Source organism: Foetidibacter luteolus (genome assembly GCF_009650435.1).
In the GTDB taxonomy this organism is placed as follows: Bacteria; Bacteroidota; Bacteroidia; order Chitinophagales; family Chitinophagaceae; genus Foetidibacter; species Foetidibacter luteolus.
Window position 1 is genome coordinate 57,672 of sequence record NZ_VVIP01000008.1, and the last position, 115,343, is coordinate 173,014.

The window sequence follows — 115,343 nt, forward strand, 5'->3', positions numbered from 1 at the left end:
TTCCCGTTCCGGAATAATATGTAAGATAGTGCTGTACAAAGCGCCACTGTAATTTTCGTACAGAAAACTGAAAGCGCTCCAATCACGGGCTTTTAACAGCGCCGGTAATTCAGCTTCCGTATAGGTGGTGGCGATTTCCAAAAAGTTGGCAGTTTAAACGAAAATAGCGAAAAAATGAAACCATAAGTTAGGCAGAATCATTTATCATTGCATTTACAGTTAACCGGCCAATACAGGTTTCAAAATTGTTTTGACATTGGTTTGTGGCGCTGGTAGCTGACAGTAATAATTTATGTTCATCAAAAAAACTATGGTATGACAATTGAAACCTTTAAAACATTGAGCCATGAAAAAAAGCTGATTGAGATTAAGTACAACGGCAATTTGCTGGGTTCTTACGAGCGGCCCAGCGAGCAGGGCGGCACCAAAGTACCCGGCGATATTTTTGAGCTCTACGAATTTTGGGTGTACCTGAGCGATGATGAGCAAACCGTAATCCCATCCCGCAGAAACCCACTGGACAAAGGAGAGCAATAAACGATAGCCGGGAGCATATCCCGGCATTTTTTTATAGGGAGTTGGCGTCTTTTCTTGTTAGCCTTGCCAGGTACTGGCCGTTTTCGTCTTCTCTTATTATCCTGCAGTTCCAGCCATGCTGCCGCGCAATTTGTTTAAGCGTTTGCCTGTCAACATACAGCCATTTAAACCAGCCGCTTTTTTGCTTTTTATATTCGTAACGGTAATCAATTTCTCCATAGTAATTGTTGGGTACAGCGTTCTTCTTGTCGTAGATATAAGCTACATCCGAAGAATCAAACAGCAGCCTGCCGCCGGGTTGCAGCATAGTAGCAGCATGTTGCAGAAACTGGTGCAAACCGCTTAATGTCTGCACCAAACCAATGCCATTCATCAGCAGCAGCAATGTATCAAAGCGTTTTCCTTTGCAGGCAAAAAAATCACGTTGGATAATTTTTTTAACTCCTCTTTGCTTCATTACCGCAACGGCGCCGGGTGATATTTCCAGGGCAGTAACATCCAGGCCTTTCCTTTGCAGTAACAAAGTATGGGTACCTGCTCCAGCTCCAACATCAATCACTGTGCCGCGGCATTGCCTCAACGCGGTTAGCTCAATATCATTCATATCAGCCTCTGTTCTAAAATAGGCGCCCAGGGGCATTTCTTCCTTTGGGCCGTAACGGTTGTGTATCCACAATTTGCCAGGGCGTTTTTGCTGGTAGTAATCGTACAGGGCAGTACCAAAAATGTCTGTCATCAGGGCAATGTACGATGTTTGGGTAATGTTTGATGTACGATGTAGGATGTACGATGTGTTTGTTCACGATTCAGGGGTTAGTCCTCACCATCCTTACGATGCGCCGAGGGATTGCAGGTAGGCTAAAGTTTCCCTGGCGTCATCGCCGCCTTTGGCGGCATGATGGAGCAACTGCAACCCGTGCGGCCCCCGCGAAGTTTTTAGCTGGGGATAGGCGGTCAGCAGGGCTTTTACAACTTCAAGTTGCCCAAGCATAGCGGCGCAGAATATGTTCATGCGGGCACCCTGTTGCAGCAGGTAGTTGGCGCAATCTCTGCTGCCTATGTGGCCGGCGCCTTCTATGGCGGTTTCAAAATCGCCGCCGCCCCAGTCCCAGCAGGCGTTTAGCAAGCCGGGTTCTTTGTCAAGCATTTGCTTAACTTTTTCAAGGTTGCCGTGTCCGGCAATCACAAATTCTTTTACAAGTTCCGGTGGCAGGGCAGGTGGTTTTTGCTGTGCGGATTGTGCAAAGGCCGCAGGTTGTGCTGTAACCATAACGCCGCTGCCAAATGCAAACAGGCGTATAAATTTTTTGCGTGTAAGAATAGACATACGGAAAGCTTTATGCTTTGAAGTTAACTTAAGTTACAGGCATTACGGTTACCGCTTGTATAAACTTAGCAGGCAGGTGTAGGTAATGTAAAAAAAGCCGCCTGTGGGGCGGCCTTTTCAATAAAGGGTTGCTATGCTTATTTTTTTACAGGTATATGGAATTTAGAAACCCATGAAGGGTCTATGGTTGCAGGGTTGTTAACATCAGCGCCGGGGTGTGCTTCCATGTCAACCATTAACAGGTAAATATTGTTAGGGTCGTTGGCCAAAGTTGTTTTTTCCCAGAGGTAAGTGCAGGAATGCTGGCCCTTTAATTCACTCTCGTTAATGGGCCTTGTAGTGGTACGCCCGTTCTTGATAATGCGGTAAGTGCCTTTCTCCGCACGGGTAATAAAAATGTTTTGGTTCCGGGCATCTTTGGTAAACTCAACGCTGCCTTCACAGTGCGTCCAGGTTTCGGTATCTGTGCCGTAGCTGTTGGCCTGCACATACAACATAAATTCGTAGCGGTTGCCGGGTTTGAATTTAAACTTAACAATCATGCCGCCGCCACTTTTATAAGTATTGTAATAAGCGCCGGGAGTGGTGTTTACATAGCCCACGGTTGACAGGGTGGTGATAGACCAGTAAGTAGAGTCGTCTGTAAGCACTGCTTCAGGAACGGTATTGGTTGCTGTATTTTTCACAGCAACAGGTTGTTTGGCAAAGCTGCCGGTTGCAACAAATAAGGCAACAGCCACAAGGATCTTTTTCATATTAAAGGTTTAGTAGGGCAAAGTTGGGTTGGGTGTAGTTGCTTGCAAAGCTGTGGAGGAATGAGTTGCTGTGCAGGCCGTATGAATTGAAGCAGGGTAATTGATGTATTGGAGAATGAATGGCACTACTATGTTAATACCCGCTTAAATGCCGCCCAATGATAAGAACGACGAACGGATTGCGACGCAACAGGCGATGCCACAGAGCTATGTTGCTGGTATTTAAAAAATACAAGGGCTGCCAACCCTTACCTATTAGGTTGACAGCCCTCGCACAAACGCCTGGCTATTTTATTTGGCTGGCGTAATTACAATGTTGCGGTATTCAATGGGGCCATGGTCGCCCTGTATTTGCAGGGGGCCGGGCTCGCCTTCGTTACTGTCTAAGGCGCCGCCGGTTACGCCGGGAATTTCCTGGTTGCAGATAATGGTTTTGCCATTAGCCACCACGGTTACCACCCTGCCCACCAGGGTGATGTCGTAAGACTGCCATTCGCCGGGGTCTTTAGCCACCATTTCCAGCGGGGCAATAAAGCCATAAATGCCGCCGAGGTACCCGCTTAGCGGTTCCATGCCTTTGCTATCCATAACCTGCACTTCGTAGCGGCCGCGCAGGTACACGCCGCTGTTGCTTTCTTTTGGGTAGCGGAATTCTATGTGAAGTTTAAAATCGTTGTATTTGTTGTCAGTAACCAGGTTAGCGCCTGATTTGGGGCTGCGCAAAACACCATTTTCCACTATCCACTGGTTTTCGCCAAGCGCATGCCAGCCAGTTAAGTCTTTGCCATTAAAAATGCTTACCGGATCTCCCCAAACAGGTTCAGCCGTACGGCGCAATGCCGGGGCACGTACACCCGTAAAACTATGTGTTTTGCCGGCGGGAGTGATAATGGTACCGGTTAGTTTATCGTTGGCAAGAGCTGCCTGGAATTGCATATCGTTGCTCTCCTGCTCCCACTGCGGGGGAATGGCGAAGCTTACCTTGTTGTCAGTGAAATTTACCTTAGAAATGGGCCTTGCACTACCGCCTGTGCCCACAAACTGCCCCACGAGTGTGCGTATGCCGGAATGCCTTACTTCAAGCCAGGAGGGGAAAGGCTTGCCGTTTATATCAACAGTTAAATCCCACCGGCCTTCTATAGCAGCGGGGCCAGCATCGTGCTGCGCCAAAGACATGCTTACTGAAACACAGGCAACAATGGCAGGCATAAAAAAGCGTTGCAAAACACGCTTGTAACGTAATACGGTTTTTTTCATATAAAGTGTTTTGTGCTGTCGTTAAGTTTCAATATTACAGATAAATATTAAATGTAGCCGCATACGCAGGTAACTTGTGTAACGATATTAAAAGCATGTGCAGTGTCTTTATTCCTTAATGGTGAGCAGCAAAAAGCTGTCTTCCAGCGCCCTTATGAAGTATTTTCCATCCCTATGGGTAATAATCAGTTGGCCGCTGGTAGCTTCCCTTTCTTCCCCATCGCTGGTGAATACAATTTTACCTTCCAGCACCTGTATGGTGCTTATACCGCCGCGGTTATAATCATCTATAACAGCGCCGGCGTGCATGCCGGATAATACGATGGTAATGCCGCTTGTTTTAAAAACGGTAATGGCGTTCCTGTCGCTTTTTTGCCAGGCATCTTCCTGCTTTATGGTGTTAATGTAGTTGTCAATATCGGCCAGCATATTGGTGGCATCAATTGGCCTGCTGCCGGCGGGCCTGTTTTGCGTGGCGTGGTTTGATTTGAGTGTCATACAGGTATTGCTTGTGGTGTTACAATAATGCTTCCAATGCCAAATCAATAAGCATGCCATGCCAACCCGCGGTTAATGAGATGGTTCAACCAGGTCCCAAAGGTTGCCATAGAGGTCCTGGAAAACCGCCACAGTGCCATAAGCCTCAACAGAAGGCCCACGAACAATGGTAATGTTGTGATACAGCAGGTTTTGGTAATCCCGCTGAAAATCATCTGTATGCAGGAACAGGAATACCCTTCCGCCGGTCTGGTTACCTATACGGCTTTCCTGCTGTGGAGAAGCGGCTTTGGCAAGCAGCAGCATGCAGCCGTCCGGGCCGGGTGGCGCAACCAGCACCCATCTTTTGGTATCGCTTAAAATACTGTCTTCCACCAGCCTGAAGCCAAGTTTTACTGTATAAAAATTTATCGCCTCATCGTAATCCCTTACAACAATGGCTATATGCGCAAGTTTTTGTTTCATGGCGTGAATATGCGTTTTTTACGGCAACATGTAATCAATTTGCCCGGCACGTTTTTATCAGTAGTTTTATCCTTCATCCTGTTATTATGCGCAAACTCATTCTTCCCGTTATTACTTTGCTGTTATTAATGTTGCAGCCCGCTGTTGCAAAGTGTCAAAACACCACCATTATCCTGCTGCGCCATGCGGAAAAAGATACGGCCGCAACCGACCCCACGCTTTCCGCCGCAGGTTTTGCAAGGGCAAACAAATTGCAAAGCGCACTGGCTGCATATAAACCCGATATGTTTTACTCCACCAATTACCGGCGCACCAGGCAAACCATTACGCCCTGGGCGGCCGCCACCGGTAAAGAGATAATGCCCTACGATCCTGATGCGCTTACCGCTTTTGCCGAAAGCCTTAAAAAAATTAAGGGTAAAACCATTGTTGTGGCCGGCCACAGCAATACCACGCCACAACTTGCCAATAAATTACTTGGCAACGATAAATACCAAACACTTGATGATGCGGTTTATAACCAAATCTGGATTATTAAACTGCAGGAGGGAAAAGCTGCGGATGAAGTAATAACCTATTAAGGCTTGCTGATGCCGCATTGCCCGGCGAATATTTTGGGGCTTTCAGCAGGAAGGCATTGCTCAACTCCAGTCCCGGCTTTTCACTGCAACTCCGCCACAAGACCAGACGCACAGCACCTTCAGCGGGGTTTTCGTTTCAATCCGGCAGCCATTGGGCGACAGAATTACTATGAGGCTTTGATTATGGAGTAGGCTTAGTGCTTGTGTAAACTGATTGATTTTAATAGCTGCAAACCGAAAAACGAAGGAGCGCCGGCATTGCCGGCGCTCCTTCGTTACAAACATATTCGCTGCAGAAAACTAATCCTTGGCAAACTTGATGATAAAGGTTTCATCATTACTGATGGCCCTGATAACATACATGCCTTTGGCCAGTCCTGCCACATTCAATGGTTTCATATTCTGCCCGGCTTGTGCGCTAAGGGTGGCTTTTTTAACCAGCGTACCCCTGCTGTCGTACACCAGCAATTCCACATTTTCATTTTTGCGGGTAATGTACTTAAGGTTTAATACAGATTTTGCTGGATTGGGGAACAGGGCAAGCAACCTGCTGGCATCAAAATCAAGCGTGGCAATATTGCTGAGGCTGAACACGCCATCCTTATCTACCTGTTTTAACCTGTAATAGTTAACGCCTGGCAACGGGTTGTTATCTGTAAAGTTGTAGTTGCGCTTTACTGTGGAATTACCTGCCGCGTCCACTTTGCCGATAGCTGTGTAATTGTTGCCATCCGCTGAGCGCTGCACTTCAAAATAGCTGCTGTTTTGTTCTGTAACAGTACCCCATTTCAGCAAAGATGCCTTGCCGGATTTTTCGGCTGTAAGCGGCAGCATTTGTACAGGCAATGTACCGGTAACGGTAACCTCTACAAAGTTCTTGCTCAGGTTGCCGCAACGGGTGCCTGGTTTATTCAACAGGTCGTTGTACAGTGTGCTGAACTGGCCGCCTACATAGCCGTTAAGCGTAGCGTTGGTAATTGTGCTGGCGTAAGATAAACCGTACACCAGGTAGGTGCCCGGCGTATAAGTGGTGGCATTGCTTAAATCCGCATCTGCAACAATGCCCTTAATAACGCCGGTTGTTTTGTTGTAGATAACATACCTGTAGTTAAATCCTGCGCCGGGGTTAGGCAGGCCGTTGAATAGGCTGCCTGCCGAAGCGGCGGTTATGCCTATCTGGTAATTAAATGGCCTTGCCGGTTGTTCGGAGCTGAAGCTTCCTACTGCTAGTACGTATTTCGTTTTGGGATTGAGTGTTTGTTCGATAAAATTAGAAATGTAAATTCTGTTGCTATCAAAATTATATTCAGCATTTGAGGCAATAAAATTTTGGCAAGGGTTATTGATATCAAAAGTGTCTGCATACAAATTGAAAACTGCAGCCCATATTGCATCATCTGGCTGAACAAGTTGGTAAACTCCCATTGTATCAACATAAAAATTATGAGTATCATGGTAAAAAGCATTACCAAAGAACTCGCAACCACCTTCGCTGCTGGCTACCTGCAGGTAAGTAACAGGGTCAGAAGCTGTTACAGAACCTGATGGTGTAAAGATGCTGCCATACACAGGGCTAAGCGCCAGGTTGAGGGCCGGGCTGCCTGCATCTGCGGAAACGCTTGTGGCGGGCGTAATAAATGCGCCTTCGGATGCGCAGGCTGACTCAATCGTAATCGCTCCGCTGTTAAGGTTAAAGAAGATATTGTTGCGTGCCTTTACCATTATCCTTCCATTATATGTAGGTATATTAGGAATGGTAATGGACTGTGTTCCGTCGTTGGGTGTGTTGGAAAGTAACGTATAAGGAAAAGTAAGCCCGCCATCAATGGAAAATAGTATATCCACCGCGGAGCAGTTTACCGGCGCCGCATTGGTATTGGCAACATTCCAGTTAATAGTGGCAGTGTTGGTTTCATTCGCCGTCCACGTTGTGGCTGCGGACTGGGAAGTGACCCTGAAGGGCCCATTGCCGGTTAAGGTTACTGCTACATCTTCTTCGCCGGTACAGCCGCCTACAGAGGCGATATCCCTGGCCGTAAGCCTGAAATGCAACGTGCGGGCAACAGTTGGCAGTACTTCGAAATCGGGTGAATTACCTGCTGCTATATCCGCCATTGAAGGAAACACCCTTGTTGGACTGCCTGATGGAAAATATGACCTGAAGTTGGGTCCGTTGGTACTGGTAGCCTGCGGCGGAAGGCTGGTTGCTGCTGATGCCGGGTCTAACTGTTCCCAGGTGTAATACAGTTGATCGCCATCAGCATCCGTGCCTGTGCCGGTAAGCATAAAGGGGGTACCATTTGGTATGGTATAAGTGGCGGCAGGAACAGTTATAACAGGCGCCTCATTGGATGTGACAATACCCGTTGCACAGGTGCCACCTGTTGTAAGATAGTTTTTTATCTGCGCCAGGTTACCGCTGTGAAAATAATCATCGCTGTAAAACTGGTAGTAGTTATTTACATCATCATCCTGGCAGCTTCCCGCATAGGCCATGATGGTAGAGCCCCCCCCCGGCTCCCATGATGTGGATACGTTTGCGTTGCCGTTACAGCTACCATTATTGGCTGCAAAACTATGGGTGGCACTGAATTGGTGGCCAATTTCGTGTGCTACCGTACTTACAAATATGGGGCCTGATGGGCCGTCATCAAAAATGGAGTCAACCAATCCCGCTGCGGCACCACCCTTGTAATCGGCATTGCAGGCAGAAGGCCGGTAAGCAAGGCCGCCATTCCAGCCATTACTGAATACCATGCCCAGGTTAAAGCCGTTTATACCTAAGGCATTAATAAGGGTTTCATGATTTGCATCCAGTATTGCTGCAGAAGGAAAATTGGAAGTAGGGTAGGGGTCAGTTGCTGCATTGGTAAACGTAAAATTATTCCTGGTTATAAGGGTAAATCTTATGGCTACTTCCCTTTCATATATTGCTTCAACACTATTGATGGTTTCGGTTATGCTGGTTATTGCAGCAGCCTGGCCGCCCGCCCAGTCGGTAAATTCTCCCGTAGCGGCAATTGCTATCCTGTAGGTGCGCCTCAGGCAGTCACCTGCCTGTTCTTTGTTGCCACGTAACACATCCGGAATTTCCACATCGGCATCATTAACACCACAACTTACCTTGCCCCTTGTTTTAAGCTCTTTGGTATAGTAGGACATATGAAGCCCCCCGCCATTTTTGCTGAAAGGGTATACATTAAATGTTCCTTTATCAGAAAAGATCATGGCACTTACACCATGCGGGCTAAACGTAGCCCTTCCCCTCATAGCACCGGTAACGGCATCATGCAGTATGTAGGTTCTTATTTCCGGGTGCTGGCGCTGCATTTCATCATCCAGCAGTTGAGATTCGGCAATTTTAAAAGACTGGTTGTTACCTTCCGGCGCCGGCAGCTCTATCAACGTTTTTGAAGAAGCCAGCCTGCTGCTTAGGTTTTCTTTTGGTATAGTTCGCTGTAAACTGCTAAGCCCGGATGTATTGAGTTGTACCACCCTGTAGTGGGCGGGCATTGTTTTTCCTTTTTGCGTTATTAATGATTTTGCTGCCGCAGTTTCAGATGCATCTGTCCATAATTTTTGGGAATAAGACACAGAATAGATACTCACAAAAGCAAGCAGAACAAGGGTTCGTAAAAATGGTTTCATGGAAGTGTTGTTTTATCGTTAGTTGAGATTGCTATAGAAAATTAACACTTTTTTGAGATTGTTGAAAGTAAAATATAGCGCAAATAAAAGCATCACCTGGCAGGGCAAGTTTTCTGCAAAGTTGTCCCGGCAACCTGTTTGCAAATGAAACAACAGGCGTCACCAACGGGTGAGGGATTGAAGCGGTTACCCCGCTGAGGCCTTCGCAACCCGGCCTTGTGGCGGAGTAATAGCGGAAAGCCCGACCCGAGGTACGAGGGACACCCCCAAACAAATGTTAGATGTTAGGTGTGGGATGTATGATGTGTGTGTCTTGAGTCTTGTCCTGAAATGGCTTCCCTTACATTTCTTAAGACAAACAGCAGCTTTAACAACTATTTGATAACATCTGCACCGCATGGTACGTTTGGGGGAGTAACATTATAAATTAATTGCATCATGAAGAACATACTGGTAACCGTTATTTGCTGTGGGTCTTTTCTTGCAGCCGCTGCTCAAACCTCTTACGACCGTGCATTGGGTCTAAAATTTCCGGGCGGTTTTTCTGTTTCGTACAAACAATTTCTTACTGAAACCAATAATGTAGAAGTGCTGGGCACATTCAAGGGCGGTGGCTTTCGCCTTACGGGGTTATACGAATTTAATTTTTATACGCTGGATGTGGAAGGCCTCTCCTGGTTTGTAGGCCCCGGCGCCCACATTGGCTTTGGAAAAGAAGACCAGCTTTCTGCTGAAAACAAAACCACCACTAAGAACACAGCGGATTTGGGCATTGATGGTATTATAGGGCTTGATTACAAATTTCGTGACCTGCCACTTAACGTTAGCCTGGATTGGCAACCCTCTATTGTTATAGCAGGTAACACTAATTTTTCCGGCGCTTATGGCGGCCTGGGTATAAGGTACACTTTTTAGAAACCTTTGTAGCTAAAATATGACACCGGAAAAATGAGCGGTGAAGACAAATTATTCTTTCTTTGTGCCATTGTGCATTTTTGCCATGCATTTGAAACTGGCATGATTTTATGAATTTTCAAACCAAACTTTAGATTTATGAAAAAAACGCTCCTCGTTGCCCTTTTAACATTCGGTCTTTATGCCGTATCCCACGCACAAAATATGAGTAGCAGCTACACCACTGCAATTGGCGCCAAAGGTTATTTTGGCGATGGATCAATAGGTGGCCTTAACGTAAAGCATTTCCTGGAAGGCAATACCGCCCTTGAAGGCTCCCTGCTTTTTAAAAGTAAAACATTTATAGCCGAAGGCCTTTATGAGTGGCACGGCAACATTACCGGAGCACAGGGTTTAAAATGGTATGTAGGCCCCGGCGCCCAATTAGGCAGTTTGTATGAAGAATTTTACCTGGCTTTAAAAGGTACCGTTGGGCTTGACTATAAATTCAGCGGCGCCCCCATTACTATAGCATTTGATGTAAACCCCACTTTTTCCTTAACACCTGGTACAGATTTCAGCTTCTTTGCCGGTGTGGGCTTTAGGTTTGCATTGTAATTTTAGTGTAGAGAAACCCAAATATAAAAGCCGGTTGTCGTAAGAGAACCGGCTTTATTTTTTACAACTATTCAAACCTATGAAAGCTTAAACAGGCTATCTACAAATTCGTGTTTATCAAATATCAGCAGGTCATCAATCTTTTCTCCCACGCCTATATACTTTACGGGAATTTTTTGCTGATTGGCAATGGCCAGCACCACTCCACCCTTGGCGGTACCATCCAGCTTGGTAATGGCCAACGCGGTTACATCGGTAGCGGCGGTAAACTGTTTGGCCTGTTCCAAAGCATTTTGTCCTGTAGAACCATCCAGCACCAGCAAAACCTCGTGCGGGGCATCGGGTATTACTTTTTGCACCACCCTTCTTATTTTACTTAGCTCATCCATCAGGTGTATTTTATTGTGCAGGCGGCCGGCGGTATCAATAATCAGCACATCGGCACCCTTAGCCAGGGCACTTTGTACAGAATCAAACGCAACAGAGGCTGGGTCGCTGCCCATGGATTGTTTTACGATAGGCACGCCCACACGCTCACTCCAAATGGTTAGCTGGTCAACCGCAGCGGCCCTGAAGGTATCCGCTGCGCCCAGGATTACAGATTTGCCGGTTTTCTTAAAATTATGCGCCAGTTTGCCGATGGTTGTTGTTTTACCAACACCGTTTACGCCAACCACCATTATCACGTAAGGTTTTTTTCCGGGCGGTATGCCGAAATCCCGGTAACTCTGTTCGGCGGCATCCACCATCATGTCTTCCATTTCTTCCTGCAGCAGCTTATTCAGCTCGCCGGTACCTACATACTTATCACGGGCTACTCTTTTCTGTATACGCTCAATAACTGCAAGCGTTGTATCTATACCAACATCCGCAGTCACCAATGCCTCTTCCAGGTTGTCCAGCACCTCATCGTCAACACTGCTTTTACCTGCAATGGCTTTGGTTATTTTAGAAAGAAAACCTTCTTTCGTTTTCTGCAAACCCTGGTCTAAACTTTCTTTTTCTTTTTTGCCGAACAGTTTTCCAAAAAAACTCATGAAAGATAAAATTTGCCGCCCCGGTTTATTCTTAAGGAATAGCTACACTTACGGAGCCTTGTTGATGTATTTGATTCAGATGAAGTGCTTGCAACGCAACTGGTGCTCAACCGGAGTTACCGCCGCTCGTATTAAAAATACTTCACCACGCCGGATGAAAATACAAAAAGCTTCCGGTTATAAACAGGAAGCTTTTATAATAACATTTATCAGCCAAAATTATTTAGCTAAAAAATCCTTCACCTTGTCTTTGTGGATGATGCCTTCTTTAAAAGTATAGGCGCCTGTTTTGGGGCTGCGTACAGCCTTAATTACTTTAGTCCAGTTCTTCGCGTCTGCAGAAGCCTTCAGGTCTTTTACTTTAGCGTTTTTTGAAGCTGCTTTTGCCATGATTATTTAATTTCTTTATGAACAGTTACTTTTTTCAGAATAGGGTTATACTTTTTTAACTCCAGGCGTTCGGGAGTATTCTTTTTGTTCTTAACGGTAATATAACGGCTTGTACCCGGTTGACCACTTGTTTTGTGCTCGGTACATTCCAATATTACCTGAACCCTGTTACCTTTCTTTGCCATTGTATAAGCAATTTAAACTTTGTAATTGTTAGATTTTAGCACCTTTTGCTCTCATTTCCTTAATTACCGGAGCCAGGCCATTCTTATTGATAGTCCTGATTGCTTCGGTAGAAACTTTTAAGGTTACCCAGCGGTCTTCTTCTGCAAAGAAGAAACGTTTGGTTTGTAAGTTGGGTAAAAAACGGCGCTTGGTTTTAATGTTTGAGTGAGAAACACTATTACCCGTGATGGGTTTTTTACCAGTAACCTGACATACTCTAGCCATGACAGTAATTTTTTCGGACGGCAAAGGTAGGCATCTGCAATGAAATTCAAGCAGAAATGTTGATTTTTTTGAGAATTTGTTGCAAACATGTGGAAAACCATGTTTTGCCGGTTTTTGAATAATAACAGGGCGCCTGCTAAAGCACCGGGCTTTCCGCTCATACTCCGGCACAAAGGCCCCGCACTAAGCCTTCACCGGGGTAACCGCTTCAATCCCTGGCGCGGGCATCTGTTGGCGTATGAGCCCCGGTTTTATAAACCAGCACCTTATTACAGGGTCAGAACAGATTTTAACGGACCGCTATAACATACCATAGCATGTACCAAATGCTCTTTACCCTGCTGCGCCGGGCATTACAGTTTTTCCCACCAATCCGATATATAATCAGCCACCGCTTCCCAGCCCGGCTCTCCGCAGATGAAATGGCTTTTGCCTTCAAATATTTTTACCTCTACCCGGCTATCAGCGTCTTTATACCTGCCTGCTATGGTTTTCGTAAGGCTGGTGGGAAATATATGGTCGCTGCCGCCGCCAATAAACAAAAGCGGTGCATGGGGTTTCTTAAAGTCTATATTGGAAAACGAATTCAATACCAACTCCCTGCTTACCTTATAACTTTCGGGCACGGCGAATTTTTCGAATGCTTTTTCCTTTTCCGCGTCGGGCAGGGTATTGAAAAAGGCATAATCATACCATTTACGGCTGCCCATAAAATATTTAGAACCAGAGAAAAAACCGAAAGCCGGTATTACTGTTTTAAGTGTTTGAAATGGCGGAAAAACATTCTTTGGGGGCGCTCCATCTATACTTACACCGGCGGCGGCTTTTCCCATTTCCACCAGTTTCATGGTAGCCATGCCAGCCATGGAGTGACCTATTACCAGGGGTTTTTCAGGCAGACTGTCTATTAAAGCGGCAATATTGTTCACTACATCAATAAAGCCTGTTTTAACAAGGTCTGGATGAACGTTGGCCCGTAATGCCGCAGGATTGCCTTCGTGCCCAGGGTTAGCCGGGGTATGAACGATGTATCCTTTTTGTTCATAATGCTGTTTCCAGTTAGACCAGCTAAGGTTGTTTACAAAATTGCCATGAATAAGCACGATGTTTTTTGACTTCGCCATAGGTGTTTATAGTTTTAAGGTGAATGACAGTTTTGGTTTGCAGGCGGGTTTGTCGCACTAAACATTCATGGCTATACGCATTGGGGGCCGTGCACAACTGAAGCTAATTTATTATTTAATGTTGATGTTTAAAATTATTTCATTGTGTATGTAATGGGCTTTTGAATAAACATTACTGCCGGTACATACCATGCCGCTACAATGCTTCAAAGGATAGCCCTGTGTGCTGTTGCGGTGAATAATTTTTTGAGCGCCAGCCCCGCTGGTTTACCGTTCTGCCGCCGATGTCGGCAGAACGGTAAACTATATTGCGGGAAAAGCTGCATAGCGAATCCAACCGTACAAGTGAGTGACACAACGAAAGCCTGGCCAGGATTACCGTCGCCGGTGCCCAAAAGAAATTTTGTTTTATTTTTTAGCTGCCCGCTTTTTGGCGGCAGCTTTTTTGGGCGCTGCTGCGGCAGGGGCAGCGGTGGTTTTTTTAGCCGACATATTCTCCAGTGCTTTGCGTACTTCTTCAATGTATATGCCCAGGCGTTCGCTGGTAATTACATCGTCTGGCTGGGCAGTTTTACGCCGTTTGCTGCCTGCTTCCCCGGCGGCCGGCGCAGTTGATAAAGCATCTGCCAAAAACTGCAACTGCTCAAGTTCTGCCAGCTTTTTACCGGGCGAGCCTGCCCGTTTCCATATCTTCATAAAATCGGCGCCAACCTGGTTCCAGGCAGCGGCATTTTTGGCCTCTTTGCGGTTTAACAACAGCAGCGTAAGCTTAATGTTGGCGGCAGCCACCATATCCCAATATTCATCAGGTGTGTCGTCAAGGTCAGACTGTTTCTTTTCCAGCTTCGCCTTCATAGCTTCGGCTTGTTTAAATGTGTCAGCATCCAGCGTGTCTTTTAGCTCCTTGCCGGCACGCCAGGCAATAATGCTCAATAACTCCAGCCAGTTGGTTGCGGTATAGACTATGTTGCTATTGTTTTTAACCTTGTTGGCTTCATTATAAGCATTGGCGGCAAGCTGGTAAGCGGCATCTTTTTCGGCATCGTTTACCGTTAACATGGCTTTGCGTTTATAGGCGCTGCCCAACAGGCTGTAGCGCTCCGCTGTAGCGCCGGAGTTTATCAGCAAATCAAGGTGTGCTATCACCGCATCTATCTTGCGGTAGTATTGTTTGTCTTTACCGCCGCTTTTCAAAAAGTCCTGCACATATTTCTTAGCCCTTACATTGCAGTATTTCTCCATGCTAAGGAAGGAGAAATTGGCTTTCTCCATGTTCAGCAGCGCTTCAAATTTGGCAATAGCTTGGTCGTACATGGCCAGTTCGGTATAAATAAGTGCCTCTTTTTCGGTAATGCCGGCATCCCGCACCTGGGCTTTGTCAACCGCGGCGGCTATTTCCTTTAGCTTTTCCAGGTTTTGCTGGGCAGAGTCGCCCATTTCCAGCTCGTTTTGCAGGTTAAACAGGTCGCACTCTGCCTCCCGTGCAATTACATAACTGGTGGTGCCGCCTTTTTTGTCAGGGGAGCGCAGGTTAAGCTTATAAAAGGGGTCACCGTAGCATTGGTAAGCGCCCCATGTATTGGTGGCGGGGTAGGTATCATACACAGCCTTACGGGCGGCATGCACCGCATCGCCAAAGTTGTAACCGCCCAGCATGTGCTTATAAAAAACTTCGGTAAACAGCAGCGCTGCCGTATCGTTTACAGCCCAGCCTGCGGCTATAACGGCCTTGACGCCATTGTCAATTAACTGGGTGCCTATATTGGCAGCCAGTTTGTAACGCCGGCTGTACAGGTCTTCTGCCGCACCACTTGTTTTGCCCAGGAAACAGCAGTTGACAAAAACCAGTTCCGGCACAGCGCTCATCTGGATGATTTCCCTTGTGGTAAGGTAAACGCCTTTGCCTATCAGCATGCCTGATTGTTCGGGATTTTCAGCATCAAACACGCCATGCCCCGCCAGGTGTATCACTTTGTAATCTTCCTGGAACAGGGCTTTGATAATTTCCGCAGGCGACCCTTTGGGTACATGCGTTACCGCGAAAGCATTTTGTTGCAGTGCTTCCTGCGCTATGCGGCCTTCTTCCAGCGCACCGGGCAATGGTGGGGCAAAGCCTTTTAAATCGGGCTCGCTAATTACCAGCGCGGTTGATTTTGCCACGGCGTTTATCTTAAGCCTGAAATCTTTGGTGGCCAGTTGCCGTATCATGCCGGCATTAATGCAGAGCGGTTTGGCATTGCTGCTGCTGTCCTGCAACAACTCCCACGGGTAGCTGGCGGTATCTTTATCCAGTATCCAGTTAATGTTGCATTGTTTCTTTAGTTCTTCTTTAAAATCATTGGGTATAATAAGTTCAAAAATGGTTTTCGCCAAACCGGGCGACCAATTATCCTGCGTGGATATTTCATCCACCAGCTCCTCCATAATACCACGGCTGCTGTATAAATCCCGCACCTCTTCCCTGGCACCGCCGGTGGAAGAGCTAAACAGCAGGTGTTTTACAGGTGCATCCGGCTTTTCATTCTGCTTAAACAGGCGGGATACGGTAATGCGGTTCCACCATTCTTCGCTGTCTTCCCGTGGCATGCGTTTTACAGAGCCCAGCACCGTGGTAATTGTTTTCTTGCCCAATGCAATATTCAGTGTGCGGCTGTTGTCTGCAGCTATCCTGCTTAGTGAGTAGAAGCAGTTTAATGCCCTGTCTTCCAGCTTCTCAATAAACTCAATTTCTTCGGCAATAATGCCGTTATCGCCATACACCTGTTTTATTTTCTCGTTGGCATTCTGCACGCCTTCAACAACCGCCCTTATAGAGTTTTCTACCGAAAGGCCGCCATAACCACAACCAATGATGAGCGATGATATACCCGCCGTTTTTGCGGTGCCTGCTGCTTTTTTAACAGCCGAAGGATTGTTTAAATGAAGCAGGTAACTGGCTACACCTTGCTCTACTGTTAAGGACAGTTGGTAAGCCGTTAATTTGCCCGGTTTACCCAGGCCGGTAATAATGGCGCCTTTTAATGTATCGTTGGATGAAAACAGCACTTCGCTGGTGCCTATTTTGCCTGGGTACAACCCCAGCCTGTGCCGCTTTTTAAGAATGCCATCCAGGTAGCAGTCTATGGCATTTTCCGCAAACAAAATTCCGTCGTCTTCAAAATGGCCGGCCAGTACAGGGTATTCGGAATACTTTAAATCTCCATTGGTAACTTTTACCTTAATGGGCACTTCGCTGGCTTTTGAAATTACAGGGCCGCCCATCAGGCCGAGCAGGGTATTTTCAAGGCCTTCCGCTGATAGGTCAAAGTCATATTCTTCTGAAGTTCTGAACACTTTCTCTTCGCCGCGTATAACGGGCCTTCTTTTGCTTAGCAGGCTGGTGCTGCCGCTTTCAAGTATTTCTGCGATGCCTTTAAACAGGGACGGCTCGTTGGCCAATGCGCCGTGGGTAACCTGCGCATAGTACACGGTATCCGCGGCTATCATGGCCTTGGGTATACCGCTTTCCCAGGTAACGCTCTGGTCGCCCTCGGCTGTACTTAAAAAAACCAGTTCCTTGCCGTTGGTATCTTCTTCAACCATACAACCCATAGGGGTTGATTTATCTTTACCGGCTATGTACACGGCATTTTTATAGTACTCGTCTTTTACTTCTTTTGCCTTTTCCCGCTGCTGCCTGAATGGTTCCAGCGTATTCTTATCCGGTACGGGCCAGCCGGAGTCGCCAAACGCGGTACGCATTTGCTTCCAGGTGTCTTCGTTACCCATGTCGCCGCTGGCGCCAACTTCAAAAGGCAGCAGGCTTAGCAGGCCCTGCATTTTAGAGAACATTTGCAGCAGGTCGTACTTACTGTGCTTGATGTCCAGCATGCTTAGCTTCTTAATAATAGGATCTTTGCCAAACAGCACATACGGAATCCTGAAAGAGCCGCCAAGCGGAGAACCCAGGAAAACCAGGCGGAAACCTGCAGAGTTATTCAGCTTTTGCCAGGTCTCACTGTGGTTAACCATAAAGTCACGCACCAGCACGCCACCCATTGAGTGCCCTATTACTTTAATAGGTTGGTTAAACTCCATCAATTCCCTAACCTGTGCATCAAATGCTTTAGCGCTTTCTGAAAGTGGTATTCGCCAGTCGAACGGAAAAGTGACTACGTCGTAACTCTGGGAAAGAAAATCCTTCAGCTTTTTATACGAAGTTTTTATCAACGAACTGGCGGAGTAGGCATCCGTATCCTTCAGGTCCATTAAATGGCCACCTATAAATTTCAGGTAGTTTATCCAAACAAGGTCTCCTTTGGGGCCAATGTTAGAGCCCATAATTCCCGGTAGCAATATGGCAATGGGCCTGTTGCCGGTAACAGTATCACCAAACAGCTCTCCACCTTCCAGCAGGGCACGTTGGGCCTGGGTTACCGCAGGTTGTACAAATGTGGTAAAGCCGGGTATGTCTTGCCCGGGTACGCCTTTTAAAGCCTGCAATATGGCCTGTGATGTTTTGTCGTTGATGAAATAGTGAAAGTGGTCCACATTACCCGCGTCGTCAAAAAAGTACTGCACTTTTTCTGTTCTCCTGGTGCCCAGGTACATGGAGCTGCTGTTGACAATAAGGTCGTTTTGTTCTAAAAAGAAAAGCTTGGAGGCTATAATGCGGATGGCCTTAAGGTTAAAGCCGATACTGCAGTTGCCCGCCACAATAGCCAATGGCCGGTCTATTGTGGCCGTGGTTGAAGGATTGTTAAGCACCTTGATAAAAGGCGATTCCGGGTTCATGGCTTCCAGGCCGGGCAATACGCTTACATCATCCTTGGTATCAATAACCGCGGCCACCAGGTTCTTTAGGGCGCTGTAAGCTGGTCCGGCAGCAGCGCCAATAAACACCTGGCCAATATTGGCGATAATGTTAAAAAAAACATCCATGCGTTTGCTGGCCAGTACAGTGCCGGCGGCCGGGCAGGCAACTCTTATAAACCTTTCAACAAATATGTTTTTTGACTTGTATGTTTCCTGCAGCTCTTTTATGTTGGCAATATCTTTATCCCGGTTGCTTTTGTCGTTTTTGCCCTTGCCCTCCCCGCCATCCTTTATTTTTTCCAGGTAGTCTATCTCCTCTTTTGTAAATCCTGTTTCTCCCTGGCTTTTGCTGGCAAAGCGGGAAAGAATATCTCCCAGCAGGCCGCCACGGCTATGGCTGATGATGTGCAGCGTTATATTGCCCGGCAACAGGGCGGCCAGTTCAGCAATATTATCCAGCGGGCTTTGCGTAAGGCTGCGGTGCTGAAAAGCCAGTATATTGCCGCCATAAGTTTGGGTTATATGTGCCCAAAGTGCAGACCCCTTCATGCCGCCGAAAGAACCGTCTGTTGATGAAGCCGTGCCATGAAGAAAAAGCAGGCAGGGCCTGGTGGTATCAGGGGTAATGTAATTTTGCAGTTCAAAATTTTCATCCAGCCGGTACAACCCTACGCGGTTGTTAAGTTTACTTTCTTCAAATTTCTCAGCGGCTTTTTTTACGGCTATGGTTACCGCTTTTTTGGTAAAGATGTTAATGATTTTTACCGCCACATCACTTACAATACCCCGCTCTGTTTCGGCAGGGTTACGCAGCACCAACGGAATTTCAAAAGAGCCATCCAGGGAGCGGCTGGGCCCTGCCGCCTCAGGAAAAAGTTCGGTAATTGACTGGTTGCTGCAAAGCCAGGTGGTATTGTCTTCAAAAACAAACTCCGCTATTTTGTCATCAGGTAAGTCCACGGGGTGGTTTTCAGCCAGCGCCCTTGTGGCGCCGGCAACCAGGTAAGACGAATCAAGTTGCAGCAAGTCGTCATCGCTTCCGGTGGCTGTTAGCTGTTTCTGCCCCCTGATGGTTAGTTTAGTTACTTTCATGATGGCTGGTTGATGTGTTTAGTGACTTTGTAGACTTATAATAAAGCCGCATGTGTTTCAGGCTGACTAATATACTCTTACAAAATTTCTTTTGCAATAGCCAGCAGTTGTTTTTGGCTTATTTGTTTTAAAAAAGCTAACTGCAACCCCACTTAATTTGCAGGTATGGATATTTTGGGGCTTTCGGCTTTTGATTCATTATCAGGGCTGTGGTTCCGGCTGTCCGTTGCAACTCCGCCCCAAAGGCCGACACACAGAGCCTTCAGCGGGGTTTCCACTACCATCCGGCAGCCATTCAACTGTTGATTCCAGGCACGGCTACATCCCACTTTATACCCGGCACACCTTCTTTTCTAATTGATTTTCAAATAATTATCTATCTGCAAAAAATAATTCAATTTTTCTTTTTCATGGTCAAACCGCATCCATTGGTTTTTCGTATGTACTACAACAATGGAAAATCGTAATAGATTTTCCGGGATTAATTCAGCAATTTCTTAAGATAGTTTAATAGCGGGGGTTTTTTCCAGATGGACAAAGAGGCTGTTATTCAACAGCCTCTTATTTTTGCGCTACACAAAAAACTCCCAGTTTGAAAAAAGCCGTTCATTTTCTTCCACCTTTTCTCTGGTTCGCAATGATCTTTATACTGTTAACGGTTCCAGGTTCCAGCCTGCCGGAGGATGATATTTTTGGCAAAATTTACTTTGACAAATGGGTACATACCGGTCTTTTCGCCATGCAGCTACACCTCTTGTACGTACCGTTGAAAAAAATGTACCCTCCGCAGTCGCCTATTTTTTTCAAAGTTGCTTTGTATGTATTCTTATACGGCATTGCGATGGAGTTTGTGCAGAAATACCTGGTAATTAACCGGTCATTTGATGTGGGGGATATAATTGTCGATGGGCTGGGTGCCTTTATCGGGTATTACATTTTTACCCGCTGGCGCAAGCGGCACATGAAAGTTATCTAAAAAAGTAAGCCCCTGTGGAAACAGGGGCCGCAACCAAAACTAACTGCTTATGAGAAAATTGACTACTTGCTTATTTATTAATCTATAATTTATTTTACAAACCGGGTGCCAAAAACTTGTCCTTCTAAGTTAAGAAAAATTTAAACCATTCTACACAATTTCTAAAGAACTTTTTATTTGCTTGGTTTGAGATACAAAATTGGACCAAAAGGTTAATAATGAAATGTTAAGTGTGCCTCGTATGTGTTAAGTTTTCTTGAATAGTTAAAAGAAATCGTTTTAGCAAAGGCTTTTGGGTTAGGGTGCCATAATAATCCGGAAGCCTTTTTTATTTTTTACAGCTTCCTGTTCCACAATTTTTTTCCAGGTTTATAAATTATACAGGTAGGCCAGTGTGATGGTTGGGGCCCCTGTGGAATTTTCTCCGTTGCTTTTATCCTTTTGTATGGAAGTTATTCCAATGTTAGCCCCACCTGTTACCCTTAGGCTGCCTTTTGGAAGTTTGTAAGCCATCCCAAGCCCAAATTGAACACCCGTATTAACACGGTTCAGTTCATCTTTTATGTCCACCGTCATATCCAGGTTTACAGGTGCAGGGGTAAGCGGCTGCGTGTGGGCCTCATCCAGGTAAATGATACTGCTGCCCTTGCTGATGGTTTTGGCGTTAAGCAAATAACCTATGTATGGACCGGCATTGGCAAACAATTGCCATTTATCATCCAGGTTAAAATGAATAGCTGCCAGAATGGGCAGCTCAATATAATTAAGAATGGCTTCAGCGTCAATATTTGCATACAGGTAATCCGGCACAGGTACACCGGGCGGTATAGGATAAGGAATAGTGGCAGTGGCAATGGTTTGTTTTCCTTTTTTCTTACCACCCTGGGAGGAATAGTTAAGCTCCGTTTGCAGGGAAAACCTGTTGGATAAATGGAAAACAGCAACCACACCGGCATAAGGCCCCAGCCTTGAAGACCAATTGTTGGCAATAGGATTGGTTAAGCTTGATTTTCCTTTAAGATTAGGAAGGCAGATACCGGCTTTTATGCCCAGGGAAGTTTGAGCAAAACCGCTGCTGTAAAGCAGCAAGGCTGCTATTAATGCGGAAAGTGATTTCATGCGGCAAGATTTGGATGCTGAATATAGCCAAAGATTTTATACCGCAATCAGAATAAAACCGAAATCAACAGACTGGTAACCGGCAACTGTCTTTCGGGTGAGGGATTGCAGCGGCTACCCCGGTGAAGCCACGGCAGCAGGGCCTTGTGCCGGAGTAATAGCGGAAAGCCCGGCCCGAGGTACGAGGGACACCCCCTAAAAATCTTACTACTTACACTAACGGCTGCTTAACTTGCGGGATATGAAAATACAGGATGCCATACAATTGCTGGAGCAGTGGGCGCCGCCTGCTTACCAGGAAAATTATGATAACGCCGGCCTGCTTACCGGTAATGCCGCCTGGGATTGTACGGGCATCATTTGCTGCCTTGACGCAACCGCCGATGTAGTTAATGAAGCCGTACAAAAAAAATGCAATTTGGTGGTGGCGCATCACCCCATCATTTTTGGCGGGCTTAAAAAAATTACCGGGCGCAACTATGTAGAGCAAACTGTTATTGCCGCTATTAAAAACGATATTGCCATTTATGCCATACACACCAACCTGGATAACGTAATGGCCGGGGTAAACAACCGCATTGCAGAAAAACTTGGCTTAGTTAATTGCAGGATATTGGCGCCTAAAACCGGCCAGTTAATGAAGCTGTACACTTTTGTACCGGTGGAGCATGCGGAAAATGTGCGGTCTGCCGTTTTTAAGGCCGGGGCCGGTTATATTGGCAATTACAGCGAATGCAGTTTTAATATGGAGGGGGCAGGGACCTTTAAAGCGGGAGAGGGCGCAAACCCTTTTGTGGGCCCACACAATATACGGCATGAGGAAAAGGAAATAAAGATTGAAACTGTTTTTCCTGCCTACCTGCAAAAAGCGGTGGTGGCAGCGCTGATACAATCTCACCCCTATGAAGAAGTGGCATACGACATTGTGGCTCTCCAAAACGAATTTGCACAGGTTGGCAGTGGTCTTACCGGTGAACTGGCTGTGCCGGTACCGGAGGAACAGTTTTTGAAGGACATAAAACAAGCTTTTGGCCTGCAAATGCTAAGGCACACAAAATTAATGGGCCGCCCCGTAAGCAAAGTAGCGATTTGTGGCGGGGCCGGAAGCTTTTTAACAGGCAGGGCAATAAACGCCGGCGCCGATATGTATATAACTTCCGATATAAAATACCATGAGTTTTTTGATGCAGATAGCCGGTTGGTATTAGCCGATATTGGCCACTGGGAAAGTGAACAGTTTACCATTGACCTTCTTTTTGATATTTTGCAGTCCAAATTCCCTACCTTTGCCGTCCTTAAAACCGGGGTCAGGACGAACCCGGTCTATTATTTTTAAGGCGTACAATTGAAAACGGCTTAGTGAAAGATGGTCTAAGGTATTGAAAATGAGCCATTGCCATGTGTAACTACAAATAATAAACTACAAACTATAAACTGAAATATGGCCGCAGTTAAAGACTATTCAGTAGAAGAAAAACTTTCCGCCCTGGTTAGGTTACAAAAAATTGACAGCAAACTAGATGAAATACAGGTGCTGAAAGGCGAACTTCCTATGGAAGTTAGTGACCTGGAAGATGAAATTCAGGGCTTAACCAACCGTAAAAACCGCATTGAAGAAGAAATCAATGGCATCAGCGACTTTATTGAGCAAAAAAAAGAAGCAATTAAAGAAGCAGACGCGCTGGTAAAAAAATACGAGAAACAAAGCCAGAACGTTAAGAACAGCCGTGAGTTTGAAGCCATCAATAAAGAAATTGAGATGCAGCAACTGGAAGGCAAACTGGCGGAGAAACACATTCGTGATGCCAATGAAGAATTGGCAGAAAAAGCCAAGGTTCTCGAACAGGCTAAAAAACAGATTGCCAGCAAAGAAGGTGTATTAAACCACAAGAAAGGCGAACTGGAAAAAATTATAGCCGATACAGAGAAAGAAGAAACATATTTTAACAAGCAGATTGAAGAAGCCCGTAAAGCTACAGACGAGCGTTTGTTGTTTTCTTACGACCGCATCCGCAAAAGCTACCGTAACGGCCTGGCCGTAGTGCCTGTAGTAAGAGACGCCTGCGGTGGTTGCTTTAATTCTATACCCCCGCAAAAACAAAGCGAAATTCGCCAGCGCAAGAAAGTAATGGTGTGTGAAAACTGTGGACGCATACTGGTGGATGATGAACTGAACAATGCTACAGAAATAAAATAAGCCTGGTTGGCCGGCATAAAATCTAAACGAAAAGGGCGCTGTAACACGGGCCCTTTTTCTATTTTTGAAAGTAATGACGCATTCTATTACTATTAAGCGAGTGGAAATGGGTAAGTGGCAAGCGGAAAAGGTGGCTAAATCAACTCCCGGTTTTCTTTACCGGTTATTATTTTTTTTCACCTTAACCCTGTTTAGTATTGTACCCGCACTGGCCGAAAACGTTTTTGATTTCAATGCCACCTGCCAGCAGGCCTACCGGGAAATTACCAACCTGCGCCTGGATAATGGCCAGCAACTGGTAAACCAGGCCCGGGCACAAAACCCCAATAACCTGATACCCGACATTCTGGATGGCTACATTGACTTTTTTGTACTGTTCTTTAATGAAGACCCGGCCGAATACAAAATAAGAAAACCCAAATATGAAACCCGGTTAGACCGCATTGATGACGGCTCCAAAAATTCGCCTTTTTTCCGGTTTGGCAAATCGGTACTGTACCTGCAACGTGCCGCTGTAGAAATAAAGTTCGGCCAGCGCTGGGCCGCCGGTTGGGACTTTCGCCGGGCCTTTTTACTTATTAAGGAAAACCGGAAAAAGTATCCTGATTTTATTTTAAACGATTTTATTTACGGCTCCCTGCAGGTAGGCGTGGGCACCATTCCCAACGGTTATAAATGGCTGGCCAGTTTGTTTGGCATGAAGGGCTCCATTAAACAGGGCAAGCAGGTTATCAATAATTTCCTGGCCAGTAATGATGCCTGGGCAAAGCTTATGTTTAATGAAGCCAGTTTTTATTATTGCTACATCACCAATTACATTCTTAACAAGCCGGAAGATGCTTTTGCCTACATTAAGGAAAAAAAGCTGGATGTAGTAAATAACCACCTGTTTACTTTCATGGCTGCCAACCTGGCCATTAATAACAAACAAACGGAGTACGCTAAAAATGTTATCCTTAACCGCAATAAATCACCGGAATATCTTAAAACTTGGGTATGGGATATGGAGATGGGGTTTGCCCTCATCAACCACCTGGATACACACGAAGCCATTCCCTACCTGCAGAATTATGTAAGCCATTTTAAAGGCAATTTTTATGTGAAAGATGTTTACCAAAAGTTAAGCTGGTGTTACTACCTGCAGGGCAATATGACTGCCGCGGAAAATACCCGCAAGCAATTACTGGTACGTGGCAATACAGATACGGATGCTGATAAAAAATCGCAGAAAGACGCCAAAAGCGGCGCCTGGCCCAATGTAACGCTACTGAAAGCGAGGCTACTGAACGATGGCGGGTACCATAAAGAGGCGCTGGCTATTCTTTACGGGAAAGGCATTAACGATTTTGACAGCGAAGCCGATAAGCTGGAGTTTTCGTACCGTGCGGCCCGTATCTATGATGACCTGGAATATGATGACAAGGCAATTAGTATGTACCAGTTGGCCATGCGCCTTGGCAAAAACCGCACTGAATATTTTGCCGCCCGTGCCGCCCTTCAGATAGGCTTTATTTACGAACGCCAGGGCAAAAAAGATATGGCCATCAGTTATTACCAGCAATGCCTTGATATGGATGACCACGACTACAAAGACTCCCTTGACCAAAAGGCCAAAGCAGGTATACAGCGCTGCAAAGGAGAGTAACTTGCTAAGTGCGAAAGTGGTAAATGGCGAGTGGGTGCAGGCTTGCGTGCAACAAAATACATCCACAGGCATACATCCCACATACTGATTACCTGTCTTTCCCTGCTTTCTGCATCGGGTTAAAGCCTTCTGACTTACCCCTTATACCCTGTTTTGTTTTGTAGAGATAAAACTTGCTTGGCGCTTCTACTTTTGGCCAGCTATTGTTGGTTTCGTCTATATCCGCGGTTTCCTTGTATGGGTCAAGCTTAATGGCCGTAACTTCTTTATTTTTCATGAACACCTTGGTAAATTTATTCTCGTCTTTACGCCATATCTGTGCGGAAATGCGGTCTATTTCCTTGGTGCCATCGGCAAATGTCCATTCCAATATTACCGGCATTACCAGGCCGCCCTTATTACTAAGGCGTAACTGGTAAAAGTATTTACCCGCCCATTTTTGTTTGGTAGCATCATCAATACTTTCTGTTACGGGCGCCGGTTTTTTGTACGTAACGTTAGAATCGTATGGCTCCAGCCCACGATCGTAGCGCCAGTAGAAATCTCTTAAGGTGGTATCCACATCCGTAAGGAACTTAATGCTTTTGTCTTCCCGGTTTCTTATTTTGGAAATGTCTTCAAAGGCGTTTACCGCCGGCGCATCTATTTTTTTGGTTTCTTCTTTGGCTGATGAAGGCTTACCTTCTGTGGAGGCATCCAGCTTAAGTGCATTAACACTATCCAGCGAGATATCGCAGGGGTCTATGCTGTAAAACCAGCCTCTCCAGAACCAATCCAGGTCTTCGCCGCTGGCGTCTTCCATCGTTCTGAACAAGTCTGCCGGTGTAGGATGTTTAAAAGCCCAGCGCTGCGCATAGGTTTTATAAGCAAAGTCAAACAGTTCCCGGCCTATGATGGTTTCACGCAAAATATTAAGGCCGGTGGCAGGTTTTGCATACGCGTTGGGACCAAACTGAATAATGTTTTCGCTGTTGGTCATAATGGGTTCCAACTGGTCTTTGGGCAGCTTCATATAATCTACAATCGCCCAGGCCGGCCCACGTTTGCTGGGAAATTTGTTATCGAACAGTTCTTCACTCAAATATTGTGTAAAAGTGTTCAAACCCTCGTCCATCCAGCTCCACTGGCGCTCATCGCTGTTTACAATCATAGGGAAGAAGTTATGCCCAACCTCATGAATGATAACCCCCAGCATGCCGTTTTTGGTTGACTCTGAGTAAGTGCCGTCATCATCCGTACGGCCATAATTAAAGCATATCATGGGGTATTCCATACCATTCATGGCTTCCACACTTTGCGCTACGGGATAAGGGTAGGGAATGGTAAAATGGGAGTAAGATTTAATGGTATGCGCTACTGCCTTGGTAGAATATTTACGGTACAGGTTGTAAGCCTCTTTTCCATAAAAGCTCATGCACATTATCTTTTTACCTTCCACGTAAGCGGGCAATGCATCCCAAACAAATTTGCGGGAAGATGTCCAGGCAAAGTCCCGCACCATGTCCGCCTTGTATATCCATGTTTTTTTAGCGGTGCTTTTTTGTTGTTCAGCTTTCTTTGCTTCATCCAGCGTCACGATTTCCAATGGTTCTTTGGCTGTTTGCGCCTGCTGCCAGCGGGCATACCCGGCAGGGCTTAATACCTGCTGGTAGTTCTGGCATTCGCCGGTTGAGCCTACTACGTGGTCTGCCGGAACGGTTATTTCCACTTTATAGTTGCCAAAGGTTAAAGCGAATTCGCCGCGGCCGGTAAACTGGTGATGCTGCCAACCCTGAAAATCGCTGTAAACGCACAGGCGTGGGTACCATTGCGCCATGGTGAAAAGGTAATTGTCTTCGGTGGCAAAATATTCGTAGCCGCCACGGCCGCCCTGGAACATGCGGTCTGTTATTTTATAGGTCCAGTTTATGTTGAGGATGAACTGCTGGCCGGGTTTAAGCGGTGTGGGCAGGTCAACACGCATCATGGTTTTGTTGATGGTGTATTTAAGCGGGTTGCCGGTGGCGTCTGTAAGCTTGCTGATTTTATCGCCAAAGCCATTGTCTTTACCTGGGTCGTTATAATCCAGTTTCTCCAGTGTTTTAATATCCACATTATCCCCAAGTTTGTCGCCTTCCACATAACCGGAGTTGTTAACGGAGCTGTGCTCGTTTTCGTCTAACTGCAGCCACAGGTAAGTTAATACGTCTGGCGAATTGTTGTAGTAGGTAATGGTTTCGCTGCCGGTAAGCTTAAGTAACTTTTCATCAAGTTCGCACTTAATGTTGTAATCGGCACGCTGCTGCCAGTATTTAGGGCCTGGCGCCCCACTTGCCGTGCGGTACTCGTTGGGTGTTGGCAGAATAGTGCCCAGTTGCTCAAACTTATTACCGTGGTTGGAGCCCGGATTGTTTTGGATGTTCTGTGCGCCGGCACAAAAAAACATCATCATTGCGCCTGTTAATAAGTGCAGTTTTCTCGTCATTATTTTCTTTGTTTAACGGGGACCTTTCAATAGCCATCTGAAGGGCGAGAACAGCAATAACTACGCTTACAAACAAAATGTAATACTTACGGTTTATGCTGAAAAGGTGCACGAAAATAAAAGAAATGAATAAAATAACCAGCACAATTAACAACTGCCCTGCTTCCAGCCCCAGGTTAAAAGCCAGCAACTGCAGCCAAATGCTTTGGTCTTTACCTAACATACTCTTTAAAAGGGTACTGAAGCCCATGCCATGTATAAACCCAAAGAACAGCGCATAGAAATAAATGGCCGGAAACTTTCTGCGAAAACTAAAGTCGTTCACAAAAAAGTTGCTTACCGCGGTAACAATAATGGTAACGGGTATCAGGAACTCCGTCCACCGGCTGGGCAGGCTGAAAATTTCCAGTGTACTTAGTGCAAGCGTTACGGAATGCCCGATGGTAAAAGCAGTAACCAGCACCAGTATTTTACGCCAGTCCTTATACGTGTAGCGCAGGCAAAGCACCGCCACAAAGAGAATATGGTCTATCCCGTTAAGGTCTGTAATATGTTCTATACCCGTGGGAAAGAAAATCCAAAAATCATTCATCCCGTAATTTTTTTGGGGCCCGGCTGCAGAACAGGCATGAGGCTTCCGTTGCGTCGCACTCTTGTACGCTTTGTTCGCTATTCAGCAGGCATTGGCGGCAAATGTAGCTGCGTGTGGGGAGATGGGCAAAAGAGGGATGCAACCATTTAAGTTCTCATTTGAAGTTAGATGGAGTAATATTTTTCTACCTGTGAGACCAAACTTCCAGTACCTCATTATCAGAGAGTTGATTTGTCGCCGCAGTGCGGCGACAATTGCCGAAGAAGCATACACTTCATAAAACTGTACCATTCTGTATAATCCTGCACGGTTAAAGCCTTTCAGTTCAGGATGTTTTTTGAATGGATACGACCGGAGGACGAACAACAGTTGCTGCGTAAAGCGTTAGTGTACAAGTGTGCGACGCAAGGGACGCCCAATAGTACTATCCACTGCCGGGCCCATAAAAAATCGCACTAAAATTGCGGAGCAATTTTGCCACCCCTTGTTTGTTAATTTTAAAACCCGCCTGTAAAAAACTGCCAATTAAACCTGATTTTTGCAGCCACTAATAGCAGCGATGGCAAACATTTTCTTTCAATGTCTGATGATGGCGTTTGGTGCGATGCACCCGTTTTATGTTTCGATGACGGATATTAACCACAATGCGAAAGATCAATCGCTGGAAATTAGCGTACGTATTTTTACCGACGATTTTGAAACTACCCTGCACAATAATTACAAAGAAAAAATTAACCTTACCAATCCCGCTAACCATGCGGAAATGAACCGCGTGGTGAATGATTACATTGTTAAACACCTGCAACTACAAGCAAATGGTAAAACCGTAGCGCTTTCTTTTGTAGGTTTTGAGCAACAAAGCGAAAGCACCTGGACGTATTTTGAAGTGAAGGGCCTTACTACCTTGAAAAATGTTACAATAACCAACTCGCTGCTGCATGATTACCGCAAGGAGCAAATAAACATGATACACGTAAAGGCCCGCGGTAAGGAGCAAAGCACCAAACTGGATTACCCCGAAACACAGGCCAGCTTTACCTTTTGAGTAACAGATCCAACGCGGTTTACGCAACGGCGGGAGAAAGATTTGGCTGCCCATTATATTTTGCCAACCTTTACACCACGTTTCTAATTTAAAGGGCACTACAGCAGTTTACATTACTTCAACAGATAACAGGCAAAACAGTCCTGCCTTTTTAAATTCCTTTTCTTTCGGCATCATAACAAAATAAGTATGCACATTTATTCCAGGTACGCCTGGCAATCAATGTTTCACTTATCCATAAATAAAAAACAGAGCCATGCATATTTTCGTTTCCAATTTAAGTTTTATGACAACCGATGAGGAATTGAACGGATTGTTTGCCGTTTACGGTACAGTTAACTCAGCCCAGGTGATATTGAACAAGGTAACAAAACGATCCCGCGGTTTTGGATATATAGAAATGCCTGATGATAAGGAAGCAAACCGGGCACTTTCATCGTTGAATAATAAAAAAATCAGCGGCCGGGCCCTGTTTGTGGTAGCGGCAGCTAAGCCATACGATCCCTCACCTATGGAAAGGGAATAACATAATTTAATAACCATAATTCCGTTTGTTAACCTGTACCCCGCCTGCCTGACAGGTAATCCGCACTGTATGCTGAACATACAGTGCGGATATTTTTGTTTTACTCTACATTTATCCACTTACCGTTGGTGCCGCCGCTGATGGTATGGTCGTACATGGCTTCGCAATAAACGCCTGGCCAGTAATACTTGCCGGGGTAGGCCGCATTTAGCTGTACATAATAGGTAAGCGTTTCGCCCTGCTTGATATCGAAATAATGGTACACCCTGTCGTCGCGTATATCCATATACTCACTTGGCGATGACTGAAAAGTACCCTCACTGTTGTACAGGCGTGTATTTAGTATCTCCCATCCGCCCGGGAATATTTGTGAAAGCGCCATTTCGTTATACATACCTCTAAAACCCGGGTTACGTACAGTAATTTTTGCTACAAAGTCAGTACCCTGCTTTAACTGTACCGGGTTAACGGCATTGCCATTCATGTCAATATAACTGGCATTAACCACCAATACCTGGGGGTTGTTGCTAACCGTAATGCTGTCGCCCGTAAAAGGCTTACCCTGGTTAATAATCCGCACATATAATACATTGCCCCCCTTATTGGTTAATTGCACGCTGGCTTTATTGCCCTGCCATTTGATATTGGTTTGAGATACCACACTATTACTGTTGACATTGGCAGACTGCCCGCCGGCGTTTACAGCAGCCACAATTTTCCTGTTATCCTTATTGTTGCCGCTGAATTTGGCAATAGCTATTAAAGCGTAGGCTGTTGTTTGCGTGCTGTACCAATCTTCTTTTGCCAGTTGCATGGCAACATTTTTCACCAACACCTCAGCTTCCGCCTTTCTTTTCATAATGGTGAGCGTTTCCAGCACCATTGCCTGGTCGCGTAAATCGCTACCGAAAGTTACACCAGGAAATGGCCGCACCGGGAACGAAGTTGGCAAACCGCTAATAAGCTTTAATGCTACCTGCGACTGCCCCATTAAATGGTACGCTGCAGCCAGCCGCCATTTGGCTTCGGGGGTAATGAACTTAAATTCTTTCAGCCTGTTCATGGCACCCAGTTCCGGCGCTTTCGCCAGCGCCAGCAGGTACAACCGGTAAGCTTGTGATAAATCTGTGCCATACCATGGCGCCGAAGTAACATTCCATGCAAGCGCCTGGTTACGCTGGTACTGCTTCCACAACTGCATCATAGATGCAGGAACGTTGTAGCCGGCAGCAGAAGCCTCCATCAAAAAATGGCCGGCGTAGTTACTGCCCCATTCATCGCTGCCGCCATAACCCGGCCAGTAACTAAAGCCGCCATCACTCTGCTGAAAATTCAACAGCTTTTGAATGCCGGCACGCACGTTACGGTCAACCATAGCTTTGTTGTAATCATCAAGATCCATCAACTGGTTTAGCACCAGTTGCGGGAACACAGCGGATGTAGTTTGCTCAATACAGCCATGGGGATAACTGATAAGATAGCTTAAGCGTTTTTCCAGGTTTATGGCAGGTATACTGGATACTTCCAGCACTGCTTTGGCAGAACCGGCATCGCCAACCATGGCTACACTGCTGCTCCATGACTGGCCAGGTTGCAAGGTTGTTTCTGTAACCTGGGTTATTACCGGGTTGGGGTTGCGCACATCAATTTCTGTTGCATACACAGCTTTTGATTTGCCGCTGGTGGCAACCACCTGTATGCTGCCAATACCTGTTGCCGCTTTAACTTTTGCACCCAGGTAAATGGTCTGCTCCCCTGTTTGCGTAAACTGCACATTGGAAGCTGTACCTGCTGTGGTTTCAATAAGGTTGTTACCCTGCAAGCTTACCGTTACGTTTTTTATATTATTCTCCGTAGCAAATATGGTTACCGGTATTTTTAGTTCTTCACCCGGGCCAAGCACCCTCGGCAATGTGGCAAGCATCATCAACGGCTTTTTAACTTTTACTGCTTTTTCCGCCATGCCGTAAGCATTGTTGCCAGCCGCAATTACCATGGCCCTTACGCTACCCATATAAGAGGGCAAGGTAAAACTGTGCGTTTTGCTGCCACCGCCTGTTTTAAAGGGCCCCATAAACTGCACCACCGGCTTAAACCGGTTGGCCCTTCTTGTTTTGGATGCCAGTTCTGCTTCGGCATCGCCGCCAATGGTAAGAATCCGCTCCAGTTCGCTGCCCCATGCGCCGATTACTTCATCATAAATATCCCAGCTTTTAACGCCAAGCGCTTCTTTGGCATAAAAAGCGTCATGCGGATTGGGTGTTTTAAACGGGGTTAAATCCAGCAGGCCTTCATCCACTATGGCCACCACATAGGTCATGGATTTTCCCGATGCTTCAGATACGGTAATGCTGCTTTTTTCCTCAGGCCTTATTACATCAGCCATCTTTATTACCGGTTTCAGTAGGGTATTCTTATCTTCTACCAGTATGGGTATTACGCCATACATGCGTATGGGCAAATCGTTAAGGGTTTGGGCATGGGGTTGTATCAGGCTCACATTCACATAAATGTTGGGGCTCATTTCTTTCTCTGTTTTAAAAGAGAATTTTGTTTGCCCCTGCTCTGTTGGCACCCAGTAAGTTTTTAACACCTTACTGCCCGTTTCAATGCTTATCAGCGCCCTGCCGCCCTTGCTGCCGGGTATGGTAAGCTTTACTTCATCACCTACGTTGTATTTGTCTTTGTCTGCAGTAAAAGAAAGCATGGCAACGGCGCTGCGGTCGTTATCTTCTCCGCTCCTGCTGCGCCAGCTATCGTCATCCGCAAAGAAAGTTTTACCGGTTACATGGCCGCTGCGGCTATCGCGGATGAGAATAAGATAGCGGCCCCAGTTATCGTCGTCAATATGTACGTTATAGTTGCCGCGTCCATTGCTAAGGCTAACGGTTTCCTTCCGCAGCAATTTATTATACTCGTTTTGTGTAAAGTTGCTTAAATCATCCCCGCTGTTATCCCACCACCATCGCCACTGTATTTTATACATTTCCACTTCTACATTGCTGGTACCACTAAGCGGCTCTCCATCTGTATTTACATCGGCAATATCAAATTTGTGTGTTTTGCCTGTAGCCAGGTATCCCCAGGTACGGTCACCTTCCGGGACCCGTACGCCAACATAAGAACTATATGGATTAAAGGGCATACTGATGTTATCAATGCTGAAGTTGCCGCCAGGCTCAAATACTTTTACTACCATATTGGCCAGCAACTGGCCAGGCGCAGCTTCGCTGATGGTAAAAGACGGGTTTACCAACGCCGTTCCTTCCGCATTTAAAGTGCCATCAAATATTGTCTTGGATTGCGCGGAAAAAGAGCTGGTTGGGTTATCAAACACATAATCTTTAAACTTAGAGAAACTGGTTGTTTTTTTATACAACTGCGCATCTACCCGGGCTTTAAGGTTTTGGGCCGTTGCGCCGAACAGCCATTTGGCGGTAAGCGTACCATTTGCATCAGCATCTTTGCCCAACGCCTGCAGGTTGCCAAAATCCAGGTTAATCTTCAACCGGTTAGGCATAACAGTTTCTATCTTCAGCTTTTTCTCAAAACTGTTGCCGCCCAGTTTTATTTTGCAGGTCCAGTTACCTGTTGGCGCTTCAGGGTCTGTAACCGTTTTAAAAATATTGAAGCCATCGTCAGCATTGGTCTGCACAATACGTTTGTACAACTGGCCACGGGGAGAAACAAGTTCCATTTCAATCGGGTGGTCTTTCGGCAGCTTTTTATCCTTGTCTTCAATAATGCAGCTTAAATAAAGGCTATCGCCGGGCCTCCAAACGCCACGCTCTCCAAATATGAACCCTTTGATGCCATTTTTTACTTCTGCGCCATCTATATCAAAACGGCTTAGTGCCAGCGAGCTTCCATCGTCAAGTTTAAGATAGCCTCTTTCGCTGCCACGTTTGGCCACCAGCAGGTAAGGCTTGCGCTTTACATCGACCAGTGCTATGCCATCAGAGCCACTGGATGCTTTGCCAATAACCTGGCGCTGGTAATCCAGCACTTCCAGTTGCACGTCGCCAAGAGGCTCTGTGTTAATAATGTTACTAACTGCTACCAGCAGGCTGCCATTTCCACGTTTCGCGGTCAGGCCAATATTGCTGGCCAGTATATTGCGATACGCAAAACGCTCTTTGTTATAATAAGCCCGGCTGCAGGGGTTATCCCGCTGGCTCCAGTTGTAGCCATAGGGGTACCAGCTATCGTAGTTGTTCCAAAAAGCCTCATCTTCATCTAACTCATTCCTGTCACTGTAATCATAATCGTTATAGTAATCCTCATCCCCGTCGTCTCCTGATTTTTTTACCTCCGTACAGGTGTATAAGGAATACTCGGGTTTAAAGCCGATGAACACCCGGTAAATAGCGCCGGGTTCGGTACGTATGTACTTGTCAAGATCCAGCGAAAATCGGTTTTTCTTATGCAGGTTAAGGCTCTTGTCATTATCCAGTCTAATGGAGGCCTTTACCAGCGGTTTGGCTACACGCCGCAGTTCCTGGCCGCCATTCAGGTCATTGGTTTGCAAAAACTGCGCAACATTCTCTTCATAAATTTTTACAATGGAAACATCCACGGCGTTAAGGTTTACCGATTCAAACGGCAACACCAGCCTGCCACCGCTGTTGGGGAGTATTTCGCCCCGGCCATGTATTTTTACAGAGGGCAGCCTGTTTTCAAAATACACATTGGAAGTAAACGCTTTGGCCAGTTTATCGCCCCACATGTTCTCAATACCTTCATGCACATTCAGGCTGTACGCACCATCAAGCCTGTCTGAAGTGTACACTTTTACTTCGCTGCCCATAATGGCATAGCTAACGCTTTCCTGGTTGCTTATACTAATGAGCCCTTCCAGCGCCTGCCCTACAGTAAGCGGGTCGCTAAATTGTACCAACGCATATTGTTCCTGGTCTTGCACCGCCCTTACGCCCAGCACTGTAAAATCCCCAATGGCCGGCACCGGAATATCTTTTTTACCGGAAATATCAACACCCAGCGCTTCGCCATTCCACGCCAGGAGTATATTTCCGGCGCTGTTAACCCGCTTAATACTGTTGATGATAAAATCATGCGTACGGCTGGTTTCATTGTGCTGCCAGGTAATCTTTAAATTACTGTTATTCAAAGTTGCGTTAAGCAACTTTTCTACTTTGGCAGATTCTTCCACGTCTGCCGTAACCAGTTGTCCGCTTAGGCTCATGTCTTCTTTGCCGTTGCCCCGTAACCCAAACTCGGTTACCTGGAAGGATGGCTTAACTACCTGCACATTAAACTTAAAATTCTTAAACCTATCCGGTACATTTAAAACCCTGCCCAGCCTGAAATCCACTTCATACATGGCATCGGGTTGCAGGTCTTTTTCCGGTTTAAATTCAATGGTACGGGCATCAATCCAGTAAGCCTTGCCGGGCACTGAGGGAGAGAATTCAAACAATGTTTCCTTTACTGTTTCATTAATGCTGTGCGTAGTGCCCGCATCAGTGGCAAGCTGTATGCGTATGGCATTTTTCTTGGATACAACCCCGGATGTGTAAGCTTCAATGTACTTACTGAATTCAGGGTTAATTTCAATCAGTTTGCTTTTTTGTTTACATGCAGCAAGCAACCATAGGGATAAAAGGATAACTGCAAGCCGGCGTTGGTGTACCGGCAATCGTAAGTGGATGTCCATATAGAAAGGGAATTTTTGAAGATGTGGTTTGGCTGAATTTGTCATGAAAGTTAAGGTACAAAACAGATTGGCTCAAAGCCAATTTTTTGTTAAGCAGCCTGCACTAAATAGTTGGTAATACAGATGCTGCTATTGCTGAATAATAATTTCCAGGGGGTGCCCCCAAGCTATCGCAAGGGGTCGGGCTTTCCGCTCATACTCCGGCACAAAACCCATGCTGCTACGGCTTAACCGGGGTATCCGCTTCAATCCCTCACCCGAAAGCAAGTTACCGGTTACAAGTTGCAGGTTATCGGTTTATTGGTGGGTAAATGATGATGCTAATTTTAATAGGAAGTTGGGAAGAAGAATATTCAACAAAATCGATGGAGGCAATAGTATGCAGCTTAATGTCATTAAGTTAATGAAACGAATGTCAGGTTGAGTCCTGAAACTTCCTGTGCACAATATTTTTTATCCTGCTCATGCTTAAATCATCCGAAAATTTTACTTTCAGTGCTTAAATTTTACAGCTATGCCCATACGTATGGTTGATGATCCGGATGACCAATATGATAACAGTAACGAAGACAAGGGCGGAGGTGGTGGGGGTGGCCGCGGTGGTGGTGGGTTGATACAGTTTTTACCTCTTATCCTTGGGTTACTTATCCGTAAGCCTGCACTATTGATAGTGGTGTTAATTGCCGGTGCTTTCTTCTACTTTAAAGGTGGCTGCAATATGGCTGGCTTTCAGCAGCAGGGCTCCGGCGAATTCAGCACAGGTGGCAACCTTGACCCACGGGAGTTTGCCAAAGCCAGCATTTACGAAGGGCTGGACCCTGCCAAAACCAACCTGCCAGAGGCGGTTTCGCTGCTTAAGTTTGCGCCTAACAGGCTTAACCAGGGCGAGCAGGGCAGTTGCGTAGCATGGAGCGGTGCCTATGGCGCACGTACCATATTGGAGGCTTCCAGCACGGGCATTAACCCTAATCAAATTGCCTTTAGCCCATCTTTCATGTACAACCAAATTGGGCTGGATGGTTGCCAGGGCAGTTATATCATCCGGGCGATGGAAAACATGACAGGTGTTGGCGCTGTACCATTGTCGCAGTTTCCTTACGATGACAGGGATTGTTCACGCCAGCCATCCAGCCAGTTGATGCAGCAGGCTTCCCAATATAAAATGCTGGGCTTTACAAGGCTTACCGATGGAGACCGCGTTAGTGCGCTTGACCTGCATGCCATTAAAGAGCACCTGGCTAAAGATGTACCGGTGGTTATTGGCATGATGGTGGGCGGCAGCTTTATGCAGGGTATGATGGGACAGGAAGTGTGGCACCCAACGGATGATGATTACAACCAGATAGGCTTTGGCGGCCATGCCATGTGTGTAATTGGGTACGATGACCGCAAAGAAGGCGGCGCCTTCCAGATTATGAATAGCTGGGGCCCAGAATGGGGCCAGAATGGAATAGGCTGGGTACGTTACAGCGATTTTAAAAGTTTTGTACGGGAAGCTTACGGCGTTAACCGCATGCCCAAACGTGGTGCGGCGGCGGCCAAAGACCTTGACATAAGCATTGGCCTGGTGGAAAAAAGTGGCAACCGCTATATACCCCTGCAATTAAAAAGCGGCAATACGTTTGTTACAAAATCTGCCATAGCAAAGGGCACGCAGTTTAAAATGGAAGTTAAGAACTCCGTGGAGTGCTATGTATATGTGCTGGGCATGGAAACAGACGGCAGCAGCTATGTGCTTTTTCCTTACCCCAGTAAACAAAATCCTGCCAAAACAAACTTCTCGCCTTATTGCGGCCTTACCGGTTACCGGCTGTTTCCGCGGGGGGCCAGCATGCAGGCAGATGATATTGGCAACAAAGACTTTATCTCTGTTATAGTGAGTAAAGAGCCTTTGGATGTGTTCCAGTTAAACGGCGCGGTAAACCAAAACCGTTCTGCCGGGTTTCCACTGGCGGTGGCCGCGGCTGTACGAAGCCAGAGCATTAGCGGGGTAAAATTTAGCACTACCGCCGACGGTACAATGACTTTTAAAACCAGCGCCGGCGATAAAAACGCAGTTGCCTGCATAGTGGAGATTGACAAACAATAAAAAGCCTGGTGTTTGTTTGCAAAGCCATTGCCGCCCCCGGCGGCAATTAAAGCTACCCTGCGGGAAAAGGCGAATAGAATTACAGAACGCACAAGAGTGCGACGCAAGTAAAGCCTCATAATTGTTACTATTGCCGGGCTCATAAAATGTATTCTGTACTTTCATTATGCCCACACTTGCATAATCTTTTTACCATATATTTTAACCACCTCAATAGTTAAATTATAATCAATCTTTTTAACAATTCTGTTTTTATGAATACCTCTAACTTTCCGGCCCACAAAAATTGGTTTTAATGAACAAAGTTTTACTGGCGTTAAATGTTGTATTATTGGCCGCGGTTGGTTTTTTATACTTTCAGCATTATGAATACAAGAAGAAAGATCATCATGTAATACAGGAAACGAAAAATGCTGCTGCAACGCCATTTAAAATAGCCTATTTTGAATTAGACTCCCTTGAAAGCAAATATGAATACCTGAAAGAAGTGCAGGGTTATTTACGGGATATAGATGCAAAGAATACCAAATACCTGCGCGACCAACAGGAGGCGTACATGCAAAAGGTAAAAGAATACCAGCAAAAAGGCCCAACTATGAGCCAGGCCGAGCAAGGCCAATACGAACAGGACCTGATGGCACGTCAGAATAAACTGCGTACCGAACAGGAAGACCGCAGCCAGCAGATTGGCGCCGAACAAATGCGCAAAATGCAGGAAGTAAAACAAAAGATTCGTGATGGCCTGCGTGATTATTGTAAAGAGCGTGGGTACTCTTATGTATTCGCATCCAGCGACCAGGATAACCTTATCTATTACAAAGATTCTCTAAGGGATGTAACCGGAGATATCATCAAATTGCTCAACGACAAATACGCTGCTGATAAAAAGAAGAAATAGTGCGCAGCAGCATTATTTAAACACCGTTTTACCTTATCTTCAAAATCCCGTTTACCGCGGGATTTTTTTATGTACAAAGCATGAGTAAAACTATGTCAGAAACCAATACCTCCTTTAAGCCGTCCCTGGGACTTTTAGATGCTACCATGATAGTAGCAGGCAGCATGATAGGTTCCGGAATTTTTATTGTAAGCGCCGATATGCTGAAGGATGTAGGCTCTGCCGGCTGGCTGGTATTCGCCTGGGCCCTTACCGGTTTTATGACGCTTACCGCCGCCCTTAGCTATGGAGAGCTTAGCGCCATGTACCCCAAAGCCGGCGGACAATATGTGTATCTTAAAGAAGCCTACAACCCGCTTGTGGGCTTTTTATATGGGTGGAGTTTTTTTGCTGTAATACAAACCGGCACCATTGCCGCCGTAGGTGTGGCCTTCAGCAAGTTCGCGGCCTATCTTATACCCGGCCTTAGCGATAAAAACATTATTGCAGACCTGGGCTTCATTAAAATATCGGCGGCGCAGCTTGTTTCCATACTGCTAATCATATTGCTTACCTATACCAATACCAGGGGCGTAAAAGAAGGCAAGATTATACAGAACCTTTTTACCACAACCAAGTTGCTGGCATTGTTCGGGCTGATTATCGCCGGGTTTGTTATGGCAAAACCCGAAGTGTGGAGCGGCAACTGGACGAATGCCTGGACGATGCTTACCCATGCATCCCGCCAGGGTGTAGAAAATGCTGCCGCCACAGACTGGAAAACCGTGGCCGGCTTTGCCATGTTTGGCGCGGTGGCTTCGGCACTGGTAGGCTCTATCTTCAGCAGCGATGCATGGAACAACGTAACCTTTATAGCAGGCGAAATAAAGAACCCTCAGCGTAACATAGGTCTTAGCCTCTTCTTTGGAACGCTGATTGTTACTGTTATCTACATATCCTGCAACCTGGTGTACCTGGCAGTGCTGCCCCTTAACGATATTGCTTTTGCGCCGGAAAACCGGGTGGCTGTAGCCGCATCGCAGGTAATATTTGGAGATGCCGGTACATACATTATAGCGGTAATGATTATGATATCCACCTTTGGGTGCAATAACGGCCTTATACTGGCCGGGGCAAGGGTGTATTATACCATGGCAAAAGATGGCCTTTTCTTCAAAAAAACGGCAGAACTTAATAAAGCCTCAGTGCCAGCTTATGCCTTGTGGGTGCAATGCCTGGTAGCCTCCCTGTTATGTTTAAGCGGCAAGTACGGGGACCTGCTGGATTATGTATCCTTTGTAGTAATGCTTTTTTATATACTCACCATTGCAGGCATATTTATCCTGCGCAAAAAACGGCCGGATATAGCACGCCCCTATAAAGCCTTTGGCTACCCGGTACTGCCATTTGTATATATATTGCTGGCCGCCGCGTTTTGTGTATCCCTCATTGTTTACAAAACAAATTATGCCTTGTTCGGGTTAATCATTGTGCTGGCAGGCATACCGCTGTACTACATTGCATTGGGCAATAAAAAACAGGCTTAGGGGTAAAGTTTCTTTTTTATGGGCCCGGCAGCAGGAACAAGTATGAAGCTTTACTTGCGTCGCACTCTTGTGCGTTCTGTAATGCTGTTGGGCTTTTCCCGCATGGTAGTCTTTCGTTAACCAACAATTAATGCCCTGAAACAAAAATTTTTACTTTTCTTGCTGAAATTTAATAAATTGTGTAAACCTTAATTTTCAATCCTGTACAGTGGAAGCGAAGTGAAAGAACCGGCATTCGTCCTTTCTGGGTAACATTCGTACCTGTTATGTTGAATCTTTTTTTAAATTGCATGTATGAACAAGTTGAGACAATTCATCGAATGGAAGGCATTTGGTGTATGCTCAGCCATCGGTGAGAGACTGGGCATAGCTACATCACGCATCAGGATGTGGTTTATTTACATATCCTTTCTTACCATGGGCTCGCCCCTTATTATTTATATGATCATGGCTTTTTGGCTGAATATGAAAAAATACATTCTCAACGCCCGGCGTAACCCTGTTAAGTATTTATAAAACAGCCCAGTGATAGAGATTGCTTACAACCACACCAATTTTGAAGATCTGCTGAAACAAATAGGGCGCTTATTAAAAGTAAAAATAACCGATAATATCCTGCGCCTGCCTGCAGAAACGGGCAAGGGCCTTTTACGCGTTATAACCCTGCACGATGGCCTGCAGGTACTGGTAAGCAACTGCAGCTTTAATGAAAATGTGCTGCTGAAAAGAGAAAAAACCGAGGCTGAATCTTATATTTTCCGGTTTGATGAAATGATACAGCCGGAGTCTGGCATATCTTCCTCCAAATCCGCCGCATTGCTATCCAACACCAGGAATGACTGGCTTTTTCTTACTCCCGGCGGGGTACACCTGCACAGCATATCGGTTATTTTTAGCAAAGACAGGCTCAACAAATTTCTTGGCACTGATGATAGCGCCGAAGACATCAAAAAATACCTGTTGCTTAAAACCGGGGGCTTTCCTTACGAGCCGCTGGATGTGGAGTATAAGCGCATGCTGAATGAACTGATTACCGGCATGGAAGATAGCCGCTTTGAGCTGTTTATTGTGTATAACCGGGTGATGCTGCTGATAGAGCGCTTTTTTACAAGGGTGATCGCTAAAATGAATGATGCCCATTTTAATGTAAAAGTGTCGGCTGAAGATATAGCCCGCCTTAAAACGGTGGAAGCAGAACTGGTAAAAGACTTTACCGCAGAGCCTGCCGGCATTAACAAGCTGGCCCGGCTGGCTATGATGAGCCCCACCAAGCTTAAACAGGCTTTTAAAGAAATTTATGGCATGCCCGTGTACCAGTATTACCAAAAGCAGCGTATGAACAGGGCCAGGGCCATGCTTACCACAAAAAAATACAGCGTTAAACAGGTAGGGCTTGAGCTGGGGTACGCCAATATGAGCAATTTTGCCAAAGCATACAGTAAAGTTTTTCACCACCTGCCGGGAGAGGCCGGCGGCAAAAAAAATTAAACGGTGGAGATACAATACAGCAGCAGTGATTATCCTGATTTTTTACAAACCATTGCCGGCGCCATAGGCGGCAGGGTTAACAATAATTTTTTACTGGTGCCCCATAAATACGGCAGGGGTTATGGCTGGGCAGAAAGCCTGCCTAACGGCATATCGGTATTGGTGTCTGATATGTTGCTGAATGTTGACCTCTACATGAACAGAGAGCCATCTGCCCGGCAATTTTACGTGCTGCAGTTTAACGAATCATCGTCTGAAAGCGACGAAGTAAATAACCGCTACCCGCAGTTGCCGCCCAACCAGTTTGACATGAACCAGCAAATTGTACTGCTTACCAACAGCTTCATGTCATCCAGGTTTTTTGTGCCTGCCCACGTGCAGGTTAAGAGCATCAAGATAATCTTCGAGCGCAGGCACCTGCTGGATTTTATCAGCAATGATGTGTTTGATGAACTGATGAGCAACTACTTTTCTGAACTGGTGAAAAACCGTACGGTAGAACCGATAGACGCGGAATACCGCGCCATGATTGATGAACTGCTGCTGGAAAAGATTGAACACCCCTTACGCTCTGTATACATAGCCAACCGGGTAATGCTGCTGCTGGAAAGGTTTGTAATTAAGTTTATGAACAAGATGCAGTTAAAACCCGAAATTCAAAAGCTTAGCGATGGTGAAGTTACCCGCCTGATGAAGGTAGAAGCTTTGCTTGTAAAAGATTACAGTACACCGCCGCCTACCATTGAAAAATTGTCTAAGCTATCTGCCATGAGCCCCACCAAGCTTAAGCGTGACTTTAAAAGCATGTACGGGTTACCCATTTACGAATACTTTCAAAAAAACCGTATGATGCATGCCAAAAAACTGCTTACCGGCAGCAACATTTCCATTAAGGAGGCCGGTATGATGGTGGGCTATACCAACCTGGGCCATTTTGCTGCCGCTTTTAGAAAAGAATTTGGCATGCTGCCCAGCGAAATGATAGAATCTCCCGATATGCTGATAGATTTTGAGGCCAAAGCAGTATAACCGGCTCTATTATTTTTTACGCTATCCATTTTTTACATTAGCTGCATGAAGATTCAGTTTTGGTCAGTAGGTAAGCCGCACGAAGCCTATGTAAAGCAAGGCGTGGAGGAGTTCACCAAACGTGTAACAAGGTATTTCCCGGCGGATTGGCTGCTGATAGCACCACCCAAAAACGCAGCGTCGCTTGATGGGCAAAGCCTGAAAAAACAGGAAGGCTTATCTGTTTTACAGCAACTGCAGCCCGATGATTATTTAATACTGCTGGATGAACGTGGCAAACAGATGTCTTCACCCGAACTGGCCATGTTTATACAGCAACGTGCCAACGAAAGCGCAAAGCGGCTGGTGTTCCTTATCGGCGGCGCCTTTGGTGTTGATGAGGCGGTTAGCAAAAGGGCCAGCTTTACCTGGAGCTTTTCCAAACTGGTCTTTCCCCACATGCTGGTAAGGTTAATGCTGGCGGAGCAGGTGTACAGGGCCTGCACTATTTTGCGCAACGAGAAGTACCATCATGAATAAGTAAACAAAAAATTGTAGAAATTTTTGGGGGTGTCCCTCGTACCTCGGGCCGGGCTTTCCGCTCATACTCCGGCACAAAAGCCATGCTGCGATGGCCTCACCGGGGAGAACTGTGTTTGCAACCTTCGCCAAAGCAACATTCAGTTGCTTTAACTTGGTTGTGCTGCAATCCCTCACCCGAACGTGCAACACGTTGCTGCTTTTGCTGGCCAACAAGAAACGACAGATCAAAACTTTTATGTTATGCAAACCTTTTGCTCACCACTAAATCTTTGCTGCCCGGTGTGTATATATAAAAACCTTCGCCACTTTTAACTCCCAGTTTGCCTGCCGTAACCATATTTACCAGCAGCGGGCAGGGGGCATACTTAGGGTTGCCAAAACCCTGCTGCAATACCTGAAGAATGCTAAGACAAACATCCAAACCAATAAAATCAGCAAGTTGCAATGGGCCCTTGGGGTGAGCCATTCCAAGCTTCATAATGCTGTCAATGGCTGCTACGCCAGCTACACCTTCGTATAAACTGTAAATAGCTTCGTTAATCATGGGCATTAAAATGCGGTTGGCAATAAAACCGGGATAGTCGTTGGCCACACAGCCAATTTTACCAAGCTGTTCTGTTAGCGATACAATGATATTAGTGGTCTCTGTTGAGGTGGCGTAGCCGTTAATAATTTCCACCAGCTTCATTACAGGTACCGGGTTCATAAAGTGCATGCCGATAACCTTGCCTGGCCTGCTGGTGGCGGCGGCTATTTTGGTGATAGATATAGAAGAAGTGTTGGTAGCCAGCAGTGCGTGCGGCGGGGCGGCTTTATCAAGTTGCCGGAATATGTTCAGCTTCAGTTCTGTATTTTCTGTGGCGGCTTCTACCACAAGGTCTGCATCCGAAACACCGCTGGTAATATCGCTGTCACTGGTAATGTTGTTAAGCGCGGTTGTCTTCTGCTCTTCTGTAACAATGCCTTTGCTCACCTGCCTGTCCAAATTTTTGCTAATGGTTTGCAACGCTTTATCCAGTTGGGCGGCGTTTACATCAACCAGCTTAACCGTAAAACCTGCCTGTGCAAATACATGCGCTATGCCATTGCCCATAGTGCCTGCGCCTATGACTGCCACTTTTTGTACCATAAGAAAGTTTTGGGAAAGTTAAGTAAAGTGCGGTTTACGAAGTACTCTTGAGCAAAATGTAAGATGTGTAATCTACTGAATAGGCGGCATAGGTTTACTACTGCCTTTTGCCGAAAGGGGTTAACCTGTAAGGCGCCTGTAACCTTCATTCCTTGTTTTAAGTTCTTTATTAGCCGCCCGATACTTATCTTTCCGCAAATAAAACCTGATGAAAAAAATATTATTGGCGGCAATGGCCGGGTGTATCGTTAGCGCCGCGGTTGCCCAGCAAAAACAAAAACTGTTTAATGGCAAGGACCTTACCGGCTGGACTATTCACGGCACAGAAAAATGGTACGTAAAAAAGGGTGAGCTGGTATGTGAAAGCGGCCCGGATAAACAGTATGGCTACCTTTCCACCAACAAAAACTATAAGAACTTTGTGCTTACCCTGGAGTTTAAGCAGGAGGCCGATGGCAACAGTGGCGTATTTTTCAGGAGCAGCATACCGGAAGGCGTAAAGATAAGCGGCTGGCAGGCTGAAGTAGCGCCACTTAACCATCATACAGGCGGCATATACGAATCTTACGGCCGCGGCTGGCTTATACAGCCCAAACCTGAAGATGAGCAATACCTTAAACCCGGCGAGTGGAATACTTACCAGTTAAAAGTGGTAGGAGATGAAGTAACAACCTGGCTGAACGGCCACCAGATGATTACGTTAAAAGACGCGAAGATTGGTGAAGGCACGGGCTTTATAGCATTGCAGATTCATGATGGCGGCGGCATAAAAGTAAGGTGGAGAAATATTGAAATAGAAGAATACGGCGCTCAGGAATAAATTGCCGTAACCGGCATGTATTGCTGGCTGCATGGCTGATGGAGGGCATCAGTTATGCAGCCAGTTTTTTTTGAGTAGATGTCAACCGGAGCGCCATTGCTGCATAGCGTACAGAAAGTACAAGAGTGCGACGCAAGTAAAGCCTCATGCTTATCCGGTCGCCGGGCTCCAAAAGACATTGTTTGCAGGACACTTCTTCGTTATTCAAAATTCCTTGTTCAACATGCTTACTTCTTCTTCCCCTTGTTCATGCCCAAAAATGGTTGCATATAAGAGGGCACAATTTGCCTTGGCTTTACCTTTTTGGTAACCATCAGCGGCTTTTGGTATTCCAGGTAATAAATGCGCAGCAATATGATGAAATAGGAGATGATAAGCGGCCCGAAAATAAGACCTGTAATGCCAAATAGTTTAAGCCCGATGATAACGCCCAGCACAGTAACAATCGGGTGAACATCGGCCATGCGTTTGGCAAGTATAAAACGGATAACATTATCTGCCGTGCCGGATATGATGGCGCTCCACAATGCCACAAATACACCCTGCCAGGTTTGACCGTTTATCAGTAAAAAAACAGTTACCGGCACCCAAACCAAACCAATGCCCACTACAGGTATAATGGATGCAAACCCGGTAATAACACCCCAGAAACCTGCTTCTTTTACGCCGGCAACAGTATAGCTTAAGTAACCGGAAAAGCCCTGTGCTATGGCTATAAGCGGTATGCCTATAGCGTTACTGAATGTTTGCGCCACAAGCTCATTACCAAACATCATTACCTTACTTCTTTTAAAGGGCAGGTAAAAAACAATGGCCGCCTCCATGCGGTTAACATTAACCAGCATAAAGTACAGGAAAAAGTACATCATAGTGATGGTGGTAAAAATACTCAGGCCCTGGTTTACAATTGACCCAAGCAGCGAAGTTACCACCGCCTGTATTTTGGTAAAGGTTTGCTCCGTAAACAGGTCAATACCGTATTTGTCGTGTATTACTTTTTCAAAATCTTTTACGGCATTAACAATAATGTTGGGGTTTTGTGCTACGGGCAATATTTTATTGTACAGCAGCGTAACCATTAACGATATAGGCAGCAGTATAATAAAGAAAGAAATGATGATAACAGCCACCGCCGCCCATGACTTTTTCCAGAGCTTTCGTTTAACCAGGTATTCCACAAAAGGGCGGCTGAGTACGTATACAATAACTGCGGCTAAAAAGGCTGTAAAGAATTCTATAAGGCTAAAAAACAGGAATGCCGCAAACAAAATTATGATGCTCAAAAAGAAGTAACGGTTAACTTTATAATCCTGACGGTTCTCCATTTGGTTCAAATATTGTTAGGTAATTGCGGGAATGGTTTCAAATTTATCTTTTAAAAACATAAATAACATGACTACAGGACAAAAGTTTTTAACCGGTATTCTTTTAGGCGCTGCTGCTGGGGCTGGTATTGCGTTGTTTTTGCAAAGCGAAAAAGGAAAAGAATTTGTGGAAGCCATGAAAACAAAACTGGGAGAGATGACTGATGAAGCCGAAGAAAGCATTGCATCAAAGTGGCACGATTTTAACGACGAAATGAGTGAGCTGATGAAGCGGGGCAGGAAGTTTGTGGAAGACCTGGAACATAAGGCCAAAGAAAGCATATCTTAAAATCTGCACTCATGGATAAACAGGATACACAAGAAAATTTTTTCGCTCAATCCAAAGAAAAACTGGAGCAATATGTAAAAGACAGGCTGCTGCTTTTTAAACTGCAGATGGTAGAAAAAACATCTAAGCTGATAGCTTCCATGTTTATAGGGCTTATGATTACTATTATCAGCCTTTTCATTCTCATTTTTCTAAGCATTATGGGTGGCTATTATTTTGCAAACCTGTTAGGTAACCTGTACTGGGGTTTTGGTGTTATAGCCGGCATTTACCTGTTGCTGCTTATATTGCTGATAGTTTTGGGCAAACGTGTGGTGCAGTTGTATATTACCAATATGATAATCGAAATTTTCTTTGATCAAACAGCAGAAAACGACGACGAACATGAAGACAAGATCAGCGAACAGTAAAGACCTTTCGCATATTGATAACCTTACCGATTTAAGGGATGAAATAAGGCTTGTGCGTGCAAGGGTTAAAGCTGGCGAAGTTGACCTTGCTGAAAGATGGAAAAAGCTGCCCGAAGAAAGCTTTAAATCTGCCATTGGCATTATATTGCCTTTTTACCTTACCAACAAAGTGGCCGGAAAATCCTGGCAGTTGCTCGGTAATGTTGGCAAGCTATTTTCATTCAGTAAAAACAACCGCACCAACTTTAAAAAAGATGTAGTAGGCAGCGCCAAGCAGTTGGGGCTGTTTGCCGCTTTAAGGGCGGGGTTTAACTTGTGGAAAAAGTATAAAGGATAGCACAACCGGCGAATTTTTGTCGGCTATTGGGGATAATCTTCCTCATGCCCAATGTAACTTATTGTTGCGTAAAGTAAGTGGCTGGCTTTGCCGCCATATTTTTTGGGGCTTTCAGCTTTACTCCGTGGCTGGGCATTGGTTCCGGCTTTTCGCTGCAAGTCCTCACCACCTCCGCTACGCTTTGGTGGTTGCGGGCTTTCCGCTTCAATCCGGCAGCCATTAAGCTGCGGTAGTACTATCAGGCAGTTGAGCATAGTACCGTACTTGAGCTATAGTGCGCAAATGAAATAAACAGGTATTGCAGTCATCAACAAAGAATATAAAAGTGTAGAATTCTTTTGAAAAAATTTGCGAGAAGGTTTTTTAAGGTAATTGGCTGGCTATTGATAAGCATCGTGTTGCTGCTGGTACTGGTTATAATTTTAATACAGGTGCCGGCGGTACAGAATTTTGCACGCAAAAAAATCGTGTCCTACCTGCAGGGTAAACTGCATACAAAGGTTGAGATTGCTAAACTCACCATCAACTTTCCCCGACAGCTAATAGTGCAGGGCATTTACCTGGAAGACCAGCATAAGGATACTTTGCTGGCTGCTAAAAAGGTGCAGGTGGATATTGAAATGCTGAAGCTGATTAACAGCAAAGTGTACATTGGCTATATTGGCCTGGATGGCGTTACGGCCAATGTAAAAAGGCTGCAGCCAGATTCTGCTTTTAATTTTGACTACGTCATTAATGCCTTCACTTCCGGCAACGTTGATACTACCACATCGACAGACACAAGTACCCTGCAGTTTAAGATGGGCGATATACGGCTCACTCACATCAGGGCCACTTATAAGGATGATGTAACCGGTAGCGATATGTCGTTTGGGTTAGACAGCCTGGCCACACGCATAGAAACATTAAATATCAACAGCTCTTTATACAGCATTCCTGACATATACCTGGCTGGTATTAAAACTTATGTACGCCAGTATAAGCCGTTGATGGAGCCAGAGCCGGTAGCGGTAGTGGAAGCTGAAAGCAACGAACCCATCGGTGTAAACCTTAACTTAAAGAACATTAACCTGCACAATATACAGGCAGATTATGTAAATGATGTGTCTGCTTTAAAAGCCGCCATTCGTTTAAAAACATTCAATACGCAAATAAAAAAGCTTGACTTACCCAGGCTGCTGGTGCAGGTAAATAACATACAGTTAGACAGCAATTTTATAGAAGTATCCATGGGTAAATCCCGGCAGGCGGTTGTGGTAAAAGAAGAGGTGAAAAAAGAAGTGGTGGCACAGGTAAATAACCCCTGGCGGTTTGAACTGGCCAACCTTGACATAAACCACAACAACATCAGTTACAATGATGATAATATTCCCGCTGCCTCAAAGGGGATGGATTTTGCCCACATGGCTATAAATAACCTGGTTTTTAAGGCAGGCAACCTTGTGTTTACGCCAGTTAGTTACCAGGGCAACCTTCAGGAGTTTTCATTTAGAGAAAAAAGTGGCTTTGAGTTGCAGGAGCTAAGCACACAATTTGCCTACGCAGAAAAAGAGGCTTACCTCAAAGACTTTTACCTGCGTACCAATCAATCACTCATCAGGGCCAATGTTACGGCTAAATATCCTTCGGTAGAATCATTTACAAAAGCCCCCGGCGATGTGTACCTGGAGATGGGCCTTGATACTTTTCTGCTGGCTGCCCAGGATATACTGCTGCTGGCCCCCTTTACAGAGCCGCAGTTAAAAGGACATACTACCGCGGTTATTAACGCCAAATTACAGGGCAAAGGCCAGGTGAAAGATATCACCATCAACAATTTTGCCCTCAGCGGCTATGGCGCTACCCGTTTGCAGATGAACGGTAACATTAAAGGCTTACCCGATGGCAGAAATGCTTATTACAATCTCAGGCTAACCGAATTTAATACCAACCGTAACGATATTACTTCCCTTGCGCCAAAGAACAGCATACCTAATAACATACGCATACCGGAAAAAATGTCGGCTACCGGTTTCTTTAAAGGAAAAATGCAGGCTTTCAGCTCAGAGTTAAAAGCCCGTACCAGCAGTGGCGATGCGGATGTTACCGCCGCTGTGGGCAATAATTATAAAACATACGATGTAAAAACCTCCCTGCGCAGGGTGAATGTGGGCTATCTTATTAAGCAGGATACGCTGGTAGGCGTCATTTCTCTCAATGCATCAGCCAAAGGCACCGGTCATGACTATAAGAAGATGAATACGTTGATTGATGCCACCCTGGTAGAAGGCAGGCTGAAAGGGTATACTTACAGAAACCTGAAATTGAAAGCTGCGCTAAAGAATGGCCATGCGGATATCCAGTCTTCCATAAAAGATCCTAACATTACTTACGATCTGCAGGCTTCGGCCAATATAGCAGGCACCTATCCATCAAATGTAGCGCTGGCGCTTAACCTGGATACATTGGATATGAAAGCACTGCACCTGTACGCGGATACATTGCAGTTGCGTTCATCCCTTACTGCTGAATTTGCCAGCGCCAACCCGGATTCCCTCAACGGAACTGCCCGGCTTTTCAATACAAAAATCACCATGGACACGGTTACTTACCGGATGGATACCGTACTGCTGAGTGCAGAACGCAACGCCGATACGCAAACCATTGCGCTGCAATCTGAAGTGGCTGATATGAACTGGAAAGGCAGCTATAAACTTACGGAAGTAGCTACTGCGCTGCAACACACCATTAACCGTTACTATGCCATACCCGGCTTTAAAGACACCGCTTTTGCGCCACAAGACTGGAAAATGAACCTGCTGTTAAAACCCGCATCTGAGCTGGCGCTGCAGTTTGCGCCGGATTTAAAGGGCTCCGACACCATTAGGGGAATAATAGGCTACAATAGTGCCGCTAACGACCTGCGGTTAAACATATCTGCCCCGCATATCCAGTTGGGTGAGCAGGCTATTGAGCAGGCTGCGATAACCGCCACTACAGCAGATAGTTCGCTGGATTACAATGTGAAGATGGCAAGCGCCGGCAGTAAAAGTTTCCGGTTATACCAAACCTCGCTGGGCGGTAATGTAGCCAACAGCATTGTAACATCATCATTGCTGATAAAAGACAGCAAAGAAAAAAACAGGTACCACCTGGCTGGCCGTTTGGAACAGGCGCCACAGCATGGGATAAAGTTTACCATGCACCCAGACAGCCTGTTGCTGAATTATGACCAGTGGGAAGTGGCCCGGGATAACTTTATCCGCTACGATTCAACAGGGCTGCTGGTAAATAATTTCAGGATCAGCCACCAGGGGCAGTCACTAAGGCTTAACAGCATGGCCGATTCCGCTACATCTCCCATCGAAGCCAAATTTGATAATTTTCATATACGTACACTTACTGATTTTGCTGAACAGGATTCTCTGCTGGCGGATGGCGTAATTAACGGTAATGCCGTTGTAAGCAATGTAATGACGTCGCCTGTTTTTACCACCGACCTTACCATAGCAGACCTTAGCTACCGCAAAGACACCATTGGTACCGTGGTTGCCAAAGTAAATAATGAAACAGCCAATGCATTTGCCGCCAACGTAAGCATAAAAGGTAAGGGTAACGCTGTAGTGCTGGATGGTAAGTATTATACCGGCGAAGGAAGAATGGATATGAACCTGGACATTAACAACCTCGACCTTTCTACGCTTAAAGGCTTCTCTGCCGGCCAGTTAAAAGATGCGGGTGGCAGCCTTAAAGGAAAAATAGCCATTGCGGGTACCACAAAAGAACCTGCCATTAACGGCTCTTTGCGCTTTGCCAATGCGTTTCTGGTTCCTACCATGTTGGGGGAAAAATTCACTTTGTCAAACGAGGAAATCCTGGTAAACAACGAAGGGATAGATTTTAACCAGTTTACGATGGTTGATGCTAACGGCAATAAAGCAATACTGGATGGTACGATAGGAACGACTGATTATACATTCTTCAAGTTTAACCTGGGCCTTAAAGCAAAAAATTTCAGGTTGATAAACGCCACACAAACAGACAACCCTTTGTTTTATGGCAAGTTGAATATGGATGCCGACGTTAAACTGGGCGGCAACAGCTATATACCTAAAGTTACAGCGTCGTTCAGGGCCAACAAAGAAACGGATTTCACTTTTGTATTACCCACCAGCGACCCCGAAGTGGTTAGCCGGGAGGGTGTGGTGAATTTTGTGGATATGGATGCGCCGGTTGACAGCGCGGCACTGGCCGCACAAGATACATTGCCTGCCTACCCCATGTTTGCCAATATGGATGTGGATGCTACCATAGAAACAGATACGGCCGCGGCTTTTACCATAGTAGTGGATGAACGCAATGGCGATGCCCTGAAAGTAAAAGGCAAGGCAGATTTAGCCGGTGGTTTTGATGAAAGCGGCAAGATGACACTTACCGGCAACTACCAGGTTACCAACGGAAGTTACAAGGTTACACTAAGCCTGTTGAAAAGGGAGTTTACCATTCAACGCGGCAGCACCATGACATGGACCGGCGACCCTATGACAGCCAATGTGGATATAACAGCTTTATACCAGGTAAACGCCTCACCCATAGACCTGATGCAAACCCAGATAAGCAGTGGTAAACGGGATGACCTTAACCGCTACAAGCAAAAAATTCCTGTGCAGGTATTCCTGAAAATGAAGGGTGAACTGCTTAAGCCCATTATTTCTTTTGATGTTGATTTAAGTGAAGAAACTGCCGCCCAATGGAGGCTGGTAGATGAAAAGCTAGACCAGTTGCGTACCAACGAATCTGAGTTGAACAAGCAGGTTTTTGCCCTGTTGCTGTTTAGCAGGTTTATGCAGGAAAACCCAATGGAAACAGCTACTGACAAAACAAGTACGGCTACCATGCTTAAGCAAAGTGTTAGCCGCATACTGGCAGACCAGTTAAACCAGCTTGCCGGCAGCCTTATACAGGGTGTTGATTTAAACTTTGGCATAAACTCAGAAGACGACTATAGCACAGGCCAGCAGCAAAGCAGGACAGACCTTACTGTTGGTGTTTCCAAATCGCTGCTTAGCGACAGGCTGCGGGTAAGTGTTGGCAGCAATTTTGAACTGGAAGGCCCACGTAACAGCAACCAGCAGGCATCTAACATTGCCGGTGACGTGGCTGTAGACTACCAGCTTAGCCGGGATGGCCGTTACATGATACGGGGTTACCGTAAAAACAAATATGAAGGAGTGGTGGAAGGGCAGGTAATTGAAACCGGGCTAAGCTTCATTTTTACGCTGGATTACGACCAGTTCCGTGAACTGTTTAATAAAACCAAAAAGAAGAAAGAAAAAAAGAAAAAGTGAGCCCGGCATTGTGAATACGCACTACCGCAAGTACCTGAATTATTTTGCTACGGCACTACAAACTGGAGATGCCACCGGCACTGCAGATGAAGTGATTGCGACGCAAGGGACGATGCCACGAAGCACATGGCTGGTATCCTGCAAAATATCATGGCTGGCAAGCCATAAAAAAGAACAAATGTTGATGACCCGGTTATACCATATCGTAATTTTTTTTGTAAGCCTGTTGTTGTTTTCCTGCAGCGCAACCAAGTCTGTGCCGGATGGTGATGCGCTGTATATGGGCGCTGACGTGGACCTGAAAAAGGCAAACGATTCCGTACGGTTTAATAAGAAAAACACCACCGTAGAACTGGAAGAACTGGTAAGGCCCGCGCCTAACAAAAGATTTTTGGGCATACCTTTTAAGCTGCTTATACATAACATGATTGATACGCCGTCTAAACCCAAAGGGTTAAAGCACTGGCTTAAATATAAGGTTGGCGAACCGCCGGTACTGGCCAGCAGCGTAAACATTGAAAAGAACCGGCAGGTGCTGCAAAACAGGCTGGAGAACAATGGCTTTTTTCATACAGAAGTAACATTTGATACCGTTATCAAAAACAAGAAAATGAATGTTACGTATAAGGCCGATGTGCAGCAGCAGTATAAAATCCGTAACCTCTTTCTGCCTAAAGATTCAGGCTATATTTATACCATTCTTCGCCAGATGGGGCGCCGCTCTACCCTGCGTAAGGGCCGTGCTTATAACCTTGACCGCATTAAAGCCGAAAGGGAGCGTATTGATAAACGCCTGAAGGAACTGGGCTTTTACTATTTTGGCCCTGATGATATTATTTTCGATGTTGATTCTACCGTTGGTAACCATGAAGTGGATGTGTACGAAAAAATAAAAAAGCAAACGCCTTTCCGTTCGCTGGTGCATTATAAAATAAACGATGTAATTATTTACCCGGATTATACCATTGAATCAGATACAATTCCCTTTCAGCCCGATAGCAGCAACAAATACAAAGGCTACTATATTATTGACCCTGAAGAAAAGTTTAAGCCGCAGATGCTTACCCGTACTGTGGTATTCAAGCCCGGCGATATTTACAACCGTACCGATCATAACACCTCTTTAAACAGGCTGGTAAGCCTGGGCGTGTACAAATTTGTAAAGGCAAGGTTTGAGGATACCGATACATCCATGCACCCGGTGCTTAACACCTTTTATTATCTAACGCCACTGCCCAGGAAGTCTATAAGGCTGGAGGTTTCGGGCCTTACCAAATCCAATAACAGCAATGGTACCGAAGTGTCTTTAAGCTGGCGCAACCGCAATTTCTTTCGTGGCGCGGAGTTGTTTACAGCAACCGCTTATGGTGGTTTTGAAAGGCAGATATCAGGCCAGCAAAGTGTAAATACGATTAGGTATGGTGCAGAGGTTAACCTTACGGTGCCACGCATACTGGGCCCATGGGAGTTTAAAACGCATGGCGATTATGTGCCACAAACTAATTTTAATATAGGATATGAATTGTTTGCCCGGGATACGCAATACACTTTAAGCTCTGTACGTGCCAGTTACGGCTATACCTGGAAGGAGGCCGCCACCAAAGAACACCAGCTAAAAGTGTTGTCTGTAAACTTTGTGCAGCCAACTAATATTTATCCCAATTATCAAAAGCATGTGCTGGACTCTAACATAACCCTGGCCCGCAGTATTGAAAAGCAATTTATTGTCGGCTCTATTTATAACTTCAACTACAATTCGCAAAATGTACCCAACCGTAAAAAGAACAATTATTTTTTTAATGGAAATGTTGATTTGTCGGGCAATATACTCGGCCTTATAACCGGCGCCAACCTGCAGGATAATAAGCAGAAGCAGTTGTTTGGCAGGCCCTTCTCGCAGTATGCCAGGCTGGAGGCAGATTTCAGGCATTACCTGCGCATAGGCGGCAACCGGCGGCAGGGTGGCACGGTGCTGGCCAGCAGGTTTCTTGCAGGGCTGGGCTATGCCTGGGGCAACAGTTTAACCATGCCTTTTTCCAAGCAGTTTTTTGCAGGTGGTGTAAATAGTTTAAGAGCCTTCAGGGCCAGGAGTGTAGGGCCCGGCAGTTATTATCCCGGCGATAGGGATTCTGTATTTATTCCCGACCAGCCGGGCGATATAAGGCTGGAACTGAACACAGAACTGCGGTTTAAACTGGTGTCTGTTTTGTACGGTGCGGCCTTTGTAGATGCAGGTAATATCTGGTTGTTTAGAAACGATACGCAAAGGCCAGGCGGCACCTTCACCAGTAAATTTTTCCAGCAGTTTGCGGTAGGTACAGGTCTCGGCCTGCGTGTGGATATACAGTTTTTTGTTATACGGCTGGATGCTGGTTTCCCCATCCGCATGCTCGATCCCGATAAACCCCTCAACGGCTTCAGATGGGTGTTTAAGGATATAGCCTTAGGTGATTCAGACTGGCGCCGCAAAAACCTGGTATTCAACCTTGCCATAGGTTATCCGTTTTAAAATACATCCGCAGCTTATCATTATCAGGGCAAGTGGAAGAGTAGTAAATAGCGAGTGGGGGAGGCCGATTTTGAAAGCTTTTAAGGTGAGGCTCCCTTACATTATATATCCCACATCTTACACCCTTTACATCGTACACCCCACATCTAACGTCTTACATAAAAAAGTACTTCGTACTTCAAACTTCGTACTTGGGGGTGCCCCCAAGCTATCGCAAGGGGTCGGGCTTTTCGCTATTACTCCGGCACAAAAGCCCTGCTGCGATGGCTTCACCGCGGTAGCCGCTTCAATCCCTCACCCGGTGGTGACACCTGCCGTTAATTTTACCGGCAACCTGTGTTATTAACCCGCTAGTACCGCCAACTGTATTTTTTCAAGGAGATTCAGCAAATTGCATGTATGAGCATTATTGTACGCCCGGCTACAGAAAAAGATTTTCCAGCCATACTCAGCCTTACCAAAGAGCTGGCAGTATTTCAGCAAACGCCCGAACGGGTTACGAATACGGTGGAACTGATGCTACAGGAAAAGCAATACTTTAATGGCTTTGTGGCCGAAAATGAAACAGGTGAAACCGTAGGCATGGCTACTTATTTTTTTGCCTATTATACCTGGGTAGGCAAGTCTTTGTACCTGGACGACCTATATGTAAAGCAGGAATACCGCGGCAGTAAAATAGGTTCGCTGCTTTTGAAAAAGATATTTGAAACAGCACGGCTTGAAAACTGCAAACGGGTGCGCTGGCAGGTATCAGACTGGAACAAGCCGGCCATAGAATTCTACAAAAAATGCGGGGCAGAGCTGGATGAAGAATGCATTAATTGTGATTTTGATGAGCATGCCATTAAAGCATTTAATTTATAGCGCCGTGGCAGTAGGCAACTATCCCGCAAACGCTATCTTTACCGAATGAATTTTAATCTCTCAAATATTCCCGAAAGAACCATACAGCCACGCAGTTACGGCCTTACCATGATAACGGATAAGGGCCTAAGCCTGCAGCAAACAAAAGACCTGTTATCCATAGCATCTCCTTATATAGACCTTGCCAAGCTGGCATTCGGAACTTCGTTCGTTACCCCGCAGTTAAAAGAAAAGATTGAAGCTTATCAGCAGGCTGGTGTGCCCGTGTATATCGGCGGATTGTTGTTTGAAGCATTCGTGGCAAGAAAGCAGTTTGACGATTATGTTAAAGTAATGGACGACTACGGCATTACCTATGTTGAAATTTCCGATGGTTCGATAGATATACCTCATGCTGCCAAGTGCGGGTATATAGCAAAGCTGTCTGAAAGGTTTACTGTTCTTAGCGAAGTTGGTTCAAAAGATAAAGACAGGGTGCAGGTAACGCCGCCCTACAAATGGATTGAGCTGATGAGCGCCGAACTTACCGCCGGTGCAAGTTACATTGTTGCCGAAGCAAGGGAAGCCGGGACCGTTGGCCTCTACAGGGATTCCGGCGAAGTACGCGAAGGGCTGGTGTACGAGATACTTACCAAAATACCGGCCGAAAAAATAATATGGGAAGCGCCTCAGAAAGACCAGCAATTGTTCTTCTTAAAGCTGGTTGGCTGCAACGCCAATCTCGGTAATATAGCCCCCGAGGAAATGATAGCCCTTGAGGCCATGCGGATAGGCCTGCGTGGCGATAGCTTTAGTTTTTTTCTGAATGGAGAAAGGTAACCGGATGTTTTCAATTGAAAGTATGTGCTAAGTTTTGTTAAGGCTGTTTCTTCTTGTGCTGTAATCCAGTGCGTAAGCTCTTTTTGAAAATCAATATTATAATGTGATTTTTGGAGCGGTTTAGCTCTTTTTAGTTTTAAAAAGAGTTAAATCATTATTATGATGTGATTTTCTGTTTTCGTAAATCTTTCTCCGTAAGTCAAACCAACAAACTAAAGGCACTATTCTTGATTTCAAAAGATTATGGAACAAGTACATCGGCACAAACTAAGTTTTCCCCAGCGCAATTGGTTATTGTTATGTATCCTCGTAGCAATTATTACTGCCGTAACGGTTTACTACCTGCGGGGAAGAAGCAACAGCAATACGGTAGACATAGAAAATGCGTCCAGCTCCACTATTAACGGTATGGATTCGGCAGGTATACCGCCAGATTCCCTTTCTCATTAATAAATGTTGTTGCAAAGTTGCTGTTAACCTGCATAGGCTACCAGCGGTACGCCTTTTACCGGCAATTCCACGGAAAAAATGCCCCCGCTGTGGGGATATTCCTGCAATTGTTGTTCGCTGAGGCTCTCTCTTGCGGTTGTAATATATAGTGTTTGCAGGTTGTCTCCGCCAAATGTACAGCAGGTAACCTGCCGTGCAGGTACTTCAACAGTTTGTATCAGGTCGCCGGTTTTACCATTCCAGCAGGCAACAGCGCCACCACCCCATAATGCCGTCCAAAGATTGTCGTTTTCATCAATGGTCATACCATCGGGCGAGCCCATTTCTTCAGGTACTTTTACCAGTATCCGTTTGTTGCTGATGTTGCCGGTAGCGTCATCATAGTCAAATGCTGACACGGTACCTTTTGGCGTATCGGTATGGTACATGGTCTTTTTATCGGCACTCCATGCTATGCCGTTTGAAATGGTAAGGTTATCAAGCACCAGGGTAAGTTTTTTGTCACCGTCAAACCGGTAAAGCGCAGCCGCTCCGTCTTTTACATCCAGGTGCATACTACCTATCCAGAACCTGCCGGAGGGGTCGCATTTGCCATCGTTAAAGCGAATGCCGTCTGTAAGCGGGTTGGTCAAAAAGGTAAATTCACCGGTGCTCGTGTCCATCCTGTGCAACCCATTTTGCAGGGCCACAATTACATCGCCTTGTAAAGTTGGCACAAGGGCGCCAATTCTTTCGCCGGTGGAAAAGCTGGTTGTTTCTTTTGAAGCGGGATTAAAAATATGCAGTTGCCGGCCTTCTATATCTACCCAGTATAACTTTTGTTCCTGGCTATGCCATACTATACCTTCACCCAGTTTGGCTTTGGCGTTTAAAACAAGTGATGCTTTCAATTGGTTGGTTATTTTAGTTAAAGATAATGTTATGCATATACAACTTCTGCACCAATAGGCTTATGCTGTAACGCGGAAATTAAACTTGCTGATAGCTGTACGGAAAAAATGAGCCGGAGCATTAGCGTGAGGGATTGCAACGGATACCCCGCTGAAGCTTTGTGCAGAGGCTTTGTGGCGGAGTAGCAGTGGAAAGCCCGGCCCCTTGCGCAGCTTGGGGACACGCCCAAACCTTCATTCAAGGCGCTATAACCACTCTTCACAAAAAAATAACCGGTTGGCACAACTTTATTTACTTTCATTTTTTTTACCAATAAACAAAATGAGGTATGAAACTTAGGTTTACCATCTTAACCCTTTGTATAATCTGTGCCCTGCAGTCCTGTAAAGAGGATGCTGCAATTTCTCATAAGTTTTTTGATACGGCCAATATGGATTCTGCCGTAAAACCAGGAGACAATTTTTTTGAGTTTGTAAACGGCAAATGGATAAAGAATACAGTTATACCGCCCACGGAATCGGAGGCCGGCGCCTTTCTCGATATCTATAACCGTTCTAAAAATAACATGAAGCTTATTGTAGAAGAGGCTGCCAGGGCATCTCATGAACCTGGCAGTATTGAACAAAAAGTGGGTGATTTTTATGCGGCTGGTATGGACTCCGCCGCTATTGAAAAATTTGGCTACGACCCTGTAAAGCCATACCTGAAGCAGGTTGTGGGTATTAAAGATGCTGCCGGGCTGATGAAGTTTATAGCACAACAGCAAACAGAATTTAACGTATTGCTCTTTGGCCAGATGATTGGCGCCGATGAAAAAAACAGTACTACCAACATAGCCATTTATTACCAGGGCGGCCTGGGCCTGCCAGACAGGGATTATTATTTTAAAACCGATAGCGAAACGCAAAAAGTTGTAACCGCCTATACCACCTACCTGCAGAAACTGTTTACACTTACCGGCGATGACTCTGTGACAGCGGTTAAAAAAACAGCTTTGGTGTATGATTTGGAAAAACAACTTGCCGGCAGCCACAAAACCAATGTAGAGCTGCGGGACCCGCAAGCCAATTACAATAAATTGTCCGTTGAAGAACTGGATAAGCAAATGCCCGCCTTTGGCTGGAAAAGTACCTTAAAAGAAATGGGTATATCAGCCGATTCTGTAAATGTGGGCCAGCCAGCTTTTTATGCAAAAGTGAATGAATTGCTTACCACTGTGCCGCTTGATACCTGGAAGGCCTACCTTAAAGCGCACCTGTTGCAGGGCTTTGCCGGCGCATTAAGCAGCGATTTTGTTAATGCAAGGTTTGACTATACAGGAAAAGCGCTTAGCGGGCAGGAAAAAATGAAAGACCGCTGGGAGCGGATTATTAATAATGTAGACGCTAACCTGGGTGATGCACTGGGGCAATTGTATGTAAAAAAGTATTTTACCGAAGATGCCAAAGAGCGTATGCTGCAACTGGTAAATAACCTGCAGAAGGCTTTTGAAGCACGCATTGGTAAACTTGACTGGATGAGCGACAGCACCAAACAGAAAGCCAAAGAAAAACTGGCCGGCTTTATTAAGAAGATAGGCTACCCCGATAAATGGAAAGACTATAGCAAGGTTACCATTGGCCGGGACAGCTATTTTAATAACCTGGTTGCCTGTTCAAAAAACGAGTACGCCTACCAGGTTGCCAAAGTGGGCAAGCCGGTTGATAAAACCGAATGGCTGATGAGCGCCCCCACAGTTAATGCCTACTATAACCCTACCATTAACGAAATTGTTTTTCCTGCGGGCATACTGCAGTTTACATTCTTTGATGTAAATGCCGATGATGCCATTAACTACGGCGGTATTGGTATGGTAATAGGCCACGAGATGACGCATGGTTTTGACGACCAGGGTGCTCAATACGATAAAGACGGCAACCTGAAAAGCTGGTGGAGCCCGGAGGATTATGAAAAGTTTAAAGCAAAATCCCAGTTGGTAATTAACGAGTACAATGGTTTTGTTGCGATAGATTCTATGCACGTAAACGGCGCTCTTACTACCGGCGAAAACATTGCCGACCTTGGTGGGCTCGCCATAGCCTACGATGCTTTTAAAATGACCAAACAGGGTCAGGACACTGCTAAGATTGATGGGTTTACCCCAGACCAGCGTTTCTTTTTATCGCTTGGGCAAATATGGCGCACTAAAATGAAAAGTGAGCTGGCCAGGCAACTGGTAAATACAGACCCGCATTCGCCACCTTTGTACCGTGTTAACGGCCCACTGATGAATTTTACACCTTTTTACAAGGCATTTAATATACAGCCCGGCGACAAAATGTATAAGGCAGAAGCAGACAGGATTAAGATATGGTAGTTTTTTGTGGGACGGACTGCATTACTACTATTGAGCTTGGGTTGTGTCACTCACTTGTACGTTCGGTAATTCTATTCGCCATTGTGCAACAACCTTGATGGTTCAGTAAATTATTTTTGGAACAAATATTTTTGCGTATTACATTCGCAGCCGCAATGAAACAAATAATGAAACATACAAAGAACATTAAGAAACACATCTCTTTTGGAGAAGTCGCTTAAAGTTTGCGTATGACAAAACATAACTCAAAGGGCCTTCTCCAAAACGGGAAGGCCTTTTTGTTTTACTGCAGTTGATCATCATTTAACAACATAAACAATCAAAAACACTCCCGCTGGGGGTAAGGAGGTTAACAATGAAAGTAGCAGTAGTAGGCGCTACAGGCCTGGTAGGCACAAAAATGTTGCAGGTTCTGGAAGAAAGAAATTTTCCCGTTACAGAGCTGGTGCCTGTTGCCAGTGAAAGAAGTGTTGGTAAGGAAGTTGAGTTTAAAGGCGCTAAATATAAAGTAGTAAGTATGGCAGATGGTATTGCCGCTGCCCCCGCTGTAGCTATCTTTTCTGCCGGTGGCGGCACTTCGCTGGAATGGGCGCCAAAGTTTGCCGAAGCCGGTATTACTGTTATTGATAACTCCAGCGCCTGGCGTATGGACCCCACCAAAAAACTGGTTGTGCCCGAATTGAACGCGGATGCTTTAACCGCTGAAGATAAAATCATCGCTAACCCCAATTGCTCAACCATTCAAATGGTGGTAGCATTAAACCCCCTGCACAAAAAATATAAAATAAAAAGGATTGTAGTAAGCACTTACCAAAGCGTTACAGGTACCGGTAAAAAAGCGGTTGACCAGTTGTTTACCGAACGCAAGGGAGAAGAACCTGCGGAGAAAGCGTACAAATACCAAATTGATTTAAACGTAATACCGCAGATTGATGTATTCCTGGATAATGGCTACACCAAAGAAGAAATGAAAATGGTAAACGAAACCAGGAAAATTATGCGGGATGACAGTATTAAAGTTACTGCTACCACTGTTCGTATTCCTGTTGTTGGTGGCCATAGCGAAAGCGTAAACGTTGAGTTTGAACACGATTTTGACCTGAACGAAGTAAAACGCTTATTGAGCGAAGCCCCGGGTGTAGTGCTGCAGGATGACCCATCTCAGCAACTGTACCCCATGCCATTGTGGGCGCATGAAAGGGATGAGGTTTTTGTGGGCAGGTTACGCCGGGATGAGTCTAACCCCAACACATTAAACATGTGGGTAGTAAGCGATAACCTGCGCAAAGGTGCCGCTACTAATGCTGTGCAGATAGCTGAGTACCTTTTAGGGAAAGATTTGTTGTAGAAATTGCCTGAAGAATATAAAAGCAACGGTTTTATATGGGTAGTGCCACAGTTGAGGATGATGTTTTATTTACAATAGCAGCAACCGCTGAAGATTTTGAAGACGGCAGGTTGTTGTTCCGGGAGTATGCGGCTTCGCTTGGGTTTGACCTGTGCTTCCAGAATTTTGCAGAAGAGTTGCTTACGCTTGATAAGCAGTACAACAAACCTGATGGGGCTTTAATACTGGCCCGTTATAAAAATACCGCTGTTGGATGCGTAGCTGTACGCAAACTGGAAGAAGGTATTGCTGAACTGAAAAGGTTATACGTGCAGCCTGGCTACAGAAACCTTAAGCTGGGCAAAAAACTGCTGGAGCAATCTTTACGTGTGGCGCAGCAGCTTGGCTACAAATTGATAAGGCTCGATTCAGCCCCCGGGCAGGAACAGGCTCAGCATCTTTACCGCCGCTATGGCTTTTATGAGATTCCATCTTACCGGCACAACCCGGTTCCGGGTGTGGTTTATATGGAATACAGGTTAAAATGAATAGCAGATAATCATACAACTGCCGGCTTTTGCCGGCAGTTTTTGGAATGCTTTTTTAAAAAGTTCTGAAAAAAGTAATACCGGCATAAGAAAGAGAACCGCCTGTAACTTTTGTAGAACCATAATGCCCAAACACCTGGTATTTCTCCCACTCGTAACCTATCTGTGGGCTAAAGTGAAAACCGTTGGCAGTTCCGCCACCGCCGCCCCAAATGCCGTAGCCAACACCTGCACCGGCAAAAAAGCCATTGCTGTTAAACCGGGCGCCTGCCATGATTGGCACATGTACAAGGTTTGTGGAGGCATCATCAATGTACTTGTTTTTGAACACATCAACACCGGTCTGAGCAAATACGCTGATGTTTTCGCTAACTGCATACTTTGCCAGTAAATGAAAGCCTGCTCCTACAGAGGATGCTTCTTTTAAATCACCAACGGGAAATGAAAGGGTACCGCCAATGCCAAATTTGAATGCTTTCTCATCATCCTGCGCTGAAGCTGCGAACAGGGAGAATACGGTTAATACCAGGAATACGGATTTCTTTACCATTGTTTTCAAGAGTTTAATGAGCGGCAAAAATAATTTTTGCTGAATTTCTTTCAATTAAAACTCCTTTAAATTCCTTTGAAGCTGCCTGGAAATAAGCCGGCATTTTTTCTGCAAGGCTCCTTTAAAACGTTACAAAAAAAGCAATACCCGCATAGGACAGAGAGCCATCACTAACTTTTGTACTACCATAGTGCCCAAATACCTGGCATTTTTTCCATTCATAACCTATTTGAGGGCTGAAATGCAAACCGTTGCTTGCCATGCCCCCGCCATCCCAAATGCCGAAACCAACACCTGAGCCTGCAAAAAAGCCGTTGCTCGTTAAGCGCATACCAGCCACGAGAGGTATGTGCATGAGGCTTGTGGCAGCATGGTTAGCATACTTGTTTTTGAACAAATCAACCCCGGTTTGTGCAAATACACTAATGTTTTTTGACACAGTATATTTGGCAAGAAACTGAACCCCCACCCCGTACGAAAAATTGTTTTTTAGATTGCCAACTGTAAGTGATGGAGCGGTACCAATACCAAGTTTAACCTTTTTAGCATCATCTTGTGCATAGGAAATGAATAGGGAAAGCAGGCTTAAAGCCAGGAGTATGGATTTTTTTACCATTGTTTCAAGAGTTATGTTGAAGCACAAAAATAGTTTTTACCCTTACGTAAATAGCTTAAAGCCTCTTTAAATTCCCTTGAACATCTCTTTAAACGCAGCAGGTAAAAACACGGCAGAAGAAACACTTGACATTAGTTTTATTTCTTCAGTAATGGAGGTTTCGTTGTCCAGAAATTTGAGTACCAATTGCGGGTGGTTGCTTTTAAACATATCAGCAAAAATCCTGTCGCCGGTCATTTTTTTCTGCGTGAGTATTTGCAGCAAAGTACTGTCGTATAAGTCAAATCTTTTTTGGCTAAGGGATTTACTGATGTGTGGATCTTCATTCTTCAGCAAAGCCGCAACTATGGCCGCTGAATGCTTCTGAATAAAACGGAACGTATAACCACTGCTGCTCTTTGTTTGCCCGCCGGCTGTGCCTATGCTAACGATGTTCCCCTCGCCTTTACTAAAGGGGTAATTAGTCATGGGTATAACTCCAAATTCTTTTTCGCAAATTGTATAGTCAGCTACATTTAAGTATTCAGCAATGTAATCACGAAGGCCCTTGTCATACTCATCTTGTTTCAACATAGCTGGTGAAAACAACGTGTACTCTACAAGCGCCTTATTAGCATTTAACGGTAGTGTGTACACAAAAGTCAGCCCATTATCCTGCGGTACACGAAAATCCATAAACCGTGCAACCTGCAGTTCAAAAACAGGATCTTTGGTTTCAATTATCCAGCCCTTAAAATGCTGTAGCAGGTAATAAAAACCTCCTTCCTTCAAGGGGTATTGGCTAATGTCTTCAAACAGGATGCTGTTGAAAACGTAGCGGGCATGCAGCTTTCTGCCTTCTGCAACAACAAAGGCTTTATCTCCTTCATTGCCCAGCATTTCTACCTTGGTTTTATAAAAGCTAACATTGCTGTAGCCTTCTGATGATTGGAGCACATGGTTGTAAAAATCCAGGCCGCGTATCATTTTATAACTATATGGAACAATGTCGAACCTTGCTGAAAAATGTGCAGAGTAAAAGTCTATCTGCTGCCAGCTTTTATGTACGATAGGTTCAAACAAACCGGGTGTTGTTTCCCAAAAACACCAGGTACGGTCATTCTTATCTTTCTCGTTTTCATCCAGTACCAATATTTTTTTGGTACGCAGCAAGGGTTGCTGCAGCAGGTGCATCAACAGGCTTAAGCCTGCACAACCTGCGCCTGTAATGATGTAATCAAACTCATTTTCTCCCTGTGGTAAATCGTTGAAGAGCTTAAATGCTGGCACTTGTTGGTTTTACATTGTTTACAAAGCAAGATATAACATTTGATAAAAGATTTTGTTGTTAGCAGGGGAGGGGGGAGTAGTGAGTGGTGAATGGTGAATGGTGAGTGGGGGCATTACGGTCGGTATTGTTCATTCCTTGTTCGATATTCTCTTTCGTGAACAGCAAGTTATTCTTCCCTTCTTAATTCTTCACTCCTTGTTCCTTGTTCGTTATTCTCTTCCTGGGTCTGAAAAGCCGCCATGAAAAACTAAAAGTACAAGTGTTCCAATCTTGCTGCTTTGTCACGCAAGATTGCTCAACGAAGCTCCCATGAAATACCGCTGTTCGTCACCAAATAAAAAACCCGTTACCAAAGTAACGGGCCTTTATCTCGTAGCTCAAAGCTTGTAACTCAAAGCTATTAATAGCGGTACATTTCAGGCTTAAACGGACCTTCTTTACCAATGCCCAGGTAAGCGGCTTGTTCATCAGTAAGTTCGTCTAACTGAACATTTATTTTAGCCAGGTGTAACCGGGCAACTTTTTCATCCAGGTGCTTAGGCAACACATACACTTTGTTGTCGTATTGGCTGTGGTTTTTCCAAAGCTCAATCTGCGCCAAAGTCTGATTGCTGAAGGAGTTACTCATTACAAAGCTGGGGTGGCCGGTAGCGCAACCCAGGTTAACCAGGCGGCCTTCTGCCAGGATGATAATATCTTTGCCTTCAATGTTGTAGATGTCAACCTGAGGCTTAATGGTATCCTTTGTATGGCCGTAGTTGGTATTTAACCAGGCAATATCAATTTCAATGTCAAAGTGGCCTATGTTACAAACGATGGCCTTGTCTTTCATGTTGCGGAAATGTTTTTCCGTAATCAGGTCGCGGCAACCGGAAGCGGTAACAATGATGTCAGCTTCTTTAACAGCGTCAACCATTTTCTTTACTTCAAAACCGTCCATGGCAGCCTGCAGGGCGCAAATGGGGTCAATCTCGGTAACGATAACGCGGCAGCCGGCGCCGGCCAGTGAAGCGGCAGAACCTTTACCTACATCGCCATAGCCACCAACAACGGCAACTTTACCGGCCAGCATTACGTCTGTAGCGCGGCGGATAGAGTCAACCAGTGATTCTTTACAACCGTATTTGTTATCGAATTTGCTCTTGGTTACAGAGTCGTTTACGTTAATGGCAGGCATAGGTAATGTGCCTTTGGCCACTCTTTCGTACAGGCGGTGAACACCGGTAGTGGTTTCTTCGCTGATGCCTTTTACATGTTGCACCAGTTCAGGGTATTTATCCAGAACAATGTTGGTCAGGTCGCCACCATCGTCAAGTATCATATTCAGCGGGCGGTCTGTGCTGCCAAAGAACAAAGTTTGTTCAATACACCATTCAGCTTCTTCGTTGGTCTGGCCTTTCCAGGCAAATACGCCAATACCAGCAGCGGCAATAGCAGCGGCGGCATGGTCTTGCGTTGAGAAGATATTACAAGAGCTCCATTTTACTTCGGCGCCCAGGGCAACCAATGTTTCAATTAAAACAGCGGTTTGTATGGTCATGTGCAAACAGCCGGCAATGCGGGCACCCTTTAAAGGCTGGCTTGGGCCATATTCTGCACGTATAGACATAAGGCCGGGCATTTCTGCTTCTGCCAGGCGAATTTCTTTGCGGCCCCATTCTGCGAGGCTGATATCTTTTACCTTGTAGGCAAGGTTAACATCAACTTGAAGTGTTGTGGTTGACATGGTTAATACTTTTTGTTTTGGCAAAAGTACAGTGGTAGAATAAAATACCATACAGTTAATTAAATTTGGGATAAATCTGTATTTTTCACCTGAGATACGGAATAAAACACCAAATGACAATGGCTAAAGCTGTTAAAAAAGATGAATTTACTATGCAGGATGTGCAATTGGATGCCAAAGACATGGCCATATTGCGGCTGCTGCAGGAGAATGCCCGTATAACGGTAAAGGAAATTTCTGACAAGGTGCACCTTAGCACAACGCCGGTGCATGAACGCATTAAGCGCATGGAAGAAACCGGTGTAATAAAACAGTATGCCACACTGGTTGACCATACCAAGGTTAAACGCGGGTTGATGGTAATTTGCTATGTATCGCTGCACCAGCACAGTAAAGATGCCGGCCTGCGCTTTATAAAAACCATACAGGAGTTACATGAGGTTACGGAATGTTATAACATTTCCGGCGAATTTGATTTTATGCTGAAAGTGGCAGTGGAAAACATGGATGCTTATTATGATTTTCATGTTAACAAGCTAAGCCAGGTAGAGAACGTGGGCCGGGTGCAAAGTGCGTTTATCATGGGTGTTATCAAGCAAACGCATCAATTGGTCTATTGAGTGATCGATGGTCATTTGTTGGTGGCCGGCAGAAGGAACACAGATGAAGCATCGTTGCGTCGCACTACGTTCATCGTCCGGTACATTGGGCGGCTTTTCAGACCCGGGTGGAGAATAAAGAACAAGGAACAAGGAATGAAGAATTAAGAAGGGCAACTTATGGTTTGCGATTAATTAATGTGCACATGCGAACGGGTAAATCTTACGTTTGTGATGAAATAAAATCTGGATGTTGAAATTAATGTGCCTGGCGATGTTTATTCTATAGCTGAAGTTACAGTAGCACGAACGCCAAATCAGGACGGGAGAAAGAAACGTGCTGTATATCGTTTCTTTCTTGACTTTTTTTGTTACTTTTTTGTGTCAAGCCCGTCCCGGACTTGTTACGGGAACAAAAAAAGTAAATAACAGGACGACCTAAATGGAACAGCTTGAATTAAATGAATTACACGGCAGATAGTAGGTTATGTACTTAGCTTATAATTACTGATAGTATGATATCGCTGAAAAAAATTAATAAAAGTGAGTACGAATTCGAGATAAAATTTTTTGGTACGATTGCATTAGGTATAGTTGGGGTGGCGTTATTTTGTCTAATTGATGCAGGCTTAAATGTAAGACCCGATTTAAAACTTCTTTTTCTCAGTAATTTCGATTCAATCAAAGTATTTTTTTACTTTTTGATGGGAGTTGCATTTGTTACAGAACTTATCTACGCAAAAAGCCTTAAAGTATACAATGAAGAAACAAAGAAATCTCTTTATCCAATTTTGTTAAGAATTACGGTGTTTATCATTTATTGGTGTGCCTGGAGTTCTTTTTGTGCCTGGTTAACCTTAACGTACAAGCCGTTAACAGCATTGGTGCTAATCGCAATATTGCTAATGATGATATTACCAGGCCTGCTTTGTTGCATATTTTCCCATCAGTTAAGAAAAGATGATCTGAAAAGTGAAGAGGAAGAAAAGGCTAGTGCGTTGCCGGAAATCTCCACACCGTCAGTGTTATACCTATCTAAAAGGTATTACAGTGGTTATTACGGCCTTATTTGTCTCCCTGTTTATTTAATTATCCTGGCTATTCGCCATATTTTTTAATGAATGCAATATCAACGCCTACTGGAATAGTTTAACCGGCTTTCCTCATCACATAAATCACTGAACTGCACTTTTTTACATCTTTCATGGCTCTCCTGTTAGAAGCCAGGCCCGTGTTGAAGGCGGCAAACAGGTTGCCCTTCCCGTTTTTATATTGTTCACTCAGCATGCTAACATAAAAGCTGTCAAACCACATCGGTTTGTAGCTCAGTATGTTAAAGCCATGCTGTGCTGCCAATTGGCGCATGCATTCCGGCGAAAAATGATAAAGGTGGCGGGGAACGTCGTATGCTGCCCAATATTGTTGGTAAACTTCCGCATCGTAGCTGCTGTAGTTGGGTACGGCAACAAGCAATATGCCGCCCGGTTTTAACAGTTTTTGAAAAGCAGTAAAGTAACCATGCAGGTCATGCACATGTTCCAGCACATGCCAAAGGGTAATTACATCATAAGAACTCCCGGGTAACCGGTAGATGGTTTCCGGCGCTAACAGGTTAAGCTGGTAATTGTTAAAAGCATTTTGCCGGGCAGTTTCATCAGGTTCAAGGGCAGTAACCTGCCAGCCCGCAACTTTCATTTCGTTAGCAAATGCGCCGGTACCGGCGCCGATATCCAGTAAGCTGCCCTTTGCAACACCGCTTGCCTGAATAACTAATTTCCGTTTGGATTGAAGTGTATATTTTCGCACTAGGTGATAAAGCCGGTTAATAAATCCCTTTTTGGTATCCGAATGAGAAACGTAATCCACACTCTGGTAATAAGCGCCAATACTTTGCTGGTCAGGCACATGCTGTGTAAATCTGCCCGTACAGTTATTACAGTGCCATATTTCAAATTCCGTTTTACTAACGGTATAATCTTTGGCCGTGAAAACCTTTGTTATGTTTTCACTGTTGCAAAAACAGCAGGCGCCGTATGTTATTGTTTCGCTCATCAGGGGCAAAGAAAGCAAAGTTTCAGTTAAAAAAAACTGCTGAAACGTATTGAATTTTATCGCTAAATCATCTTTGTTTAATTTAACTTTCGCAAATAATGAGCAGGCAGAAAGCATATATCGGAAGGCTGGTTAAAAGATGGTCTTTTTTTGTTCCCTTTACCTGGTATGGGTTACTTTTCGTGGTGGCTGCGTATTTGGGTTACAGGTGGCTGTTAACCCTGCAGCAGCAGCCCGGGAGTTCTTACAGCGATATTTTTTCATTGCTCATCGAAGTGGGTGCCTGGTTCATCGGCGCGGTAATGGCGCTGGCGTTGCTTTCCGTGGTTATCAGCTATATCTATTTCTTACTTAAAAAGAATAAACAGGAAGTTGGTTTCCAGGTAGAAACGGTGGCTGATAGTAAACCCCGTAAAAAACAGTTACAGGTAATAAAGGTAAAGGTTCATCCTGTGCTCCGCCCCTTACTGGGTTTTGTAAAGCTTCGTTTACAGTATGATGAAAAGCATTTCTCCGACAAATTTTCCATAGTACAGAAACCTTTTGGCAAGTTCATCAATACTACGCTGGAAGGCACTTATAACTGGCCATTGCCGGAAATAAAGGAATACAAGCTGCAGCAGGCCTTTGTGTATTTTGAAGACTATTTCCAGTTTTTTTCCCTGGCTGTGCAATTGCCCGTAAACAGCCGCTTCTTTACCCAGCCTTTTGAAAAGCATAAAAATCAACTTGATTCGTCTCCCCGAAAAACGGAAGACACCAATACCCGTATAGAAGAAATAAAGAGGATTGAAGGCGAATTTTTAAACTATAAGAATTTTGAAGACAGTGATGATGTTCGCCGGATTGTCTGGAAAATCTACGCCAAAAGCGGGGAATTAGTGGTGCGTATTCCTGAAGTACTAGACCCCTACGCATCTCACCTGTACATGTACGCATCCTTTTACAGCGATTATGAAACTACCGGCAACAATGTAGTAAACATCCCATTTCTCAACTATTACAAAACGGCTATGTGGAGTGTTTACCAGCAGTTGGTAAAAAAAGGTTTTGAGATAAGATACGTAGCCGACCAGGAGTTACCCGTTCACCACACTACGGATGAACAGCAGAATGTGCGCTACCGTATCAGCACCAGCAAATGGCAGCGGGAAAGAGACCTGAAGTCATTCGTAAAGACCAATGAAGCATCCGTGCTGGTAATATCCTCACTCACCAGCGCTGACCAGGTAGCCGAACTGGCAGAACAATACGGAGACGAAATTCTTATCATATTCATAAAGCTTAGCAACGGCCTGCGCAAACAATACATAACTGATTGGCTGCAATGGGTATTTGTACAGGAAGAAAAGAGTGATTTGGCCAAATACAGGACCAATTGGGCTGTATCCGCGCTAAAATCAAAGCTGATGAAGAATGAAAAGAAGATACAGGCCATATTGTCTAAACACAATAAACCTGTGGTTATTTAGGATAGTTTAACCGCTCAAAAGATTTTGCGAAATACACGCCGTCTTTGAGCATTAAACTTTGAACAAAAGTAAAACAGCCCGGTAACCAGTAAATGGCAACCGGTAACTAAAAAAATGAAAGCACAAAAATTATATAGCTGGAAAAAAGTATTGGCGCAGTTGTTATTACTGGGTGTGCCCACTGTTGCGCTGGCTTTCTTCCTGTTGTGGGGGTGGAACAAGCAATTCAACATTCTTCAGAACGATTACATTAAGCAAACAATGCAGTTTGCTGTGGGCATGGGGGTGGCTATTGTTTTTTATGGTTACCGGTTCCGGTTTCTTACCACCGCGGCAATCCTGGGGCTGTTATTGTTCTTCTTTTATCAAACAGTCAACAATACGGTTGTAGGCGAGTTTGAAATGTTTTTTGTAACCGTGCAGATGCTGGTTCTGGTTATCCTGTTTTCACTGGGATGGCTGGTGGGTTATGGTTTATCCAGGTCCAGGATTTTAACCATTGCGTGGAGCGTGTTTTTGCTGGTGGCCCAGGTGGTGATGGTGAGTAAAACTACTGATATTAAGGCCGCTACCCTTATCAGCGCCTTTATACCGGCGATGGCTTACTCAGTTTATATCATCTACACTTCTGAGCTTATCAGGAACATGAACGATGACGATAAGCTGTTTGGCTGGTTCCTGTTTAAAAGGTTGCTGGGATTTGCTATTATACTGGCTGCTATACTGTTACCTATCCTGTATCATTTCAAGAAAGATTTCGAAGGAGTTGAAAAAGAATGGGCTAACGCGCCGGCGAATTATGATAAGAATGGCAGCAACAGCGAAAACATGACCAAAGAGAACCGGGATGGTTCCCTAAGTAACAAAGATCAAACCCGGCTAACCAGTTCGCTTAACAAAGGCAAACGTTTGGTATTTGTAGCAAGGCTCGACAATTTTTTCAAGGATGGAAAAACGCCCAATCCCCTTTACTACACCGCCTACTATTACAGCAAATTCGATACGTTAACCCAAACATTCGAAACAGATAGCCTGATGCCTAAAAATGATCTTTTCAGGCCCAACCCCTCCCGTATCCCGTTATACTTTGCCAAAACAGACTCCAATGTAATTAAGAATACCGCTGCCACACTTAACCGCAAGGTTGTTACTACAGATGTTTATAAGGTGTTGTTGTCACCAGACGAATATATTGCCCCTTCTACTTCCTTTTTTGTGCAACCATTGCCGGTACCCAACGAATACAAAGATCAGTTTAAAAGCGCTTACCGCGCCAAAATGTGGGTGAGCGATTTAAACAGCGCTTATTTCATTTACAATCCTGCCGGCAACCAGCAACTGGAAGCTTTTCAGCAGCAGCGCTTTGATATGCTGCGCCGGATAAAGCAAACTGATTATACAGAGCTTGAAAAAAAGTTCATGCAGTATTACACATTCATGCCCAGGGATGAGGAATACGCCAAAATAAAATCGCTGGCGCTGGATATTACCAAGGATGCCAAAACGCCGGTTGACAAAATGATTGCCATCCGCGATTATTTTTTAAGTAAAGACGAGTTTGGCCAGCCGCTGTTTAAATATTCAGACAACCCAGGCATCCCCGGTTTGCCAAGTGCCAATAAGCTTACTTATTTTTTGCTCGACAACAGGAAGGGGTATTGCGCCTATTTCGCCGGCGCCACACTTTTCATGTTAAGAGCGTTAGGCATTCCTTCACGTGTTGCCGCAGGTTTTCTTACAGTTGACCGCAGCAGTAAAAACCCTGGCTGGTATTGGTTTTATGAAGACCAGGCGCATGCATGGGTACAGGTATACTTCCCGGGTTATGGCTGGATTGATTTTGACACCACAGTTCCAGATGTAAATACGCAGCAGGCTTCGCAACCGGATGGAACACCGCCGCTTAACATGCAGCAGGCTTATTTTGTAGCGGATGGCAACGTGGTAAGTGTAGACACAGTAACGAAACGGGTTGTAATGGATGCGAATAAACTTTTATTCCACGATGAAAATTACGAAACACAGGAATGGCAGCGTATAGAGTTAGATGTATCTGTTGCGGCTGTATCGAGAGATACTGGTTCGGTCAGGTTATCTGCTTTAACCAAAGGCATGCATATTACTGCCGCATCCTTTGCGGAAGCGTTAAAGAACCTTAAACCTTCTGAACGCGACAGTATGCAATCTGTGCTGAAGAAAGTGCCCAAGCCTGTGCCAATTGATGAAATAAAAATCATAGACCCGGAAGCTGAAGCGCAACAGAAAAAGAAGCAACAACTGGCACAGCCCCAGCCCATAGACTGGATTAAAGTATTATGGCTTGGCCTTATTACTATAGGTGGGCTGGCATTGATCATTATTTCTATTCCCTGGTTGATATGGAAATACCTCTACGCCAGGGCCAAGGGTTCAAAGGATGGCGCTGCCAAAGCGTTTAACAGTTACAGGGCAGCTATCTATTATTTAAACCAGTTGGGTTACCCAAGAACCAACCAGTCACCTGAACAATTTGCAACGGTAACAGATGCGCAGTTTAACACACAGTTCAGGCCTTTCAGCCGTGTTTATCAAAAGCTCAAGTACAGTAATTTAACATTAACCGCTTCAGAAGCTGTAACGGTGGATGGGTTTATTGTGCCCTTTGTAAAGCAGGTGCGCAGCAAAGTGCCGTTTAAAACAAGATTTGCCAAATTCTTAAACATATACAATACCATTCAATACTTTCAGCAACCTAAAATAAGCTAAAGCATGGAGCAGAACATACAGATAGAAACAGCATTGGCCAACATTCAAAAGTTGGTTGACAATATTGAAAAAGTGATACGAGGCAAGCAAAAGCAAATTCAGTATGTGCTTACTGCATTGCTGGCCAAGGGGCATGTGTTGATGGAAGATAATCCCGGAACCGGTAAAACTGTAATGGCCAAAACGCTGGCACAAAGTATTGCCAGCCGCGATAGCCAGCATGGTGTTGATTTTAAGCGCATACAGTTTACACCAGATTTGCTGCCGATGGACCTTATCGGATCGCACATTTATGACGATGATAAAAAAGAATTCATCTTTAAAAAGGGGCCGTTGTTTTGCAACGTATTGCTGGCGGATGAAATAAACCGTGCATCGCCCAAAGTGCAGTCTGCCTTGCTGGAGTGTATGGCGGAGAACCAGATAACGATGGGCGAAACCACCTACCCATTAGAGAAGTTATTCTTTACCATCGCTACACAAAACCCGGTAGAAATGGAAGGTACTTATCCGTTACCCGCCGCCCAGCTTGACCGTTTCTATATCAAATTAACTTTCGGGTATGTGGATGAAGAGACAGAGCTTGACATTTACCGCAACTACCTGGGCATACAGGATAACCTGGAACACATACAGCAGGTGCTAAGCATGGAAGAAATCCTGTTTTTGCAGCAGGAAACATCCAAGGTTTTCATTCATGATGAAATCATTGCAGGCGTTAGAAATATTGTTTGGGACACACGCAAACACCCGGACATTTCACTCGGCGCATCAACAAGAAGCGGTATAACTTTTCTTAAATGTTTAAAGGCCTTTGCATTGGTAAACGGCAGAACTTTTGTAACAGAAGATGACGTGCAGTATGTAGCCAAGCCCGTGTTGGATCACAGGTTGATTTACCGTAATAAAGACGCCAGGCAAAAAGCTTTGGCTTCAATATTAGATAAAGAATTAAGCCGGTTAAGCAAATTAAAAATTAGCGGATAGTATAAGACGAGCGGAAGGTTAGCTATGTACTTAGCGATATTGCTGCTATTAAACTTCGTTGAGCAATCTTGCGTGGCAAAGCAGTCCCGTAATTACGGGAGAACACTTGTACGCTTTGTCTGCTATGCAGCAATGTGAAACAGGCTGATGTTGGTAAAGTTCTTTTTTGAATATTAGGTGTTGCGCTTTAGTTTGAAGTTATATTCTAAAGCATCTACCCGGGGCTGAAAAGTCGCCATAAAAAACCGGAAGATGAAGTGATTGCGACGCAACGATGTACCCATAAAAAACAAAAGCTGGTATCTAAAAAAATTAAATGGTAAGCAAGGCAAAATACAGAAGTAAAAAGATGTGGCAGGCAATGTTGCTGCTGTTGCTTTTTCAGTGTGCGGGGATCGTATCTTTTGCACAGGGCAACCAGGCTGCCCGCTACGAGATTGAAGCAAAACGCATGGGCGTTAAACCAACAGACAAAGATGCATTGCCCAGAAGCCGTGAGTTTATAAGGCTTGACAGTACTTACTATGTAGGCTGGATGTATGAAGGCATTTACAAATACGACCGCAGCGCCGATTACCTGGGTTATAAGAATGCTATTCCTGCCCTGGAAAAAGCGTTGAGGCTGATGGATAAAGATTATGGCAACACCTTAAAGAACATGTATTCATCCATTATGTTCTTTGCGCAAAATGTGCCCAGGTACCAGGATTTGTTTTCTATATGCGGGGCCCTGCAGGCCTGTTACGATAATATTGAGATGCCAGACTCTGTAATGGCACTACTGGATAAAATTGATAAATACCGTTTTAGAAAAGATTTCTTTGGCGTGTATTACCACCGTGCATGGACGTATCACCGCAACCGTTTTTATACTTCGGAAGAACATCCGTTTTTGGGTAATTCCATTGAAGCAAATGAAAAAAAGGCATTTGATTGGTGTTACAAAGGGCTTGGCTTTGTTGACCGCAACAGGGAGCTGAATGAACAATGGTTCGGGCCTGGCCAGGCACAACGTGATAAACAGATCATTTATCACTACCTGGCATTGCTGCACTGCTACAACAAAAACTACGATAGCAGCGAATACTATTATGAGCGCCTGCGGGAAGGTGGCGGCATATCTTATAACAACTATGCCAACATGCAGCATGAGGTGGGAAAGTTTGAAAACGCTATTGAATACTTTACCATTGACCTGAACAAGAGTTACCTGCGCATGTTAAGGGAACCTTACTATTATCTTCCCGAATTGCATGTTTATGGCGGCAGGACAAAAGAGGCCATTAAAATGAACCAGCAGATCATTGCCAGTGTAGGTTCTACGCCGGGCTTTGGCTGGTACAATATATCACTGGCGAGAGGTTATATGTACGACGGCCAGTTAGACAGTTGTGAAGAAGCATTAAACAAAGCTGCCAACTTTAAGGAATTACACATTGGTACTACACTCACACAAAGTCAGTACGACTTTACCATCAACCTGCTGAAAGTGCAGCTAATTGATCGTAAGATTGCCAGGGTTAAATTTTTAAATAAGAACTGGTGGTATTCACCTTCTGCTTTGTATGATATCGCAAGCCTGAAAGTAGCTAAGTTAATGGCCGAATATGTAGTTGTGAACGAATTGGCTTTTAACCCTGAACGCAACCGGCTGGTATACGATTTGTTTTGCTCAGAAGCTACCACCAGCTTTGATGAAGCCTGGTACCTGCTGAAGGACTTTAGCCCTAAATACTTTAAAGAAAAATACGAAACTTACCAGCAAAAAGATACCCGCGAAAACCTGCAGCGTTACTTTCAGCTATTTACAGCAAAGTTTAAGTGGGAGGCTGGTAACAAAAGCGCAGCGAGGGAAGATTTAGACCGTATATTAAACACCGCTGTTACCGATACCGCCAACGAAAAATTGTTTACAGGCCGCCTGTTTGAAGGGTTGAGCAAGGCATACGAAAAAGACGGCCGGCAAAGCACTTATGGTTTGTACCGCAGCCGTTTATTTGAATCGTACCCGCAATTGATACCTTTTAGCGGCATAAAGATGCAGGTAATGCTTAATACTGCCGGTGTGGATGACGAAATAACAAAACAGGTAATAGAAGAATTGAAAGATGCCAATATAGAATGGGTTAACGCAAACGACGGATACGTGCCTGTTGCCACTGTAACATTTAACAAGCGGGGTAACAAATACGAAGCATTGATAAATGTACGCAGCGGTACCAATAAGCCGGTTGTTGCAGGTGAGAGGATTATCTTTAGCAAACCTGCAAAAGTGGGGGGCGAAATTGCCCTTAGACTGTTTGGTAAAGGAGGTGCGCTGGTATTTGAGCCCCCGGCAGAAAAGGGTAGCTAACAAAATATACACGTTAAAAAATATGGCCACAACCGGGTATTCCTCCACGCCACTTGCCAAAAAGTTAGGTATAAAAGAAGGCCATGTTATAAGGCTGGTAAATGAACCTGCGTACTATTTCAACCTGTTTACAGATTTTCCCGCCAACGTTAAGATGGAAAAAGACAAAAGCGTTAAAAAAGACTTTGTTCACTATTTCACCAAAGTGGCTGAGGAATTGGAAAAAGACATTCTGAACCTGCAAACAGAAATTGAGCCCAATGGCATGGTTTGGATTTCCTGGCCCAAAAAATCATCTAAAATAGCAACAGATATTACCGAAGATGTTATAAGGGCTTTAGCGCTGGCCAACGGGCTGGTAGATATTAAAGTTTGCGCTGTTGATGAAATATGGAGCGGGTTAAAGCTGGTAATACCGGTATCCCGCAGAAAACGCTGATAGTCTTACCGGATGGATTTTTTTGCCACCACCACCATCCGCGGTGATTTCCTGATGTCATAACGCCCCAGTTGGTAATCACCAAAAATATCTTCCACCTGCATGCCTTGGTAAGCCAGCATGTCTGTAAAGTCTCCCGGCGAAAATTTAGCCACTTTTTCTGTAAATAAATGTTTCAGCAGGTTGCCGTTGTCTTCTATCTGTATCTGCTTAAAAAAGTGGGTATCATTATGCCAGCGGCTTATGTGAAATTTTACAGGACCGATTTTTTTTATTTCCGCTTTAACCAGGTTGTCTTCGGCATAATGCGTGTTTAGGTAATCAATTACCAGTATGCCTTTGCTGTTTAAGCTTTGGGTAATGGTGCGCATGGCACTGTCGTGTTCACGCTCTGTTCTAAAGTAGCCAAAATTGGTAAACAGGTTAAAGGCAAAATCAAAGTAGTTAATGCGAAATGGCAGCCGCATATCATGCTGGTAAAAATGCAGGTGGTCGTTTTCCATCTGCCGGGCTTCTTCTATCAGCCTTGTAGCCAGGTCAATACCGGTAACGTCGAAGCCTTCATCGGCCAAAGCCTTACTATGGCGGCCTTTTCCGCAGGCCACATCCAGTATTTTGTCACCCTTTTTTGCGTGCAGTTGCTCTGTAAGCCTTTTAATGAACTGCCAGGCTTCATCGGTATCCCTGTTTTGGTACAGCAGATCGTAATAGGGAGAGCTAAACCAGTCTTTATACCATTCTTTATCGGGCATAATTGCTTTAATTGCCATCAAATTTATTTCCTAAAAACCAGTTAGCAGAAACTTTTTCACAACCCGTTGGCGGCATTATTGCCTTCGCCGTTTAGAAATTTTCTTTTATGTTTGCCTGTAGCAAACTAATGACGTGTATGGCGCTTATAAAAAGCATTTCCGGTATCCGTGGTACAATTGGGGGCAAACCGGGAGAAACCCTTAGCCCTTTGGATGTAGTGAAGTTTACGGCCGCTTATGGTACATGGCTGCTGGAAAATGACAAAACCAATTGTAAGGTTGTTATAGGCCGCGATGGCAGGATAAGTGGAGAATTAGTGCAGCGTTTGGTAGTAAGCACGTTAAACGCGTTAGGGCTTAATGTAATTGACCTTGGTTTAAGCACTACCCCTACTGTAGAAATGGCTGTTGTATTTGAAGGCGCCGCAGGAGGTATTATTTTAACTGCCAGCCATAACCCCAAAGAATGGAATGCTTTAAAACTGCTGAACAGCAAAGGTGAGTTTATCAGCGGCGAAATAGGCGCTAAAATACTGGAGATAGCCGCAACTGATAATTATAGTTTTGTTGGTGTTGATAAACTGGGTACCTATACTCAAAATACTACAGCGCTGGATAAACATATAGAAGCTGTAGTTAACTATCCACTGGTTGATGCCGCTGCTATTAAAAAAGCTAAGTTTAAGATTGTAATAGATGCCATTAACAGCACAGGCGCCATCGCGGTTCCTGCTTTGTTAAGGGCGTTGGGTTTAAAAGATATCATTGTTTTAAACGAAGAGGTAAACGGCAAATTTGCCCACAATCCTGAGCCGTTGCCACAGCACCTGCGTGAGCTGTGTACCGAGGTTAACAGGCAGCAGGCCAGCCTTGGTATTGCCGTTGACCCGGATGTTGACCGCCTTTGTTTTGTTTGTGAAGACGGCTCTCTCTTTGGTGAAGAATACACATTGGTGGCCGTAGCCGATTATGTGCTGCAGCAACGTAAAGGCAACACAGTTAGCAACATGTCATCTACCCGTGCTTTAAAAGATGTTACCTTAAAGCATGGCGGCCAGTACTTCCCCAGCGCTGTTGGCGAAGTAAACGTGGTAAACAAAATGAAAGAAGTAGAAGCCGTTATTGGCGGCGAAGGCAATGGAGGTATAATTGTGCCAGACCTGCACTATGGCCGCGACGCACTTATTGGCATAGCACTTTTCTTAACCCATCTTGCGCATAGTAAAAAAAGCGCAAAACAATTGCGTGGCATGTACCCCGATTATTTTATGAGCAAGAATAAAATAGAACTGGGTAAGGGTGTTGACATGCAAAAGATCTTTAGCCAAATACAGAACAAATACAAAAATAATCCCGTAAACATAGACGACGGGTTGAAAATAGAATTCGAGAACGACTGGGTACACCTTCGCACCAGCAATACAGAACCCATTATACGCATTTACGCGGAAAGTAATTTTGAAACCACGGCAGATAACATTGCCAAACGCATCATGCAGGACATACGGGAAAGTATGTAGCCTATACCATTCTCGCTCATCATTTTTTGGTGGCCGGCTAACTAAATATAGATGCCGGCCTCATAAATTCCTCGTTTAATTTTTTGGGGGTGCCCCCAAGCTATCGCAAGGGGTCGGGCTTTTCGCTCATACTCCGGCACAGAAGCCCTGCTGCGATGGCCTCACCGGGGTATCCGCTTCAATCCCTCACCCGAAAGCCGGTTACGGGGTAAAGTGTTGCCAATTGCGGGTCTTGCTGATGGTATGTTCACCAACATTAAGCAATGAAAGCTTTGTAGGGGCGGCATGTTAGCAGAGCGCCGTATGTGCAATGTGTTCGTCTGGGGTTTTGGATAATAACGAAGAAAGGGTTACAAGAGAGTGATAATCTTTCTGGATAATATTGGTTTAAGCATCAGGATATCCTGTTATTTACCTCAACCGAATTATCCCTGGTCTATTTACTATTTGCTTCTTCAGGATGGGCGTTAAGAAAGAGTGCATTTATAACCTATTTTACACTTTATTTAAGCAAGTTTTTAAAGCATCCAGCGTTGATACAGTTGTAAATTTACCTGCAGAAAAAGAAGCATGAAAGCTAAGCAATACATACCCATCACCCTGCTCTGGATTTTACTCAGTTCCTTTTCCTATAAACTTGGCGGCTCCTACAAACAGGTACGCGGTTTAAAAACGGTAGTGATAGATGCTGGCCACGGTGGCAGCGATACCGGTGCACCGGGCGAATACTCTTACGAAAAAAATATAGCATTGGCTGTGGCCCTTAAACTGGGTGCCTTAATGAAGGTGGAGATGCCTGATGTAAACATTGTGTACACCCGTACTACTGATGTGTTTGACCCGCCACAGCTAAAGGCATGGAAAGCCAATAACGCCAAAGGCGATCTGTTCATTTCCATACACTGCAACAGTGCCGACCCTATAAGGCACAGCGAATTTGTTGGCTATAAATACGAAACCCGCTATGTAAAGAAGAAAAAGAAGAAAATAAAGCAGCGGGTTAAAGTGCCGCAGTACCGGTACTGGACAACACCCAACCCCGCCAAGGGTACCGAAACCTATATTTGGGGCGCCCACAAAAACGAGGAAAAGGAACTGGCGATGAAGGAAAATGAAGCCTTGTATCTTGATAGTACGCTTGCAACACAGGTATCTGACTTTAACCCCGATGCCCCGGAAAAAATGATATTATACGCCCTTAAAACCAAACAATATTTTACCCGCAGTGCCAACCTTGCGCTAACGGTAGAAGATGAGTTTAAGAAGGTGGGGCGCATAAGCCGCGAAGCCCGCCAGCGCCAGGTAGGTATATGGGTATTACAGGCTACCGCCATGCCCAGCATATTGGTAGAAACCGGCTACATCTCTAACCGGGAAGAAGAAGATTACCTTAACAGCCAGGAGGGCCAAAACGAAATCGCGGAAGTAATAGTAAAATCCTTAAAACGGTACCAGTACAGCCTGCAGCATCAAACACTTGAATTTGTAACACCTGCCAACGTAACACCAGGGCCGGATAGTACGAAACGTTAGCAAGTACAAATAAGAAAAACGCTCTGCTCGTGTTCCGTACAATTTTACACAGCCTGCATGCGTATTAACAGCGTGTTGCACCTTGCGCCAGGGATAGGAGCGGCTACCCCGCTGAGGCCTTTGTGCGGCGGCTTTGTGGCGGAGTAGTAGCGGATAGCCCGGTGCTTTAGCAGGCGCCCTGTTTAATTTCAATCCATTATTTCTGGTTATTCAACGGCACAAATGCAGGGCTCACTTCGTTGGGTTTAGGCAGCCTTTGCGCTGCTGAAAGCCCGAAATATTTTTTAAGGTTCATGAAAGGCTTTTCCACAAGCAGGTAGGAAAGCCATGAAAGGAGAAATAACATGGCCAGGTTTTCTATAAAGAACAATACGAAATAGTGTTTTGTGAAAAAGGCCGGCAGATGCTGGTTAAGCGGATAGAAAATGAGGTCCGAATAGCTTGGCAATATGAAATGATAGAGGTAAATGCCATAACTTATTTTGCCGGTAAAAATGAGTGCTTTGTTATCCCACAACACGGATTTTTTATAATGTGGGTTTTGTGTTAGCTGTATGATGTATGTAAGGAACCACACATTAAAAACAGACAAAAGGCTTGTTACGGGAATGAAAGTCCACTGGCTGTTTACAGACTGAAACCCAAAAGCAAGCAGGTGTGCTATGGTGAGCAAACCAAAGGTTTTACATGTGCTGCCAAGCAGGTGTGTACGGTAAAGGCTTAACCACGCAACCATGGCCCCGAGCCCCAAAGAATCGAAACAGGTAAAGGTGAGGCATTGGCCAAACTCGTAACCAAAAACAAGGTATTCGCTTACCAGGCCTATAGCGATAAAAGAACCGATAATCCAGGGCATGGTTTTTTTGCCTGCAAATAAAATAAGCCAGGGCCAGAAGAGATAGAACTGTTCTTCCACGGCCAAGGTCCAAAAATGAGAGAACAAAGGGTGCCACTCCCCCGTTTTATAAAAATAAAAATTAGACGTGTAAGTGAGGAAATAAGAGAAGCCTTGTTTATCAAGATTAGTATCAAAATAGTAGATTAAAAAAAGCGTGAGATAATAAACAGGAAAAATGCGGAGCGCCCTGCGTACAAAAAATGATTTGAATACCTGCAACCTGGTAAACCCATGTTTTTCAGCTTCGGTTTTGCTGGCCATCAGGATGCGGGAAATAAGAAAGCCGCTTAAAACAAAGAACACATCCACCGCGGTAAAGCCAACAGGAATTTTATTGATGTAAGCACTGGTTTTATCCCAGCCGGAAAGCCAATGATAGAATACAATAAAGATAACAGCAATACCCCGGATGCTGTCGAACTGCTTAATATACCTCATGCGAAACACTTTACGTTAAACAAAATAGTTACCCACACGCCTTTTGGAGGTGCACAGTAATCAAATGGATATAGGCTTAATCGTGCGTTAGAAGCATGTTCAAGCAGGATATAGGATAACTAATGCTTGGGGTATAAAAATGTTGCGGGGAAAATGGTTTGCCTGGTAATGGATTACGGCCGGATCGGGTTATTTTTGAAAGGGTCGGATGAATCAAAAATATGTAAATGCATGAAACCCAGGAAAAAATTATTTTTTGGAGACTGCGGAAGAAAGTTTTGTTTGTAAAAATCATTTCCCCTTATATTTGCACTCCCAAAAACAAGGCAATAGCTTTGAAGAAGGAACGGATCGGTAGTTCAGTCGGTTAGAATGCCGCCCTGTCACGGCGGAGGTCGCGGGTTCGAGTCCCGTCCGGTCCGCATCTTAAGATTCTCAATTTTATCAAAAGCTCGCAAACTCAATGTTGGCGGGCTTTTTTGTTTTTATCACCTTCTCAAAAAGTATCAAAAACGTGCATAATCTGGTGGTAAATTCGGTTGCATTGTTGCTGCCGATGGTGTTTTATTTGCTCCGGGTAAGATAGAGTGCTGTATTTGCGTTTATATTTTTTCGACATTACCGCGGTCATCATCCCTTGCTTCGTAATACTTGCGTTGCGCACGTGCCCAACAGCCCCACCTTCTTTCCAATTCAGTTTCTCTTAACCCAACCGGTACCTCGATACCCACCAGCCTTAATGTAAAGCGCTTACATCCAGACAGAAAACGATCAACATCTATCGAGACTGCTTCAAAAGTATTTGAAGTGGCCTCTTCGTTTTACCGGTGTCGGAGCTATAATACCTGTGTGAAGGCGCCCATTCACTTTCGGCTACAACAGCAGTCGTTTAGGCTACGTGTGTCTTGTTGGTTCATTGCAATTTTGATCCCATAAAACACCAAGAAAATGGTATTACAACACAGCATGAAAAACCTAGTATTTACAATGCTATTGAGCGTGGCCGGTATGCTTTGCTCCGCCCAAACAACGGGAAGCTTCAAAGGCAAACTCATAGAGCAAACCACCAAGCAGCCCATAGCAGGGGCGAGTGTTCAAATTGAAAAAGCCCAGCTTGGCACTATCAGCGATTCCCTTGGTTTCTTTGCCGTCAATAATATACCCGCCGGAACTTATGCGGTCACCATTTCCTCTGTCGGCTATCAAACCAAATACATCAGCGAGATAGTGATTACTGCAGGCAAGACCTATTACTCAGAGATTGAGGTTATACAGCAAATCACCAGCTTGAATGATGTGGTGGTGCGGACATCCAGGGGAGAAAACAATCCACTGACACCTGTTTCTACTTTTTCTTATTCACGGGAAGAAATCTTTCGCAATCCCGGTGCTCAGGGCGATATCATGCGGGCATTGAGCAGCCTGCCCGGTGTGGTAAGCAGTGGTGCACAGTTCTCCGCCATTGCAGCAAGAGGGCAGGGCACACAGGACAATGTGTATATGGTGGATGATATACCCATGTTCAATTTGTCACACCTGGAAGCGGAGGGCTTTAACTCCGGCTTTAACGACCCTAACGGCGGACGGTTCAGCATCTTTGCCCCCCGCGTCATAGACAATGTACAATTTCAGAATGGAGGATTTGATGCGGTATATGGACGCAGATCATCTTCCTATCTCGGTCTGGGCATCAAAGAGGGAAACCGTGAAACCTGGTCTTTTGCGGGGCAGTTCGACCTGATAGGGGCTACGCTGATTGCCGATGGTCCTGTTTCAAAAAAGACAAGCGTATTTTCATCGGCAAGATATCAGAATTTCTCCTTGTTGCAGCGGGTATTGAACCTGCCGAACCCCATAAATATAAGTTTTGGCGACTACCTCATCAAGACTACCACGCAACTCAATGCAAAGAATAAGCTCTCGTTCATTGCCATGTATAATCCCGAAGCCCCCCGCAGAGGTATCGACGATATTGAGCCAGGCTATGATATAAACGATGACAACAGCGGTGGTACCGCACTCTTTGATCACACAGGCCGAAAAGCGCTGATAGGTGCGAACCTGCGGACTTTACTTAATAACAGCAGTGTATTAAAAAACGTACTCTATTTCCGTTCATCAACCGTAGATAACAACTTCGGCAATTTTACCCCTTTATTAAGCAGCGGAGACAGCGTACTTGATCCGAAATACGGCAGGTATGAAAATGATTTGAGACATATTAAGAACAACCAGCGGGAAATCGGCTACCGCTCTATCTACACAAAGCGGTTCAGTAAACTTACCCTTACCGCCGGCATTGATGCGGCCATGGTGGACCTTGATTATGAACGGCTGTTAAAACGTACCGACACCGTTTATACGTTCCGCAGTACGGACCAAAGGCCGGGCCCGGCACAATATTACCAGGTACTGGATCCGTCACTGTACAATTCAAGGTTTAACGACCGTGCATTCAATGGATCAGGATATGTCACCGCATCTTGGAAGGTCAGCAGCCGTGTTACATTAAACCCGGGTATCCGTTACGATTACACAGGCTTTGCAGAACAGCATACTGTATCGCCCCGTTTGAGTGGCAGCATTTTGCTGGGTGACAAACACAGCGTCAATTTTGCTTCAGGTATATATTACCAGGATGCCGGCTTATCGGATGTTGCAGGACAGACTGCCGCCAACAAGCTGAAAAACGAGCGGTCTTTTCAAAATATACTGGGCTACAAATACCAGTTTTCAAGCGATCTGAAACTGGTAGTGGAAGGCTGGCACAAACAGTTTGACGATGTAGTGGTGCAGCCCAACCGTGTGCAAAGCCTCCTCAACAACAATGGTACGGGCCATGCTTATGGTGCCGATATCAGCCTTACTAAAAGACTTTCTCAACAATGGTACGGAGCTGTCAGCTATTCCTACATGGAGAGCAAGCGAGATGATCACAATGGCCTTGGCGAGTACGATTACACCTTCAGTATTCCGCACAATTTCTCTTTGCTGGGTAGCTACAAGCCCAATAACAAGTGGATTTTGTCGGGTAAATTCAGGTACAGCACCGGCCGGCCGGCAGATGAATATATCGTACATGCCGATGTACTGAACAACCCCGAAATGCTCCGTTATTCACAGGAAATTACCGCCATCAACGGGAGAAGGTTGAACAACTACATCAGCCTTGATGTCCGGGTGGATTACAATGTTCCCATGAAAAGAGGTGTATTCTCCGCCTTTGTGGACCTGGCAAATATCAACAACCAGTTCAATGTAAATACGGAGGTGTTCATTCCGAATACAGGTAAAGTATATAATGTTGGCCTGGGTGTCTTTCCTTCGTTTGGAGTACGGGTTGAATTATAAAAGCATAAACAATAAAAAATTGGTCAATGGAATTGTCGAATAATACAATCCTTATCACGGGAGGTACAAGCGGTTTTGGTTTGGAATTCGCCAAAAGGTTTTTAGCCCTCGGCAATACGGTGATCATTACGGGAAGGAACCAGGAAAAATTAGATGAAGTAAAAAGTATGTTTCCGGCAATACATACTTTTCGGAGCAATGTAAGCTTCACTGAGGATATTGAAGAACTCTTTGAAAAAGTTACCGATCAGTTTCCTGGCTTAAACATCCTGATAAATAATGCCGGCGAAATGCGGAAGATCAGTCTGCATCACCATCATAATCTCGTGGATATTACCCGGGAAATAGACATCAACCTGATGGGGCCGGTAAGAATGGTGCAACAGTTCTTGCCACACTTAAAAACCCGTAAGAATGCAGCCATTGTAAATGTTACTTCCGGCATTGCCTTAATGCCGTTTCCCATAGCACCCATTTATAGTGCCAGCAAATCGGGATTAAGGGCATATACGCAAGCACTTAGAGTGCAGTTGAAACACACCGGGATAAAAGTGCTGGAACTGGTGGCCCCCGGCTCTAAAACTCCATTGAACGATAAGTTTACGGAGGACAGCGCTGTGGATGAAAGAGCATTGATGAAGCCCGAAAAAATTGTAGAAGCCGCCATCAGGGGAATGAAAGGAGATCAGGAGGAAGTTTATCCTGGGTTGTCAAAACTGATCAGGGTGCTGAGCCGGATAGCCCCTAAATTTTTAATAGCGCAGGCAGGAAAAGCGGGCAGAGATTTTTATACATCGGATTAAATAAGATACCTGGTATGCTGATGCATGGCATTAAAGGGTTGAATCCGGCATTCTTTGGTTCGCTCCGCAAGAATCAATAAGGGCAGCTATACTGCTTGCCTGGTAAAATTGTGCAACAATTTTTTGGTGACCAACAATAGTGCTACTATGAGGCGCCTGTTGTGTCACTCACTTGTACGCCTGGTAATTCTATTCGGCAACGTGCGGCCAGGCTGTTTTTCTTTGCACAGTTTGATGCGGTGTGCAGTATAATTAGCCCGCATAATTGAAAATACGGTTACGACTATGAACATTAACATGAACGAATATGTTTTCGGTTGGAAAAGGATCGCTTTTTTAACCACTCTTTTGCTGGTAAGCATTGTTGGCCAGATAGACAGGGTGCTGCCTTTCATCGTGGGCGAATCCATCAAAAAAGAACTGGGGTTAAGCGATACGCAATTGGGGCTGATCACAGGTTTGGGATTTGCCGTTTGCCATTCGCTGGCAGCATTGCCGCTGGCACGCATGTCGGACAGGGGCGGGGCAAAAAAGGTATTGGTCGCCTGTATAGTGATCTGGAGTCTCATGACAGGTTTGGGAGGAATGGCTACAGGCTTTTTAACATTGATGCTGTTGCGTTTTGGAGTAGCGCTCGGCGAAGCGGGTGGTACGCCGGCCAGTCATTTTTTGATCACGCAAAAACTCCCCGGGTCAATCCGGGGAAGGGCGATCGGACTGTTTTCAATGGGTCTTCCGCTTGGCACCATGTTGGGTTTTGCCCTGGGAGGCTGGGCAAGTGATAATATTGGCTGGCGAAACGCTTTCTTTGCAGCAGGTGCTTTGGGATTGGTGTTGGCGGTATTGGTATTGCTGTTTGTGCAGGGGAACAAAGTGCCTGCCGCAGAGAAAGTTGCTGACGGCGGCGGATTGCTGACGGCCGGCCGTAATTTGCTGAGGAAGCCAGCATTTTTGTGGTTGTTTGTGGCTGCCAATTTGCTGGGTTTTGCATCTGCGCCGTTCTATGTTTTCACTACACCCTTTTTAATAAGAACTTATAGGCTTACCGCAAGTGAAATAGGGTTAAAGTTTGGCTTAATGCAGGGGCTGCTCGGCATTGCCGCTACATTGCTTGGCGGAAGATTTTTTGACAGGGCAATAGCAAGAAATTCACAAGCGTTGTTAAGACCGCCGGCCATCATGCTATTCATGACTGCCTTATGCACTACTGCGGCTTTGTTCATGCCTACCGGCAATGGGGCTATAGCGCTGTTGGTGCCGGGCATGTTTTCGTTCGCGTTTTTGTTACCCTATGCCTTTGGCAGCGGGCATTTGGTGGCGGGCAGTGGTAACAAGGCTTTGTCAACTGCTTTATTGTTGCTGGCAGCAGGGCTTTTGGGGCCTTCACTGGCGCCGGTGTTGGTGGGTTTTATAAGTGATCATACCACAGCCTCAAGCAGCAATAACGGCTTGCGATGGGGATTGTTGATTGGCCCATTGGCAAGTTTGCTTTGTGCTGTTGCGCTGCTCATTGCCAATAAGAAGATAAACGCCGGATAGTTCATCAACAGTTTTTTTAACAGAACAAACTAAAATATATGAAAGCGATAAGTATCATACTTCTGTTGGTATCGGCCTGTCTCAGCATCAAACATGGTTGGGACGCATTTCAACCGCTTGGCCCGGAACAGGAAAAAATGATGGCAAACCTGGGCATTAACCAGGCCACGATGCCCTATTTTGGCGTATTTTCCATCATCGTGGGATTGCTATTGTTCTTTCCACAAACTTTTTTTATCAGCAATTTGTTGAACGCCGTAACCATCATATTGATAATGGCCTTGTCTTTGAGGGCAGGTGATGCAAAAACAGCGCTGATGGAAATTCCTTTTCTGGCTTTACCGCTGGTATTGATCTGGCTGAAATATCCGTTCAAATCGTAAAATCAAACAATGAATACACCAATCAGGATAAGTTCCATATCGCAGGCCCATAAAATGCAGGGCTTTGCGCCGCCACCGCATCCCTTGATCAGCATAATCGAGTGTGGGCAACTGAAGGCAAGCCCTGGCATAAGTGTCATACTCGATTTTTATATGATCTCCATTAAAAGAAATTGTAACAACCTGGTGTACGGACAGCAGAAGTATGATTTTGACGAAGGCTTTATGGCATTTGTCGGCCCTAACCAGGTGCTCAGCGGGCAGGAGCATGAACCTGGCTATGAGCCTAAGGGCTGGATGTTATTTGTTCATCCCGATTTTTTCTGGGGCACACCTCTCGCCAGGAAAATCAAGCAGTATGAGTTCTTTAATTATTCAGTAAACGAAGCCTTGTTTTTGTCGGAAAAAGAAGAGAAGATCATGAATGAGCTGGTGGCAAATATCATACAGGAATGCAATGGAAATATCGATAAGTTTACACAGGGCATCATCGTGTCGCATCTTGACGCCCTGCTCAATTATTCCGACCGCTTTTATCAACGGCAGTTCATTACCCGCCAGATTACCAACCACGCTATCCTTGAGCGCCTGGATGATTTGTTAAATGATTATTTTGACAAAGGAGATTTGATCAATAAAGGATTGCCCACAGTAGAGCTCATTGCGGCATCGCTGAATGTATCGCCCAGTTACCTGCGTAGTTTGCTTAAAACCCTTACGGGGTATAGTACCCAACAGTACATACACGAAAAACTGATTGATAAAGCCAAGGAGAGATTATCCACTACCAGCCTGACGGTAAGTGAGATCGCTTACGAATTGGGCTTCGAACATCCACAGTCGTTCAGCAAATTATTTAAAACCAAAACCAATGTTTCTCCGTTGGAGTTCAGGGCTTCGTTCAATTAGTACCTTGTCTCACTGATGGGTAACTTCGGTCAATAATGATCCTTAGAAATTATGGCCATTAACACATTTCCTGAAAATCTGAGTCAAAACAAAGGGGTCGCGATACGCATCGTTTCTCCGGAATTCGGCCATATATCACCGGAGTCGGTGGCTCAATACGGTTCTGCTCAACGGCTGCCTTATTATTTCTTTCTTTTCGTGGTGCACGGGAAGAGTCAGGAGATTATCGACGGGCAAACTATCGAAGTAGGCAAAAATGAGCTATTTTTTGCGTTACCCCACCAGCTTAGGCAACTGCCTGCAACTGCCCACACGGCAGACTATTATAAATTGGGATTTGACGATGAATGTCTTTCGCGGTTGCCAAAAAAATTCCCCTTTCTCTTCAACCCCTTGAACCAGCAAAAGATTAGTTTTCCACCCGGTGCCGCACTTAGGCTTTGTAATACATTCAGGATTTTAAATGAATTGTTACGTACAGACGATAATGATCCGGAAATAATCCTGGCTTACCTCAACAGCCTGCTTACAGAAGTAAACGCAGCTTATTTTGTATTGGATAAGAAGCACACTGCCGCGGGGCTTGATAAGTTTTTAGGGTTCAAACTATTTGTAGAAGATCATCTTACTGACCAGCCTGCCATAACGGAAATCGCAGCAAAGTTAGGCTTAAGCACAGATTCTTTGTATAGGATCGTAAAACAGCATTCCGGCGTTTCACCTAAAGAGTTCATTACAGACCGTTTGATCATGGAGGCAAAACGTAGAATACATAGTAACCAAAATACGTCTGTAAAGGAATTGGCATTTGAGCTCGGATTTAATGACCCTGGTTATTTTTCGCGTTTATTTAAAAAAGTAACCGGTAAAACGATAGCCGGCTCTTATCAGGATTTGTCCTCGTAAAAGCGTTTTTTGTCCTCAACTTACTATCACATTAGTTAAACCTTTGTCTGAAACAATTTAATTATGGACAGACAATATGGTAAAATATTGGTAACCGGTGCAACCGGCTTAGTAGGTTCAAGGCTTTTGCCCCGCCTTGTTAAAGCAGGATATAATTGTTTCGCGTTGGTACGTGGCAAAGAAGTGCCGGCCGGAGTTACAGCTATAAATGGCGACTTGTTTGAACCGGCAACACTGGAAGAAGCCGTAAAAGATGCAATAGCCATCATTCACCTGGCAGCCGTGTTCCGGTCACCGGATACGGATTTGATCTGGAAAAGTAACCTGGAGGGTACACGCAACCTCATTGATGCCGTGAAGAGCAATGCACCTGATGCCCGCTTCATTTTTGCAAGTACCAGCCATGTTTATGATATGAACAATCCGCACCCCGGCCGGGAGGATGATAAGCTTCACCCGCAACATGCCTATCCGGCCAGCAAAGTTGCTGCGGAAAATGCGTTACGTGAAAGCGGGTTGAACTGGTCTGTTCTTCGCTTCCCATTTGTTTATGGAGATGGAGACGGCCACCTGGAAGACTTGCCTAAACATGTAGTTGCTGCTAAATTTCATCCGGCTATGCGGATGAGTACTATCCACCATCGCGATATATACACGGCTATCATGATGGCTTTGCAAGGGGGTATGGACGGACGGGTGGTCAATATCGCAGATGAGGCCCCAACAACGTTGTACGAGCTATTACAGCTTGTTGGCGAATCGATGGCTTCTTCAGCAGAGCCGCTGATGAACCCCTGGTATCTGCATGCCGATGCATCGCTGGCCCGCAGTTTAGGCTTTCAGGCATCGGTAAGGACTGTCTACCAGGCGGCGCAGCAAAACCTGCTTTGACAACTTACCCGATCTTATTTAAACCAGTCGCACCGGAATTATATCAATGTGGTACCGGCGCATAATTTAAACGATTTGCAATGGATGACCTTCAACGGAGGCCTGGCGGCTCACGACGCGGTTGCGGTTATTGATCATGAAAACAATCAGGTCATACTCATTTTTGGTAAGCAGCAATGTCTCCTGCCGAATGGCAGCGTTACGTAATAGCAGGTCAATGGTTCATCCGGTGAATCGCGGGCCGAAATTATGATCACGCCATCTTCTTTATGCTGGTCACGCAGGTATTGCAACAGTTGAAGCCCGGTACCGCCCGGCAGGTTAATATCCGGTATGATGCAGTCATGTTCAAAATCTTCAATCAGGGCAAGGCCCTCTCTATACAAACTCACGCCCTCGCAGGTAAAGTCTTCTTTTTTTAAAATATGTGATAATGCTTTGTAGCAGGCCTGCCTCATCTTCTATCACTAATACCTTCATCCCAAAATTTTTGTTGCTAATCTAACAGTAAATTTTGGAGAAATTTGACCTGTCGGCGAGCTTTGAAAATGACCAGGCGGTATCAAAGGCTATAAATTGAGTATACAATTGGCTTTGATAACCAGTTCGCATATAAATGCCAAAATCTAAGTGTTATGAAATGGATCACGAGGGAACATCCTAAAATTGACCGTATCGCCTGCCCGTGGCTGATAAAAAAGTTTATCGATCCCGGCGCAGAAATCATATATGCCCCATTTAATGAAGTATTATTAAAAGCAGAGCAATTATCAGCTACTCCATTTGACATTCCGGGGGTAGAACATACGCATTATGGCGATGATTGCACTTTTGACTATTTTATCAAAAAATACAACATCACCGATGCCGGCGTGTTGGCTATGGCGCCAATTGTGCGTGGTGCTGACACAGATCATCATGAGCTTTCGGTACATGCACCGGGCCTTTGGGCAATATCTGCCGGCTTGGCCCATAATTTCAATGACGATAATGAATTACTTGAAAAAGGTATGCTGATATATGATGCGTTGTATAGCTGGGCTACACATTTGCAAAATGTCAAACATACGCAGCAGCCTTTTGAAAGCCTCTTGTTAAATGCCCTGGTAAGGATAATCAAATCGCAAGGCGGACAGGAGGGTCAGATACCGGGTTGGGCCGTTGAATTAAAAGAAATGATACAGGATCATATTGACACAAACATTACGCTGACAGAACTTTCCCGTGACCTGGATATCAACCGTTCCTACCTGTCAAGGGAGTTTTCCCGGCATTTTGACAATATGAGCTTCGGTGAATATATCCGTAAACAGCGCATAGAAAAAGCGATCAGCCTCATGGCTGATGTCAAATTATCCCTTACTGACATCGCTTACCTGACCGGATTTTCCGATCAAAGCCATTTTACCAGGATTTTTAAAAAACATACCAGGCAAAGCCCTTCTGCCTACCGGAAAAAAATATCAAAAAAGTAACAATTGTACAAGGCCGGTAACATCTGTTCTATTTACCGGCTTTTCCTGCTTGTAATATTGTGGTTCATTAAATCCATGACACCGGATGCATATATGGACATTTCATTTCAGGCCATTACTTGCCTGCATGCTGCTTATTTCGTTTTCAAAGAAATTACAGGCTCAGCAGCCACAAACATATCCACGGATAGTGGGTTATGTAGGTGTCTTACATCCCATTGTATCTTTTAGCAGCGAGAAGCCGCATTACAATTTTGATGGCAGCTACACCGGTGGTTTGCCCACTGGCATCAATATCTGGAAAAGTGCGAAGATTGGATTTTCTGCTGAGTTTGTACCGTTCATCCGTTCAGAAAAGGGCGCCAGCAAAATGAATAATTTCCTGTTTCATCCGGGAGCGCTTTTCGGCCTTGGAAAAGGTTACACACTTGCTGCAAGGGCTGCGTTTGAAACTTCCGGAAGGTATGGTTTCACACCTGTACTGAACAAGATTGTCGCAAAAGCTAACGGCTACAACTGGTTTATTGCCGTTCCGGTTCCGGCACGCTTTGGTAACAATCAGCCCTCATCCATTGGCATTGGCTTCCAGTTCGGTATTGTCTTTTAACCACAAAGCTTGCTGTTATGAAATGGATAACAAGGGAAAGACCCAAAATTGACCGTGTCGCCTGCCCCTGGCTGGTTAAACGTTTTATAGATCCTGCCGCTGAATTTGTGTATGTTCCCAAAGAACAGGTCTTCCGGCAGGCATCATTGCTGGAAGCGATACCGTATGACATACCGGGCGCTGAGTATAGCCACTATGGAGAGGAATGTTCCTTTGATTACTTTATCAAAAAGCATGGTATCAACGATCCGGCGCTCCTGCAAATTGCCATGATAGTCAGGGCCGCAGACACGGACCGCTTTGATCTTGCACCTCAGGCGGCAGGGCTGTGGGCTATTTCCGCCGGTCTTTCCCAAAACTTCACTAACGATCACCAGATGCTTGAAATCGGGATGAAAATTTATGATGCGCTCTATAGCTGGGCCTGTTTTGCCCAGGATGAAAAACATAACTGGAACCCGCTTTTACTTAAAAGCATAACCAACAACACATGAAAAACACAATCGGCCTGCTATTCATTGCTACGCTATTGGGCTATGGATGTAGCCAAACACCGGCTCAACGTAATGCTGTTCAGGCAGTCAAAAATGATTCAACAACTATCGCCTGTCCTCCGGGAAGCAGCAAACTCGACATTGCCAAAATTGAACAGATCACCGGGATAAAAGGGGTGGAAAAAAATGGCGAGTATAAGATTACCGTACCCCAGCATGACTTAAAAATAGAAGTGGATGGTTTTAAGATTATTCCTGCCATGGGGCTGGGGAGCTGGACCTGTTTTACACCGTGTGGAGACAGCGCGATGGCGATGGGTGACATTGTGTTAACAGAAACAGACCTGGCCCCTGTTCAAAAAGAAGTAATCAGGCAGGGTTTTGCTATTACCGCTATCCACAATCATTTCGTACGTAACCACCCCAATGTTATGTACATGCATATTGAAGGCAAAGGGCCTCTGGACAAAGTCGCCACCAGCGTAAAAGCCATTTTCGATAAGGTAAAGGAGGTTCGCGGACATGATCCCAAAGCAACTGGCGCCGACAGCGTCATAAATACCATCAATATACCGGAGCTGGATGGAATCATCGGTGCTAAGGGTGAGGCTTCGAAGGGCGTGTACAAATACACTATCGCACGGCCGGATGTGCCCTTGCAGGAGCATGGCATACCTGTCAGCAGCTTTGCGGGATTCAATACCTGGGCTGCCTGGCAGGGAACACCGGAAAAAGCGGCCGTAGCGGGAGATTTCGCCATGTTGGAAAATGAAGTTGAGCCGGTTATCAGGGCGCTGGTAGAAAACGGGATAGAGGTAGTGGCCGTCCATAATCACATGGTGCATGAACATCCCCGCATCTTTTTCCTGCATTACTGGGGAGTAGGACAGGCCAGGCAACTGGCAAAAGGATTAAGGACAGCGCTTGATCAAACAGGTAAAGGCTTCGCTACCCACTAACGAATAAAGGGCTCATAGAAAAAATGCCTGCCTGGCATCGCATAAAATTATTCAAAAAGATATGGGGCTTTCGGTTACAGTATTTCAATTGGACTATAGTTCCGGCTTTTCACTGCAACTCCGCTACCGGCAGCGCTGCATTCCCCATTCAGGGGGCCAGGAGGTAGCGGGGTTTCCGTTTCAATCCGGCAGCCAGTCAGGCTTTACCGCGTTACCCGGCTTAGGGCTTTACGCACATCCCTGGTGTACTACCCTACCTAACTAATTATACTGCACGCCCCATAAAACTGTGCAAAGAAAAACAGCCAGGCTGCACATTGCCGAATAGAATTACCGGGCGTACAAGTGAGTGACACAACAGGCGTCTTATAGTAGCACTATAGCTGGCCACCAAAAAATGCTGCACAGTTTTATCCGGCAAACAGTATAACCGGCTAGGTACGGATTTTTACGATGAACCTAAAAAATATTGTTGTATGGCTACTACTCAAAACAAGGCTAACTACTCATTGAGGGATCTTTCGATATATTTTTTAAAACTTGGTACCATTGGTTTTGGAGGCCCTGTAGCCCTGGTAGGGTATATGCACAGAGACCTGGTTGAACAAAAAAAATGGATTACGGAAGAAGATTACAAAGAGGGGTTGGCACTGGCGCAACTGGCGCCGGGCCCCCTGGCAGCGCAACTGGCCATCTACCTGGGCTTCGTACATTACCGCATCATAGGAGCTACAATTGCGGGCTTTGCCTTTGTTATACCTTCTTTCATTATGGTTGTATTGCTTGGCATTGCTTATGTAAGGTTCGGAGGGCTGCCGTGGATGCAGGCGATATTTTATGGTATCGGCGCCGCTGTAATCGGCATTATTGCTATGAGCTGTTACAAGCTCACAATTAAATCCATCGGCAAATTCAACAAGTCTTCTCTGCGGTCTAAATGGCTGCTATGGGTGCTTTATGGGGCAGGTATTATCATTACAGTCATCACTCAATCAGAAGAAGTTTTATTTTTCATTGGCGCAGGGCTGGTTTATATGTTTATTAAAGCTCCGCCCAAATGGGCAAAGAAAAACGTTGCCGCTAATATAGTACTCCTACAGGTTAGTACTTACACCGCCGACTGGGGGCTTCTGGGTAAAATTGGATGGTTCTTTACCAAAGCAGGCGCTTTTGTTTTTGGCAGCGGCCTCGCCATCGTTCCGTTTTTACACGCAGGTGTAGTACAAGAATATGCATGGCTTTCCGAACAGGAATTCCTGGATGCAGTTGCCGTTGCTATGGTTACACCTGGACCAGTTGTTATAACCGTCGGATTTATTGGTTACCTGGTAGCGGGTTTTCCGGGAGCAACAGTGGCAGCGCTAGCCACATTTTTGCCTTGTTATCTTTTTACTGTATTACCGGCGCCATATTTTAAGCGTATTGCCAAAAATCAATCTGTTAAAGCTTTTGTGGATGGTATCACAGCCGCTGTGATAGGCGCTTTGGTCGGCGCTGTAATTGTGATTGCCACCCGCAGTATCTATGATGTACCTACAGCACTTATTGCGGTTACAAGTTTATTAGCGTTAATCTACATCAAAAAGCTGCAGGAGCCTCAGCTCATCCTGGTTGCCGCATTGATAGGCTTAATGCTTAAGATAGGGTTTGCTTGATCTGCCTGTTTTTACGGCGACAATGAGCCTGCAGGATTTACTAATAGATGCCAGTGATAACTATCGTTATGATGACAGTGGAACTTACTCACAGATAAGTATAAGAATGTGAGTGGTGTGAGCAATAATGGCCTTCAGATATCTGCAACAGGTGCCGCCACCTGAAAAAAAATAAGGTTCCTGATAATCAAATCAGTAAGTGGTTGTAACACTTTCAGCCCGGTCCGTAAAAGAAGAGGCTGTCTCAAAAGAAAAATTAAAGCTTTGAGAATCGCCTAAACGAAAATAAACTCCATCGGGGATACGAATAAAAAAAGGCTGCTCAATACTTTTGAGACAACCCTTTTTTGCTTTATCCAAAACGTATAGATGGGGGTTAGTAAGTCTTTTCGGTGGCTAATACGGGTTGAGGGTTTCCCTGGGGGCGATGGCTATGCCCTTTTTTTGCTTTCAGCAGCACTTTGCCAATTTTGTGATAAAGCGGCGTGGGACTGTCGGCTTTTTTAGGTGCATAAGCGCCTGTAACAAACGGAATATACATAACCCGTCTTCTGCTTTGTTCACCATAATACGGCGACTGCTGTACCCTATGCCATAAACGGCCATCATGCACAGTGAGGTCTCCCGCTTCAATATCAAAACCTATTTCCTTGGGATCGGGCCTGTTGTCTATAAAGTATTTCTTTTTAAACAATAGTGAGAAGATGCCCTGGTTGTGTGTGCCCGGCAAAATTCTCAGCCCTCCTTTTTCTTTCGGATAATCATCCAGGTGCAGCCCTACATTCAGCATTGGCATAATGCGGCTGCCCAGAAAAAGATCACGTGGGCTGTCTGTATGCCAGCCCAATTGCTTGTACGCACTGTCTGGTGTGTTTATATAATGATTAACCACAAGCCCGTCTTTTTCATTTTCGCCAATACGGCCTTCATAAGGCTGCAATGGTTGTAACAAAGGTTGAAGCCGCGGATCTTTCAGAAAGTCTCTGAAGAGCTTGCTGTAATGGGATGCAAAGGCAAAGCGCTGAATAAAAGTATCGCCGTTGCCATCCCTGCCAAATTTAAGTGGTATGCCATTTACAGTATCAATTCCTTTTTCAAGCAGCAACTGTTGGATGTTGTTTAATTCCTGTAGAAAATGTTGAACTGTTTCCCTGGGTAAAAATTGTTTAAAATGCAGGTACCCGTTTTGTTGAAAGAATTCAGTTTGATCCTGGGTTATTTGTAAGCCTGCTTGAAAATTGTGCTGTGTGGTTTCTGGCATAAAACTGGTTTTATGTTTATAGTAAGAGTAATAAAATAATTGCGTAGAAAAACTATTTGCAGAGCGGGGATTAGGCGGTAATACAACAACAGCCAGGGCAGGAGCCACTACTGAGGCTGGCAGAGTGTTGACAATATGATAACCGCATTTGCATGCTGCAAAGCAAGGAAAAAATTCTTATAAAAACAATAGTCTACAAAAATTGTAGGAAATTATTTTTCCCTTTGTTTTCAAGGGTTACATTTGCATGATGCAGCATTTTAATTTTTGCAAAACTTAAAAATGCATGTTATAGTTAAATGACAGATTTGGTTGTTTGGTATAAGCCGTAAACGAAAGAAATGCTGCGGGGTGCAGGTTATGATGTTGCGTAAAGCGGTGCAGTACAAGAGTGCGACGCAACGATGCTCAATGGTAGTTAATGCTGCCGGGCCCATAAAAATTTTGTACCTGTTGAAAGTAATTGCGAAGAGCTGTTTAAAAACCAGAAATCATTGTTGCATGATAAGAAGAATTTGCCTGGCTCTTGTTTTTATACTGGCAAGGTTTATTGCTGTTGAGGCGGCTGGTACTAAACCCGTATTAAAAACGGGAATATGGAAAGCTGTATTGCAAAGGCCGGATGGGCAAGAGATTGTTTTTAATTTTGAAACTGCCGTTGAAAATGGCCGGCAGGTAATGTATGTACTGAATGCAGGCGAACGTTTGCTGGTTGACAGTATTAAACGCCGCGGCGATTCAGTTTGGATACAAATGCCCTTCTTTGCGTCGGGGTTTTCATTGGCTGTAAAAGCAGGTGGGATACTTGAGGGCTTATACATTAAAAATTACGGAAGCCGCAAACAGGAAATTCCTTTTTATGCCAGCTATAATAACAAGGAAAGGTATGCATTGCGCCGTGCACCGGCTTATGATATATCTGGCCGGTGGTCAGTAAATTTCGGTACACAGAATGACGCGGAATCCAAAGCTGTAGGTGAATTTCAGCAGGATTCGCTGGGGAAAGTAACAGGTACCTTTTTAACAGCCACAGGCGATTACCGTTACCTGGAAGGCGCTGTTGCAGGTGACAGCCTGAAGCTTTCTGGTTTTGATGGCGGACATGCTGTTTTATTTACTGCCCGGCTGCAGGGCAAGGATAGCATTGCTGATGCTCATCTGTATTCCGGCCTTTCATCTCACGAAGTATGGACGGCAAAGAGGAACCCTGCTGCGCAGCTAAACGATGAATATAGTTTTACGCAACTGCGTGAAGGGGAAAGCCGTCTTGATTTTAGCTTTCCATCCACTACCGGCAAAAAAATTTCGAATAATGATGAATATTATAAGAACAAAGTTTTGATTATACAGATACTTGGTTCCTGGTGCCCCAACTGCATGGATGAAACGGCCTTTCTTAGTGATTATTATAATCGCAACCGGGCAAGGGGAGTAGAAGTACTGGGCCTTGCTTATGAACGGTCAACGGATTTTATGGAATCCAAAACCGCATTGGCGCCATTTCAGAAAAGATTTAATGTAAAGTATCCATTTTTAGTAACAGGTGTTGAAGTTTCTGATAAAAGAAGAACGGAAAAAACATTGCCGCAGTTAGAGAGTATCAGGTCTTTTCCCACAACAATATTTATTGATAAAAAAGGTGTGGTAAGAAAAATTCATTCCGGCTTTAGTGGCCCTGGTACTGGCAAACATTATGAAGACTATAAAAAAGAATTTGAAGCATTGGTTGATAGCCTGCTAAATGAGGGTTAGTTGCGTGTTGAACATTTGGTGTCTGTTAAATAAAATTCTCTAAGTAATGCACAGGCGGGTCGATTATTTCACCGCCTGTTTTTCCAGTTGTACCAGTAATGGTTTGGTTGTGTCTGCAACAGTAACCTCAGAAGTTTCATACAGGTTGTGCTGTATGCTTATTTTAACAGGCAATGGTTGGCAGGTTCTTAACTTAAATTGGCCATTTACATCACTCAGCGATTCTTCTTCACCCGCTATAGCAATAATGTACGCTTTATTTACCGGCCTGTTGTCATTCCTGCTTATAATAGCGCCTTTGATAGTGTAGGCCCTTGCAGGGGTGACAGGTTTACTAAAACCAAACAATAAAAAGTTTGCGGATAATAGGATAACCAGCTTTTTCATACTAAGTATATTTATGTATAGCAAGGTTTACCAGTTAGTAAGTTTGCCTTGCATAAGGCACCTGCTTTAACTGGCTGAAAAAAGTTCTGCATTTCTCCAGGCCTTCGTTTCCGTTTTGTTTAAAGTACCAGAATTCTTCGTAGTCCCCATCGTTCATTGTCATCTGAGTTGCCCCCTGCGATTTATGTTCTGCTATTTCCCAGTTGGCAATTACCTTGTAGTTAACGCGGTTGCCATAACTGAAAGAGGCTGTTCTGTCTGTTCTGAATAGGGCTGTATCTGTAAGTGTAGCTGTTTCACTATAGTTTCCGTAACCGGAAAATTTAAAAGTGCTGTCTGCTTTATTACGTACAAGCGCCCCTAAAACAAGTGGTTTTTTATCTGCGGGAAGGGAGCTAATGGTGCTTAACGCCAACAGGCTGGCAGCTTTATGCTGCCCATGCTGCGAAGGCTCCGGCAAAACGCAAATGGCGTAATCGTACTTGTTATCCGTTAAAACCTTTGCCAGCTTTTCTTTTATTGATGATGTATTCCAGCTTGTATCCAGCGGTTCTTTTTCGTCAAGGCAAAAGCGGCTGTCTACCTGTTCTGCAAAATAATAGTTAGATACGCCAAGTATCTTGCCCGCATTCATCAGCTCTTTTTTTCTTATGCCCGGCAGCCTGCTCCTGCCGCTTTTTTCATCCGTAAGTTTAACGCCATATACCTGTTCTGCCAGTGTGGAATACTTGTAGCCGGCCTCACCATTCGTGATTACAAACAAGTCAACCGTTCCCTGCAATTCCCTGGCTATTTTGTATAAGGTTACACAAAAAATGCTCTCATCATCCGGGTGTGCAACAATTGCCAATACACGTGGGGACGTGCTTTTATCCTGTCCATGCAGTACCTGCGCACACAAAAAAAGTATTGCTGTTAAAAAAATGGTTACTTGTTTGTTCATACAGTTTATTCATACCGGCAAGCTGTATAACAATAGCTGCTGTTGAGGTCATGGGCGGGTTCGAACCGCCGTATAAGGTTTTGCAGACCATTGCCTCGCCTCTCGGCCACATGACCATTTACTAATGCAAATAATTCTCAGCTAATTAATTAATTCGTCTTCTAACAACAAGAGGAGCGGCCGCTGTATGCAACGGGCAAAATGTAACACAACACCTGGGATAAACGGTTAGTGTAATTCATAACCTCATTTATATTCTACTAAAATGGTAGACAAATATAATGCAGTTTAAATAAGCAAAAAATTAATTCTGCCCGTGGTTGGTAAAATTATTTTAAGTTGTTACTATCTGGCGTAGCGTGGCAAAAGTTTAAACTTTTGGCATTATAAAATGTTTAACAGCAACAAAAATTATACAAATTTTGTAACTGCATTTAAAGTCTACTAATTTTGTAGATTAAATTACCAGAACTATATGAATCAATTATTCCGAAAACTGCTTGTTATTACCCTGTTGTTATTTAGTGTTGGCCTTTACGCACAAACAAAAACCATTAGCGGAACCATAACCGATGCTAATGGCAGCGCTGTTGATGGCGCTACCATAAAATCACTGCCTTCGGGCACCTCTACCATTAGCGGTAGCGGTGGAAAATTCTCATTAACGGTGCCCCAAGCGGATGCAAAATTGCAAATCACTGCCCTAAATTTCCAGGTTTACGAAAGCAACCTGTCAGAACGGTCTGCATTCAGCGTTGTGCTTGTTTCTTCCAGCGCCAGTTTGCAGGAGGTGGTGCTTGTAGGTACGCGTTCCTCCGGCAGAACACGGCTAAATACACCAGTGCCGGTGGATGTTTTTAATATTGGTGCGCTACAGTTAAATACCGCGCAAAACGATGTTAACCAGCTACTGCAATATGCTTCGCCATCCTTTAACAGTAACAGGCAATCATCCTCTGACGGTACAGAACATATTGACCCGGCGAGTATCCGGGGCCTAGGTCCAGACCAGGTGCTGGTGCTTATCAATGGCAAACGCAGGCATACCACTTCGCTGGTCAATAATCAGGGTACCATCGGTAACGGATCAGTCGGTACAGATCTTAATGCCATTCCGGCTTCGGCCATAGAACGTATCGAAGTACTGCGGGACGGCGCTGCCGCACAATATGGCTCTGATGCCATTGCCGGCGTAATAAATGTTGTGCTTAAAAAAAATACAAATAAGTTATTCGCCTCTGTAACAGGGGGTGCAACTTCTGAGGGAGATGGCGGCTTGGGCCAGCTTAACCTCAACTACGGCACATCTCTTGGCCGCCACGGCGGCTACCTTAACGTTACCGCCGAAGCATTTAACCGTGGCAAAACCAGCCGTTCGCAGAACCATAACCTCATTATTTTCGACCAGTCTTCGCTGGATAATTATTTTGCTTACGATTTTACCAGTGATCCCGCTGCATCCCGTAAGTATGATGATGACCAGTTGGCCCAAAAAGATTTGAAGAGGGATGATTTTAATTTCCAGGTGGGCAACGCCCACATAAAAAACATTGCTGCATTTATCAATTTGTCATTGCCTTTCAAGAGCGGGAAAGGAGAATTTTATGCTTTTGGCGGCTACAATTACCGTCGGGGAGAAGGGTTTGGTTTCCGCAGGCTGCCCAGCGACTATTCCGTTAATGTGTATAGTATTTTCCCTAACGGATTTCAACCCAATACAGGTTCTGATATTCATGACCGTTCTCTCGTTGCCGGTATTAAATTCAGGGCAGGCGAATGGAATGGCGATTTCAGCAATACCATCGGAAATAACCGGTTTGATTTTTCGGTAAACAATACTGTTAATGCGTCGCTGGAAAGTGCTTCTCCTACAAGCTTTAAGGCAGGTGGGCATGAATTTTTGCAAAACACCACCAACCTGGATTTCAGTAGGTTATTTAAAGGCATCGGCTCGGGACTCAGCCTTGCGTTTGGCGCCGAGTTCAGGGTAGATGATTACCGCATCCGTTCCGGCGAAGAAGCCTCATGGAAAAACTATGCGTTGGTTACCAATCCTGATGGAACTGTTTCAAATCCATCAGGCCTGGCAGGTGGTTCACAATCTTTTCCTGGTTTTTCGCCTGATAACGCGGTACACAAAAGCCGTAACAATTTTAGTCTTTATGCCGATGCGGAACTGGATGTAACAGCCAAATGGCTTATCGGCGGCGCCACCCGTTTTGAACGCTATAGCGATTTTGGCTCAACCCTAAATGGTAAACTTACAACGCGTTATAAGGTAACCAATGGTTTTGCCGTTCGCGGCGCCATCAGCACCGGCTTTAGGGCGCCCTCCCTGCACCAGCAATCTTTCAGTTATATCAGTACCAACATTTTACCCGATAACAGGCTGGGGCAGGCCGGTTTTTTCCCCAGTAACAGTGCGCTTGCTAAAGCATTGGGTATCCCTCAGCTAAAGCAGGAAACGTCGCTGAATTATAGCTTGGGTATTACTGCAACACCCGTTAAAAATCTAACCATTTCCGTGGATGGCTATCTCATTAATATCAAAGACAGGATTGTTCTTACCGGTAGTTTTGGGTACGATCCATTCGGCGATCCCGTACAGGAAATACAGGATATACTTAACCCGCTTGGGGCAAGCTCTGCCAGGTTTTTCAGTAACGCGGTGGATACACGTACCATCGGGTTAGACCTTGTTGCCGATTACAGCATCAGATCGGGCAACCACAGTTTCAATGTGTCACTCGGCATTAACATCAATAAGAATTCCATTACTGCATCCCATGTGCCGGGCCAGCTTAAAGGGCAGGAACAAATTTTCTTTTCGCCGGCCGATAGTTCCCTGATTGTAGAAGGTACCCCCCGCAGTAAGGCCAACCTTTCTCTAACGTATGGGTTTAAAAAATTCAGCGTTACCCTGCGTAACGTATATTTTGGCCAGGTTACCCGCAACGGATTTCCTTTTGGCGATATACAAAAACACAAGGGAAAGATTGTTACCGACCTTTCTTTGGGTTACAAAATTTTAAACAACGTAACACTTACCGTTGGCGCCAACAACTTGTTCAATGTATTTCCCGATGAGCAGATTTACGCCAACAGCTATTTCGGCGTCTTTAAATATGCGCCTGTGCAAATGGGTATGGATGGGGCTTTTTATTTTGGCCGGCTAACCTTTAACCTGCCAACTGCAAAGTAGCTGCAGGGTTATCACAAAATTTCAAAAATGCCCGGTGTAAAAGCCGGGCATTTTTACGCCCGGTATAAACCGGTTAACGTATTAAACGTGAGTTTGGGATCTTTTATATTAATATTCAGCTATATACAAATAAAAATCAGGCAGAATCATTCATTTTAACTGCATCATAAAGTTTAGTGTGCCTTGTAGAAGAATATTCTACTGCTGAAATCACAGTAGTACAAAAGTTTAATCAGGGCGAAGGGAAGAAACGTGCTGTACATCGTTTCTTCCTTGACTTTTTTTGTTACTTTTTTGTGTCAAGACAAAAAAGTAAATAAGGGTTTTGAATACAGGCATGTGCGACACCCAAAACTCACGTTATTAAAGCATTTGGGGCTTTCAGCTTCACATCCATCGCCATACTGCAGTTCCGGCTATCCGCTGCAAACCCTGCGCCCGAACCTTCAGCGGGGTTTCCGCTTCTATCCGGCAGCCCAATGCCATTAAGTTAAGCTCTGAATGTCAGGTTGAGCTTGTCGAAACCGGGTTATGCAAGTTTCTTTTTCACGAATCCGCCTTCGACAAGCTCAGGCTGACAACCTTAACTTAATGACATTGTCCGGCAGCCAGTCAGCAGCATTAATTCTTTTCAGCTTGCCCGCAGTATAAACCAGGCACCGGTGCTTGCCGGTGGTGTTTTGCAACTGCAGCCTATCACAAATGCGGCCTGCTGTTACACCGGTAGCGCATGCTTAACGTTTTTTAAGCATCGTTTGTAGTACGCTCAACTTCAATTCTTAATTGGTGTGTATTAAAAACCCGTGAGTAAGGTTCTACGCTTTTGGTAAGAAAAACACTGCCGCCAATAATACTGTTGCGGCCAATAACCGTTTTGCCGCCCAGTATAGTAGTGCGTGCATAAATAATCACATTGTCTTCAACTGTTGGGTGCCGCTTTACCTCGGCCAGTTCTTTGGAAACCTGTAATGCCCCCAATGTAACTCCCTGGTATATGGATACATTGTTTCCAATTATGGCGGTGGCGCCTATAACAATGCCGGTGCTGTGGTCTATCATAAAGGGTACGCCTATTTTGGCCCCGGGATGGATATCTGTGCCGGTATTGCGGTGTGCGAATTCGCTTAAAATCCTCGGCAAAACAGGAACATGCAGTTTTACAAGTTCATGTGCTATCCGGTACACGGTTATTGCATAAAAACCGGGATAGGAAACAATCACTTCGTAAATGCTGGAAGCTGCCGGGTCAAACTCATATATTTTTACCGCATCAAGCCGCAGGTTGTTGTAGATAGATTCAAGTTTGTTGTAAAACGCATTCACCACAGCGTCAATATCCAGTTCATTGGTATTAACATAGCTCAATAGCAAATTCTCCAGGTCAATTTGGTTCTTTTTAAGAATGCCGTGATAAGAGGATTGCTTGGGCAGGTGGTTGCTGGGAAAAAGAAATTGTACAAGGTCCGTGAGCCATGCAATCGCGTCATGTGTGGATGGGGTAGCTTCCCACTCCGCGTTGTGTGTCTTGCGCAGCAAATCAATCAGGCTGTTATTATTTTTTTGCATCTTGTTACAGGTTACATTTTACTATTCATCAGCAATAAACTAACGATCCAAAATCATTGCGGGCAGTATTGTTTTGTTTAGGCGATAATATTTTTCAGGGGGTGTCCCCAAGCTATCGCAAGGGGCCGGGCTTTCCGCTATTACTCCGGCACAGGGCTCCGCTGCCAGGGCCCTCACCGGGGTAACCGCTGCAATCCCTCACCCAAGGTGTAACCTGTTGCTGCTGTTGCAGGCAGGTTCATCAATAATCACTCTTGCGTAATACCCCGGGTTGCGTTTATTGTGCCGCTGCATTTGCTAACTGTGCTTAAACTGGCTGAACAAATTATCAAAAGCAACCACCACCCACAGCACATGCGCATTATCGAAATCTTTGCCGTTTATTCTTTGCTGCCGTATATTAAGATAGCTTACCGTAGTTTTTATATTCTTTATCACCTCGTAGGATACCCCGGCGTAAATCCTGTTCTGGTCAAATATGTTTGCATTAGCCTTTACCGCTTTGCCAAACTGTATAAACACTTCGTCCCCCAGTATAAACGATACTGGTTTTGTTTTGGATAAAAGGTTTAGTACAGGCTTTTCCAATTTCGCCTGGTACCGTATGCGCCAGTTGGGCTGGTAAATGCCTTTGTTGCTAAGGTCCCGGGTACGGTATTCCACGGAGTACCTGTTCGAGTAATTTAGCCATTTGAATTTTTGCTCCTGTTCAAGCCTTACCGTCCAGCGGAATTCTTTAACGCCGGGTAAATCAGCATCCTGCGGCGAGGTAAAGAAAATGTTGGAATCAAAATAACCCAAAGGCGATACCGACAGCTTAAGGCTTTTGGAAAAGCTATAGTTTAGCCATGTCCAGGCGCTAAAAAAATGCGGCCCGCCAAATGGACTTTTTTCGCCCGGTATGTTTTGTGTACGTTTTTGCAGGTATACTTCCCATTTTAGCTTGTCTGTAATCCTGTCTGCCAATACGGCCCGTCCCCAAAAAACACGGTGGTTATAAGTTGTCTGGGCATTACCATGCAGGGTTACACAAAACAGCATAACTGCAATTAAACATTTAAGACATCGTGGTTGCTTAAGCTTTAGCTTGCTAAAAAGAAACATCATCCAATCTGCTTATGAAGGCGATAGCCCCGGGTTAATTAAACCAAGGGCCATCAGCTTATTTATAGTAAAAAAGTATCAGTTATTTCACTGAGTAACGTAAAGTAATGCCATAGGTTCGCGGGTCGCCCAATACACCGGCGTAATGACCTGCATTGCCTGCGGCCGGTAAAAGTTGTTCAAAGTAATCTTTATCCAAAACGTTCCGGGCCCATACAAACAAAGACAATCCTGCCGCAGCCTTAAATCCAAGCCTGGGGTTAAGCAAAAAGTATCCATCAATATTCAGGAATTTAGAAGGCGATGCGCTGGATGAGAACGAAGAACGGAAGTAACTATCCAGGGCAAAAAAGAAGTTGGCGTTCTCATCAAACACTTTTGCACGTGCAAATACTACTTCACCGCCAAAAGAGCCTGCCCATTTGGAAATGCCCGGCAGTTTGCCTTTGGCAACATCTTTAAATGAGGTAGGTGCGCCTGTTTCTTCCAGTGGTACCGGCGCATTAGGGAAAGAAATGTATTTACCATCTGTATAGGCCAGCGCGCCATAAAGTGAAAGGTTTTTGCTGGTTCTTATGCTGGCATCCAGTTCCACGCCTATTACGCGAACTTTATCCGCATTGGCCAGGTAACCGCGGTTAACACCCACCTCAGCGGTTTGTACCTGGGTTTGATAATCCTTTATGTCAGTATGGTGAAATACTAGGTTTAAGGTGGCATTTTTAACAGGGGTGGTTTTGATGCCCGCTTCAAAATGCGTAACATATTCCGGTTTAATACGGGCAAGGTCAAGCAACACTTGTCCATTGGCCGTAGGCAGGCCGCCCAGGTTTACACCTACAGGTTTGTAACTGGTTGAAAAAGTGGCGAAAGTATTAATGCCTTTGGCGGCTTTAAAGGCCACCGTTAACTGGCCTGAGAAATTGCTTTCATTAACATCTATGTTAAAAGCCTGGTTGGTATAAACCGCGTTTTTTAGCGCAATCAATGCAGGGTCTGTTGTTTGCAGCCCGCCGTAAGTTTTGCGGTCGTAATCCACTTCTTTTTTATCGTAATTGTACCTTACGCCAGGTAATACATGCAGCCTGTCGGTAATGGCCCAGTCAAGCTGCCCAAATACAGCTCCGCCAAAAGTTTTTAAGCGGGATTTGGTTTTAATGCCAAATCCTTCAAACAATCCCGGCGTCTTCCATAATTCGCTGGTGGAGCTTTGCGAAAAACGCCATTGTGCATCACCTGATTCTTCAATATGTTCAGGGTCGGTTTTTAAGTCCTGGCTAATGGCAAAAACGCCAATTACACCGCTAAGGCGTGACGACAAATCGCCTGCATACCGCACTTCCTGTGTTAGCTGCTTGTGTTTGGAAGTAGCTTGAGAAAGGCTTAATACAGAAAGGCCGGTAAAATCGCGGTCGTTGCTGGGGTCCCAGTTCCAGTAGCGCCAGGCGGTAGTAGAGGTAAGTGTGCCCCCGCCAATTTTGGCATCAACATTTAGCGATATACCGCCCAGGTCGTTGCCAGAACGCCAGGGGGTGTTGTGATCAACCAGCCTGTCGAATGGGTTTTGGCTGGGCAGCTTGTAATTAAGGTCTGCAATAATCTGGTTAAACTGCCTGTAAGCGGCACGCTGGGTGGTAACCACGCCAGCCACAACCTGCGCATAGCCTTCGGGCCGCTGGCGGGATGCATCCCCAGTAAGCGTAATCTTAACCTTATCGCTGGGGGTGTAAAGCAGTTGGCCGCGGAAGCCCAGGTTATTCAGGTCGTTAATGCGTTTTTGCTGTACCACGTGGTACAGTACGCCATCTCTTTGCGTACCTGAAAAAGAAAGCCTGCCTGCCAGTTTTTTGCCCAGCGGGCCGGTAACTGCGGCTTTAGCCTGTATATATCCCAGGTTGCCGTAGCTTAACTCAAAAGTAGCGCCGGGTTTAAAGCTGGGTGCGCTGGTGGTTATGTTGAAGGCGCCGGCGGTAGTGTTTTTGCCAAACAGTGTCCCCTGTGGGCCACGCAGCACTTCAATGCGTTCAACGTCAATAAAGTCAAGTGTGGTTGCGGCAGGGCGGGCATAATACACACCGTCCACATAAAAGCCTACGCCGGGGTCTATACCATCGTTAGTAAGGCCGAAAGTTGACCCCAGGCCCCTGATGTTCAGCGTTGTATTGCGGGGATTGGAGGAATAGAGCTGTACAGTTGGTACCAGCTCTTTAAGGCGGTTTACATTAAAAGCGCCTGCATCCGCAACTTGTGAGCCGCCAACAACCGAAATAGGGATAGGTACATCCTGCGCTGTTTCCTGGCGTCGGCGGGATGTAATTACCAGCTCCAGCAACTGGTCTTCCGCCGTAAGCTTTACAACAAGCGGGGCATTGGCTGCCTGCGTTATTGCCAGTTCGTACGGTATAAAGCCTACGGAGCTTATCCTTAATGTAAAGGGAGGTTTTTTGCGGGCGGTGATGCTGAAGTTACCGTTAGCATCCGCTATGGCGAATGCGCCCGTACCCTTAATGTTTACTGATGCGCCGGGCAGGGGCTTACCAAGGCTATCCTGTACAGAACCGGAAATCACATCCTGTGAAAACGAGGAAGAGGCCCACAAAAGAAAAGAAGCAATGAAGAGTAACGATTTTGTCATGTCTGTCAGTTTTGATGTCTGATACGGCTGTTAAATTAGCCCGGATAATCACTAAATCCTATAAATCCGATAGGCAAATATAGGTAGGTCAGCTATTAATCTATTAAATTAGTAGGGAATAAATTTTAGAATTTCTATTGTGTTATAGTAAGGCGTTGAAAATGAAATGATTGCCAGCATTAATAAATTATGCGATGAATAAAATATCGTTGGGGAAGTAGTATTTTTTGACGGGTTACCTGTTATTTCAACGCAGCCTGTTGCATAACGGCACCTTTATAAGTAAACGCCTGAAGAAACAGCAGGTGGCACTATCGGGTGAGGGATTGAAGCGGCTACCCCGCTGAAGCAACCCCCTCCAACTCCCCCTAAAGGTGGTTAGCGCTTCTTTGCGGCGGAGTAATAGCACAAGCGGGGAAAAGCAACTGAATGTTGCTTTGACGAAGGTTGCGAACGCAGTTCTGCCCGACCCCTTGCGATAGCTTTGGGGCACCCTAACTACCTCCTAATGTAAAATACTTAGGCTGGCGAATGTGTGGCCGGGCTAAGCTTTATGCCGGTTAGCCGAAAATGTTAATTAAATTAAACCTTTTAATCCTACAGATTTGGCAGGGCCAATGTACATTGGCGGCGATATTAATGGCGGCATCATTGATATAGGCCAGTTGTTTACAAGGCCGGCATTGCGGTTGTCTCCTTACAAAACCTCTCAAAAGGGAATGTACATTTGCTCTTCTTCAACACCACCGGGTGGTGGTGTACATGGCATGTGCGGTTACCATGCTGCAAAAAAAGCATTGAAAGAAATTTTTAAGATAAACATCAGCAATACATAAACTTTACCATAAAACCATTGTTCATGGCACAGCAAAACCTAATGGAATTAGAAGAAAACCGTATAGAAGAAAACAATAATTCAGTTGCAGGCAAAAGTTTTTTTGGTACACTTACAGAAGACTGGTGGGCGGTGCTTATTGCCTCCGCTATTATCGCAGGCGTGCTGGCCATAGCAGGTTGGGCAGAAGGCTTTAAGTTTACCGCGCCTGTTTATCGCTGGGATAATGCGGCTGAATTAACAGGTAAAGTGTTATCAGGCGGTAACCTGCTGCTTATAGCAGCTATAGGGGTGCTTTTTGCAGTGCTTTCGTCTGTGGCCATTGCACTTTCCGGCGGCAATGTAAAAAAGTACCTGGCGGGGTTCTCTGTTGTATTTATTTTGGGCGTTGTGTCGTTGATTATAGCGGGTAACAAAGTGATTAACTATTACGGTATAGAATATGTGGTGTTCGCTTTGATAGCCGGGCTGCTGATTGGTAATTTAACCACCGTTCCGGAATGGTTAAAAACAGCCGCCAGGTCTGAATTCTTTATAAAAACCGGGCTTGTTATACTGGGCACCAGCATATTGTTCACTGATATTGTGAAGGCAGGCCTGCCCGGCATATTGCAATCTGTATTGGTGGTGGCGGCTGTATGGTTTTTTGCGTTATGGCTTAGCCGCAAGCTGAAGGTGGATGATGAGTTTGGGGTAATACTCGCATCAGCGGTGGCAATATGCGGTGTGTCCGCGGCCATTGTAGCCAGCGGCGCTATTAAAGGTGATAAAAGAAAGCTTTCTTACATTACTACGCTGGTACTGCTGGTAGCCTTACCCATGATGATTTTACAACCCTGGCTGATAAAGGAACTGAACATACCTGAAATTGTGGGCGGCGCATGGCTGGGTGGAACGCTGGATACTACAGCGTCTGTAACCGCTGCCGCTGCATTGGTAGGCCCGGAGGCGTTAAAGGCCGGCGTTATCATCAAGTTTTCGCAGAATGTACTGATTGGCATAGCCGCATTTTTTATAGCCATCTGGTGGACGTACCGCAAGGGCGCCAATGCGGTAAATGCCAATGGAGAAAAACCCGGCCTTGGTGTTGTGTGGGAGCGTTTTCCAAAATTTGTGCTGGGTTTTATAGCCGCGTCTTTATTGTTTTCTTTTCTTGTTTCCCCGGCTACCACTAAAGAGGTTAGCGGCATACTTAACAGCCTGCGTACGGTATGGTTTGCTTTGGCTTTTGTAGCCATTGGCCTGGAGGCCCGGTTTAAAGACCTTGTGCAAATTGAAGGCGGCCGCCCGGCTCTGGCTTTTATAGGTGCACAGGTATTTAATATTCTCTGGACGTTGCTTTGGGCTTACTTACTTTTTGGAGGTGTTTTGTTTAAGTTCGGCGGGTTGTAGGCCTACTAACATGCCGCCCCCTACGGGGCTTTGGTTGTTCAATGTTCTTTTGTTCAACGTTCAATGTTAGCGGCAATTACACATCATCACCCTAAAAAATCTCAACCACTTACACATCAACAGACCGGCAACCAGCAGCCTTGTAACCGGCAACGGGCTTTCGGGTGAGGGATTGAAGCGGTTACCCCGGTGAAGGTCTTGTGCGTCGGGTCTTGTGCCGGAGTAATAGCGAAAAGCCCGACCCCTTGCGATAGCTTGGGGGCACCCCCTGTAAATTCTTTTATCCTGCGTTATTTTACTACCAGGTTTTCACCCAGTTTTAGTTTGGTATTGGCGGTTATGGTAAGTTTAGAACCATTTGCAAAAGTTACCGCTTTATCTACCAGGCATTCTTTGCCGGCGCCGCTAATTATTCTTACTTCTATACCTGCCGTAACAGGGTTGGGGGGCATGGCATTGTTTTGCCAGTTAGAGGCGGTAAAATAACTGCCATTGCCTGTAAAATAATATACGCTTACAGCTTTGTGCACAAAGTGCCGGATGTTGCTCCACTCCCCAAAACCTTGCTCTGTATTGTTTAGGCCTTTTACCCGCCAGTAATATTTTTTGCCCGCCACCGGCACATTGTAGGTAAAGCTGGTATTGGTAACAATGGTTTCAGTAATGGGTTGGCAAAAATCCTTACAGGTATCTATCTGCAGTTTATACATGGCGCTTCTTAACCCGCCCCACGAAAGTTGTGTTGTAAAAGCGTTGATAATACTGCTGTCAGCAGGTGCGTTCAATGCAGTTTTAGAAGGCAATAGTTTGCGTTGCGGATCTCTTAAGGCATAAGGCACCGCAGGCGGAAAAACAACTTCGTTGTTGTTGAAAAATTCAATGCCCCTTATTGTAACCATTTTAGAAGTGCCCGGCTTAAAATGAAACCTGAACACACTGTCTGTAACCGGGGCAAAAGCAATGTATTCGTCTACGCCGGGCAGGGGCCGCTCCAGCACACGGGTAAAGTTGTTGTTATTGTAACGGTCTATTCTTACACTGTCGGCCTTTTGGTAAATGCCGCTGTGTTGTGTATGCAGGCCTACCTTGTCAAGTGTTACAGTTACGGGAAACTTAATGGTAACCGTTGCCCAGCCCGGCACTTCGCCGGAATGCCACATGTTCTGCTGGTCGTAGGCAAAAGGCATACCCGGGTAACTGAGCTTTATTTCGTTTTGTACCAGGTTGCCCGCGGCTGAGCCATACGTTTCTCCTGATGTAGTGGTAACGGTAATACGGTACGGCGGTTGCCCGGGAATATCCATAATGCCAACCAGCGGTACATGCGGGTATATGTTATAGCCGGCAGGTATGTCTTTGGTTGAGTCAAACTCAAGGTCTGGCAGCGCCAGGTTATTTAGTGAAAGGTTGCGTATGTCTTCCGCTATTAAAATGCCGGGTGTGGGGCTGGGTTCAAAAAAGTTGGTTTGGTGCGTTAGGTTGTACGACATGATGGATGCATTGCTGTTCATATCGTATCCGTAGGAGTCTATATGCGGCAGGCTAAAACCGTGGCCAAGCTCGTGCTGCAGGGTGGATTGAAAGATGGCGGAAAACTTAAGGTCTGCGCCAGACATAATGATAACGCCACCGCCGGAATTGATGCCGCCGTTTAACGTCCGGCCGCCTGCCAGCGGAAAGTTATAGTTGTAGTCTATATAAATTACCAGTATAACATAAGGGCAGTTAAAGCGGGTATAGCCAATATAAGGCAGCAATTCTTCCAGGTAGGCGGCAGCGCCCCTGTCTGGCTGCGCTTTGTAGTAACTGTCTTGTCTTTTGCCAAAGTAGGTAATGGAGCCGGTATCTGCAATGCTGAAGGTAGACCTGTTGCCCAACATTTCCTTAAACCTTTTTTGTGCCCACAGCAGGTGTTGCTGTATCCTGCTTTTTTGGTCGGCAGCATCGGGGAAAGCCACATTTTGCGGAACAAAGAAAACGGGCAGCACCTCAACCCTGCTGGCATTTAAACAGGTGTTTTGGGCAGCCAGCGCATTTACAAAAAACAGGCAGGCAAACAGGTAGCAAAGCTTGTGGTGCATCAGGGTTATTTTAGGTTTATGGGCATAAAAGATAATGCCTGGCGGCCATATAAAAAAGCAGTAACGATTTTTTGGGGACCAGCGACGGAACATTGTTGGGCTTTGGTTGTGTCACTCACTTGTACGTTCGGTTGTTTGTGGGGCTTTATTCTGGCAGTACAGGTGGATGTAAGCGGCTTTGCGGTAATTCTTTAAATCTTGCAATTTCGGGGGAAAATTTTAGTCGTATCCCGCTCCGGTAAACCAATCATATCCTTCGATTTTTTTGTACTCCGGAGGCACGGAATTTAAACGTTTTAATATCCGGTAATGGCCGCCATAATTTACATCAGTTGAAATTATGAATTTGCCAGTTTTAACACCCTTGTCATCTTTTTCATAAGACACATATTCCAGTGTATCAATTGTTTCCTTATTCCATTTGTATTTGTACATTTCTGTTTGGCCAGGGTGTCCATAGCAAACACCTCTGATTATTTTTTCAATTGGCGAGAAAGTAGGGTTTATAAATTCGAAACTGCTTGAGAAACTTGTTTTGTTTGTCCGCAATAAGTAAACATCACTAAATGCTTTTAAGCAACATCCGTTACTTCCATACCAATTGACAACGAAATCTTTTAATCCGTCTCCGTTGATATCTCTTGTGGTATCGTTTACATATGTCATCGCCCATTGTTGATGGGATACTACTTTTGTAAACTGCTTATTACTCTTTGAAAAAATGTCAATATAGGTATTGGCTGATTCGTTTCTGCGAATTATCAGATGAGGGTTGGTTTCTGTAAAGTGATAAGCCAGATTTATCTCAACCTTTACAGCGCCTAATTTGTCAGGAAAAATCTCATAAGAATTATAAAATTTGTTTTTGTCAATGTTTTGCACAGCTATTTTTAAGGCATCTGATAAAATTTTTTCAAGCCTTAAACTATCTAACTTTTCTTGTTCTTGAACTATCATTCTTTGTTTTGTATATTCTTGTTCTTTTTGGTAATCATTGGCTTTTGATGTGTCGCTTAGGACTTTTAGAGAACTCTTTTTATGGCCTGACTGTCTGCACCCAAAAAGTAAAAAAATTAGCATGGCCATCAATATGTGTGTTATTGTTTTCATGCGGTACCCTCGTTAGTTAAAATCTTTGTTTATTCTATAGTTTGCTGTTATTTTTTGGCTGAATCTTAAGTTACGCTACAAAAAGTTGGAAGCAATTATTAGCCGTCCGCTCTACAATATCATGTGATATCAAGAGTCCTTCCTTTGGGAGTGCCGGGTTAAATTTTCTCCTTTTCGCTCTTTTAAAGTATCTAAACTGTCGTAATAATGAAGCCCGGCAAGGCCTGTTCCTTTAGGTGCCATATATTGCTCTGAAATCAGGTACCCGTTGTCAAGTTCAAAGAACCCTTTTTCAGTTCTGTCGCTTTCCCATAGGTAGTTTACTATAGTTCGGTTAATGATATATTTTAGTTTGTTTTCGTGATACTCTACTTTGTAGGGCTTGTATTCTTTTATTGGCGGATCGTAATCAAACAATATTTTTTTCAAGCGGTTAAAAACATTTTTCTTTCGCTT

Annotated in this window: 92 protein-coding genes and 2 tRNA genes (2 of these 94 cut by a window edge); 55 read left to right on the forward strand and 39 right to left on the reverse strand. The window is 45.1% G+C overall.

The window, feature by feature from the left end; genetic code table 11:
- Window positions 1-141, reverse strand: the 5' end (the start) of a protein-coding gene (locus F0364_RS02155) for an RNA polymerase sigma factor (protein ID WP_153796108.1). Its footprint begins 360 nt before the window's first position; 141 of the gene's 501 nt are visible here — the first part of the coding sequence; it begins with the start codon at window positions 139-141; its stop codon lies beyond the left edge, outside the window.
- 174 nt (window positions 142-315) lie between these two features.
- Here F0364_RS02155 and F0364_RS02160 point away from each other — a divergent pair, with 174 nt between their 5' ends.
- Complete coding sequence (locus F0364_RS02160; protein ID WP_153796109.1) at window positions 316-537, forward strand: hypothetical protein; 222 nt, start codon at window positions 316-318, stop codon at window positions 535-537.
- 31 nt (window positions 538-568) lie between these two features.
- Here F0364_RS02160 and F0364_RS02165 read toward each other — a convergent pair whose 3' ends face one another.
- The 6 genes from F0364_RS02165 to F0364_RS02190 all read right to left on the reverse strand — a co-directional run bounded on the left by F0364_RS02165 (window position 569) and on the right by F0364_RS02190 (window position 4,839).
- Window positions 569-1,273: a class I SAM-dependent methyltransferase gene (locus F0364_RS02165; protein WP_153796110.1), complete on the reverse strand. Its 705-nt coding sequence runs from the start codon at window positions 1,271-1,273 to the stop codon at window positions 569-571.
- Between the two features lie 93 nt (window positions 1,274-1,366).
- On the reverse strand, window positions 1,367-1,864 hold the full coding sequence (locus tag F0364_RS02170; RefSeq protein WP_207632476.1) for an ankyrin repeat domain-containing protein: 498 nt from the start codon (window positions 1,862-1,864) through the stop codon (window positions 1,367-1,369).
- Between the two features lie 137 nt (window positions 1,865-2,001).
- Window positions 2,002-2,619 carry a hypothetical protein gene (locus tag F0364_RS02175; protein WP_153796111.1) on the reverse strand — a complete coding sequence of 206 codons (618 nt, stop codon included), beginning with the start codon at window positions 2,617-2,619 and terminating at the stop codon, window positions 2,002-2,004.
- A 291-nt stretch (window positions 2,620-2,910) separates the two neighbouring features.
- Window positions 2,911-3,876 (reverse strand): 3-keto-disaccharide hydrolase, encoded by a 966-nt coding sequence (locus tag F0364_RS02180; RefSeq protein ID WP_207632477.1) that lies wholly within the window; start codon window positions 3,874-3,876, stop codon window positions 2,911-2,913.
- A gap of 108 nt (window positions 3,877-3,984) precedes the next feature.
- Window positions 3,985-4,374 (reverse strand): cupin domain-containing protein, encoded by a 390-nt coding sequence (locus F0364_RS02185; protein WP_153796112.1) that lies wholly within the window; start codon window positions 4,372-4,374, stop codon window positions 3,985-3,987.
- A 72-nt stretch (window positions 4,375-4,446) separates the two neighbouring features.
- Window positions 4,447-4,839: a VOC family protein gene (locus F0364_RS02190; RefSeq protein ID WP_153796113.1), complete on the reverse strand. Its 393-nt coding sequence runs from the start codon at window positions 4,837-4,839 to the stop codon at window positions 4,447-4,449.
- 86 nt (window positions 4,840-4,925) lie between these two features.
- Here F0364_RS02190 and F0364_RS02195 point away from each other — a divergent pair, with 86 nt between their 5' ends.
- Window positions 4,926-5,420 (forward strand): SixA phosphatase family protein, encoded by a 495-nt coding sequence (locus tag F0364_RS02195; RefSeq protein ID WP_153796114.1) that lies wholly within the window; start codon window positions 4,926-4,928, stop codon window positions 5,418-5,420.
- Between the two features lie 300 nt (window positions 5,421-5,720).
- On the opposite strand, the gene F0364_RS02200 is transcribed toward F0364_RS02195, so the two are convergent.
- Window positions 5,721-9,068 carry a zinc-dependent metalloprotease gene (locus F0364_RS02200; RefSeq protein ID WP_153796115.1) on the reverse strand — a complete coding sequence of 1,116 codons (3,348 nt, stop codon included), beginning with the start codon at window positions 9,066-9,068 and terminating at the stop codon, window positions 5,721-5,723.
- 438 nt (window positions 9,069-9,506) lie between these two features.
- Between F0364_RS02200 and F0364_RS02205 the strand changes: the two genes are divergently transcribed.
- Window positions 9,507-9,983, forward strand: coding sequence for a hypothetical protein (locus tag F0364_RS02205; RefSeq protein ID WP_153796116.1), 477 nt, complete (start codon window positions 9,507-9,509; stop codon window positions 9,981-9,983).
- A 138-nt stretch (window positions 9,984-10,121) separates the two neighbouring features.
- Entirely contained in the window at window positions 10,122-10,580 is a 459-nt protein-coding gene (locus tag F0364_RS02210) for a hypothetical protein (RefSeq protein WP_153796117.1), read from the forward strand.
- Between the two features lie 77 nt (window positions 10,581-10,657).
- On the opposite strand, the gene ftsY is transcribed toward F0364_RS02210, so the two are convergent.
- The 6 genes from ftsY to F0364_RS02240 all read right to left on the reverse strand — a co-directional run bounded on the left by ftsY (window position 10,658) and on the right by F0364_RS02240 (window position 19,467).
- A complete protein-coding gene (gene ftsY / locus F0364_RS02215; RefSeq protein WP_153796118.1) occupies window positions 10,658-11,617 on the reverse strand; it encodes a signal recognition particle-docking protein FtsY in 960 nt (319 codons plus the stop codon).
- A 219-nt stretch (window positions 11,618-11,836) separates the two neighbouring features.
- Window positions 11,837-12,007: a DUF4295 domain-containing protein gene (locus F0364_RS02220; protein ID WP_153796119.1), complete on the reverse strand. Its 171-nt coding sequence runs from the start codon at window positions 12,005-12,007 to the stop codon at window positions 11,837-11,839.
- A gap of 2 nt (window positions 12,008-12,009) precedes the next feature.
- Window positions 12,010-12,192 (reverse strand): 50S ribosomal protein L33, encoded by a 183-nt coding sequence (rpmG, locus tag F0364_RS02225; protein ID WP_153796120.1) that lies wholly within the window; start codon window positions 12,190-12,192, stop codon window positions 12,010-12,012.
- 28 nt (window positions 12,193-12,220) lie between these two features.
- A complete protein-coding gene (rpmB, locus tag F0364_RS02230) occupies window positions 12,221-12,457 on the reverse strand; it encodes a 50S ribosomal protein L28 (protein WP_153796121.1) in 237 nt (78 codons plus the stop codon).
- A 353-nt stretch (window positions 12,458-12,810) separates the two neighbouring features.
- Window positions 12,811-13,581 carry an alpha/beta hydrolase gene (locus F0364_RS02235; protein WP_153796122.1) on the reverse strand — a complete coding sequence of 257 codons (771 nt, stop codon included), beginning with the start codon at window positions 13,579-13,581 and terminating at the stop codon, window positions 12,811-12,813.
- A 408-nt stretch (window positions 13,582-13,989) separates the two neighbouring features.
- Window positions 13,990-19,467: a CHAT domain-containing protein gene (locus F0364_RS02240; protein ID WP_153796123.1), complete on the reverse strand. Its 5,478-nt coding sequence runs from the start codon at window positions 19,465-19,467 to the stop codon at window positions 13,990-13,992.
- 592 nt (window positions 19,468-20,059) lie between these two features.
- Between F0364_RS02240 and F0364_RS02245 the strand changes: the two genes are divergently transcribed.
- Window positions 20,060-20,443, forward strand: coding sequence for a VanZ family protein (locus tag F0364_RS02245; RefSeq protein ID WP_153796124.1), 384 nt, complete (start codon window positions 20,060-20,062; stop codon window positions 20,441-20,443).
- Between the two features lie 369 nt (window positions 20,444-20,812).
- Here the strand turns inward: F0364_RS02245 and F0364_RS02250 are convergent, their stop codons facing one another.
- Window positions 20,813-21,562 (reverse strand): porin family protein, encoded by a 750-nt coding sequence (locus tag F0364_RS02250; protein WP_153796125.1) that lies wholly within the window; start codon window positions 21,560-21,562, stop codon window positions 20,813-20,815.
- 241 nt (window positions 21,563-21,803) lie between these two features.
- On the opposite strand from F0364_RS02250, the gene F0364_RS02255 reads away from it, so the two are divergent.
- From F0364_RS02255 to F0364_RS02265, 3 genes are all read left to right on the forward strand, one after another.
- Complete coding sequence (locus tag F0364_RS02255; RefSeq protein WP_153796126.1) at window positions 21,804-22,898, forward strand: Nif3-like dinuclear metal center hexameric protein; 1,095 nt, start codon at window positions 21,804-21,806, stop codon at window positions 22,896-22,898.
- A 105-nt stretch (window positions 22,899-23,003) separates the two neighbouring features.
- Window positions 23,004-23,759, forward strand: coding sequence for a zinc ribbon domain-containing protein (locus F0364_RS02260; RefSeq protein ID WP_153796127.1), 756 nt, complete (start codon window positions 23,004-23,006; stop codon window positions 23,757-23,759).
- A gap of 106 nt (window positions 23,760-23,865) precedes the next feature.
- Entirely contained in the window at window positions 23,866-25,404 is a 1,539-nt protein-coding gene (locus tag F0364_RS02265) for a tetratricopeptide repeat protein (protein WP_153796128.1), read from the forward strand.
- Between the two features lie 88 nt (window positions 25,405-25,492).
- Here the strand turns inward: F0364_RS02265 and F0364_RS02270 are convergent, their stop codons facing one another.
- Window positions 25,493-27,868: a M1 family metallopeptidase gene (locus F0364_RS02270; RefSeq protein WP_235920993.1), complete on the reverse strand. Its 2,376-nt coding sequence runs from the start codon at window positions 27,866-27,868 to the stop codon at window positions 25,493-25,495.
- On the reverse strand, window positions 27,771-28,460 hold the full coding sequence (locus F0364_RS02275; protein WP_153796130.1) for a HupE/UreJ family protein: 690 nt from the start codon (window positions 28,458-28,460) through the stop codon (window positions 27,771-27,773). Before F0364_RS02275 ends, F0364_RS02270 begins: the two co-directional genes overlap by 98 nt.
- A 559-nt stretch (window positions 28,461-29,019) precedes the next feature.
- Between F0364_RS02275 and F0364_RS02280 the strand changes: the two genes are divergently transcribed.
- Window positions 29,020-29,505 (forward strand): DUF6702 family protein, encoded by a 486-nt coding sequence (locus tag F0364_RS02280; protein WP_153796131.1) that lies wholly within the window; start codon window positions 29,020-29,022, stop codon window positions 29,503-29,505.
- Between the two features lie 256 nt (window positions 29,506-29,761).
- Window positions 29,762-30,031, forward strand: a complete 270-nt coding sequence (locus F0364_RS02285; RefSeq protein WP_153796132.1) for an RNA recognition motif domain-containing protein — start codon at window positions 29,762-29,764, stop codon at window positions 30,029-30,031.
- Window positions 30,032-30,131: 100 nt separating this feature from the next.
- On the opposite strand, the gene F0364_RS02290 is transcribed toward F0364_RS02285, so the two are convergent.
- Window positions 30,132-35,705, reverse strand: coding sequence for an alpha-2-macroglobulin family protein (locus F0364_RS02290; protein ID WP_153796133.1), 5,574 nt, complete (start codon window positions 35,703-35,705; stop codon window positions 30,132-30,134).
- A 514-nt stretch (window positions 35,706-36,219) separates the two neighbouring features.
- On the opposite strand from F0364_RS02290, the gene F0364_RS02295 reads away from it, so the two are divergent.
- The 7 genes from F0364_RS02295 (at window position 36,220) to F0364_RS02325 (ending at window position 43,254) form a co-directional block, all read left to right on the forward strand.
- A complete protein-coding gene (locus F0364_RS02295; protein ID WP_153796134.1) occupies window positions 36,220-37,794 on the forward strand; it encodes a C1 family peptidase in 1,575 nt (524 codons plus the stop codon).
- Between the two features lie 295 nt (window positions 37,795-38,089).
- Window positions 38,090-38,692 (forward strand): OmpH/Skp family outer membrane protein, encoded by a 603-nt coding sequence (locus tag F0364_RS02300; RefSeq protein ID WP_153796135.1) that lies wholly within the window; start codon window positions 38,090-38,092, stop codon window positions 38,690-38,692.
- 92 nt (window positions 38,693-38,784) lie between these two features.
- The gene (locus tag F0364_RS02305) at window positions 38,785-40,218 is read left to right on the forward strand and encodes an APC family permease (protein ID WP_153796136.1); all 1,434 of its coding nucleotides are present in this window, start codon (window positions 38,785-38,787) and stop codon (window positions 40,216-40,218) included.
- Window positions 40,219-40,512: 294 nt separating this feature from the next.
- Complete coding sequence (locus tag F0364_RS02310; RefSeq protein WP_153796137.1) at window positions 40,513-40,734, forward strand: PspC domain-containing protein; 222 nt, start codon at window positions 40,513-40,515, stop codon at window positions 40,732-40,734.
- A 9-nt stretch (window positions 40,735-40,743) separates the two neighbouring features.
- Window positions 40,744-41,706: a helix-turn-helix domain-containing protein gene (locus tag F0364_RS02315; RefSeq protein WP_153796138.1), complete on the forward strand. Its 963-nt coding sequence runs from the start codon at window positions 40,744-40,746 to the stop codon at window positions 41,704-41,706.
- Between the two features lie 3 nt (window positions 41,707-41,709).
- The gene (locus tag F0364_RS02320) at window positions 41,710-42,735 is read left to right on the forward strand and encodes a helix-turn-helix domain-containing protein (RefSeq protein ID WP_153796139.1); all 1,026 of its coding nucleotides are present in this window, start codon (window positions 41,710-41,712) and stop codon (window positions 42,733-42,735) included.
- Window positions 42,736-42,780: 45 nt separating this feature from the next.
- Window positions 42,781-43,254: a 23S rRNA (pseudouridine(1915)-N(3))-methyltransferase RlmH gene (locus tag F0364_RS02325; RefSeq protein ID WP_153796140.1), complete on the forward strand. Its 474-nt coding sequence runs from the start codon at window positions 42,781-42,783 to the stop codon at window positions 43,252-43,254.
- 241 nt (window positions 43,255-43,495) lie between these two features.
- On the opposite strand, the gene F0364_RS02330 is transcribed toward F0364_RS02325, so the two are convergent.
- Window positions 43,496-44,386, reverse strand: a complete 891-nt coding sequence (locus tag F0364_RS02330) for a 3-hydroxyacyl-CoA dehydrogenase family protein (RefSeq protein WP_153796141.1) — start codon at window positions 44,384-44,386, stop codon at window positions 43,496-43,498.
- 208 nt (window positions 44,387-44,594) lie between these two features.
- On the opposite strand from F0364_RS02330, the gene F0364_RS02335 reads away from it, so the two are divergent.
- On the forward strand, window positions 44,595-45,206 hold the full coding sequence (locus F0364_RS02335) for a 3-keto-disaccharide hydrolase (RefSeq protein WP_153796142.1): 612 nt from the start codon (window positions 44,595-44,597) through the stop codon (window positions 45,204-45,206).
- Window positions 45,207-45,433: 227 nt separating this feature from the next.
- On the opposite strand, the gene F0364_RS02340 is transcribed toward F0364_RS02335, so the two are convergent.
- Window positions 45,434-46,531: an AI-2E family transporter gene (locus F0364_RS02340; RefSeq protein WP_153796143.1), complete on the reverse strand. Its 1,098-nt coding sequence runs from the start codon at window positions 46,529-46,531 to the stop codon at window positions 45,434-45,436.
- Window positions 46,532-46,598: 67 nt separating this feature from the next.
- Here F0364_RS02340 and F0364_RS02345 point away from each other — a divergent pair, with 67 nt between their 5' ends.
- The 8 genes from F0364_RS02345 (at window position 46,599) to F0364_RS02380 (ending at window position 57,575) form a co-directional block, all read left to right on the forward strand.
- Complete coding sequence (locus tag F0364_RS02345) at window positions 46,599-46,859, forward strand: YtxH domain-containing protein (protein WP_207632479.1); 261 nt, start codon at window positions 46,599-46,601, stop codon at window positions 46,857-46,859.
- Window positions 46,860-46,870: 11 nt separating this feature from the next.
- On the forward strand, window positions 46,871-47,269 hold the full coding sequence (locus F0364_RS02350) for a phage holin family protein (RefSeq protein ID WP_153796145.1): 399 nt from the start codon (window positions 46,871-46,873) through the stop codon (window positions 47,267-47,269).
- A complete protein-coding gene (locus F0364_RS02355; protein WP_153796146.1) occupies window positions 47,244-47,606 on the forward strand; it encodes a hypothetical protein in 363 nt (120 codons plus the stop codon). Before F0364_RS02350 ends, F0364_RS02355 begins: the two co-directional genes overlap by 26 nt.
- 338 nt (window positions 47,607-47,944) lie before the next feature.
- On the forward strand, window positions 47,945-52,933 hold the full coding sequence (locus F0364_RS02360; protein WP_153796147.1) for a translocation/assembly module TamB domain-containing protein: 4,989 nt from the start codon (window positions 47,945-47,947) through the stop codon (window positions 52,931-52,933).
- Between the two features lie 10 nt (window positions 52,934-52,943).
- On the forward strand, window positions 52,944-55,442 hold the full coding sequence (tamL, locus tag F0364_RS02365) for a translocation and assembly module lipoprotein TamL (RefSeq protein WP_153796148.1): 2,499 nt from the start codon (window positions 52,944-52,946) through the stop codon (window positions 55,440-55,442).
- A gap of 399 nt (window positions 55,443-55,841) precedes the next feature.
- Window positions 55,842-56,306: a GNAT family N-acetyltransferase gene (locus tag F0364_RS02370; RefSeq protein ID WP_153796149.1), complete on the forward strand. Its 465-nt coding sequence runs from the start codon at window positions 55,842-55,844 to the stop codon at window positions 56,304-56,306.
- 45 nt (window positions 56,307-56,351) lie between these two features.
- A complete protein-coding gene (locus F0364_RS02375; RefSeq protein WP_153796150.1) occupies window positions 56,352-57,125 on the forward strand; it encodes a phosphosulfolactate synthase in 774 nt (257 codons plus the stop codon).
- A 243-nt stretch (window positions 57,126-57,368) separates the two neighbouring features.
- Window positions 57,369-57,575, forward strand: a complete 207-nt coding sequence (locus tag F0364_RS02380) for a hypothetical protein (protein WP_153796151.1) — start codon at window positions 57,369-57,371, stop codon at window positions 57,573-57,575.
- A 23-nt stretch (window positions 57,576-57,598) separates the two neighbouring features.
- Here F0364_RS02380 and F0364_RS02385 read toward each other — a convergent pair whose 3' ends face one another.
- Window positions 57,599-58,465, reverse strand: coding sequence for an SMP-30/gluconolactonase/LRE family protein (locus F0364_RS02385; protein WP_207632480.1), 867 nt, complete (start codon window positions 58,463-58,465; stop codon window positions 57,599-57,601).
- 329 nt (window positions 58,466-58,794) lie between these two features.
- Between F0364_RS02385 and F0364_RS02390 the strand changes: the two genes are divergently transcribed.
- The 3 genes from F0364_RS02390 (at window position 58,795) to F0364_RS02400 (ending at window position 62,697) form a co-directional block, all read left to right on the forward strand.
- Window positions 58,795-60,822 (forward strand): M13 family metallopeptidase, encoded by a 2,028-nt coding sequence (locus tag F0364_RS02390; RefSeq protein ID WP_153796153.1) that lies wholly within the window; start codon window positions 58,795-58,797, stop codon window positions 60,820-60,822.
- 355 nt (window positions 60,823-61,177) lie between these two features.
- Window positions 61,178-62,170: an aspartate-semialdehyde dehydrogenase gene (locus F0364_RS02395; protein WP_153796154.1), complete on the forward strand. Its 993-nt coding sequence runs from the start codon at window positions 61,178-61,180 to the stop codon at window positions 62,168-62,170.
- Between the two features lie 35 nt (window positions 62,171-62,205).
- Window positions 62,206-62,697 (forward strand): GNAT family N-acetyltransferase, encoded by a 492-nt coding sequence (locus tag F0364_RS02400; protein ID WP_153796155.1) that lies wholly within the window; start codon window positions 62,206-62,208, stop codon window positions 62,695-62,697.
- A gap of 55 nt (window positions 62,698-62,752) precedes the next feature.
- Here F0364_RS02400 and F0364_RS02405 read toward each other — a convergent pair whose 3' ends face one another.
- The 4 genes from F0364_RS02405 to ahcY all read right to left on the reverse strand — a co-directional run bounded on the left by F0364_RS02405 (window position 62,753) and on the right by ahcY (window position 66,859).
- Entirely contained in the window at window positions 62,753-63,247 is a 495-nt protein-coding gene (locus tag F0364_RS02405; RefSeq protein ID WP_153796156.1) for an outer membrane beta-barrel protein, read from the reverse strand.
- Between the two features lie 121 nt (window positions 63,248-63,368).
- Window positions 63,369-63,863, reverse strand: a complete 495-nt coding sequence (locus F0364_RS02410; protein ID WP_153796157.1) for a hypothetical protein — start codon at window positions 63,861-63,863, stop codon at window positions 63,369-63,371.
- A gap of 66 nt (window positions 63,864-63,929) precedes the next feature.
- Window positions 63,930-65,132, reverse strand: a complete 1,203-nt coding sequence (locus F0364_RS02415; RefSeq protein WP_153796158.1) for a lycopene cyclase family protein — start codon at window positions 65,130-65,132, stop codon at window positions 63,930-63,932.
- A 401-nt stretch (window positions 65,133-65,533) separates the two neighbouring features.
- Complete coding sequence (ahcY, locus tag F0364_RS02420; RefSeq protein ID WP_153796159.1) at window positions 65,534-66,859, reverse strand: adenosylhomocysteinase; 1,326 nt, start codon at window positions 66,857-66,859, stop codon at window positions 65,534-65,536.
- 119 nt (window positions 66,860-66,978) lie between these two features.
- Here ahcY and F0364_RS02425 point away from each other — a divergent pair, with 119 nt between their 5' ends.
- Both F0364_RS02425 and F0364_RS02430 read left to right on the forward strand, forming a co-directional pair.
- Complete coding sequence (locus tag F0364_RS02425; RefSeq protein WP_153796160.1) at window positions 66,979-67,479, forward strand: Lrp/AsnC family transcriptional regulator; 501 nt, start codon at window positions 66,979-66,981, stop codon at window positions 67,477-67,479.
- Between the two features lie 494 nt (window positions 67,480-67,973).
- On the forward strand, window positions 67,974-68,576 hold the full coding sequence (locus tag F0364_RS02430) for a hypothetical protein (RefSeq protein WP_153796161.1): 603 nt from the start codon (window positions 67,974-67,976) through the stop codon (window positions 68,574-68,576).
- Window positions 68,577-68,607: 31 nt separating this feature from the next.
- On the opposite strand, the gene F0364_RS02435 is transcribed toward F0364_RS02430, so the two are convergent.
- The gene (locus tag F0364_RS02435) at window positions 68,608-69,510 is read right to left on the reverse strand and encodes a class I SAM-dependent methyltransferase (RefSeq protein ID WP_153796162.1); all 903 of its coding nucleotides are present in this window, start codon (window positions 69,508-69,510) and stop codon (window positions 68,608-68,610) included.
- 98 nt (window positions 69,511-69,608) lie between these two features.
- Between F0364_RS02435 and F0364_RS02440 the strand changes: the two genes are divergently transcribed.
- From F0364_RS02440 to F0364_RS02460, 5 genes are all read left to right on the forward strand, one after another.
- Window positions 69,609-70,982 carry a DUF58 domain-containing protein gene (locus F0364_RS02440; protein ID WP_153796163.1) on the forward strand — a complete coding sequence of 458 codons (1,374 nt, stop codon included), beginning with the start codon at window positions 69,609-69,611 and terminating at the stop codon, window positions 70,980-70,982.
- A 114-nt stretch (window positions 70,983-71,096) separates the two neighbouring features.
- Complete coding sequence (locus tag F0364_RS02445) at window positions 71,097-73,727, forward strand: transglutaminase domain-containing protein (protein ID WP_153796164.1); 2,631 nt, start codon at window positions 71,097-71,099, stop codon at window positions 73,725-73,727.
- 3 nt (window positions 73,728-73,730) lie between these two features.
- Window positions 73,731-74,714: an AAA family ATPase gene (locus F0364_RS02450; RefSeq protein WP_153796165.1), complete on the forward strand. Its 984-nt coding sequence runs from the start codon at window positions 73,731-73,733 to the stop codon at window positions 74,712-74,714.
- 316 nt (window positions 74,715-75,030) lie between these two features.
- Window positions 75,031-77,067 (forward strand): tetratricopeptide repeat protein, encoded by a 2,037-nt coding sequence (locus tag F0364_RS02455; protein ID WP_153796166.1) that lies wholly within the window; start codon window positions 75,031-75,033, stop codon window positions 77,065-77,067.
- Window positions 77,068-77,089: 22 nt separating this feature from the next.
- Window positions 77,090-77,506, forward strand: a complete 417-nt coding sequence (locus tag F0364_RS02460) for a DUF3052 family protein (protein WP_153796167.1) — start codon at window positions 77,090-77,092, stop codon at window positions 77,504-77,506.
- 5 nt (window positions 77,507-77,511) lie between these two features.
- On the opposite strand, the gene F0364_RS02465 is transcribed toward F0364_RS02460, so the two are convergent.
- Entirely contained in the window at window positions 77,512-78,276 is a 765-nt protein-coding gene (locus tag F0364_RS02465; protein WP_235920994.1) for a class I SAM-dependent methyltransferase, read from the reverse strand.
- 119 nt (window positions 78,277-78,395) lie between these two features.
- On the opposite strand from F0364_RS02465, the gene glmM reads away from it, so the two are divergent.
- Both glmM and F0364_RS02475 read left to right on the forward strand, forming a co-directional pair.
- On the forward strand, window positions 78,396-79,778 hold the full coding sequence (glmM, locus tag F0364_RS02470) for a phosphoglucosamine mutase (RefSeq protein WP_153796168.1): 1,383 nt from the start codon (window positions 78,396-78,398) through the stop codon (window positions 79,776-79,778).
- Between the two features lie 570 nt (window positions 79,779-80,348).
- Window positions 80,349-81,311, forward strand: a complete 963-nt coding sequence (locus F0364_RS02475; protein WP_153796169.1) for an N-acetylmuramoyl-L-alanine amidase family protein — start codon at window positions 80,349-80,351, stop codon at window positions 81,309-81,311.
- A 196-nt stretch (window positions 81,312-81,507) separates the two neighbouring features.
- On the opposite strand, the gene F0364_RS02480 is transcribed toward F0364_RS02475, so the two are convergent.
- On the reverse strand, window positions 81,508-82,647 hold the full coding sequence (locus F0364_RS02480) for an acyltransferase family protein (RefSeq protein ID WP_153796170.1): 1,140 nt from the start codon (window positions 82,645-82,647) through the stop codon (window positions 81,508-81,510).
- 348 nt (window positions 82,648-82,995) lie between these two features.
- Here F0364_RS02480 and F0364_RS02485 point away from each other — a divergent pair.
- The 8 genes from F0364_RS02485 to F0364_RS02520 all read left to right on the forward strand — a co-directional run bounded on the left by F0364_RS02485 (window position 82,996) and on the right by F0364_RS02520 (window position 91,429).
- Window positions 82,996-83,069, forward strand: a tRNA-Asp gene (locus tag F0364_RS02485).
- A gap of 544 nt (window positions 83,070-83,613) precedes the next feature.
- On the forward strand, window positions 83,614-85,998 hold the full coding sequence (locus F0364_RS02490; protein WP_207632481.1) for a TonB-dependent receptor: 2,385 nt from the start codon (window positions 83,614-83,616) through the stop codon (window positions 85,996-85,998).
- A 26-nt stretch (window positions 85,999-86,024) separates the two neighbouring features.
- Window positions 86,025-86,801, forward strand: coding sequence for an SDR family oxidoreductase (locus tag F0364_RS02495; RefSeq protein WP_153796172.1), 777 nt, complete (start codon window positions 86,025-86,027; stop codon window positions 86,799-86,801).
- 285 nt (window positions 86,802-87,086) lie between these two features.
- Window positions 87,087-88,340 (forward strand): MFS transporter, encoded by a 1,254-nt coding sequence (locus F0364_RS02500; protein ID WP_207632482.1) that lies wholly within the window; start codon window positions 87,087-87,089, stop codon window positions 88,338-88,340.
- Window positions 88,341-88,378: 38 nt separating this feature from the next.
- Entirely contained in the window at window positions 88,379-88,723 is a 345-nt protein-coding gene (locus F0364_RS02505; RefSeq protein WP_153796173.1) for a hypothetical protein, read from the forward strand.
- A gap of 9 nt (window positions 88,724-88,732) precedes the next feature.
- Window positions 88,733-89,632 carry a helix-turn-helix domain-containing protein gene (locus F0364_RS02510; RefSeq protein WP_153796174.1) on the forward strand — a complete coding sequence of 300 codons (900 nt, stop codon included), beginning with the start codon at window positions 88,733-88,735 and terminating at the stop codon, window positions 89,630-89,632.
- A gap of 51 nt (window positions 89,633-89,683) precedes the next feature.
- Window positions 89,684-90,538 carry an AraC family transcriptional regulator gene (locus F0364_RS02515; protein WP_153796175.1) on the forward strand — a complete coding sequence of 285 codons (855 nt, stop codon included), beginning with the start codon at window positions 89,684-89,686 and terminating at the stop codon, window positions 90,536-90,538.
- Window positions 90,539-90,601: 63 nt separating this feature from the next.
- Window positions 90,602-91,429, forward strand: a complete 828-nt coding sequence (locus F0364_RS02520; RefSeq protein WP_153796176.1) for an NAD-dependent epimerase/dehydratase family protein — start codon at window positions 90,602-90,604, stop codon at window positions 91,427-91,429.
- A gap of 146 nt (window positions 91,430-91,575) precedes the next feature.
- Here F0364_RS02520 and F0364_RS02525 read toward each other — a convergent pair whose 3' ends face one another.
- A complete protein-coding gene (locus tag F0364_RS02525; RefSeq protein WP_153796177.1) occupies window positions 91,576-91,887 on the reverse strand; it encodes a response regulator in 312 nt (103 codons plus the stop codon).
- A 177-nt stretch (window positions 91,888-92,064) separates the two neighbouring features.
- Between F0364_RS02525 and F0364_RS02530 the strand changes: the two genes are divergently transcribed.
- The 5 genes from F0364_RS02530 (at window position 92,065) to F0364_RS02550 (ending at window position 96,619) form a co-directional block, all read left to right on the forward strand.
- Window positions 92,065-92,904, forward strand: coding sequence for a chromate resistance protein ChrB domain-containing protein (locus F0364_RS02530; protein WP_153796178.1), 840 nt, complete (start codon window positions 92,065-92,067; stop codon window positions 92,902-92,904).
- A gap of 85 nt (window positions 92,905-92,989) precedes the next feature.
- A complete protein-coding gene (locus F0364_RS02535) occupies window positions 92,990-93,511 on the forward strand; it encodes a hypothetical protein (RefSeq protein WP_207632483.1) in 522 nt (173 codons plus the stop codon).
- 17 nt (window positions 93,512-93,528) lie between these two features.
- Entirely contained in the window at window positions 93,529-94,005 is a 477-nt protein-coding gene (locus F0364_RS02540) for a chromate resistance protein ChrB domain-containing protein (RefSeq protein WP_153796179.1), read from the forward strand.
- Window positions 94,002-94,964, forward strand: a complete 963-nt coding sequence (locus F0364_RS02545; protein ID WP_153796180.1) for a DUF1259 domain-containing protein — start codon at window positions 94,002-94,004, stop codon at window positions 94,962-94,964. Before F0364_RS02540 ends, F0364_RS02545 begins: the two co-directional genes overlap by 4 nt.
- 476 nt (window positions 94,965-95,440) lie before the next feature.
- The gene (locus F0364_RS02550; protein ID WP_153796181.1) at window positions 95,441-96,619 is read left to right on the forward strand and encodes a chromate transporter; all 1,179 of its coding nucleotides are present in this window, start codon (window positions 95,441-95,443) and stop codon (window positions 96,617-96,619) included.
- Between the two features lie 376 nt (window positions 96,620-96,995).
- Here the strand turns inward: F0364_RS02550 and F0364_RS02555 are convergent, their stop codons facing one another.
- On the reverse strand, window positions 96,996-97,880 hold the full coding sequence (locus tag F0364_RS02555) for a phytanoyl-CoA dioxygenase family protein (RefSeq protein ID WP_153796182.1): 885 nt from the start codon (window positions 97,878-97,880) through the stop codon (window positions 96,996-96,998).
- 501 nt (window positions 97,881-98,381) lie between these two features.
- On the opposite strand from F0364_RS02555, the gene F0364_RS02560 reads away from it, so the two are divergent.
- A complete protein-coding gene (locus tag F0364_RS02560; protein ID WP_153796183.1) occupies window positions 98,382-99,632 on the forward strand; it encodes a peroxiredoxin family protein in 1,251 nt (416 codons plus the stop codon).
- A 63-nt stretch (window positions 99,633-99,695) separates the two neighbouring features.
- On the opposite strand, the gene F0364_RS02565 is transcribed toward F0364_RS02560, so the two are convergent.
- The 3 genes from F0364_RS02565 to F0364_RS02575 all read right to left on the reverse strand — a co-directional run bounded on the left by F0364_RS02565 (window position 99,696) and on the right by F0364_RS02575 (window position 101,078).
- On the reverse strand, window positions 99,696-100,019 hold the full coding sequence (locus F0364_RS02565; RefSeq protein ID WP_153796184.1) for a hypothetical protein: 324 nt from the start codon (window positions 100,017-100,019) through the stop codon (window positions 99,696-99,698).
- Between the two features lie 34 nt (window positions 100,020-100,053).
- Entirely contained in the window at window positions 100,054-100,962 is a 909-nt protein-coding gene (locus F0364_RS02570) for a PIG-L family deacetylase (RefSeq protein WP_153796185.1), read from the reverse strand.
- A 45-nt stretch (window positions 100,963-101,007) separates the two neighbouring features.
- A tRNA-Cys gene (locus F0364_RS02575) sits at window positions 101,008-101,078 on the reverse strand.
- 359 nt (window positions 101,079-101,437) lie between these two features.
- Between F0364_RS02575 and F0364_RS02580 the strand changes: the two genes are divergently transcribed.
- Window positions 101,438-104,164: a TonB-dependent receptor gene (locus F0364_RS02580; RefSeq protein WP_153796186.1), complete on the forward strand. Its 2,727-nt coding sequence runs from the start codon at window positions 101,438-101,440 to the stop codon at window positions 104,162-104,164.
- A gap of 744 nt (window positions 104,165-104,908) precedes the next feature.
- Here F0364_RS02580 and F0364_RS02585 read toward each other — a convergent pair.
- The 3 genes from F0364_RS02585 to F0364_RS02595 all read right to left on the reverse strand — a co-directional run bounded on the left by F0364_RS02585 (window position 104,909) and on the right by F0364_RS02595 (window position 109,469).
- Complete coding sequence (locus F0364_RS02585) at window positions 104,909-105,730, reverse strand: serine O-acetyltransferase (protein WP_153796187.1); 822 nt, start codon at window positions 105,728-105,730, stop codon at window positions 104,909-104,911.
- 297 nt (window positions 105,731-106,027) lie between these two features.
- Complete coding sequence (locus F0364_RS02590; RefSeq protein WP_207632484.1) at window positions 106,028-106,771, reverse strand: DUF2490 domain-containing protein; 744 nt, start codon at window positions 106,769-106,771, stop codon at window positions 106,028-106,030.
- A gap of 145 nt (window positions 106,772-106,916) precedes the next feature.
- Entirely contained in the window at window positions 106,917-109,469 is a 2,553-nt protein-coding gene (locus F0364_RS02595) for a TonB-dependent receptor (protein WP_153796189.1), read from the reverse strand.
- A gap of 605 nt (window positions 109,470-110,074) precedes the next feature.
- Between F0364_RS02595 and F0364_RS02600 the strand changes: the two genes are divergently transcribed.
- Window positions 110,075-110,305 carry a hypothetical protein gene (locus F0364_RS02600; RefSeq protein WP_235920995.1) on the forward strand — a complete coding sequence of 77 codons (231 nt, stop codon included), beginning with the start codon at window positions 110,075-110,077 and terminating at the stop codon, window positions 110,303-110,305.
- Between the two features lie 23 nt (window positions 110,306-110,328).
- A complete protein-coding gene (locus tag F0364_RS02605) occupies window positions 110,329-111,696 on the forward strand; it encodes a YeiH family protein (protein WP_153796190.1) in 1,368 nt (455 codons plus the stop codon).
- Between the two features lie 290 nt (window positions 111,697-111,986).
- Here the strand turns inward: F0364_RS02605 and F0364_RS02610 are convergent, their stop codons facing one another.
- From F0364_RS02610 to F0364_RS02620, 3 genes are all read right to left on the reverse strand, one after another.
- Complete coding sequence (locus F0364_RS02610) at window positions 111,987-113,777, reverse strand: hypothetical protein (protein ID WP_153796191.1); 1,791 nt, start codon at window positions 113,775-113,777, stop codon at window positions 111,987-111,989.
- Window positions 113,778-113,996: 219 nt separating this feature from the next.
- A complete protein-coding gene (locus F0364_RS02615) occupies window positions 113,997-114,887 on the reverse strand; it encodes an XAC2610-related protein (protein ID WP_153796192.1) in 891 nt (296 codons plus the stop codon).
- A 129-nt stretch (window positions 114,888-115,016) separates the two neighbouring features.
- Window positions 115,017-115,343: the 3' portion of a hypothetical protein gene (locus tag F0364_RS02620; protein ID WP_153796193.1), read on the reverse strand. Its footprint extends 312 nt past the window's final position; only the last 327 of its 639 coding nucleotides appear in the window; its start codon lies beyond the right edge, outside the window; the stop codon is at window positions 115,017-115,019.

Excerpts from the sequence above, each read along its gene's own strand:
- F0364_RS02185 (WP_153796112.1), bottom strand. The coding sequence starts at position 4,374 with ATGACACTCAAATCAAACCACGCCACGCAAAACAGGCCCGCCGGCAGC.
- F0364_RS02555 (WP_153796182.1), bottom strand. The coding sequence starts at position 97,880 with ATGCCAGAAACCACACAGCACAATTTTCAAGCAGGCTTACAAATAACC.
- F0364_RS02520 (WP_153796176.1), top strand. The coding sequence starts at position 90,602 with ATGGACAGACAATATGGTAAAATATTGGTAACCGGTGCAACCGGCTTA.
- F0364_RS02170 (WP_207632476.1), bottom strand. The coding sequence starts at position 1,864 with ATGTCTATTCTTACACGCAAAAAATTTATACGCCTGTTTGCATTTGGC.
- F0364_RS02200 (WP_153796115.1), bottom strand. The coding sequence starts at position 9,068 with ATGAAACCATTTTTACGAACCCTTGTTCTGCTTGCTTTTGTGAGTATC.
- F0364_RS02405 (WP_153796156.1), bottom strand. The coding sequence starts at position 63,247 with ATGGTAAAGAAATCCGTATTCCTGGTATTAACCGTATTCTCCCTGTTC.
- F0364_RS02325 (WP_153796140.1), top strand. The coding sequence starts at position 42,781 with ATGAAGATTCAGTTTTGGTCAGTAGGTAAGCCGCACGAAGCCTATGTA.
- F0364_RS02165 (WP_153796110.1), bottom strand. The coding sequence starts at position 1,273 with ATGACAGACATTTTTGGTACTGCCCTGTACGATTACTACCAGCAAAAA.
- F0364_RS02340 (WP_153796143.1), bottom strand. The coding sequence starts at position 46,531 with ATGGAGAACCGTCAGGATTATAAAGTTAACCGTTACTTCTTTTTGAGC.
- F0364_RS02500 (WP_207632482.1), top strand. The coding sequence starts at position 87,087 with ATGAACATTAACATGAACGAATATGTTTTCGGTTGGAAAAGGATCGCT.
- F0364_RS02515 (WP_153796175.1), top strand. The coding sequence starts at position 89,684 with ATGGCCATTAACACATTTCCTGAAAATCTGAGTCAAAACAAAGGGGTC.
- F0364_RS02255 (WP_153796126.1), top strand. The coding sequence starts at position 21,804 with ATGAAAATACAGGATGCCATACAATTGCTGGAGCAGTGGGCGCCGCCT.
- F0364_RS02290 (WP_153796133.1), bottom strand. The coding sequence starts at position 35,705 with ATGGACATCCACTTACGATTGCCGGTACACCAACGCCGGCTTGCAGTT.
- F0364_RS02375 (WP_153796150.1), top strand. The coding sequence starts at position 56,352 with ATGAATTTTAATCTCTCAAATATTCCCGAAAGAACCATACAGCCACGC.
- F0364_RS02595 (WP_153796189.1), bottom strand. The coding sequence starts at position 109,469 with ATGACAAAATCGTTACTCTTCATTGCTTCTTTTCTTTTGTGGGCCTCT.
- F0364_RS02585 (WP_153796187.1), bottom strand. The coding sequence starts at position 105,730 with ATGCAAAAAAATAATAACAGCCTGATTGATTTGCTGCGCAAGACACAC.
- F0364_RS02430 (WP_153796161.1), top strand. The coding sequence starts at position 67,974 with ATGATATCGCTGAAAAAAATTAATAAAAGTGAGTACGAATTCGAGATA.
- F0364_RS02355 (WP_153796146.1), top strand. The coding sequence starts at position 47,244 with ATGAAGACAAGATCAGCGAACAGTAAAGACCTTTCGCATATTGATAAC.
- F0364_RS02300 (WP_153796135.1), top strand. The coding sequence starts at position 38,090 with ATGAACAAAGTTTTACTGGCGTTAAATGTTGTATTATTGGCCGCGGTT.
- F0364_RS02205 (WP_153796116.1), top strand. The coding sequence starts at position 9,507 with ATGAAGAACATACTGGTAACCGTTATTTGCTGTGGGTCTTTTCTTGCA.
- F0364_RS02435 (WP_153796162.1), bottom strand. The coding sequence starts at position 69,510 with ATGAGCGAAACAATAACATACGGCGCCTGCTGTTTTTGCAACAGTGAA.
- rpmB (WP_153796121.1), bottom strand. The coding sequence starts at position 12,457 with ATGGCTAGAGTATGTCAGGTTACTGGTAAAAAACCCATCACGGGTAAT.
- F0364_RS02195 (WP_153796114.1), top strand. The coding sequence starts at position 4,926 with ATGCGCAAACTCATTCTTCCCGTTATTACTTTGCTGTTATTAATGTTG.
- F0364_RS02330 (WP_153796141.1), bottom strand. The coding sequence starts at position 44,386 with ATGGTACAAAAAGTGGCAGTCATAGGCGCAGGCACTATGGGCAATGGC.
- F0364_RS02190 (WP_153796113.1), bottom strand. The coding sequence starts at position 4,839 with ATGAAACAAAAACTTGCGCATATAGCCATTGTTGTAAGGGATTACGAT.
- F0364_RS02390 (WP_153796153.1), top strand. The coding sequence starts at position 58,795 with ATGAAACTTAGGTTTACCATCTTAACCCTTTGTATAATCTGTGCCCTG.
- F0364_RS02570 (WP_153796185.1), bottom strand. The coding sequence starts at position 100,962 with ATGAACAAACAAGTAACCATTTTTTTAACAGCAATACTTTTTTTGTGT.
- F0364_RS02445 (WP_153796164.1), top strand. The coding sequence starts at position 71,097 with ATGAAAGCACAAAAATTATATAGCTGGAAAAAAGTATTGGCGCAGTTG.
- F0364_RS02480 (WP_153796170.1), bottom strand. The coding sequence starts at position 82,647 with ATGAGGTATATTAAGCAGTTCGACAGCATCCGGGGTATTGCTGTTATC.
- F0364_RS02495 (WP_153796172.1), top strand. The coding sequence starts at position 86,025 with ATGGAATTGTCGAATAATACAATCCTTATCACGGGAGGTACAAGCGGT.
- F0364_RS02615 (WP_153796192.1), bottom strand. The coding sequence starts at position 114,887 with ATGAAAACAATAACACACATATTGATGGCCATGCTAATTTTTTTACTT.
- F0364_RS02250 (WP_153796125.1), bottom strand. The coding sequence starts at position 21,562 with ATGAAATCACTTTCCGCATTAATAGCAGCCTTGCTGCTTTACAGCAGC.
- F0364_RS02610 (WP_153796191.1), bottom strand. The coding sequence starts at position 113,777 with ATGCACCACAAGCTTTGCTACCTGTTTGCCTGCCTGTTTTTTGTAAAT.
- F0364_RS02265 (WP_153796128.1), top strand. The coding sequence starts at position 23,866 with ATGGGTAAGTGGCAAGCGGAAAAGGTGGCTAAATCAACTCCCGGTTTT.
- F0364_RS02345 (WP_207632479.1), top strand. The coding sequence starts at position 46,599 with ATGACTACAGGACAAAAGTTTTTAACCGGTATTCTTTTAGGCGCTGCT.
- ahcY (WP_153796159.1), bottom strand. The coding sequence starts at position 66,859 with ATGTCAACCACAACACTTCAAGTTGATGTTAACCTTGCCTACAAGGTA.
- F0364_RS02525 (WP_153796177.1), bottom strand. The coding sequence starts at position 91,887 with ATGAGGCAGGCCTGCTACAAAGCATTATCACATATTTTAAAAAAAGAA.
- F0364_RS02280 (WP_153796131.1), top strand. The coding sequence starts at position 29,020 with ATGGCAAACATTTTCTTTCAATGTCTGATGATGGCGTTTGGTGCGATG.
- F0364_RS02370 (WP_153796149.1), top strand. The coding sequence starts at position 55,842 with ATGAGCATTATTGTACGCCCGGCTACAGAAAAAGATTTTCCAGCCATA.
- F0364_RS02590 (WP_207632484.1), bottom strand. The coding sequence starts at position 106,771 with ATGCTGTTTTGTGTAACCCTGCATGGTAATGCCCAGACAACTTATAAC.
- F0364_RS02510 (WP_153796174.1), top strand. The coding sequence starts at position 88,733 with ATGAATACACCAATCAGGATAAGTTCCATATCGCAGGCCCATAAAATG.
- F0364_RS02605 (WP_153796190.1), top strand. The coding sequence starts at position 110,329 with ATGGCACAGCAAAACCTAATGGAATTAGAAGAAAACCGTATAGAAGAA.
- F0364_RS02535 (WP_207632483.1), top strand. The coding sequence starts at position 92,990 with ATGCATATATGGACATTTCATTTCAGGCCATTACTTGCCTGCATGCTG.
- F0364_RS02220 (WP_153796119.1), bottom strand. The coding sequence starts at position 12,007 with ATGGCAAAAGCAGCTTCAAAAAACGCTAAAGTAAAAGACCTGAAGGCT.
- F0364_RS02175 (WP_153796111.1), bottom strand. The coding sequence starts at position 2,619 with ATGAAAAAGATCCTTGTGGCTGTTGCCTTATTTGTTGCAACCGGCAGC.
- F0364_RS02440 (WP_153796163.1), top strand. The coding sequence starts at position 69,609 with ATGAGCAGGCAGAAAGCATATATCGGAAGGCTGGTTAAAAGATGGTCT.
- F0364_RS02235 (WP_153796122.1), bottom strand. The coding sequence starts at position 13,581 with ATGGCGAAGTCAAAAAACATCGTGCTTATTCATGGCAATTTTGTAAAC.
- F0364_RS02310 (WP_153796137.1), top strand. The coding sequence starts at position 40,513 with ATGAACAAGTTGAGACAATTCATCGAATGGAAGGCATTTGGTGTATGC.
- F0364_RS02295 (WP_153796134.1), top strand. The coding sequence starts at position 36,220 with ATGCCCATACGTATGGTTGATGATCCGGATGACCAATATGATAACAGT.
- F0364_RS02565 (WP_153796184.1), bottom strand. The coding sequence starts at position 100,019 with ATGAAAAAGCTGGTTATCCTATTATCCGCAAACTTTTTATTGTTTGGT.
- F0364_RS02455 (WP_153796166.1), top strand. The coding sequence starts at position 75,031 with ATGGTAAGCAAGGCAAAATACAGAAGTAAAAAGATGTGGCAGGCAATG.
- F0364_RS02285 (WP_153796132.1), top strand. The coding sequence starts at position 29,762 with ATGCATATTTTCGTTTCCAATTTAAGTTTTATGACAACCGATGAGGAA.
- F0364_RS02560 (WP_153796183.1), top strand. The coding sequence starts at position 98,382 with ATGATAAGAAGAATTTGCCTGGCTCTTGTTTTTATACTGGCAAGGTTT.
- ftsY (WP_153796118.1), bottom strand. The coding sequence starts at position 11,617 with ATGAGTTTTTTTGGAAAACTGTTCGGCAAAAAAGAAAAAGAAAGTTTA.
- F0364_RS02465 (WP_235920994.1), bottom strand. The coding sequence starts at position 78,276 with ATGGCAATTAAAGCAATTATGCCCGATAAAGAATGGTATAAAGACTGG.
- F0364_RS02425 (WP_153796160.1), top strand. The coding sequence starts at position 66,979 with ATGGCTAAAGCTGTTAAAAAAGATGAATTTACTATGCAGGATGTGCAA.
- F0364_RS02490 (WP_207632481.1), top strand. The coding sequence starts at position 83,614 with ATGAAAAACCTAGTATTTACAATGCTATTGAGCGTGGCCGGTATGCTT.
- F0364_RS02410 (WP_153796157.1), bottom strand. The coding sequence starts at position 63,863 with ATGGTAAAAAAATCCATACTCCTGGCTTTAAGCCTGCTTTCCCTATTC.
- F0364_RS02275 (WP_153796130.1), bottom strand. The coding sequence starts at position 28,460 with ATGAATGATTTTTGGATTTTCTTTCCCACGGGTATAGAACATATTACA.
- F0364_RS02180 (WP_207632477.1), bottom strand. The coding sequence starts at position 3,876 with ATGAAAAAAACCGTATTACGTTACAAGCGTGTTTTGCAACGCTTTTTT.
- F0364_RS02545 (WP_153796180.1), top strand. The coding sequence starts at position 94,002 with ATGAAAAACACAATCGGCCTGCTATTCATTGCTACGCTATTGGGCTAT.
- F0364_RS02350 (WP_153796145.1), top strand. The coding sequence starts at position 46,871 with ATGGATAAACAGGATACACAAGAAAATTTTTTCGCTCAATCCAAAGAA.
- F0364_RS02460 (WP_153796167.1), top strand. The coding sequence starts at position 77,090 with ATGGCCACAACCGGGTATTCCTCCACGCCACTTGCCAAAAAGTTAGGT.
- F0364_RS02270 (WP_235920993.1), bottom strand. The coding sequence starts at position 27,868 with ATGACGAGAAAACTGCACTTATTAACAGGCGCAATGATGATGTTTTTT.
- F0364_RS02450 (WP_153796165.1), top strand. The coding sequence starts at position 73,731 with ATGGAGCAGAACATACAGATAGAAACAGCATTGGCCAACATTCAAAAG.
- F0364_RS02400 (WP_153796155.1), top strand. The coding sequence starts at position 62,206 with ATGGGTAGTGCCACAGTTGAGGATGATGTTTTATTTACAATAGCAGCA.
- F0364_RS02395 (WP_153796154.1), top strand. The coding sequence starts at position 61,178 with ATGAAAGTAGCAGTAGTAGGCGCTACAGGCCTGGTAGGCACAAAAATG.
- F0364_RS02580 (WP_153796186.1), top strand. The coding sequence starts at position 101,438 with ATGAATCAATTATTCCGAAAACTGCTTGTTATTACCCTGTTGTTATTT.
- rpmG (WP_153796120.1), bottom strand. The coding sequence starts at position 12,192 with ATGGCAAAGAAAGGTAACAGGGTTCAGGTAATATTGGAATGTACCGAG.
- F0364_RS02160 (WP_153796109.1), top strand. The coding sequence starts at position 316 with ATGACAATTGAAACCTTTAAAACATTGAGCCATGAAAAAAAGCTGATT.
- F0364_RS02305 (WP_153796136.1), top strand. The coding sequence starts at position 38,785 with ATGTCAGAAACCAATACCTCCTTTAAGCCGTCCCTGGGACTTTTAGAT.
- F0364_RS02550 (WP_153796181.1), top strand. The coding sequence starts at position 95,441 with ATGGCTACTACTCAAAACAAGGCTAACTACTCATTGAGGGATCTTTCG.
- F0364_RS02540 (WP_153796179.1), top strand. The coding sequence starts at position 93,529 with ATGAAATGGATAACAAGGGAAAGACCCAAAATTGACCGTGTCGCCTGC.
- F0364_RS02240 (WP_153796123.1), bottom strand. The coding sequence starts at position 19,467 with ATGAAAGTAACTAAACTAACCATCAGGGGGCAGAAACAGCTAACAGCC.
- F0364_RS02505 (WP_153796173.1), top strand. The coding sequence starts at position 88,379 with ATGAAAGCGATAAGTATCATACTTCTGTTGGTATCGGCCTGTCTCAGC.
- glmM (WP_153796168.1), top strand. The coding sequence starts at position 78,396 with ATGGCGCTTATAAAAAGCATTTCCGGTATCCGTGGTACAATTGGGGGC.
- F0364_RS02335 (WP_153796142.1), top strand. The coding sequence starts at position 44,595 with ATGAAAAAAATATTATTGGCGGCAATGGCCGGGTGTATCGTTAGCGCC.
- F0364_RS02380 (WP_153796151.1), top strand. The coding sequence starts at position 57,369 with ATGGAACAAGTACATCGGCACAAACTAAGTTTTCCCCAGCGCAATTGG.
- F0364_RS02530 (WP_153796178.1), top strand. The coding sequence starts at position 92,065 with ATGAAATGGATCACGAGGGAACATCCTAAAATTGACCGTATCGCCTGC.
- F0364_RS02475 (WP_153796169.1), top strand. The coding sequence starts at position 80,349 with ATGAAAGCTAAGCAATACATACCCATCACCCTGCTCTGGATTTTACTC.
- F0364_RS02210 (WP_153796117.1), top strand. The coding sequence starts at position 10,122 with ATGAAAAAAACGCTCCTCGTTGCCCTTTTAACATTCGGTCTTTATGCC.
- F0364_RS02260 (WP_153796127.1), top strand. The coding sequence starts at position 23,004 with ATGGCCGCAGTTAAAGACTATTCAGTAGAAGAAAAACTTTCCGCCCTG.